Source organism: [Ruminococcus] torques ATCC 27756 (assembly GCF_000153925.1).
In the GTDB taxonomy this organism is placed as follows: Bacteria; Bacillota; Clostridia; order Lachnospirales; family Lachnospiraceae; genus Mediterraneibacter; species Mediterraneibacter torques.
Map to the genome: position 1 here is coordinate 1 of NZ_DS264382.1, position 88,552 is coordinate 88,552.

72 protein-coding genes, 1 tRNA gene and 1 pseudogene are annotated in these 88,552 nt (G+C 41.9%); 66 read left to right on the top strand and 8 right to left on the bottom strand.

The window, feature by feature from the left end; genetic code table 11:
* Nucleotides 1-511 (top strand): Ig-like domain-containing protein (locus tag RUMTOR_RS11640; RefSeq protein ID WP_004848172.1); only part of this gene is annotated, 511 nt, incomplete at its 5' end.
* A 202-nt stretch (nt 512-713) separates the two neighbouring features.
* On the opposite strand, the gene RUMTOR_RS13570 is transcribed toward RUMTOR_RS11640, so the two are convergent.
* From RUMTOR_RS13570 to RUMTOR_RS11650, 3 genes are read right to left on the bottom strand one after another with little or no spacing between them, the layout of a single operon-like run.
* A complete protein-coding gene (locus RUMTOR_RS13570; protein ID WP_004848175.1) occupies nt 714-1,343 on the bottom strand; it encodes a Gfo/Idh/MocA family protein in 630 nt (209 codons plus the stop codon).
* Nucleotides 1,327-1,704: a Gfo/Idh/MocA family protein gene (locus RUMTOR_RS13575; protein WP_004848176.1), complete on the bottom strand. Its 378-nt coding sequence runs from the start codon at nt 1,702-1,704 to the stop codon at nt 1,327-1,329. The genes RUMTOR_RS13570 and RUMTOR_RS13575 overlap by 17 nt, the downstream gene beginning before the upstream one ends.
* A gap of 57 nt (nt 1,705-1,761) precedes the next feature.
* Nucleotides 1,762-3,039: a M18 family aminopeptidase gene (locus RUMTOR_RS11650; protein ID WP_004848178.1), complete on the bottom strand. Its 1,278-nt coding sequence runs from the start codon at nt 3,037-3,039 to the stop codon at nt 1,762-1,764.
* Between the two features lie 158 nt (nt 3,040-3,197).
* Here RUMTOR_RS11650 and RUMTOR_RS11655 point away from each other — a divergent pair, with 158 nt between their 5' ends.
* The 5 genes from RUMTOR_RS11655 (at nt 3,198) to RUMTOR_RS11675 (ending at nt 7,616) form a co-directional block, all read left to right on the top strand.
* On the top strand, nt 3,198-3,872 hold the full coding sequence (locus tag RUMTOR_RS11655) for a response regulator transcription factor (RefSeq protein ID WP_004848180.1): 675 nt from the start codon (nt 3,198-3,200) through the stop codon (nt 3,870-3,872).
* Nucleotides 3,869-5,275, top strand: coding sequence for a sensor histidine kinase (locus tag RUMTOR_RS11660; protein WP_004848183.1), 1,407 nt, complete (start codon nt 3,869-3,871; stop codon nt 5,273-5,275). Before RUMTOR_RS11655 ends, RUMTOR_RS11660 begins: the two co-directional genes overlap by 4 nt.
* Nucleotides 5,276-5,435: 160 nt before the next feature.
* Nucleotides 5,436-6,047 (top strand): PepSY domain-containing protein, encoded by a 612-nt coding sequence (locus RUMTOR_RS11665; protein WP_004848186.1) that lies wholly within the window; start codon nt 5,436-5,438, stop codon nt 6,045-6,047.
* Between the two features lie 134 nt (nt 6,048-6,181).
* Entirely contained in the window at nt 6,182-6,847 is a 666-nt protein-coding gene (locus RUMTOR_RS11670; RefSeq protein WP_004848187.1) for a nucleoside recognition protein, read from the top strand.
* A gap of 61 nt (nt 6,848-6,908) precedes the next feature.
* Entirely contained in the window at nt 6,909-7,616 is a 708-nt protein-coding gene (locus tag RUMTOR_RS11675) for a DUF4230 domain-containing protein (RefSeq protein WP_004848189.1), read from the top strand.
* 55 nt (nt 7,617-7,671) lie between these two features.
* Here RUMTOR_RS11675 and RUMTOR_RS11680 read toward each other — a convergent pair whose 3' ends face one another.
* Both RUMTOR_RS11680 and RUMTOR_RS11685 read right to left on the bottom strand, forming a co-directional pair.
* Nucleotides 7,672-8,775: a pyridoxal phosphate-dependent aminotransferase gene (locus tag RUMTOR_RS11680; RefSeq protein ID WP_004848190.1), complete on the bottom strand. Its 1,104-nt coding sequence runs from the start codon at nt 8,773-8,775 to the stop codon at nt 7,672-7,674.
* 90 nt (nt 8,776-8,865) lie between these two features.
* Nucleotides 8,866-9,108 carry a TIGR03905 family TSCPD domain-containing protein gene (locus RUMTOR_RS11685; protein ID WP_004848192.1) on the bottom strand — a complete coding sequence of 81 codons (243 nt, stop codon included), beginning with the start codon at nt 9,106-9,108 and terminating at the stop codon, nt 8,866-8,868.
* 454 nt (nt 9,109-9,562) lie between these two features.
* Between RUMTOR_RS11685 and RUMTOR_RS11690 the strand changes: the two genes are divergently transcribed.
* The 25 genes and pseudogenes from RUMTOR_RS11690 (at nt 9,563) to RUMTOR_RS11810 (ending at nt 36,091) form a co-directional block, all read left to right on the top strand.
* Nucleotides 9,563-10,513, top strand: coding sequence for a hypothetical protein (locus RUMTOR_RS11690; RefSeq protein WP_004848199.1), 951 nt, complete (start codon nt 9,563-9,565; stop codon nt 10,511-10,513).
* A gap of 107 nt (nt 10,514-10,620) precedes the next feature.
* The gene (locus tag RUMTOR_RS11695; RefSeq protein WP_044929464.1) at nt 10,621-11,970 is read left to right on the top strand and encodes a glucose-6-phosphate isomerase; all 1,350 of its coding nucleotides are present in this window, start codon (nt 10,621-10,623) and stop codon (nt 11,968-11,970) included.
* Nucleotides 11,971-12,125: 155 nt separating this feature from the next.
* Nucleotides 12,126-13,202, top strand: coding sequence for a 6-phosphofructokinase (locus RUMTOR_RS11700; RefSeq protein WP_004848203.1), 1,077 nt, complete (start codon nt 12,126-12,128; stop codon nt 13,200-13,202).
* Nucleotides 13,203-13,239: 37 nt separating this feature from the next.
* Nucleotides 13,240-14,859 carry a DNA polymerase III subunit gamma/tau gene (gene dnaX, locus RUMTOR_RS11705; protein WP_004848205.1) on the top strand — a complete coding sequence of 540 codons (1,620 nt, stop codon included), beginning with the start codon at nt 13,240-13,242 and terminating at the stop codon, nt 14,857-14,859.
* 2 nt (nt 14,860-14,861) lie between these two features.
* Complete coding sequence (locus RUMTOR_RS11710) at nt 14,862-15,215, top strand: YbaB/EbfC family nucleoid-associated protein (RefSeq protein ID WP_004848206.1); 354 nt, start codon at nt 14,862-14,864, stop codon at nt 15,213-15,215.
* 2 nt (nt 15,216-15,217) lie between these two features.
* Nucleotides 15,218-15,814 (top strand): recombination mediator RecR, encoded by a 597-nt coding sequence (gene recR, locus RUMTOR_RS11715; protein WP_004848207.1) that lies wholly within the window; start codon nt 15,218-15,220, stop codon nt 15,812-15,814.
* Between the two features lie 71 nt (nt 15,815-15,885).
* Nucleotides 15,886-16,722: a transketolase gene (locus RUMTOR_RS11720; RefSeq protein ID WP_009242941.1), complete on the top strand. Its 837-nt coding sequence runs from the start codon at nt 15,886-15,888 to the stop codon at nt 16,720-16,722.
* A complete protein-coding gene (locus RUMTOR_RS11725; RefSeq protein WP_004848210.1) occupies nt 16,710-17,651 on the top strand; it encodes a transketolase family protein in 942 nt (313 codons plus the stop codon). Before RUMTOR_RS11720 ends, RUMTOR_RS11725 begins: the two co-directional genes overlap by 13 nt.
* A gap of 171 nt (nt 17,652-17,822) precedes the next feature.
* A complete protein-coding gene (locus tag RUMTOR_RS11730) occupies nt 17,823-19,031 on the top strand; it encodes a LysM peptidoglycan-binding domain-containing protein (protein WP_004848213.1) in 1,209 nt (402 codons plus the stop codon).
* 79 nt (nt 19,032-19,110) lie between these two features.
* Nucleotides 19,111-20,307 (top strand): DUF5711 family protein, encoded by a 1,197-nt coding sequence (locus tag RUMTOR_RS11735; RefSeq protein WP_004848216.1) that lies wholly within the window; start codon nt 19,111-19,113, stop codon nt 20,305-20,307.
* Between the two features lie 8 nt (nt 20,308-20,315).
* Nucleotides 20,316-21,134 (top strand): CvpA family protein, encoded by an 819-nt coding sequence (locus RUMTOR_RS11740; RefSeq protein WP_004848219.1) that lies wholly within the window; start codon nt 20,316-20,318, stop codon nt 21,132-21,134.
* Between the two features lie 194 nt (nt 21,135-21,328).
* Nucleotides 21,329-22,009, top strand: coding sequence for a response regulator transcription factor (locus RUMTOR_RS11745; RefSeq protein WP_009242939.1), 681 nt, complete (start codon nt 21,329-21,331; stop codon nt 22,007-22,009).
* The gene (locus RUMTOR_RS11750) at nt 21,997-23,199 is read left to right on the top strand and encodes a HAMP domain-containing sensor histidine kinase (RefSeq protein WP_004848224.1); all 1,203 of its coding nucleotides are present in this window, start codon (nt 21,997-21,999) and stop codon (nt 23,197-23,199) included. Before RUMTOR_RS11745 ends, RUMTOR_RS11750 begins: the two co-directional genes overlap by 13 nt.
* 71 nt (nt 23,200-23,270) lie before the next feature.
* The gene (locus RUMTOR_RS11755; protein ID WP_004848225.1) at nt 23,271-24,146 is read left to right on the top strand and encodes an ABC transporter ATP-binding protein; all 876 of its coding nucleotides are present in this window, start codon (nt 23,271-23,273) and stop codon (nt 24,144-24,146) included.
* Nucleotides 24,147-25,541, top strand: a complete 1,395-nt coding sequence (locus tag RUMTOR_RS11760) for an ABC transporter permease (RefSeq protein WP_004848227.1) — start codon at nt 24,147-24,149, stop codon at nt 25,539-25,541.
* Between the two features lie 232 nt (nt 25,542-25,773).
* Nucleotides 25,774-26,124: a hypothetical protein gene (locus tag RUMTOR_RS13580; protein WP_242647708.1), complete on the top strand. Its 351-nt coding sequence runs from the start codon at nt 25,774-25,776 to the stop codon at nt 26,122-26,124.
* Nucleotides 26,125-26,444: 320 nt separating this feature from the next.
* Nucleotides 26,445-26,919 (top strand): annotated as a pseudogene (locus RUMTOR_RS13960) (hypothetical protein); the annotation flags it as partial.
* Between the two features lie 199 nt (nt 26,920-27,118).
* Nucleotides 27,119-27,191 (top strand) — tRNA-Ala (locus tag RUMTOR_RS11775).
* 311 nt (nt 27,192-27,502) lie between these two features.
* A complete protein-coding gene (locus tag RUMTOR_RS11780; RefSeq protein ID WP_004848233.1) occupies nt 27,503-28,024 on the top strand; it encodes an RNA polymerase sigma factor in 522 nt (173 codons plus the stop codon).
* Complete coding sequence (locus tag RUMTOR_RS11785) at nt 28,008-28,511, top strand: hypothetical protein (RefSeq protein WP_009242933.1); 504 nt, start codon at nt 28,008-28,010, stop codon at nt 28,509-28,511. The genes RUMTOR_RS11780 and RUMTOR_RS11785 overlap by 17 nt, the downstream gene beginning before the upstream one ends.
* Before the next feature lie 87 nt (nt 28,512-28,598).
* On the top strand, nt 28,599-30,926 hold the full coding sequence (locus tag RUMTOR_RS11790; protein ID WP_009242932.1) for a transglutaminase domain-containing protein: 2,328 nt from the start codon (nt 28,599-28,601) through the stop codon (nt 30,924-30,926).
* A 72-nt stretch (nt 30,927-30,998) separates the two neighbouring features.
* A complete protein-coding gene (locus RUMTOR_RS11795) occupies nt 30,999-32,384 on the top strand; it encodes a DUF6612 family protein (protein WP_004848238.1) in 1,386 nt (461 codons plus the stop codon).
* Between the two features lie 244 nt (nt 32,385-32,628).
* Nucleotides 32,629-34,902, top strand: coding sequence for a hydratase (locus RUMTOR_RS11800; RefSeq protein WP_004848240.1), 2,274 nt, complete (start codon nt 32,629-32,631; stop codon nt 34,900-34,902).
* Nucleotides 34,903-35,277: 375 nt separating this feature from the next.
* Nucleotides 35,278-35,748, top strand: coding sequence for a nucleotidyltransferase domain-containing protein (locus tag RUMTOR_RS11805; RefSeq protein WP_009242931.1), 471 nt, complete (start codon nt 35,278-35,280; stop codon nt 35,746-35,748).
* Nucleotides 35,741-36,091, top strand: coding sequence for a HepT-like ribonuclease domain-containing protein (locus RUMTOR_RS11810; protein WP_009242930.1), 351 nt, complete (start codon nt 35,741-35,743; stop codon nt 36,089-36,091). The genes RUMTOR_RS11805 and RUMTOR_RS11810 overlap by 8 nt, the downstream gene beginning before the upstream one ends.
* A gap of 55 nt (nt 36,092-36,146) precedes the next feature.
* Here the strand turns inward: RUMTOR_RS11810 and RUMTOR_RS11815 are convergent, their stop codons facing one another.
* Nucleotides 36,147-37,637 (bottom strand): helix-turn-helix domain-containing protein, encoded by a 1,491-nt coding sequence (locus tag RUMTOR_RS11815; RefSeq protein ID WP_004848246.1) that lies wholly within the window; start codon nt 37,635-37,637, stop codon nt 36,147-36,149.
* A gap of 196 nt (nt 37,638-37,833) precedes the next feature.
* Here RUMTOR_RS11815 and RUMTOR_RS11820 point away from each other — a divergent pair, with 196 nt between their 5' ends.
* From RUMTOR_RS11820 to RUMTOR_RS11995, 35 genes are all read left to right on the top strand, one after another.
* The gene (locus RUMTOR_RS11820; protein ID WP_004848248.1) at nt 37,834-39,522 is read left to right on the top strand and encodes a trypsin-like peptidase domain-containing protein; all 1,689 of its coding nucleotides are present in this window, start codon (nt 37,834-37,836) and stop codon (nt 39,520-39,522) included.
* Between the two features lie 60 nt (nt 39,523-39,582).
* Nucleotides 39,583-40,368, top strand: a complete 786-nt coding sequence (locus tag RUMTOR_RS11825) for a PP2C family protein-serine/threonine phosphatase (RefSeq protein ID WP_004848250.1) — start codon at nt 39,583-39,585, stop codon at nt 40,366-40,368.
* Between the two features lie 11 nt (nt 40,369-40,379).
* Entirely contained in the window at nt 40,380-42,125 is a 1,746-nt protein-coding gene (locus RUMTOR_RS11830; protein ID WP_004848252.1) for a serine/threonine protein kinase, read from the top strand.
* On the top strand, nt 42,115-42,870 hold the full coding sequence (locus tag RUMTOR_RS11835; protein ID WP_044998300.1) for a hypothetical protein: 756 nt from the start codon (nt 42,115-42,117) through the stop codon (nt 42,868-42,870). The genes RUMTOR_RS11830 and RUMTOR_RS11835 overlap by 11 nt, the downstream gene beginning before the upstream one ends.
* The gene (locus RUMTOR_RS11840) at nt 42,857-43,435 is read left to right on the top strand and encodes a hypothetical protein (RefSeq protein ID WP_004848256.1); all 579 of its coding nucleotides are present in this window, start codon (nt 42,857-42,859) and stop codon (nt 43,433-43,435) included. The genes RUMTOR_RS11835 and RUMTOR_RS11840 overlap by 14 nt, the downstream gene beginning before the upstream one ends.
* Nucleotides 43,354-49,914 carry a hypothetical protein gene (locus RUMTOR_RS11850; RefSeq protein WP_238101275.1) on the top strand — a complete coding sequence of 2,187 codons (6,561 nt, stop codon included), beginning with the start codon at nt 43,354-43,356 and terminating at the stop codon, nt 49,912-49,914. Before RUMTOR_RS11840 ends, RUMTOR_RS11850 begins: the two co-directional genes overlap by 82 nt.
* A gap of 98 nt (nt 49,915-50,012) precedes the next feature.
* Nucleotides 50,013-51,926: a serine/threonine-protein kinase gene (locus tag RUMTOR_RS11855; protein ID WP_004848258.1), complete on the top strand. Its 1,914-nt coding sequence runs from the start codon at nt 50,013-50,015 to the stop codon at nt 51,924-51,926.
* Nucleotides 51,927-51,987: 61 nt separating this feature from the next.
* Nucleotides 51,988-52,155 (top strand): hypothetical protein, encoded by a 168-nt coding sequence (locus RUMTOR_RS13060; RefSeq protein WP_004848260.1) that lies wholly within the window; start codon nt 51,988-51,990, stop codon nt 52,153-52,155.
* 40 nt (nt 52,156-52,195) lie between these two features.
* Nucleotides 52,196-53,848 carry a carboxypeptidase regulatory-like domain-containing protein gene (locus RUMTOR_RS11860; protein WP_044998304.1) on the top strand — a complete coding sequence of 551 codons (1,653 nt, stop codon included), beginning with the start codon at nt 52,196-52,198 and terminating at the stop codon, nt 53,846-53,848.
* A 39-nt stretch (nt 53,849-53,887) separates the two neighbouring features.
* Nucleotides 53,888-54,805, top strand: a complete 918-nt coding sequence (locus RUMTOR_RS11865) for an FHA domain-containing protein (protein WP_044998306.1) — start codon at nt 53,888-53,890, stop codon at nt 54,803-54,805.
* Between the two features lie 15 nt (nt 54,806-54,820).
* Nucleotides 54,821-55,879, top strand: coding sequence for an AAA family ATPase (locus tag RUMTOR_RS11870; RefSeq protein WP_004848267.1), 1,059 nt, complete (start codon nt 54,821-54,823; stop codon nt 55,877-55,879).
* Nucleotides 55,880-55,927: 48 nt separating this feature from the next.
* Nucleotides 55,928-56,176 carry an EsaB/YukD family protein gene (locus RUMTOR_RS11875; protein ID WP_004848269.1) on the top strand — a complete coding sequence of 83 codons (249 nt, stop codon included), beginning with the start codon at nt 55,928-55,930 and terminating at the stop codon, nt 56,174-56,176.
* An 87-nt stretch (nt 56,177-56,263) separates the two neighbouring features.
* Entirely contained in the window at nt 56,264-60,787 is a 4,524-nt protein-coding gene (gene essC, locus RUMTOR_RS11880) for a type VII secretion protein EssC (RefSeq protein ID WP_004848270.1), read from the top strand.
* Nucleotides 60,788-60,845: 58 nt separating this feature from the next.
* Complete coding sequence (locus RUMTOR_RS11885; RefSeq protein ID WP_004848272.1) at nt 60,846-61,139, top strand: WXG100 family type VII secretion target; 294 nt, start codon at nt 60,846-60,848, stop codon at nt 61,137-61,139.
* Nucleotides 61,140-61,342: 203 nt separating this feature from the next.
* Nucleotides 61,343-61,708 carry a DUF4176 domain-containing protein gene (locus tag RUMTOR_RS11890; RefSeq protein WP_004848275.1) on the top strand — a complete coding sequence of 122 codons (366 nt, stop codon included), beginning with the start codon at nt 61,343-61,345 and terminating at the stop codon, nt 61,706-61,708.
* Complete coding sequence (locus RUMTOR_RS11895) at nt 61,689-62,141, top strand: DUF5082 domain-containing protein (protein WP_004848277.1); 453 nt, start codon at nt 61,689-61,691, stop codon at nt 62,139-62,141. The genes RUMTOR_RS11890 and RUMTOR_RS11895 overlap by 20 nt, the downstream gene beginning before the upstream one ends.
* A 23-nt stretch (nt 62,142-62,164) precedes the next feature.
* Nucleotides 62,165-62,482 carry a DUF5344 family protein gene (locus RUMTOR_RS11900; RefSeq protein WP_004848279.1) on the top strand — a complete coding sequence of 106 codons (318 nt, stop codon included), beginning with the start codon at nt 62,165-62,167 and terminating at the stop codon, nt 62,480-62,482.
* A gap of 66 nt (nt 62,483-62,548) precedes the next feature.
* Nucleotides 62,549-63,067, top strand: a complete 519-nt coding sequence (locus RUMTOR_RS11905) for a hypothetical protein (protein ID WP_227182504.1) — start codon at nt 62,549-62,551, stop codon at nt 63,065-63,067.
* Nucleotides 63,068-63,160: 93 nt separating this feature from the next.
* Nucleotides 63,161-65,110 (top strand): LXG domain-containing protein, encoded by a 1,950-nt coding sequence (locus RUMTOR_RS11910; protein WP_004848282.1) that lies wholly within the window; start codon nt 63,161-63,163, stop codon nt 65,108-65,110.
* An 82-nt stretch (nt 65,111-65,192) separates the two neighbouring features.
* Nucleotides 65,193-65,705 (top strand): hypothetical protein, encoded by a 513-nt coding sequence (locus RUMTOR_RS11915; RefSeq protein ID WP_004848283.1) that lies wholly within the window; start codon nt 65,193-65,195, stop codon nt 65,703-65,705.
* A gap of 57 nt (nt 65,706-65,762) precedes the next feature.
* Nucleotides 65,763-66,218, top strand: coding sequence for a hypothetical protein (locus RUMTOR_RS11920; RefSeq protein ID WP_004848285.1), 456 nt, complete (start codon nt 65,763-65,765; stop codon nt 66,216-66,218).
* A gap of 4 nt (nt 66,219-66,222) precedes the next feature.
* Entirely contained in the window at nt 66,223-66,690 is a 468-nt protein-coding gene (locus RUMTOR_RS11925) for a hypothetical protein (protein WP_009242913.1), read from the top strand.
* Between the two features lie 571 nt (nt 66,691-67,261).
* Nucleotides 67,262-68,299: a phenylalanine--tRNA ligase subunit alpha gene (locus RUMTOR_RS11930; RefSeq protein WP_004848289.1), complete on the top strand. Its 1,038-nt coding sequence runs from the start codon at nt 67,262-67,264 to the stop codon at nt 68,297-68,299.
* Nucleotides 68,300-68,327: 28 nt separating this feature from the next.
* Complete coding sequence (gene pheT / locus RUMTOR_RS11935; RefSeq protein WP_004848291.1) at nt 68,328-70,772, top strand: phenylalanine--tRNA ligase subunit beta; 2,445 nt, start codon at nt 68,328-68,330, stop codon at nt 70,770-70,772.
* Between the two features lie 42 nt (nt 70,773-70,814).
* Complete coding sequence (gene queA / locus RUMTOR_RS11940; protein ID WP_004848293.1) at nt 70,815-71,840, top strand: tRNA preQ1(34) S-adenosylmethionine ribosyltransferase-isomerase QueA; 1,026 nt, start codon at nt 70,815-70,817, stop codon at nt 71,838-71,840.
* A gap of 388 nt (nt 71,841-72,228) precedes the next feature.
* Nucleotides 72,229-72,789, top strand: a complete 561-nt coding sequence (locus RUMTOR_RS11945) for an RNA polymerase sigma factor (RefSeq protein WP_009242912.1) — start codon at nt 72,229-72,231, stop codon at nt 72,787-72,789.
* On the top strand, nt 72,786-73,817 hold the full coding sequence (locus RUMTOR_RS11950; RefSeq protein ID WP_004848296.1) for a hypothetical protein: 1,032 nt from the start codon (nt 72,786-72,788) through the stop codon (nt 73,815-73,817). Before RUMTOR_RS11945 ends, RUMTOR_RS11950 begins: the two co-directional genes overlap by 4 nt.
* A gap of 881 nt (nt 73,818-74,698) precedes the next feature.
* A complete protein-coding gene (locus RUMTOR_RS11955) occupies nt 74,699-75,325 on the top strand; it encodes a formate/nitrite transporter family protein (protein ID WP_004848298.1) in 627 nt (208 codons plus the stop codon).
* Between the two features lie 137 nt (nt 75,326-75,462).
* Nucleotides 75,463-76,665: a bifunctional phosphopantothenoylcysteine decarboxylase/phosphopantothenate--cysteine ligase CoaBC gene (gene coaBC / locus RUMTOR_RS11960; protein WP_009242910.1), complete on the top strand. Its 1,203-nt coding sequence runs from the start codon at nt 75,463-75,465 to the stop codon at nt 76,663-76,665.
* Nucleotides 76,666-76,775: 110 nt separating this feature from the next.
* A complete protein-coding gene (locus RUMTOR_RS11965; protein WP_004848302.1) occupies nt 76,776-77,591 on the top strand; it encodes an ECF transporter S component in 816 nt (271 codons plus the stop codon).
* Nucleotides 77,575-78,342, top strand: coding sequence for a type III pantothenate kinase (locus RUMTOR_RS11970; protein ID WP_004848304.1), 768 nt, complete (start codon nt 77,575-77,577; stop codon nt 78,340-78,342). Before RUMTOR_RS11965 ends, RUMTOR_RS11970 begins: the two co-directional genes overlap by 17 nt.
* Nucleotides 78,343-78,618: 276 nt before the next feature.
* Nucleotides 78,619-84,519 (top strand): glycosyl hydrolase family 95 catalytic domain-containing protein, encoded by a 5,901-nt coding sequence (locus tag RUMTOR_RS11975; protein ID WP_004848305.1) that lies wholly within the window; start codon nt 78,619-78,621, stop codon nt 84,517-84,519.
* A 242-nt stretch (nt 84,520-84,761) separates the two neighbouring features.
* Nucleotides 84,762-85,319: a TetR/AcrR family transcriptional regulator gene (locus tag RUMTOR_RS11985; RefSeq protein ID WP_009242907.1), complete on the top strand. Its 558-nt coding sequence runs from the start codon at nt 84,762-84,764 to the stop codon at nt 85,317-85,319.
* Between the two features lie 32 nt (nt 85,320-85,351).
* The gene (locus RUMTOR_RS11990) at nt 85,352-85,771 is read left to right on the top strand and encodes a hypothetical protein (protein WP_004848311.1); all 420 of its coding nucleotides are present in this window, start codon (nt 85,352-85,354) and stop codon (nt 85,769-85,771) included.
* 93 nt (nt 85,772-85,864) lie between these two features.
* Nucleotides 85,865-86,284 (top strand): DUF2871 domain-containing protein, encoded by a 420-nt coding sequence (locus tag RUMTOR_RS11995; RefSeq protein ID WP_004848314.1) that lies wholly within the window; start codon nt 85,865-85,867, stop codon nt 86,282-86,284.
* Nucleotides 86,285-86,647: 363 nt separating this feature from the next.
* Here the strand turns inward: RUMTOR_RS11995 and RUMTOR_RS12000 are convergent, their stop codons facing one another.
* On the bottom strand, nt 86,648-87,622 hold the full coding sequence (locus RUMTOR_RS12000) for a LysM peptidoglycan-binding domain-containing protein (RefSeq protein ID WP_009242906.1): 975 nt from the start codon (nt 87,620-87,622) through the stop codon (nt 86,648-86,650).
* A 232-nt stretch (nt 87,623-87,854) separates the two neighbouring features.
* On the bottom strand, nt 87,855-88,552 hold a 698-nt coding region (locus RUMTOR_RS12005; protein ID WP_004848321.1), incomplete at its 5' end, for an IS481 family transposase.

Consider the following 88,552-nt stretch of genomic DNA (forward strand, 5'->3'; position numbering starts at 1 on the left):
GGCAACGGCAGTGCAGGGCGAAGAGAAAGTTACGGACATTGCGGAAGTCGAAGTTGAAGAAGAGGTAAAACCCGAACCGACGCCGGAGCTTACGAGTGTAACAGTAACGGCAGAGAGCAAGAAAGTGAAAGTCGGAGAGGAAACGACAGTAACAGCAAAAGTTGATCCGACAGATGCAAAAGATGTTACAATTATATGGACAACATCTGATGAGACGGTGCTCAAAGTAGATGAAGCAGGAAAAGTAACAGCGCTGAAAGTCGGAAAAGCAACGATCACGGCAACGGCAGTGCAGGGTGAAAAGAAAGTTAAAGTTACGGACAGTGTGGAAATTGAAGTTGAAGAAGAAACTGCGACTCCTACTCCAAATCCAGATCCACAGCCGACACCGGAGAAGAATGACGGAGCAGTTCAAACAGGAGATAATGTTTCTCCGATGCTGTATGCAGGAGCAGCAATGACAGCCGCGGCAGTACTTGCTTTGATTCAGAGAAAGAGAAGAAAAGGATAGAAAGTACATTATCCTTTGTACACTGCGGATAGGAAAAGCAAAGAAAAAGTGCTAAGATAAAAGAAAAGACTGTATATCAAACAGAAGAAATTCTTGTAAGATATACAGTCTTTTTTGCAACGTTAATTTGTTGTATTAAAGTTTAACTCAAGATGACTGGAATAGATCGATTTATTTTTAGTAGAATAGATGGATCTATTTTTTAATGTACGGAAGTATGTGAAGCAAGTACATGATCTATAATGCGGATCGTATCAAGCGAATATTGTAGGTATTCGTGCTCGATTCCATTGTTTTCAACAAGTGAAAGAAAATTTTTTATTTCATAAATCATATTGTTGTTTACAGGTGAATAAGGCAGTATTTCTTTGATTCCACCGTTGATCGGATCACGAGAGCCTTCCCGCAGTCTGAGTTCTATTTGTGTCGGATGACTTATGTAGTCGATCAGGATAGAACCGTTTTCTCCTTGAATGACGCTCGGACGATAGGAAACCGTAACTTTGGAATAGATTGCTTCTGCGATCATATCGGGATATTCCATCAGAACAATGCCGCTGCATTCAAAATTGTTTTCCAATGAGGAAGACATAGAATGAATGTTTTTAGGTGTACCGAAAAGGCGGACAAGGGAATGAATACAATAAACTCCGATGTCTGATACAGCGGCGTTTCCGAGTGCAGGATTAAATGCATTTTCTATAATTCCGTCTTTGAAACGATCATAGCGGCTTGAATACTGGCAAAATTCAAAAGATGCTCTTCGAATTTTTCCAATGCGGGGAAGCGCGTTTTTGATCATATCAAATGCGGGATCAAAATCGGGACGCATTGCTTCTAAAAGGACAACGTGTATTTTTTTTGGCACACTCGATCATGGAAAGAGCCTCTTGTTCATTTGATGCCATTACTTTTTCACAGAGTACATGCTTTTTCTTTTCCATTGCTTTTATAGATTGAGAGCAGTGTGCAAAATTAGGAGAAGCCACGTATACTGCGTCGATCGGTGAATCAAGAAACTGTTCATAGTCAGTGAATACAGTGGGAATATTATGTCTTTCGGCAAAATGATTTCCTGTGTCAGCGGATCTGGAATATACAGCGTACAGCTCTATCCCGTCAACCTGCGCAGCGGCATCGCAAAAATCATCACTTATAAAGTTTGTTCCGATAATACCTATTTTTAAAGTCATTTGTATCCTCCTTCTTTATTTTGGAATATTTTTATATTTTTTGATTTCTTTCTTTGCTCAACTGAAAAATTCGGCTGCAGCTTTGATAAAATAGTCGGTATCGTATACTCCTGCCGTCTCGTAGGGAGAATGCATGGCAAGCTGAGGCAGCCCGATATCGACTGTGTCGACTGCAACTTGGGTGTTAGATATATTTCCGAGAGTTGATCCTCCTGCCATGTCGGAACGGTTGACAAATGTTTGGACAGGAACATTGACTGTGCGGCACAGATCACGAAATACCGCAGAAGAAAATCCGTCTGTGCAGTATTTTTGATTTGCGTTAAATTTAATGACGATCCCACCGTTTAGATACGGATGATTGACCGGATCAGAGCAGTCTTGATGATTCGGATGGATCGCATGAGCATTGTCTGCGGAAATCATAAAGCTGTCTGCAAGCCGAATAAGGTAGTCTTCATCAGAAAGTCCGAGACAGGAGTTAGTGCGGGTAAGTGTGTCATATAAAAATGTAGATGCAGCTCCCTGTTTTGTCTGACTTCCAACTTCTTCGTTATCCAGAACGGAGAGAATCGGCATATAAGTTTGTTTTTGTCCTGCAAGAAATCCTTCAACAGAGGCAAACACACATTGCAGATCATCAAGCCGCGGAGCAGATACAAATTCGTTGGAAGCGCCCCATATGCTTGCTTTTTGTCTGTTGTAAAGAAAGAGGTCATGTCCGAGAATGTCCTGTTCGGACACTTCGGCTGCATCGGCGATTTGTTTCATAAAAGTGTCTTTTGCAGAAAGATTGCCGTAAAGAGGAAGCAGATCTTTTTGTGGATTATATTGATATCCGCTGTTAATATCTCTATTCATATGAATTGCGAGATTTGGAATTAAAACAAGATCTCTGTCGATGTTTATTAATTTCGATTGTAATTTATTTGTTTCTTTATCTTTAATAATCACTCTTCCGGCAATAGAAAGCGGACGATCGAGCCAAGGTGCGTAAATCATTCCTCCATAGCGTTCTACATTTAGTTTGACATAGTGATGACCGCATTCCATTTCGGGATTTTCTTTGATTTTAAAAGTCGGTGAATCACTGTGGCTTGCGATAATACGCATTCCTGCAAGTGGATTTTCGGGAATGGAAAATGCGATCAGTGATGAATTATTTCGTGTCACAAAATAATTTCCTCCGGCAGTTATGTGCCAGTGTTTGTTCTCACACAATTCCGAGAAATTATTTTTTAAAAGAAGAAATTTAATTGTTTCTACCGTATGAAAAGCTGATGGGCTGTTTTCAATAAATTGGATAAGCTTTTCACTTGTTGTTTTTGAATTCATAAAATCGGCTCCTTTTATATCTTCTCTGATGTTTTCAGAATATAAGTCGCGATGCCTTCTGTCAAGGGAAAAGAGGGAATTGATTTGATCCGATGATTTTCATATAATAAGACAAACAGAAATGAAAGGTCGAAGTATTGTAGTAGGGAGTTGATAAAATGAGAATTTTGCTTGCGGAAGATGAAAAGGACCTGAACAAAATTATAACAGCGCGTCTGAAAGATGAGTATTATAGTGTGGATTCATGTTTTGACGGGAAGGAAGCCGAGGAATATTTGACTGCCGTAAAATACGATGCGGTAATTCTTGATATTATGATGCCGAAAAAAGACGGATTATCCGTTTTGAAGGAAATGAGGAGGAAAAAGGATTCTACACCGGTTATATTACTGACTGCAAAAGACAGTGTGGAAGATCGGGTGGCAGGGCTTGACGCAGGTGCAAATGATTATCTTGTAAAGCCGTTTGCATTTGAAGAGCTGCTTGCCCGGGTACGGGTGCTTTTGAGAAAGCCGGAGGAAATGCCGAAAACATGTTACACGATTGCGGATCTGGAAGTACATCTTGATACGCATAAAGTAATAAGAGGTAAAGAAGAAATCAGACTTTCGGGAAAAGAGTTTGCGCTGCTGAGATATATGGTCCAAAATGCGGGAATTGTTCTTTCACGAGACAGATTGGAGCAGCATCTGTGGAATTATGACTATATGGGAAGTTCAAATGTTATAGATGTGTATATCCGGTATTTGAGGAAAAAAATTGATGACGGAAGAGAGAAAAAACTCATTCATACAGTAAGAGGAGTCGGTTATGTGTTAAAGGAGGAAGAATGAAAAAAGTTTCTTTAAAGATAAAATTAACTCTTTTATATACGATATTTATTCTTGTGGTTGTCGGAACGGTTCTTGGAATATTGTTTTCTTTGAGTGGACGTGAGATACTTGCGTCTACGAAAATGTCACTGGAAAGAAGAGTAGAGGAGAGTCTGGAAGAAATTGAAATGCAGGACGGAGAATTAAAAATTGATTCGGATTTTTATTCTGTGGAAAACGGAGTCTATCTTTCCATGTATGACTCAACCGGATATTTTTTATATGGAAAGATTCCCGGGGGATTCGATCGGCAGCCGGACTTTTTGGATGGAGAAGTAAGAGAGATTAAAGATAAGGCAGGAGAAGAAGACTGGTATATATACGATCTTTTTTTCAGACCGGGAGAAGGTAAGGAGATATATGTACGCGGAGTGATATCTGTGACGGAATCGGAGGAGAGTTTTCAGACGATACTTCGCATCGCGTTTATTCTTCTTCCGCTGCTTGCCGCAGCGACAGCGTTCGTAGGATATCGCTTCACAAAAAGAACGCTTAAGCCTGTGAAAGATATTACGGATACTGTGTGTAAGATACGGATGGATGCGGATCTTTCGAGAAGAATTGACAATATCGATACAGTAAGAGAAACAAAGGAAAAGAGATACAAAAAAAACAGAGATGAGATTTATATCCTTGCGGAGACGTTTAACGAGATGCTGGATGAGCTGGAAGCCGTGTTTAAAAGAGAAAAGCAGTTCACTTCGGACGTTTCGCATGAATTAAGAACGCCGATAAGCGTTATGATGGCTCAGTGCGGTCAGCTTTTAAAAGATGAAGCGTTAAAGCCAAAGCAAAAAGCACAGGTGAAACTGATCGAACAGAAAGCGGAAAATATGTCAGATCTGATCGCGCAGCTTCTGTTTTTATCAAGAGCCGATCAGGGGCGTCAGCAGATCGAGAAAGAAAACGTTAATTTAAGTGAACTGACGGAAATGATCGTCGGTGAACAACAGTTTCTTGCTGAATCAAAAGGAAACGCCGGTCAGATCATATGTCACATTGAACCTGAAATATGGGCGGAAGTTGATGAGACGCTGTACATTAGAATGATGATAAATCTTCTGTCTAATGCGCTGCGATACGGGGAAGGACGGGATATAGAAGTGAGTTTATCCGTGCATAATGATTCGGATATTATCGGAAAAGTAAAAGATCATGGCATCGGCATTTCAAAGGGGGATATTCCTCATATATGGGAACGGTTTTATCGTGCGGATAAATCCAGAACAGGAGGAAGTCACTGCGGGCTCGGTTTGTCTATGGTGAAATGGATCGCAGAGGCACATGGAGGAAGTGTAGAAGTTGTCAGTAAAGAAGGCGAAGGAAGTGAGTTTGTTTTTCATTTAAGAAAATCGAAGTCATGACAGGACAATGTAAATTTGTTTTCGTTCTTTAATGTTATTTTAATCTTTTTGGGATATAGTAATCTCATCAAAGAAAATAAAGGCATAAACCGAAGTTTGGAATCGAATGTTTTCAAAGTAAAAGTAAATGCTGATGTGAAATAAAGAAAGGAGAATAGAAATGAAAAAATTTACAAAAATAGCAACGGTAGCAGTGATGACTATGGTGACAGCAGGTGTATTTGCAGGGTGTGGACTAAAAGGCGGCAAAGATATCGGAAAAGAAGCGGCATTGGAAGCGGCATTGGCTGATGCGGGAGTAAGAGAATCAGATACGACCCGTCTGAGAGTGTCTTCGGAAATCGACGATGGCAGGAAAGTATATGAAGTGCGGTTTGACGTAGAAGGAACAGAGTATGATTATGAAATAAGCGGAAGAGACGGTCAAATATTAAGCGCAGATACAGAGCGGATTTCAACTGTAGATACAACAGACAGAGCAGGCACAACAGATACAGCGGGCACAGCGGATACAGCAGGCACAACAGATAAAGAAAAAAGCGGAAATTCTCAAAATAATGCGGAAGCTTTGGGGATCAGTATAGAGGAAGCAGAGAAGATCGCATTGGAAAGAGTTCCGGGGGCATCGGAAAACGATATTCGCATTCAATCAGACTACGATGACGGAAAATATAAATACGAAGGCGATATCATTTATGACGGGAAAGAGTATGAGTTTGAAATAGATGCGTCTACAGGAACGATTCTTGAGTGGAGTGAGGAACGATACTGATCAAAGGAAAATTGTGATTAGATGTGATAAAAAAGACGATAAAAAATATTTTCGGAGTATCGGAATAAAAGAAAGAGAGAAGAGAATATAATTCAGAAAGAATGAAAAATGAATCATAGACAGCGGAGAAGTGTATGAATTATCTATGGGCAGGCATGATTTTGATCGGAATTATATTCGGAGCGTTTAACGGCAGGATGGAAGTTATTACAAATGCCGCGCTCGATTCTTCAAAAGAAGCGGTGACACTTTGTATTACGATGATAGGGATTATGTCGTTTTGGTGTGGGATCATGGAGATTGCGGCACAGGCAGGGATCATCGGAAGTGCGGCAAAAAAAATGCGTCCGGTGATCCGTTTTCTTTTTCCTGATCTGCCGAAAGAACATAAAGCGCAGGAGCATATTACAACAAATTTTATTGCGAATATCCTCGGTCTTGGGTGGGCGGCAACTCCGGCAGGATTAAAGGCGATGAAAGAACTTGAAACATTGGAAGAGGAAAGGCGGGCAGGAAAAGCGCCCGGTCCGGTGAGGCGCAAGGGAGTCGCAAGTAATGAAATGTGTACGTTTTTGATCATGAATATTTCTTCTCTTCAGTTGATCCCGATGAACGTGATCGCATATCGAAGTCAGTATGGAAGCGCGAACCCGGCGGCAATCGTAGGCGCGGGGATTTTAGCTACGGTGGCAAGTACGGGGGCTGCAGTCATATTCTGCAAAATAGCGGAGCAAAGGCGAAAGAAATCTGGTATAATCAAGGAGAGCAGATATCCGGTAAAGAACAGGAAATCTGCATAAAAAACAGTATGTGTAAGATCGTATCCGCTGCAGACAGTACGGGTGTGTGAAGGGAGAATGTATGGACAAAAGATATAGTGAAGAGGAAAAAGATACAAGAGAAGAATTGAAAAAGGAAATTAAAAGAGAAATAAAGAAACAAAATAGGAAACTCAAAATTAAGATTCCGTGGAAAATTCAAAAGATACTTATTATTATAGCGATTATCGCGCTTGCGGGAGGCGCGGGAGCGATCGGTATGAAACGCTATATTACTCATGAAAGCCAGACGACCAAACTTGGGTTTGAAGATATCGGGGAGTTGGCGACACAGGAGGCAAATTGCACAGAAGTAAATGTTACCGAAGATGTAAGAAAATTGTTCGGTATTGACATTCCGTTTACGCAGAGTAAATATATCTATAGTTACAATGTGATCGTAAAGGCGGGATATGATTTTGGCGAGATTCGATATGAAGTAAAAAAAGATTCTATCAAAGTGAAACTTCCTGAAGTCAGAATCTTAAGTTCGCAGGTTGATGAAGATTCGTTTCGTGTATATCATGAGAAGGAAAGCATTTTCAATCAGATCCGTCTGGAAGAGAATAACGCGGCGTTTGCCAAACTAAAAGAACAGGCCGAAAAAGACGCGGTGGCAAACGGGCTTTATGAGAATGCAAGAAGTAATGCAAAGACGATCCTGAAAGGATACTTTGCTCAGGCATATGATTTAGATGATTATAAAATCACATTTGAAGGAGGAGAAGGAGGGAATACAAATGAAAAATAAAATCTTGCTTGTACTCGGGATCATAGCCGCTGCAATCGCCATATTTTATTTTATATTATTTTTGACGGCATAGGAAAGAGAGTTCGTCGAGAAGACGTTGATTGTCTTTGCTGTCCATAACACAAAACCGGATAAATTCTCCGTCTAAACTTTTGAAGGAAGAACAATCGCGGATCATAAGACCGTTTTTGACGCAGTGAGTAAATACGTCAAAGGCGGTCGTTTCTTTTTGGAGAAGTTTTACAAGCAGAAAGTTAGCGTATGGCTTATATGTTTTATAAGCAGGCTGCTCTTTTAAAGCAGAGTACATTTTTTCCCGTTCGGAAAGAATGAGACGGCGGGTCTGTCTGATATATTCTTCGTCTTTCAGCATGAGTTCTCCGGCAAAAGCGCCGAGGCTGTTCAAAGACCAGGGAATCTGCTTTTCTTTCATTGCTTTTAAAAACGGCATGTTACCCGTGATACCATAACCTAAGCGGACTCCGGGCGCTGCAAAAAATTTTGACACGCCTCGTAAAACCATTAGATTTTTGAATGTTTTCGTAAAAGGTACTGCTGTGACGTCTTCGATAACAGGGGCAAATTCAACATAAGTCTCATCTATCATGACAAAGATGTCATGCTGTTCGCAAAATGTAAGAAGACGTTCCATATCAGATCGGAGAATGGCAGATGACGTAGGATTGTTCGGATTACATATGATAAGAAAATCATAACTTCCGGCAAGGAGCGACTGACAGAGAAAATCTACATTTAAAATAAACTCATCAGTTTCTTTTAAAAGAAACTCGTTGCATTTGCTATTTGAAAGTGACAACTCTCTGGAGTATTCCGAATAGGTTGGTCCAAGGAGAAGGGTGCGCTTTGGGGCGCGTGTTTCGATTAAAAGAGAGATAAGTTCACTCGAGCCGTTCCCGGGCAGTACGTAGTCTGCGGGAACGCCGCAGTATTCTGAAACGGTATTCCGAAGAGATTGATAGTCACGGTCGGGATAAGAGGAAAGAAGATCCAAATGGGATGCAAGAACCTGTTTTACATGGGTGGAGATACCGATAGGATTTACATTTGCGCCGAAGTTGACGATATCCTCCTGATTAAGATGATAGTATTCACATATTTTTTCGATATCGCTTCCGTGGAAAACAGGTTTTGTATTCATAGCATTTCCTTCCTGATGATTAAAAAAGTAATAATAACAGTAAAATATTAACGTGCAAAAAATAAAGCGTTTGTCTTGCCGGGCATCTTATTAAGCGTTTCGAGCTTCTTTTAATGCAATGGCAAGCTGATCCGGACAAGAGGTCGGTTTGAATCCGCACCGGATGCCTTCAATGCGCGAGATCGCCTCATCTACATCCATACCTTCGATGAGGTGAGAAATTCCCTGAAGATTCCCGCTGCATCCTCCGACAAAAGATACGTTTCTTACTTTATTGTCCACGATGTCAAAATGAATAAGACGTGAGCAGACGCCCTTTGGTTTGTATTCCATGATTTTACCTCCTGAAAACAGATTTCTTCATTTTTATAAAAGGAATTATAACAAACAGAGGAAGAAAATACAAATTTTGTGCGTCTGTTTTCGAGAAAAGTCGACATGAGTGCAGTCGGTTGAAAATCGAACGGGAACAGAAAGGAAGAAAGAGAAAAACAAGGGAGACGTATTTATACATATTACAGTCAGAGAGAGAGGATGCTTGCAGTTGAGAGGAAAAATAAAAAGTATATCTAAAACAGTATGAGATGATCTGCAAAAAAATGCGCGGCACGAAAAAAAGGAGAAAGAAGAAAATCGGGAAACCTACAAAAGAAAAGGCTGCGCGGTGTAGAAAAATGTAGAACGGTTTTTGCGGACAAGACAGAAATCCTGCCTTATAATGGCTACAAACACAAGCGGACGTTGACAGACGGGGCGTGTGAAAGATAAAAAAACAGGAGGGCTTGTTATGCTTGAGACAATGATGGTAAGTTCCGGATCGGTCATGTATGTGATGGCGGCAGTCGGGATACTTGGGGTGCTGGCAAAGATCGTAAACCGGATGACCTTGTACAGATTGATAAAAGCGGCTGGAAATATGCCGAAAAGTACGCATAAGCTGATGAAACTTGTAAAGGCAAAATACGAACATGCCTGTATGGCGCATGAGTCTGTGGAAAATGTCGGTGTATTTGTAGAAAAATATATCTATGAATACAGAGGATTTTTGTTTCGGATACACACATGGCGTCAGATCGAGCTGTTGTCTGTTTGGTTTGTCGGTATTTTAGCGGTGATCGGCGCGGCGCTTTCTTACATGGAAGGCGGACTTACGGAAACGGTTTATCAGTACATAGCAGGCGGGGCGGCGGAAGCGGTGCTTCTTATGGTGATCATTCGTATGTCGGACGAGCCGTATAAGATAAAAGCGATTAAAATGTATATGGTCGATTATTTGGAAAATGTATGCGCTGTCAGGGTAAGAAGACAGAACAGGAAAGAAAAAGAATTTATTGACGTAATCCCGTCAGAAAATGTAAATGGAGGTGGAAAAGTAAAAGAACAAAAAACATTTGCCGGGGCGGACGATAAGAAAGAAGGAGCGTCTGCCGGTACAGTACCGGTGCAGGAGAACAGGGCAGATAGAAAGGAAAACGCAAAAGGCGCCGCAACAATGCAGGAGACGGAGTATGAACAATGGCGGGCGCAGGCAGTCAGAGAGATTTTAGATGAGACAGGGAGCAGTATGGTAGAGAAACGGCTTCCTATTAATATCGAAGGCGAGCCGCAAGAGAGAAAGAAAGCGGAAAAGCTCAGTCAAAATGTCGGCAGAGGAGGGGGAGAACACGAACCGGACAGCGGGCATCCGCAGATCAGAGAGGAGACGATACGGCAAATACTGGAGGAATTTCTTGCTTAGGAAGTGTATATTTGTTAAAATAAGAGTATATGGCGGAGAGTAATTCTGCCGGATCTATAAAACAGACAAAAGATAAATCATAAAATAAGTATCAGAGAGGATGGATTGTGATGAGCAAAGTAACATTTGATTATTCAAAGGCATGTGGTTTCGTACAGGATCATGAGATGCAGTATATGAGCGAACTGGCAGAGCAGGCAAAGGAAAAGCTGCTTGCAAGAACGGGCGCCGGAAACGACTTCCTCGGCTGGATCGATCTTCCGGTTGATTATGATAAAGATGAGTTTGACCGGATCAAAAAAGCGGCTGAGAAAATCAGAGAAGATTCGGAAGTGCTTCTTGTGATCGGAATCGGCGGATCTTATCTCGGAGCAAGAGCGGCAATCGAATTTCTCGGACACTCTTTTGCGAACGTTGTATCAAAAGAAGTGAGAAAATCTCCGGAGATTTATTATGTCGGCAACAGTATCAGCAGTACATATGTAAAAGATCTGATCGATGTGATCGGAGATCGTGATTTTTCAATCAATATGATCTCCAAATCGGGAACGACGACGGAACCGGCTATCGCTTTCCGCGTATTTAAAGAACTGTTGGAGAAAAAATACGGAAAAGAAGAGGCTGCAAAGAGGATTTACGCAACGACGGACAAAGCGAAAGGAGCGTTGAAAAATCTTGCCACAGAAGAAGGTTACGAGACATTCGTTGTGCCGGACGATGTAGGCGGTCGTTTCTCTGTTCTTACTGCAGTAGGTTTGCTGCCGATCGCGGTAAGCGGAGCGGATATCGACAAATTAATGGAAGGAGCGGCATCGGGAAGAAAGGCGGCTTTGGAAGCTGATTTTGAAAAGAATGGCGCAATGCAGTATGCGGCTGTCAGGAATATTCTTCTTCGTAAAGGAAAAACTGTGGAAGTGCTGGCAAACTACGAACCGAGTCTTCATTATGTATCCGAATGGTGGAAACAGCTTTACGGAGAGAGTGAAGGCAAGGATCAGAAAGGAATCTTTCCTGCATCTGTAGATCTTACGACAGATCTTCATTCTATGGGACAGTTTATTCAGGATGGAAACAGAATTCTTTTTGAGACGGTTCTTAATGTAGAAAAATCAAGAGCAGAGATTGTGATCAACGAAGAACCGGTAGATCTTGACGGATTGAATTATCTTGCCGGAAAAAATGTTGATTTCATTAACAAGAGTGCGATGAACGGAACGATCCTTGCGCATACGGACGGTAATGTGCCGAACCTTATGGTAAAGATTCCGGAGCAGAATGAGTTTTATCTCGGGGAATTGTTTTACTTTTTTGAATTTGCATGCGGAGTGAGCGGATATTTACTCGGCGTTAATCCGTTCAACCAGCCGGGTGTTGAAAGTTATAAGAAGAATATGTTCGCCCTGCTTGGAAAACCGGGATTTGAAAAAGAAAGAGAAGAACTGCTTAAGAGACTGTAGTTTTAAAATTTCTTGTTGGATTTCCGTAAATAGAGTATAATAATAAGCGGTCGGAATTACCGGCTGCTTATTTGCATTATAGAAACTATTCAAATATCAGAAAAACAGTTTTGGGGTGCGTTATGCACGGATGATACGATCAAGGAGGGTGCGTTATGTTAAGAATCGGAATGTTGACAAGCGGCGGAGACTGTCAGGCATTAAATGCGGCGATGCGCGGAGTTGTGAAAGGAATCTGCTCCAAACGGGACGATGTGGAGATCTACGGTTTTAAAGACGGATATAAAGGATTGATCTATGCGGACTTCAGTATGCTTACACCGAAAGATTTTTCCGGCATTCTTACAAGAGGCGGAACGATTCTCGGAACATCGAGACAGCCGTTTAAATTGATGAGAGTTCCTGATAAAGACGGGCTCGATAAAGTAGAGGCGATGAAGCATACATATCATAAGCTGAATCTGAACTGTCTTATTATTTTAGGAGGAAACGGAACGCATAAAACGGCAAATCTTCTTCGGGAAGAGGGATTGAATGTGATCACGCTTCCGAAGACGATCGATAACGATCTGTGGGGAACAGAAATGACATTCGGATTTCAGAGCGCGGTGGATATTGCGACAGATACGATTGACAGAATCCATACGACGGCAACGTCCCACAGCCGTGTATTTATTATAGAGGTAATGGGACACAAAGTAGGATATGTAACGCTTCATGCAGGTATAGCGGGCGGCGCGGATATTATCCTTCTTCCGGAAATCCCTTATGATATCAATGTGATCACAGATGTGATCAACAGACGGTCGAGAGAAGGAAAACCGTTTACGATTCTTGCGGTTGCGGAAGGTGCAATCTCGAAAGAGGATGCAAAACTGAAAAAGAAAGAATATAAAGAGAAGATCTCCAAGAGAAAATATCCGTCTATCGCATATGAGCTGGCAGAGCAGATCCAAGAAGCGACAGATAAGGAAGTAAGAATTACCGTTCCGGGACATACACAGCGCGGAGGTTCTCCGTGTGCATACGACCGTGTATTTGCAACTCGGGTCGGAGCAAAGGCGGCCGAGATGATACTGGAAGGAAAATACGGATATATGGTCGCTATGAGAGATGGCGAGACGACGGCAGTTCCGCTTGAAGAAGTGGCGGGAAAATTAAAGATGGTAGATCCGAAATGCGGATTGATCAAAGAAGCGAAAACAATAGGTATCAGTTTTGGCGATGAATAAACGAAATAAACTAAGAAATCAGGCAGAGGTGTAAAACATGTCATATACGGCGCTTTATAGAAAATTTCGCCCGGCAGAGTTTGGAGATGTAAAAGGGCAGGATCATATTATTACAACATTACAGAATCAGATCAAGGCAAACCGTATCGGACATGCATATCTTTTCTGCGGTACAAGAGGTACGGGAAAAACAACGGTTGCGAAAATATTTGCGAAAGCGGTAAACTGTGAGCATCCGGTTGACGGCAGTCCGTGCGGTGAGTGCGAGATGTGTAAGTCGATCGCGGCAGGTACGTCTATGAATGTGATTGAGATTGACGCGGCGTCTAATAACGGCGTTGATAATATCCGTGAGATTCGGGAAGAGGTGACGTACCGTCCGACAGAAGGAAAATATAAGGTTTATATTATTGATGAAGTACATATGCTGTCTATAGGAGCGTTTAACGCGCTTCTTAAAACATTGGAAGAGCCGCCGGAATATGTTATCTTTATTCTTGCCACAACAGAAGTTCATAAAATTCCGATCACGATTTTATCACGATGTCAGCATTATGATTTCAAGAGGATCAGTATTGAGACGATTACGGAACGTATGCAGGAATTGATGGATACAGAGCATGTAGAAGCAGAGGATAAAGCGCTGCGCTATATAGCGAAAGCGGCGGACGGATCGATGAGAGACGCGCTTAGTCTTCTTGATCAGTGTATTGCATTCTATCTTGGGCAGAAGGTGACATACGAGCATGTTTTGGAAGTGCTGGGAGCGGTGGATACGGATGTATTCAGCAGACTTTTGCGGAAAGTGATCAATACGGATGTGCCGGGTGTGCTCGACGTTGTGGAGGAACTCGTAATGCAGGGAAGAGATCTGACGCAGCTTACGGCAGATTTTACATGGTATTTAAGGAACTTGCTTCTCGTAAAAACATCTGATAATATAGAGGATGTTCTGGATGTGTCTACGGAAAATATGATGCAGTTAAAAGAAGAATCCGGGATGATCGAGACAGCAGCGTTATTCCGGTATATCCGTGTTTTTTCAGAGCTTTCCGGGCAGTTAAAATATGCGACGCAAAAGAGAATCATGCTAGAGGTGGCTTTGATTAAATTATGTACTCCGGCAATGGAAACGAAGCAGGATACTATTTTAGAGCGGATCCGTGCGGTGGAAGAAAAAGTGGAAAAAAGCATGGAAGCTTCAGCAAATATGCAGGGGCAGATCGTCTATGTAAACGGAGACGGAGCGCAGATCGCAGGCGGATCGGTGATTAATGGAAACACCGAGGGCAATTTTGCAGGCGCTCGTGCGCAGAGACCGCAAATTCCAGATGCGATTCCCGAAGACGTACAGGAAGTCGTAAAGAATTTTAGAATGATTGCCGGAGAAGCTTCAGGTATTATAAAGGGGTATCTGAAAAGCGCCCGCTTAAGTCTGGGCGGAGACAACCGGCTTTTGATCGTTCTTCCGGACAGTCTTGCGGCAAGCGTCGTAGGGCGGGAAGATCACGTTGAAGAGTTGGAAAAATTAATCGAAGAACGGATCGGAAAACGTGTGGAAGTAGAAGTGCGTCATGTAGAAGAAGGCAGACATTTTGAGGATACATTCATAGATATAGAACAAAAGATCAATATGAAGATAACGGTGGAGGATTGATTATGGCAAAAAGAGGCGGTTTTCCGGGTGGAGCGATGCCGGGAAATATGGCAAATCTTATGAAACAGGCGCAGAAGATGCAGCGTCAGATGGAAGAGCAGCAAAAAGAGCTTGAGGCAAAGGAATTTACGGCGACGGCAGGCGGCGGAGCGGTTGAAGTGACTGTTTCGGGAAAACGCGAAGTGACAAAAGTAAAACTTGCGGAAGAAGTCGTTGATCCGGATGATATTGAGATGTTGGAAGACTTGATCGTTGCGGCGACAAATGAGGCGCTGCGTCAGATCGATGAGGCGACAGGTTCTGCTATGTCTAAGCTGACAGGCGGCATGGGCGGCGGAATTCCGGGGATGTTTTAAGGATGGAATATTACAGTAATCAGATCAGCCGTCTGATCGAAGAATTTTCCCGTTTGCCGGGGATTGGCAGCAAGTCGGCGCAAAGGTTGGCGTTTCATGTGATCAACATGCCGCTGGATCAAGTGGAAGGTTTGGCAAAATCAATTATTGACGCAAGGAAAAATGTGCGGTATTGTAAAGTGTGCTGTACACTTACAGATCGGGAAACCTGTCCGATTTGCGGAAATCCGGATCGCGACAAGAAAACGATCATGGTCGTTGAGACACCGCGGGATCTGGCAGCGTATGAAAAGACAGGAAAATATAACGGAGTATATCATGTGCTCCACGGGGCAATCTCTCCGATGCTGGGAATCGGCCCGGGAGATATCCGTCTGAAAGAACTGATGGAACGGCTTCAGGGAGACGTGAATGAAGTGATCATTGCAACGAATTCAAGTCTGGAAGGCGAGACAACGGCAATGTATATAAGCAAACTCATAAAACCGGCGGGAATAAAGGTGAGCAGGATTGCCAGCGGCGTTCCGGTCGGAGGAGATTTGGAATATATTGACGAGGTGACGCTTTTAAGAGCGCTTGAAGGCAGGACAGAACTGTAAGATAGAGCAGAAATAATAAACAGAAGTAATAAACAGAAGTAAGAAAGAGGAGACATTAAAGAGGAGACATTATGGACAAGTTAAAGTTGATGAAAACTGCAAATGAAGTCCGCAAGGGAATTGTGACATCGGTTCACAGTGCGAAAGCAGGACATCCGGGCGGATCACTTTCCGCGGCGGATCTATTCACTTATCTGTATTTTGAGGAATTGAATGTAGATCCGAAAGACCCGAAAAAAGCGGACAGAGATCGTTTCGTCCTCTCAAAGGGACATACAGCGCCGGGGCTTTATGCCGCGTTGGCAGAGAAAGGATTTTTCCCGAAAGAAGATCTGATCACACTGAGACATACAGGTTCTTATCTTCAGGGTCATCCGGATATGAAGTGCATTCCGGGTGTTGATATGTCTTCAGGTTCTCTCGGACAGGGAGTTTCTGCGGCTGTAGGAATGGCGATTGCGGCAAAGATATCGGGTGATGATTACCGCGTATATACACTTCTCGGTGACGGAGAGATCCAGGAAGGTCAGGTGTGGGAAGCGGCGATGCTTGCGTCTCACCACAAACTGGATAACCTTCTTGTGATCGTGGATAATAATAATCTTCAGATCGACGGTGAGATTACAAAAGTGAACTCTCCGTATCCGATAGATAAAAAGTTTGAAGCGTTTAATTTTCACGTGATCAATATTGACGGAAATGATTTTGATCAGATTGACGCTGCATTTAAAGAGGCAAAATCAGTAAAAGGACGTCCGACGGTGATCATAGCCAAGACTGTGAAAGGAAAAGGAGTTTCTTTTATGGAAAATCAGGCGGGATGGCATGGAAAAGCGCCGAACGACGAGGAATTTAAAATCGCGATGGCAGATTTGGAAAAGGCAGGTGAAGCGTTATGTCAGAAGTAAAGAAGATTGCGACGAGGGAAAGTTACGGAGAAACGCTGGTAGAGCTTGGGGCGGAACATGAAGAGATCGTTGTGCTTGACGCGGATCTTGCGGCTGCGACAAAAACAGGTTTATTTCAGGCTGCATATCCCGAACGTTTCATCAACTGCGGTATCGCGGAAAGTAATATGATCGGCGTGGCAGCAGGATTGGCGGCTGCGGGTAAAGTTCCGTTTGCAAGTTCCTTCGCAATGTTTGCGGCGGGACGGGCTTATGAGCAGGTAAGAAATTCAGTCGGTTATCCGCATCTGAACGTAAAAATCGGAGCAACACATGCCGGAATTTCCGTAGGTGAAGACGGAGCGACACATCAGTGTAATGAAGATATTGCTTTGATGCGTACGATTCCGGGAATGGTTGTGATCAATCCGTCTGATGACATAGAGGCAAGAGCGGCGGTGCGCGCGGCTTACGAATATGTAGGGCCGGTGTATATGCGGTTCGGACGTCTGGCTGTTCCGGTGATCAATGACAGACCGGATTATAAGTTTGAACTTGGGAAAGGCGTTGTGCTTCGAGAAGGAAAAGACGTAACGATCATTGCGACAGGACTTCCTGTCAACAACTGTCTGCAGGCAGCGGAGAAGCTGGCAGCGGAAGGTATTGATGCAAAAGTGATCAATATTCATACGATCAAGCCGCTTGACGAAGAACTTATCATTGCGGCCGCACAGGAAACAGGCAAAGTCGTTACAGTCGAAGAGCATTCGGTTATCGGAGGACTTGGAAGCGCAGTATGTGATGTGCTTTCCGCAAATGTTCCGACAAAAGTGCTTAAGATCGGAATTAACGATGTGTATGGAGAATCAGGTCCGGCGCTTGAACTGATCGAAAAATACGGACTTGGCATAAACGGTATTTATGAAAAAGTAAAAGCGTTCGTATCATAATATTACAAAAGGAGATGCTGTTCATTTTGAGCGGCATCTTTTATAATATGTCGAATTCTTCTGACAATAACTGATAAAATCATTTTTTTTATTGTGCTATCCTCATATCAACGCCGATAGAAACATTGTTGATTTTTAAAATATTCAGTTGATTTAGGAGGATGAGTATAAATGGAAAGACAGTTACCGAAAAACGTGCGTCAAATAGGAAATGTAAGCGACAGTCCTAAAATTTATGTGGAAGATTATGTAGATACATTTTTTGCCGGATTGTGTGAGAAATGTGAGAAAGCAGGCACAGACCCTATGGGGGCTTTTCTTGTCGGAGATATTCAAAACGGCGAGGATGAAGATTATGTTTATATTTATGGTGCGATTCAGATGCATGATCTGAAAATGTCGGATAAAGAATATGTGATTGATGAGGCTGCATGGAAAAACGCATATGAAGACTGCAAACAGTATTTTGAAGACGGGGAAATGCTAGGATGGTTTGTAGTACATCCCGGAGCGCCGCTCATTCCGGAACCGGAAACCGTAAAGCTTCATAAAAAATCATTTCCGAAGAAAAATACCGTTTTCATTATGAAAGATCCGGTAGAAAAAGAAGAGACATATTATGTACATAAAATGAATGACTTGCTGGAGATCGGAGGGCATTACACATATTATGAAAAAAATCCGTGTATGCAGAATTATATGATCTCCAGCCGGAAAAAAAATGGGGCGTCAGCGTCGGAAACAGTGGAAGACAGAGCTGCAAAGGACTTTCGTTCTTTGGCTAGAAAACGGAGCGAGCATCAAAAAGGCAGACGGCCGGGGAGTCTGATGTATGCTGCGGGAGCTTGTGTGATTTTGATACTTGTAATTATGGGGGTATCGTTGTTTAACAGTTTCGACAGGATGAAATCGGTACAAAACACGCTTGGATTTTTAGATAAAGAGACAGTTGCGTCAGATGGGAAAACGTCAGAAGAAACAACAGATGACGGATCTGTTCCCACATCTGCAGAAATTGAAGCAGTAAAAGGACAGACAGATGCAGATTCCGCAGATGAAAACAAAACAAAGGAGGAAAGTGTGTCAGGTCAAAAGGAAGACGGAAAAGATGAGAAAAATGAAAATCCGGAAAACAGCCTGTCTGAGAGCAATGATAAAAAAGAACCGGAGGGAAGCGATTCTGCGCAGGGGGCAGATGAACAGACTATTGGAAGCGCGAACGGTCAGGACGGGGTTTATATTGTAGAGAAAGGAGACACGCTGGCGATTATCAGCCGTAAGATATACGGCGATCTTGACCATGTAGACACGATTTGCAAAATGAACGGGATTACGGACGGCAATCTTATTTATATCGGACAGAAATTGCTATTGCCATGAAAGTATGGTAAGATGTTGGCGAATAGATTTAGCGGAAATAAAAAGGACATAAAACAGAAATATAAAGAAGGGGAGTTATATGACACAAAAGAAAAAAACGGATTTTAAAATAGTAACACCCCCCGATGATCTAAGTGAAGTTCGTGCTAAAACGAAGAAAATACACAGGGAAAAATTAAAAAAGATTGTTGTGCCGGTTATTCTTATTGCTCTTGCGGTAAGCGGAACATATCTGATGCTCACGAATAAGGCGTATAGTGAAGCCGGAACGGCGGTCAGGTACTCGACAGATAGTTCGGATACAAGTAATTATGCCCATTTTGCAAATGGAATCGTGCGATACAATCGGGATGGCGTTGTTTTTTTAAATAAGAAAAACGAAGAAAAGTGGATTCAGTCGACACAACTGAAAAATCCGATCATTGAGGTGAAAGAAAAAGCGTTTGCGGTAGGAGATATCGGAGGAAACAGCATTCTTGTATTTTCCGAAGAAGGTTTGAAAGGCGAGATTGAGACAAGTCTTCCGATTGAAAATATGGCGATTTCGGATCAGGGAATTGTGACAGTTCTGCTGAAAAATGAAACTGCGCCGAAGATCATTTCTTATGATGCAATGGGCAATGTTTTAGTGGAGCAGCAGGTAACTGTTCCTGTAATGGGTTATCCTGTTGCGATGGATATGTCTGACGACGGAAAGATGCTGGCGGTAACTTATTTTCATACAGACGACGCCGTGCTGAAGTCAAAAGTGATCTATTATAATTTCGGAGAGAGTGGAAAGGACAAGCCGGATAAGATCGTTGCATCGGATGAATATTCAGACACGATCATGGCAGACATTTTCTTTATGGGAAGCGACCGCTCTGTTGTAGTAGGAGATAACTCGATCGTCATCTATAAAGGGAAAGCCGAACCGAAAAAAGAAAAAGAGATATCGATCGGACAGGAGATACAGAGCGTATTTCACTCAGACCAATATATAGGGCTTATATTGCTTAACAGTGAAAAATCAGGATACGAGCTGCGGCTGTATGATCGGTTTGGGGAGAGGATACTTAATAAAGAGATTTCGGGACGATACGAAAATGCAAAGATAGAAGGCAGCGAAGTTATTATGTATGAAGGAAGTAAGTGCTGTATCGTGACCGCAAACGGAATCGTAAAATTTGAAGGAGACATAAAAACAGAGGCGCTGGAGATTTTCAAAGCTTCGGGATTGAACAGATACTATGTGATGAGCGCAGATGAATTACGGGTAATTTATCTGACGAAATAGGAGAGATTATGGATAATTGGCTTTTGATCATTGTAGGAACGATTTTTCTTATCTGTATTGCTTTTGGGTATGTTAGAGGATTTTTAAAACTCGGACTTTCCCTTTTGTCAACAATATTGACTCTTGTTCTTGTGCTGTTCCTTTCGCCGCATGTTACACGAGCGCTTAAGGAGTATACGCCTGTAGATGATTTCTTAGAAAGTAAAGTTACTGAGAAATTTATGCCGGAGATAACGTCTGAGCAGCTTCAGTCGATCGATCTGACAGGAACGCCATTGGAAAATCTTACGGCGGAAGACATCTCCAAGTTAAACGAGATGGACTGGGATGTGCTCGGCATTACGGCGGATGATATTTTAAGTGTGATCGGAGATATTCCGAAAGATGTGCAGATCAACTTGATTGAGGAAGCCCCTCTTCCCCGGTTTTTGAAAGATCAGCTTATAGAAAATAACAACAGCACGATTTACGGAGAGCTGGGAGTGAAAAGTTTTCCGAGATATGTGGCGGCATATGCATCGCATCTTGTATTGAATCTGTTGTCGTTTCTTGTGACATTTTTGCTGGCGATCATTCTTGTGAAGGCGCTGATGTTTGCTGTGAATATTATTGGGGAACTTCCGGTGCTTGGACTGGCAAATCATATTGCCGGAGGAGCGCTCGGTCTTTTGCTTGCGCTTGTCATTGTGTGGATCGGATTTCTCATCATGACGCTTGCCTATACGACAGAGGCGGGAAGCGCATGCTTTGAAATGGTTGAAAAGAGTAGTATTCTGCGTTTCTTATATGAAACAAATCCGCTTTTGATCCGCCTGTTAAAATTTTAAATCTGTATAGAAGAGGGCTGTTGGAAAAATAAACAAAATGTTATTTTGTAACTGAAAGTTACTGTATTTTGATGTACAGTAACTTTTTTTATTTTGTGATAAAATTAATTTTAATAGGGAAATTAAAAATTGGCGAAAAATTGACTTTTTTCTGTTATAAGATTTTTAATCTCATTGATAAGGAGTGAAAGTTTGTGGAAGAAAAATATAAGATCCTAATCGTAGATGACGAACAGTCTATTTTAGATATGTTGAAATTACAGCTTGAATTTGAAGGGTATTCTGTTTATACTGCCGGCAATGCGGCAGAGGCTTTGGATAAATTATCTTACTCGCCGGACATAGTTTTATTAGACATCAATATGGATGGCATGAACGGTTTGGATTTATGTGTCTCTATTCGTGATTTTATCTCTTGTCCGATTATTTTTCTCACTGCCAGAGTATCTGAGCAGGATAAGATCAACGGGTTAATGGCAGGCGGAGATGATTATATTACGAAGCCATTTTCTGTAAATGAATTGCTGGCAAGAATTTCGGCGCATTTACGACGCGAACAAAGAAGTCATAACAAGACAAAAAGTAAATTTTCAGAAGATCTTATTATTGATTATTCTGATAGAAGTCTTTATATCAAAGGGCATAAAATTGAATTGTCAAATAAAGAATTTGAAATTATACAACTCTTGTCTTCTAATGCAGGTCAGGTTTTTGACAGAGAAAAAATTTATGAAAATATTTGGGGCATTGACGGCAATGGAGACAGCGTTGTTATCAAAGAGCATATACGAAAAATACGTCTGAAATTTAATGAGTTTACGGATAAAGGTTATATTACTACAGTTTGGGGAGTCGGATATAAATGGGAAAAATAAGAGAAGTATTTCAAAAGATGTCGCTAAAACGATCATTAGTATTGCTGGCGGTATTTTGTCTTAGTCTGGTCAGCGCTCTTTCAGTAATTACAATATTGACATGTTCATCTATCCAGAAAAAAATACTTGATACAAGACCTATTATCATCACAGACTATGTAATTAGAGACGCAGATAGTAATGACACCGAAAATAATAACGGGGTTACTGCCGTACCGCAGAAATATACACATGGAGAACTTTCAAAAGAAAATCAATTATATTATTGGTGCATTACGATTCTTATGGTGTCCTTACCCATTGCCTATATTATAATCGCTTCTTTTATGGTGGCAAAATTATATTACAAATGGAAATTGAAGATACCGCTTGAAAATCTGAAAAATGGTATGTACCACATTTCACAGCAGGATTTAGATTTTCAGATACAATACACATCTGATGATGAGCTGGGGCAGTTATGTGATACATTTGAACATATGAAAAATGAGATTTACAAAAGCAATAGTAAAATGTGGAATATGCTTCAAGAGAGAAAAGCGCTGACGGCTTCTGTTTCACACGATTTAAGAACGCCGATCACGGTGCTCAATGGCTATCTTGATTATTTGGAAAAATCAATCGAAAGAGAAACTCTTACAAATGAAACCTTACAGACAACGATTAAAAATATGACAGAAGCTGTCGATAGATTAAAACGATATGTAGAGTGTGTGAAAGATATACAAAAAATGGAAGATATTGAGATCAAAAAAGATAATTATAATTTGAAAGAGTTGATTGCCGACATAACAAAAGAATTTTCTATTTTAGCGGCACGAGAGAATAAAAAACTTGTTATACGGGATTTTTCAAACTCTGATTTTATATCGACAGATAAAGCGATGTTATCAAAAGTTTTAGAGAATATTTTTGACAATGCACTCCGCTTTTCACATGAAGAAATTATATTTTCAATCAAAGAAAAAGAGGATTATTTGTATTTTTCAATGCAAGATGATGGAGTAGGTTTTACATCTGAAGAATTAAAATCCGCAGCTTCTTTCTTCTTCAGTTCCGCTTCAAACGGTGGAAATTTTGGCATAGGATTATCTATCTGTAAAATACTTAGTGAAAAATTCGGAGGGAATATATTTTTAGACAATCTTCCGGATCGTGGAGCAATTATTACAATCAAGATTAAAAAATAGGCGGAAACTTTTCTGAAATTTGACTTTTATATGAAATAATCTCCTTACAAAAAACGTAAGGAGGTTTTTTTATGGAAATTAGTATTGAACATTTGAATAAAAACTACGGGAAACAAAATGTGTTGAAAGATATTTCTTTACATATACCGATCGGAATGTATGGAATGTTAGGCGAAAACGGAGCCGGTAAGACAACGCTTATGCGTATATTGGCTACATTGTCAGAGCCGACAACGGGAATGGTAGAAATCAATGGGATTGATATAAAAAGGAAAAAAGAAATCAGAAAAATAATCGGTTATCTTCCACAGGAATTTTCGATATATCCAAATATGACGGTTTATTCTGCTTTAGATTATCTTGGGATTTTGACTGAACTTCCAAACAATATTCGTAAGAGGCGTATCAACGAACTTTTAAAACAAGTGAATTTGGAACACGAGAAGAATAAAAGATTTAAAAATTTATCCGGTGGTATGAAACGTCGTTTCGGTATTGCACAGGCATTATTAAATGATCCGAAAATTTTGATTATTGATGAGCCGACGGCAGGACTTGACCCAGAAGAAAGATTACGCTTTTACAATCTTCTTTCTGAATTGGCAGTGGAAAGAATTATTTTATTATCTACGCATATAGCAAGTGATATAGAAGCCACTTGTTCTAAAGCAGCTGTTTTATCTTCCGGAACTGTTGTTTTTGAAGGACAAATAGAAAAGTTGTTACAGCTTGGAAACGGAAAAGTCTATACTACCACGATTCTGCAAAATGAATTAAATCAGTTTAAACAGAAATACCGTGTTATCAGTATTTATCAAAATGGAATAAATGTATCTTGTCACTTTTTATCAAACGCTGCACCAAAAAAAGAATGGGTTTCATGTCAGCCTACGATAGAGGACAGTTATATGTATCTCTTATCAAGTTTCAAGCAGGAGGTGGAATAGATGCTGTTTATTAAAGAATTGAAAAAAATTTGTTTTAGCTTTATATATGTATTGTTTATTGGATTGCTGCTTTTTAGCTGGCATGAAAATTTTTACGGTGTAACAACAAAAGAAATAACTGGTTCGCAAGGAAATGAGGTATCTATTTCTTCCGGGCTGACTGGTGGTTCGATTTTAGAAAAACCAGAAAAAAATAAAGAAAGCTATGGAATGAAAAATAAAGAAGTACCAGATAAAATTATGTGCGGTGGTACTGACAAGCTAATTATGGAATATCTTGCAAATTCCTATGCAACATATCCTTTTAGCTATTATAAGGAAGTAGTTTTAAATGAGAACGAGCAAAAAGAGATTTTAAATATAATCAAAGAAATAACAGGCTTAAATGAACAGCAGATCAATCATCTTCCAGATGATTATTTCCCTGCTGTAAATGGAAATGTTATTCACTTTGGCAGTAACGGAACACAAAGTGAAAATGGAGCTTTTACATTTGAAATGGGAAATGAAGAACAACCAACTGAAAATACTGATTATACAAAACAATTTGTAGCTCAAGTTTCTTACGAGGAATTTCAAGAGCTTATGAAAAAAGCAGAAAGTATCATTGGAACAGGTTCTAATTATTCTATGGAAAATTTATTGCAATATTATGGTCTGGCAGAAATGACTTATGAAGAAGCAATGAATGAATATGAGAAAACGATTTATGATGATAAAGTTTCTGCTGCTTTTGCAAGATTGTTTTGCGATTATATGACAAGAGATTTAGGTTTATATCCTGTGTTCTTAGTAGTTATCTTTTGGCTGAAGGATAGACGAAACCGTATGAATGAGCTGATTGACTGTAAACAGATCGGAACAACAAAGCTTATTACGATTCGTTTCTTAGCAATGCTTGCGGCAGTGTTATTGCCGATAACTATTTTGAGTTTTGAGTCGTTAATTCCATTGATTGAATTTTCTGCTGAAACCGGTATTGCAATAGATGTGTTTGCTTTTCTGAAATATATTGTTTGGTGGTTATTACCGACAGCAATGATTGTTACTTCTTCAGGAATGTTCTTGACAATTTTAACATCTATGCCGATAGCTATTTTGGTACAGTTTGTATGGTGGTTTATTGACACCTCTTTGACAGCGTTATCGGGAGATACAAAAATATTTACGCTGATGATACGGCATAATTTATTACGAGGCTCTGAACTTATAAAGCAAGATTTTAATTTGATCTGTTTGAATAGAGGACTGTTTGTGATCTTGTCTTTGATATTGATAGCATTATCTGTTGTAGTATATAACAAGAAAAGAGGTGGAAAGTTAAATTATGATTTCTTTTTGCAAAAGCATTTTGGATTTTTTAAGGATCGATTTACCGCTCACATTCAAAAATAGTTTATTACTGGCGGCTGTCTATACATTCATTATCCCGGTTATAAGAGGAATTTCTAATTTAGACAACATTCATTCCGCAGATGTATTCGGACAATCGTTAGCTCTGATAGGGGTATTTCTTTTCATTCCTATAATAAGGCAAGAATTGGAAGTTTCCGTAAAAGAGATTGTTTATACGAAAGTATGGTCATATAGAAAGAGCGTAAGCATTCGGCTGATATGCAGTTTCTGGATGATTACAGTTATGATTACTATATTCGCAAGTATTATGCGGCTTCAAAACTGCAGTTTTCCATTTTTAAAATATGTAACCGTGACAATTCTGTATGCTGTTTTTCTGGGGATTTTAGGACTTCTTTTTTCACAATTAGGAAATAATGTCATTATAGGTTATCTAGCTTCGCTAGGATATTGGTCTTTCTGTCAATTCGATATTTTAACAGAAGAAAATGTATTATACATATTCCCGATTATAAGCGGAGAAATAGAGATGGGGAAATTGATGATTCTTATGAGCATAAATAGTTTTCTTCTGGTAGTTTTCTTTTTGTCAGTAAAAGAGACTAGGGGAATGTATAAATAAAATATATCATTGTCTCTGAAGAAGAGATATGTTATGATAAATCCACTCACAGAAATTCTTTTTGTGAAAGATGCCGACAGCTTCGTCGGTCAGAGGAATTCCCTCAAAATTACCCAGAACACAACGAAACAGATTTGCATGGATAGTCTTGTAGAACGTCTCTTTTTTTCGTATACTGATTCTTAACAGAAGAAAAAAGTTTCACCGAAAGTTATAAGAGAAAGCTTTAGGAGAAAAAGCTTTGAGAGAAAAAACTTAAGAGTGTTTTCTTACTTGTACGATAGGACTCATTCATGCACATGAAAGGAGAGCCTATGGTAGGAAAAGAAAAGTGGGCAAAAGAAAAAGAACTGTGCTTGTCAGATGCTTATATTGTAAAAGATAATGAACCAAGTTTGGAATTAAAAGTAAAGGTTATTAATATCCGACCGGAAGAACATCATGAGATTTTAGAGAAATGTCAAGTGCTGAAAGAGTATAGCCAGTTTATGGAAATCGTGCAGAACTATCAGATCTCCGGTGTGGAAGAACCTTATAAAAAGGCGATAAAAGAGTGCATTGAAAAAGGAATACTTGCTGATTATTTAATGCGAAAAATATCAAAGTGGAGAACAGGCTGGACTTAATAAAGGTCGTAAAGAAGGTCGAGAAGAAGGAAATCTTCAAAAAACCTGTTCTCTCATTCAAAAAAAGCTCGAAAAAGGAAAAACAATTTCCGAAATTGCAGATGAGCTTGAAGATACAGAAGAAAATATTGCTCGTCTGATAGAAGAGTTTTATCTTCGTATAAATTGATCATAGTTAAATCTATAAAATGGGGGATAAGTTTTGATTTCTCCCCTGTCTGGAAGGTGTATTTATATATTTTTTACAACGAATACGAAAAGTGGGAAATGGAAGCTGCATGTTTTGGCATGAATTTGTCGAAAATTTCATAAAAAACTTGACAAGTTTCTTAGAATATGATATCTTATAAAAGTTCTAAGAACGCTATGGGGGATTAGCTCAGTTGGGAGAGCGCCTGCCTTGCAAGCAGGAGGTCACGAGTTCGACTCTCGTATTCTCCACTTTAAATAAAGATCCGAACATTGGCATTAGTCAGTGTTCGGATTTTTTATGCTATAGGAAATTACTCCGTAATGTTCCATAGCATAAAAAACGCTCCGTGTAGGAGCGCACTGCGGCGGAAAAGAAGTACGTCGCTAAAGCGACCCGCCGCAGGCGGAGAATCTTGCGAGCAGGATTCTTTTTTATATTGTGCAACGAGCCAAAGTCCGGGTTTGTTACTTTGTTCTTGTATGAAGAAAAAAAGTAAGATATAATCAAAAAATAAACATAAAATCTATGTGACGTTTAAGTACGGGAAAAGGTATTATATATGAGAGGTCAAACAGAGGGCAGTCATGAAGAAATTAATGTAGAAGAAGCCATCCGTATTCATGGAAATATGGTTTATCGGCTTGCTCTGGTACAAATGAAAAATAAAAGTGAAGCAGAAGATGTGTTTCAGGAAGTGTTCCTCCGATTAGTAAAGTATAAAGAAAGAATTCAGGGGAGAGAGCATTTGAAGGCATGGCTTTTGAGAGTAACTGTTAATTGCTGCAAGAAACAGTTTGATAGTGCGTTTCGGAAAAAGACAGTTTCTATAGACAGGGATGTTCAGAGCACGGACAGTTATGAGATGGATCTGCCGGAGAATCTCATATATGAGGCAGTTCTTCGCCTGCCGGCAGATTACAGGAGTACAGTACATTTGTTTTACTATGAACAATATTCTGTTTCTGAGATTGCTGAGATGTTGGAACTTTCGGAGTCGGCTGTAAAAACCCGCCTGTATCGCAGCAGGGGGATGCTTAAGGAAGCTTTGAAAGGAGAGTTTGACTGTGTGGGACGAATATAAGAAAGTAAATGACAGCATTCATGTCCCGGAAGAATTAGTGAACCGGACGGTAAAAGCAGCTGAAAGAGAGGAGCGCCGCCGCAAAATTATCGGATTGTGGAAATATACGGCAATAGCGGCATGCTTTTGTTTTGTCTGCCTTGGTATATGGGGAGCGGCGTTTAAAGACAAGATTGTGATACAAGATGTGACATTTGCTTCATCAGAGATGGAGATTGGATTAAATCTCGGAAAAAAGGACATATCAGAGACGAGAGAGTGGGAAGATATTCAAGTTGAAAAGTATACGGAGAAGGATGACGAGAATATCCCGAAAGAGCTGTGGAAGCTGAAGCCGGGAAGGGTTCACGGAGAAAAAGTATATATAGGAAAAACGGAAGACGGAATTCTTCATGCAGTGTTTGAAAAAGACGGGAAAATCTGGTATGTGACAGAAGAAAAAGGGGATAAAGAAAATCTGACAGAATATTTGAAAAAAACTTTATAAAAGACGTAACCTTTTGGATGCGGCAAAGGTATTATAAGCAGAAACGCAAAAAAAAACTGTTTGTTGTTCATCAAAGAGGAAATGCTTATGAAAAAGAAATATTTGAAAACATGTATCAGTGTTTTGGCAGTAACGGCAGTCTTGCTAAGCGCATGCGGAGGTCCGCAGCAGAAAAACGTCGGGAAGACAACGATGGAGACTGCAAAACTGGCGGATTCTATCAGAAAAAAATATAATGAAAAGTATGAATATGCCGATCCGATCCGCGGCGTGGCCCGTGACGAAAGGCTTAAGCTGAAAATGGGGTTTGATATAATGAATGCCGGATTTACGGAATATACACAGATCGTAAATGTGTATAAAGATCCGGAACTCACCTATCAGATCGGATCACATTTTGAGTGGGATGAAAAAACAAAGGAATTATCAGTTACACCTCCGAGATGGAGTGTAGGCGGGATCATGAGCGAAGGTCTTGACGAGGATGCGCCGGGATATCAAGCGGCAGATTCGTCTTTGTTTGATAAAGGAGAGTTGAATGACTGGGGTAATCTTCCACAGTATTATATGGTTCAATATGTGGATCTTGAAACCGGAGAAAAACTGGAGAAACCGATAGTGACAGTGTTTACCGTCGATTCAGAAGTTAAGAATGCACCGAGAGTTACTCTTGGGATTAATGAGGAAGGATTTCCGGTTTTCAGATGGAAAAAAGTGCCGGGAGCAGAGCGTTATTATGTGATGAGCATGACGTCCTCAGAAAAGATGGGATTATCCGGAGACGGCTGGGTCGAAGGTGAAACAGAAGGAACAGAATGGATTCCCGAATCAACGGCAAAGTTTATTACTTATAATGTGTCGGAAGCGGATCGCCGGGAGCCATACGTTATTGAAAAGTACGGAGAGGGAAACGAAGCGATACCGAAAGATACAGAGTATGAAACTTATTACTGCGTTATAGCAGTATCAAAGGACGGAACATCTGCTTTAAGCAATATGTTCAGGGAAACAGATATTGCGCGTAAAGTTCCTTTTACGGAAGAAGTGAAGATGAGCCTGAATGAGGAAGGTTCAAATTATACGCAGTCGTTCGGCGAAATGCCGTCATATAAATGGGTGACGATGTGCGACGGAACGCTTGTACAAAAGCTGATTAATTATGATTTTGAAAGCGCGAAGGAAGAGAAGGCTTCATGGAGCGGTGAAAATATCGTAAAAGTTCCGTATAAGATTGACGGAACAGGATTTGACGGAGTTGTTGTCGTAGAAAGTTATAATACTGATACTTGGAAAGAAGAACTGGAAAAGGTTCGAATCAGACAAGAGAAATTAAGAAATCGTGCAGGTGCGGTTACTCCGGAGATGAAAGTGGAAGGCGAGACCGAAAGTGAAAAAGAGGAAAAGGAGTCTTCGGGAGAGAGTGAACGAAAGTATGAAGTCACTGCAAATAGCGCTTTGAGTGAATATCTGGCAGTAAATATGCTCAATGCGAACACAAGTATCAGTTTGAAGGAATTTCCGGAAAGTGCAGATACGGATTATCTGTTGGATGCATGGGAAGAAGCGGTTTATCAAAACCCAATGGTACTCGGAGTGACGGGGGCGTCAATCGCAAACGGCGGAAAGACACTGCATGTCAAATATGATACAAAATCGGAAGAAATAAAGAAAAAACAAAAAGAAATCTCGAAAGAGGCAGAACGTGTTGTAGACAGTATTATTACGGACGATATGACAGAACTTGAGAAAGAAATGGCGATCAATCAATATCTGTGCGATACTGCTGAATACGATATGGACGCGCTTGAAAATGCAGAAGAAAACGATTTTGCCGGAGTCGATGCAAAGTTTAATGATTCCTTTACACCGTATGGCGTTTTGTTAAATAAAACAGGAGTGTGTTCAAGTTATGCCGGAGCATTCAAACTTCTGGCGCAGCAGGCCGGACTGGAATGTATCGTTGTGACAGGAAATCTGGACGGTGAACTTCCCCACGCATGGAATAAGATTAAAATAGACGGGGAGTGGAGGATCGTAGATTCCACGAATAACGATAATGAGTTGATCTTAAATGCGCTGTTAAATCTTCCCGATTACGCGGCAGACAAAGTGCTTGTAGAAGACGAACGTTTTGTACTTGACGATAAGGTGAAAGATTATGAAGCAAAGTCGGATGACAAAGAGTTTTACCGGATAGAAGGAAAATTTTATGAGAAAAATAAAATTTTTGAGCCGCTTAAAAATGAATTAAAAGAAGAGGGAATTGCGGTATTGCGTACAGATTATACATTAAGCGATAAAGAGTTTATGAAGATCGCACAAGAAGTAGTCGAAGGATACGGAAGCGGAGAACTGGGAGGATATTACTGGCTTGGGGTAATTTATTTAACAGACGAAGAAGGAAGAGAAAAATAAAAGAAAACAGAGCGAGAGCAGAAAATATAAAAGTATATAATATAAATTTATATATAACGAGGAGGAAAAGGTATGAAAAAACGTAGGAACAAATTAGTGACACTGGGAATGGCAGCGATGATGACAGCGGCGCTTATGTCAGGATGCGGGAAAAAGGCGACTCCGGAAAACTTATTAAAAGACATGGCGAAAAACATGAAAGACACAGAGTCGGTAGTGGCAAACATGAAGATGGATATGGAGATGGGAGACGATACAACTACGATCGGCATCCAGATGGATATGGATATCGACATGGATCTTAAATCAGGAGAAAGTCACGCCAAAGGCGCGGTAGACATGAAAATGATGGGCACCAATGTCGGAACAGAGATTGAAATGTATACTGTAAAAGAAAAAGATCAGTATATTGTGTATACGATGGCGAACGATCAGTGGCAAAAAGAAGAGATGGATGATTCTGCGGCAGATATGGCGGGAGAACTTTCGGATCTTACAGGAAGTATGGGAGGACACGCAAAATCTTTTGAGATGTCCAAAGAAAAGGTGGAAGTAAACGGCGAAAAATGTTTTGAGATGAAAGGCGAGATTAAAGGCTCTGACATTGTGGGCATGATGGAATCAGGTATGGCAGACAGCTTAGGTTCTGAAATTGACGAAGATGTGATCAAAGATCTTGAACTTCCGTGTACGATCGCCGTTTATGAAGATGATATTCTTCCGGCAAAGATTTCTTTCGATATGCAGGATATTATGGAAAAGGCGATGGAAGAAGAAGGCGTTGATGTTTCGGCATGCTCGATCGAAGTGACATACCATGAATATGACAGTGTAGGCGAGATTAAAGTTCCGAACGATGTGATTGAAAAAGCAGGCGGAGAAGTGTCTGACGATAAAGAGGACAAAGAAGATAAAGACGACGATAAAAAAGCGGATAAACCGGCAGAGCAGAGTAAAGAACTTGGCGCGAAATGGGACAGCTATACGGTTCAGATCAACGATAAAGTTCTTAAGCTTCCGTGCAGTCTGGCAGATCTGGAAGCCACAGGTCTGAAACTCGACAGAGAATATACACCTGAAGACTATGTTGTAAATGCAGGCGAATATGAGTTGGCATGGTTTGAAGACGAAAACGGAAATACGATTATGGCGGATATGGTAAACACAGGAGATGATCCGAAAGCATTGAAAGATTGTATCGTAGGAGCGATTTCTGTAGATGATTATGATCTTGAAGAAGGCGGACTGACAGTTTTGTTCCCGGGCGGAATTACGGTTGGAACGAAAGAAGCGGACGTTCTTGCAGCTTACGGCGAACCGACGGATTCGTATAAAGATGAAGAATATGGAAATACTTATTACTGGTATGACAAAGAAAGTTACGACAACTCATGTACAGTTGAAACAGATGCAGAAACGGGTCTTGTCGAAAATATTACCCTGCAGTGTTATGAATAAAGATTTCGAGAGATAAAGCTTGAAAAAATATATCATAGCCTGAAAAAGGGCGGGAGGTCTTTCCGGAAATTCGTTTGCGGAAGATATTCCCGCCCTTTTCGTTGTATGGCTGAACGATTCCGGAAGAAGTTGTTTTTTTACTGTATGCAGAAGTTGTTTTTTTGCTGTATTGGTTACATTTTCATAATAAGTATGATAATATATAGAAATAGCGTAAAATTGACAAACGAAAAGGAGGTTTCATATGATTAAATTATATGAAAACGGTGTGTATTTGCTCAATGGCACTGAGATTGTTGAAGATACAGGGAGCGCACAGGTTTCGGTTTCTAAAGAAGAAGCAGCGAAAAACACGATAGCTTACGGCGTGTTAGAGGCGCATAATACTTCTTCTGATATGAAGAACCTGCAGATTAAATTTGATAAATTGACATCACATGATATTACTTTTGTCGGAATTATTCAGACAGCCCGTGCTTCGGGTCTTGAGAAGTTTCCGATTCCATATGTATTGACAAACTGTCATAACAGCCTTTGTGCGGTTGGCGGTACGATTAATGAAGACGATCATATGTTTGGTCTGACATGTGCGAAAAAATACGGCGGCATGTATGTTCCGCCGCATCAGGCAGTTATCCATCAGTTTGCGAGAGAGATGCTCGCAGGCGGCGGAAAGATGATCCTCGGATCGGACAGTCATACACGTTATGGCGCACTTGGTACAATGGCTATGGGAGAAGGCGGTCCTGAACTTGTAAAACAGCTCCTGAACAAAACGTATGATATTAAGATGCCGGGAGTGATCGCTGTTTATCTTGAAGGCGAGCCGATGAAAGGGGTAGGTCCGCAGGACGTTGCGCTTGCAATTATCGGGGCTACATTTAAAAACGGCTATGTTAATAATAAAGTAATGGAATTCGTCGGACCGGGCGTGAAAAACTTAAGCGCTGATTTCCGTATCGGAATAGATGTTATGACGACGGAGACAACCTGTCTTTCATCCATCTGGACGACAGATGAAAAGATCGAAGAATTCTATGAGATTCACGGAAGAAAAGAAGAATATAAAGAATTAAATCCGGGAGCGGTTACATATTATGACGGATGTGTTCGTGTGAACTTAAGTGAGATCAAACCGATGATCGCAATGCCGTTCCATCCAAGCAACGTCTATACGATTGATGAATTGAACGCAAATCTGTCAGACATCCTTCATGACGTAGAGCAGAAAGCTCTCGTAAGTCTTGACGGAGCTGTAGAGTATTCTCTTCAGGACAAGATCCGAGACGGAAAACTCTATGTAGATCAGGGAATTATCGCAGGATGTGCGGGAGGCGGTTTTGAAAATATCTGTGCGGCAGCAGATATCATCAAAGGTCATAATATCGGATCGGATGCATTTACGTTCAGCGTATATCCGGCAAGTACGCCGATTTATATGGAACTTGTGAAAAATGGTGTCGTAGCCGATCTTATGGAAGCGGGAACAGTTGTAAAAACAGCATTTTGCGGTCCGTGTTTCGGAGCGGGAGATACACCGGCAAATAATGCGTTCTCTATCCGTCATACAACGAGAAACTTCCCGAACCGTGAAGGAAGCAAGCTTCAGAGCGGTCAGATTTCTTCTGTTGCTCTTATGGATGCTCGTTCCATTGCGGCGACAGCGGCAAATAAAGGATATCTGACGCCTGCTACGGCATTTGATGTAGAATATAAAGGACAGAAGTATCATTTTGATCAGAATATTTATGCGAATCGTGTGTTCGACAGCAAAGGCAAAGCAGATCCGAATGTAGAGATCCAGTTTGGTCCGAATATTAAAGACTGGCCGGAGATGTCGGCGCTTCCTGAGAATCTGATCGTGAAGGTCGTATCTGAAATCCACGATCCGGTAACGACAACAGATGAACTTATTCCGTCAGGAGAGACGTCTTCGTATCGTTCTAATCCGCTTGGACTTGCAGAGTTTGCACTTTCAAGAAAAGATCCCGCATATGTGGGAAGAGCAAAGGAAGTTCAGAAAGCACAGAAAGCAATCGAGGCAGGAACATGTCCTCTTGATGCTCTGGAGGAACTGAAACCGGTTATGTCTAAGATCCAGGCAGCGTATCCGGAAGTCGGAGAAGGAAATGTCGGTGTAGGAAGTACGATCTTCGCAGTAAAACCGGGAGATGGATCGGCTCGTGAGCAGGCTGCCTCCTGCCAGAAAGTTCTCGGAGGCTGGGCAAACATTGCTGTAGAATATGCGACAAAACGTTATCGCTCCAACCTGATTAACTGGGGAATGCTTCCATTTTTGACAGATGCGGATCATGAGGCGCTTCCGTTTAAAAACGGAGATTACATTTTCGTTCCGAATGTGAGAAAAGCAGTTGAGGAAAAGAAAGACGTTATCAACGCATATGTTGTTGGTGATGAATTGAAAGAGATCCAGCTGAAACTCGGGGATCTGACAGATGCCGAGAGACAGATTATTCTGGATGGATGTCTGATCAACTACTATAAGGCAACAAAATAAAACAGTAAAATAATAGAATCCCCTGACAGCGAGATGCAAAAGAAACATCTGCGGCGGTCAGGGGATTTTTTGTAACGGAAAATTCATTTCTGTGTGAAAGATGTTCTGAGTGTGGGGGTTAGTATGCTGAAAGTATTAGAGTGGATGTGCAGTTTGTGGGGATGAAAATGTTATGTAGATGATAATAAGAGGTGATTACGGGTATAATAAATGTGCAAGAATTTATGGAAATATAAAAGAAATAGAAATTGCGTTTTTTGATAAGTAATAATACGCAAAACATGCGTGCTTAAACTGCAAAAAATACGCGAAATTTGCGCGTTTTAATTGCGCGTTTCCATATTTTATGGTAGCATTTGAATGAGGTGGAAAAATATGATGCTGAGAGAACTGCGGAAACAGAAAAAACTAACCCAAGCGGAATGTGCGAAATATTTAGGAGTGCCATTGCGTACTTATCAAAATTATGAAACTGATGCAGCTAAGCGTACGTCAATAAAATATTTGTATATGCTCGAAAAACTAGAACAATATGGATTTGTGGATGAAGATCATGGTATATTAAGCATACAGAAGATAAAAGATGTGTGTACCGATGTATTTGCAGATTATGATATAGAGTATTGTTATCTTTTTGGCTCTTATGCGAAAGGAAAAGCGACAGAAACTAGTGATGTAGATCTTTTAATTGGAACGTCGGTGTCCGGAATACATTTTTATGGTTTGGTAGAAGCAATAAGAGAAGGACTTCATAAAAGAGTTGATATTCTGAACCGTGAACAGCTAGAGTCTAATTTGGAATTGATAAATGAAATATTAAAGGATGGAATTAAAATTTATGGATAATAAGAAGACTGACCAATATTATATTGATAAGATTATTACAGACCTCACTTTTATTAGAACACATACAGAGAGCCTGTCAAAATCGAAATTGGAAGAGGATGAGATTCTTGTTGATTCTATTATGTTTCGGCTAATACAGGTGGCAGAAAATTCCGAGAAATTGACAGAAAAATTTAAAAAAACATATCCATCCATTCCGTGGAGAGCTATTAAAGGATTGCGGAATCGAATTGTACATGAATATGGAAATGTAGACCTTACGATTGTATATGATACGGTAAAAAAAGATATACCGGAATTGATCGGAATATTGGAAGGAATCTGCCGTTGCAAAAAAGAATAAAAAGTTCCCTGACAGCGAGATGCAAAAGAAACATCTGCGGCGGTCAGGGGATTTTTTATTTACTGTATTCTTGAATCAGATCGTGTATTTTTCTATAAGCTTCTTCAGATGTGAAGAATATTTCATCGTCAAGCGTATCGCAAAAATCAAAAAATGTAAAAAGCAGTCCGGGTTCTTCGATGTTCAGGTAGATCATCCGGTCTGTATTTGAAGTCTGAAACATGAAATAGCCGTACTGGCGTCCGGCAAAGAGGTAAAATTCATGGTCGATCATGCCGATCGCCCGCTTCAAAAGCCGATTATGCTCGTTGAGCATGGAGTTTGCCAACTGCCGAATCAGAAAGAGGCGATCGCTTAAGTTCAGCGGAGTATATGCATATGCAGGATACTCTCCGACGCGGCCGGTATTTAAAAACTTTCTTATTCCTTCGATAGAACAGATAAACGTAAGGTCGGCAGAAGCGGGAATTGATTGAAGTTCATGTAAATAGTTCTGAAGTCTGTCGAGAAGTTCGCTTCGGTGTGGAAGATCTTTTACAATGTAAGTCTCTAACATGTCTCTTGTCAAAAACCTTGTCAGGCACGGAAGCATTTGAAAGAAATAACCTTCGGTTATGTTCTGCATTGTATTTTCGACATACTGTATTTGTCCGCCTAAATCTGTGACCGGGCGAAGCAGGGGTGTTGTCTGCGCCAGGTACTGACTGAACAGATAGGAAAATAATTTTAGTGACTCCGGGTCTTTAGTAATAAAGCCGGACTGCATATCTGAAGAAATCAGACAGGCATATTCAGTAGTGATAACCGCATAAGGAAATAAAGCAAACGCTGAAGTTACGGCATCAATATCATCATAGTAATAGTAACAGTTATATTGATAATGATTACTGTACAGAGGAAGAATATTTCTCAGGCAGTTCAGATTATAATTTTGCCGTGCAAATGACACGTTCTGGTTATTGTTCAGGCAGATAATGTGATCGATGTCTACAGAAGAGGACGCATAACCACCTGCTGTAAGAATGTTCATAAGAAACGTGTAATCCGGCTGGATGAGCAGACTGATCTTTCCACCTGATTTTTTCAGTTCCGAGGCGATGATGTAAAGGAGCGAGCGATTGATCTCAAGATGAGAATGAAGCAAGGTAGCATTGTCGGCGTAATCGGACGCATTGGAAGGTGAAGTTGCCGGAAGCTGCAGTGTCGGAATACGGAATTCTTCAAAAAACTGTTGTACGGCTTTTCTCCTGTAATAGTTTTCGCGTCCGATCAGGGCAATGTGATATGATTCTTCCATATCGGCCTGTTCTGAAGGCGACAAATGCATAAATTTACACATTTTTTCTACCATTTCTAAAGAAGACGGTTTTCGTTGCCCTTTTATAATCTTGTACATATTGGATCGATCCAAATTACAGTATTGGGCAAGAGCGTAAGTTTTGATGTTTTTATTGTGGATATGTTCTGATAATAATGTCGCAAAATCCGGCATAATCTTAATCTCCCTCTCACATGTTTTCCTCGGTAAAAAAGAATACTCCCACATGGCAAAATACCAGGGGGGGGTATTACTTTTTGAAAGACAAACTAATACAGGATAATTATATAAAAGCAAATATAAAAAATCTATAAAAATCCGACAAAAAAGCTGACCACAAAGGTTGACACATCTTTGAGAACAAAGGAAAACCCTATATTATACATATAATGACAAATATTATATGTAGCAGGAGGAAGAGATTATGGGTAAAAAACTAACGAAAAAACTGTTGGTATTTCTTACACTCATGTGCATGATCATCGGCATGAATGTATCGGTATCAGCAGAAACTGGATCGACGGGAAATACCAAAGCGATAAGCGCTGCGGAAAATCCGGCGGACGGAACGCTTCAGGTATGGCTTGAGTATGAAGATGATAACGGAAACAGTGTAGCGTTGTCAGGCGGAAGCTGCTTTTTGATCAATGAAGAGTATGTACTTTCCAACTATCATATTTTCAATTTGAATGAAGAGATTGCTCCTGGTGTGACGATCAGAAGCGCGGCAATGGAAACGTTGGGATTATCCGAATTAAAAGACAACGATCCGCATCTGAAGATCAGAGTATATGCGAACCGTGACATGAGCGTGCTGGCAACGATCCATGACAGTGTGCAGAGTCAGACGATGGACTATGTAGCAATGAAACTGTCGGATAAGATTTATGACAGAAAACCGCTTGCTTTGGGAGACAGCAGTACAGTTCAGCAGACACAGACAGTAAACGCATACGGATTCCCGGAAGACTCGATCGAAAATAAAGAGTTTAATACGGCGGCTGACGTATCTGCAACAGACGGAACGATTTCTAAGCTGACAGTCGGAGGAAGAGCTGATTTCTTCGAGCACACTGCACAGCTTAACCATGGAAATTCCGGCGGTCCTCTTGTAGATTCCAACAAGTCGGTAATCGGTGTTAATACATTTACATATGGAAACAGCTCAGATCAGAAATACTACGCAGTACAGATCAACGCGATCAAGAGTGGTCTTGACACATTCGGTATCTCCTATATTAATGCAGGGGCACAGGCAACAACACAGACTCCTGATGAAGAAGAGCCGGAAGAAAAAGAAGGACCGGACGCAGATCTTGTAACAGCGCTTAAGAGTGAAATTACAAAGGCGAAAGCAGTTGATACGAAAAATTACACAGAAGAAAGTGTAAAAGTTCTCAACGATACAATCTCAGAAGCAGAAAAAGTTGCGAACGATACAGAGGCTACAGACGCACAGGTGACATCGGCAACATCAGATGTAAAAGCTGCTGTTGAAAATCTGGAAGAAAAAAGCGGAATGAACTTCCTGTTGATCGGCGGAATCGCAGCAGGAGTGATCGTTGTTGTAGTAGTAATCATTATTATCGTAGTTTCTTCTAACAGCAAGAAGAAAAAGAAAGCACAGGCAGGAAACGGAAATGTTCCTCCGTCAGGAATGCCTCAGCAGCCGAACGGAGCTGTAGTACCTCCGAACCGTGCACCGGAACAGCCGAAAGCGCCTTACGCACAGCCGTATCAGGCAGAGCCGGATGGAGCAGGCGAGACTACTTTGCTTGATTCGGGAGCAGGCGAAACAACGTTACTTAACGGAGCAGGAAGCGCTTATCTGATCAGAAAGAAAAACGGTGAGAAGATTACGATCAATTCACAGAACTTTGCAATCGGAAAAGAAAGAAGAAGAGTGAACTATTGTATTTCCGATAATACTTCTGTCAGCAGATATCATGTAGTGATCACAAAGAAAGGTTCTGATTACTATGCGGCAGATCAGAAGTCAAGCAACTTCACGTTTGTAAACGGAGTTCAGTTAAATCCATATCAGGAAACACTGCTGACAGACAGATCGACATTGAAGATTTCGGATGAAGAATTTGAATTTCATGCATCATGATCTAAACGATAAAAGCGCTGATTATAATTGACAAAAGAGTAAAGGGCAGTGAGAGGCAGAATGGGATTTTTAAGTGTTGTACATAGTGACAGAGGAATTAAAAAGAATACGAATCAGGATTCTGTCTTAATCAAAGAGGCATCCACAGACTACGGCGACGTTATGCTTGCTGTAGTTTGTGATGGAATGGGCGGTCTTGCCAAAGGTGAGGTCGCCAGCGCCGCTTTGATCAAGGCATTTTCTATGTGGTTTGAAGTTCAGTTTCCGGAACTTCTTTATCGGAGAAGGACGGCTGATGGGATTAACCGTATGGAATTGGAAAACGAAATAAATAAACTGATCCTTGATGTAAATCAAAGAATCGCCGATCACGGAAAGATTTCCCATATTGCGATGGGAACAACTGCGGCGGTACTTCTGATGGCAGAAGGGAAATATTATACGATGAATGTGGGCGACTCCAGAGTCTATAAAATTGACGGACAGGGGATGACTCAGTTGACAAAAGATCAGACGTTTGTACAAAAAGAGATTGACGCAGGGAGAATGACGCCGGATGAGGCGAGAGTGCATCCGCAGCGGAACGTACTTCTTCAATGCGTCGGAGCAAGCGAGGTGATCATTCCGGAGTTTACACAGGGAGAATATAAGTCGGGCGAAGTTTATATGCTCTGCTCTGACGGATTTCGCCATGTGATCACGGAAGAGGAATTTTATAAATTGATAGATCCTGAAAAAATGGAGACGGAAAGAGCGCTGAAAGACGCAGCGGTCTATTGTACGGAATTGAATAAATCACGTCAGGAGAAAGATAATATTTCAGTCATTCTCCTTAAGGTGTGTTAGAGGATAAATATATGCTGGAAATAGGATCAATTATAGACGGTAAATACAAAATACTGAATAAGATCGGTCAGGGCGGAATGAGCGTCGTTTATCTTGCGATGAATGAAAGAGCGAATAAACAATGGGCGATCAAAGAAGTCCGAAAAGACGGCGTGAAAGATTACGAAGTTGTACGGCAGGGACTGATCGCGGAAACCGATATTTTGAAACGGTTAAATCATCCGCATTTACCGAGTATCATCGATGTGATCGACAGGGAGGATACGTTCCTGATCGTAATGGATTATATCGAAGGAAAGGCGCTCGATTACTGGCTGAAAAAAGAAGGCGCGCAGCCGCAGGAACGGGTTGTGGAATGGGCGAAACAGATCTGTGATGTGTTCGGGTATCTTCATTCGAGGAAACCGCCGATCATTTACAGAGACTTAAAACCGGCGAACGTCATGCTGAAGCCGGACGGGCAGATCATGATCATCGACTTCGGAACGGCCCGCGAATTTAAAGAGACAAGTATTGAAGATACGTCTTGTCTCGGAACGCAGGGATATGCAGCGCCCGAACAGTACGGCGGGCATGGGCAGACGGACGCCCGTACTGATATTTATACGCTGGGTGCGACGATGTACCATTTGCTGACGGGACATAATCCAAGTCTTCCGCCGTACGAGATGTATCCGATCCGAAGATGGAATCCGGCGCTCTCGTCAGGATTGGAAGAAATCGTACTGAAATGTACGCAGAGAAATCCGAACGACCGTTATCAGTCGTGCGCGGAACTGATGTACGCGCTGGAGCATTACGGAGAATTAGATCAGGAATACCGGAAACGGCAGATGAGGAAATGGCGGACGTTCGTTGCAATGTGTTCGCTGACTGCCGCATCACTTCTCGGATGCGTCGGATTTAAAGTCGGGGAGACGATGACGACAAAGAGCAGTTATGAAGGATATATAAAAGAGGCGGCGAACTCGCCGGAACAAAGTGAACGGGAAAAATATTATACAGATGCAATTAAGATAGACCCTCGAAGAGGAGAAGCGTATCACAATCTTTTGCAGTTATGCATCCGCGGAGCAGACGGGTCGGAAAATGATTTTGACAGAGAAGAGACAGCGCGGCTTACGTCGGTTCTTGGATATAAAGGCAGCGGAAACCGGACAAATGAAAGTTATTTTGAAGGAAATAAAGAAGAATACGACGAATTCGCTTTTCAAATGGGACTGGCGTACTTTTATTCATATGAGGGAGGAGAAAAGAGCGGAAAATCAATGTCTCAAACATGGTTTGAAAAAGCGGCGGAAAGCGAAAGCCTCGATAAAGATAAAAAGGAATTGTCGAAAAGATTCGCAAGTATCGCGGCGTACTATGCTTCTCTTGATTCAGTGGATGAGAGCGGATACAGCACAACTTCTTACGGAGACTACTGGATCGATCTTGTCAGTCTGACGGACGGAGATCTTACAAGTGTGGTAAATCCTGAGACAGCTCTTGTAATGTATAAAGAACTTGTATACAGGATCGACGAAAACGCACTTGATTTCAAACGTGCGGGAGTGACAAAAGGCGAACTTCTGGGAGAACTCGAAGAAACGAAAAAGACGCTGGAGACAACGTCGTTTGCATCGACGAATGCAAATCAGACGGATATCAACGAGCAGAAAAAACAGGAGATTCTGAACAATATCAGCAGCGCGAAAGAGCATGTGCAGGTAGCATTTGAATCCCGGGGAACAGGAGGGGATGCTGATGCAGAGTGAACAGATCATCAATATACTTCATATCGGATTTATTATCTGTCTTGTGCTGACAATTTTATTTGCGGCGCTGAGCGTTTTCTTTTTCTTTCAATTTAAAATACGCGATGTGTTTAACGCTATCACGGGAAGGGCGCAGCGAAAGAGCGTTCAGCAGATGGAAGAAGAAAATGCAAAGACAGGAAAGTTAAGACAGGATTATTATTCCGCGCCGACAAGTTCAGACCTTTATACGACGCCAAGCGGAAGGATACCTCCGGTTATGTCTGCGCAGCAGGCAGCAGGCGGACAGGCAGACGGCGCGGCGTACACAGAACAAGTTTACCATTCGGCAGATCCGGAAGGAAGAGAACATACAATGCAGCTTCACACAGCACAGCAGGCAGCGTCTGATAACGGAGGAAGTGAAGCGACAACTTTGCTGAACGGCGGAAGCGAAGAAACGACTCTGCTGAACAGCGGAAGCGAAGAAACGACTCTGTTGAACAGCGGAAGTGAAGAGACGACTCTGCTGAACAGCGGAAGCGAAGAAACGACTCTGTTGAACAGCGGAAGTGAAGAAACGACATTGCTCAACAGCAGAAACGGCGGCACAACGGCACAAAGAAATGCCGGATTCGGAGAAACAACTTTATTGACGCCGGAAATGGAAGCATCGTTTGTTCAGGCAAAGACAAATGAAAAACCGGAATGGAATTTCGTTATTAAAAAAGAAATTATGGAAATCCATACGAATGAGATCATTTAAAGAAAACAAAAAAGATATTAATCGATTTATCTTGCAGCAGAAAGAAGGAAACAGATTGAAACCAAGAACAGTAAAAAAAGGATTTCTCGGTGTGATGGGATTATTTCTCCTGTCTGCACTGACTCCGGCGCTGATTCCGTTTGCCGTTGACAAAAACGGCGATCTTACACAGATCGGATATGCGGCGGGGGCGTTGTTTTGGCTCGGTCTTCTGCTCGGGATCGCAGCATATTTGTTTTTGGCGAGAAAGGCGAAGCCTCTGACAGAACAGGCAGGAAAACGGAAACTTCCGTCAGTGATCTGCTTTTTCAGTAATACGCCTGCGATTGCGGCAGACGCAGTTATGATCGTGTCGATCGCAGCGACAATCTATTGTGCGCTTCATATCGAAGTGAATGATTTTCTGGCAATTACGGCGCTGGTATTTGCGCTTGCAGGGGTTTATGCACATTTTCTGTTTAACGGAAACGTGTATTTCTATATATGGAACAGCCGGAACAGACAGAGGAAGAGACAGACAAAAGAACGGCAAAACAAAGAAGAACAGGAAGGGATGAAAGCATGAAAAAGAAGCAAAAACTAAAAGAAAGGATATGTGCGCTCGTCCTTGCGCTGGCGATGGTACTGACTTGGGTACTGCCGGATGCAGGTATGACGGTTCAGGCGGCGGCTGGCGATGCAAAAAAAGTTACGCTGAAATTTAAAGATGCCGCAGAGGAAACACGCGGGATAGGCGCACTTACTTTGAAATTACAAAGTAATGATGATCCGAGCTATGAGAAGAAAAAGGAAATCGAGGTTAAAGCCGGAGAGACAAGTAAAGAAATTGAGTTAAAAGAAGGAGTAGAATATAACTACGAAGTAGAGAAAACCGGATATGAGACAACAAAAGATGGTCGGTTTACGGTTGAGGCGGAGAAAGCGGATATTGACATTCTGCTTACAATGTCAGAGATTACACTTTTGCCGACGACAGATTCAGTTAGTCTGAAAGTCGGAGAAACATATGATATATCAGTAACAAATCCGGTGCAAGAACTTGCTTATACATGGAGCACAACAGATGGGAATGTTGCATCTGTTGAAAACGGAAAGGTTACGGCAAAAGGCGAAGGCTCTGCGGATATCAGCGTTACAAACGGGGTGAAAACAAAAACAGTTTCCGTAAACGTGTCTAAAAATCAGATTAACGGTTTTAGTATGACGGTGAAAGAGCCAAGCGGAGACGATCAAAGTTCTGTTATATTGACAGCCAAAGGTCTTCCAGCCGATGTTTCAGGAAATGTAATATTTTATGATGTGACAGGCGGTCAAAAAACTTTGCTCTATAAAGCAGAAGCGGCAGCTACAGTCGAATATACATATGAGACAGACAGTCTTCTCGGCGCGAAACAGTTTGAAGCCGTGTATAGCGGTAATGAAAAATATGAAGGCGCGACGGCAACAGCAACCGGAAGTTATGGGAAAACACAGGCAATTACGATAGACGGTGATGTTTCAAAAGAAGTGACTTACGGAACGGAGCACTGGAATGATGAAATCGTAATTGCTCTTGCCGATATTGAAAATACATTAAAAGGAAGAACGCTTGCGACAGAGGTTGCATTTGCACAGTCAGAAGACGCGCCGAATACAGGACTTGCTGAAAATGTAGCGGTCGTTCGCGTGGAAGCAGATCATACGATCCATGTAATTCCGAAAAATGCAGGAAAAGTAACAATTAAGATTAAAGCAGTCCCGGGAGAAGGAAACTTCTACAGAGAAGCAAGCGTAGATTATACGCTGACTGTAAAGAGGCAGGAAGTTTCGTTTGAGAATGTAACATGGAATAAAGCAAGTAAAGTATATGACGGAAATACTGGAATCGAACTTACGGGAACAGTAAATACTGAAAAAATCACAATCCCGAAAGAGAAAGCTGCGATTGCAGGATCAGATGTTGCAGTAAATGAGCAGAATGAAGCACAGCCACAGAACGTGACAGTTGCTGCCGGAATTTATTATATGACAGTAGAAGGCAACGGCACGGCAAACTATCAGTTAGTTGTAGAAGAAGGGCAAAATGTAGTTCAGAATGCGGCAACTATTACACATAGACCGTTGTATTTGACGTCTGCAAATGCAGAGACAGTGTCGTTAGCTTATGGACAGAATTTAAAAACGGCGATAGAAGAAATGACGGGATTAGTTGCACTTTGCAATGGTAACGGAGTTGTTCCTGAAGAAGTGCAAGGTGTGAATTCATTAGAGACAGGACTTGTGGGAAATGATCAAATAACAGTATTGCCGGGGGCAACAGCGCCGGAAACTCTGCATGTGAATGAGGCAGCTTATAAAGTAATCGTTCCGAATATTACAAATGAAAATAAAATCAGCGAAAACTATGAGTTTAAGTTTATTGAAGAGGATGATTATAAGGGAGATCTTAAAGTTACAAAACAGACTTTAAATAAAGAAGATCTTTTGAAAAAAATTGATCTTAAAGGAACGACAAACGGGATTTACGGCGTGAAAAATGGCGCTGACGAGCTGGAAAAAGTTTGGGTAAGCATTGGCGGAAAAGATGAACTCGGCGAGAAAAAGGGAACCCCTGTGCTGAAGATGAATGTAAAGGCTACACAATATTATGATGAAGTGTATATGAGTGTAGATAACGGAAATAGTTATGTAAACGTATCTGATGAGTCGGATGAGTCACAGAATATACTTGAACAGCTTAAACCTGAGGAAGGAATACAGGATAAAGTAGTTGAGAACGTAAAAGTTTATCTTAAGAACAGTGAAGATAAGAGTGGAAACACAGTTACGGAAGTAACAAATTTAACTGATTGGCTTCATATCGATAATGAAGCGCCGAGAGCTGTAATTAAAGATTATGATACGACAAAATATTCAGATGCTTTTGAAAGCTTGAGTTTCAATATGTTCAAAAACGAGATATATACGGCAGAAATCAGCGTTTCGGACACTTCGGGAGATTCTGTAGAAGGAAGCGGCCTGCATAACACGACTACGCAGAAGTATTGCGTATATGAAATGGGAACAGATGAAACGGCGTTAAAATTAGATAAAGATGCTGTGAAAAGTATTATTGAAAAGGTAGATAGCGGGCAAGAACAATCTTGGAGTAAATTGGAATTCGATAAAAACGGAAAAGACGAAATCACTGTCGGAAAAGCGAAAGATAAGGAAGCGGCAGAAAATAATTATCTGATTCTTGTTAAGACGATTGACAATACAGGAAATGAAGCCGTATATGCTTCAAACGGCATTGTAGTTGATGTGACATCGCCGAAAGTAGAATGTACTTTTGATACATCAAAAGACGGTGGTTATGTATCAGAAAAAGATGGAATTCTGTGTTATCAAGGGGATGCTAAATACGAGCTTAAGATTGAAGATCCAGAAGAGTATTTCTCAAGTATTTCGAAACTGGAAGTAATAGTGAGCAAAGACGGTGAAACAATAACTCCGACCACGAAAGAATTTGATGCAGACGAAACATATGAAGATTCATATATCATTGAATGGCCGACATCGGAATCAGGTTTCAGTTACGAAGAATTAAAAAATAAGTCTTCCATAGTGGTTAAAGGCGTTGTTTCGGCAAATAAAGGAACAATAAATGGAGTGGGAACGAATAAGTCTAAGATAAAGATTAAGGCATATGATACAGCCGGAAATGTATCTGAGACGATTGAGCAACAGTTAGCATTTGATACAAAGGCTCCGGAAATTTCTGTAAGCTTTGAAAATAAGAATGGTGATCCGATAACTCAGAAAGATGAGTTTTCATATTATCAAGACACGACTGTAATGGTGATTAAATACACAGATAGAAATTTCCCAGTTGGCGAAGAGTATAAAGACAACCTATACTTTATACTGAAGAGAGAGGAAGACGATCAAGAGCGGAAAGTGATGCTCGAAGGACTGGAAAAAGAAGGAATTACTTATGAGATAGAGGATGAAGAGGGCAAGAATTCTTTTGAAAATTATACGGATAATAGAGTCGTTACAGTAAAACTTACATTTGATGATCAGGATAAATACGAAATCAAACCATATTGTGTAGATATGTTTGGTAATGAAGGAACAACAGAAGAAACTTATAAATTTGCAGTTGACACCGAAGCGCCGGTAATCGAGTACACATATGAATATTTAGATGCAGACAATAAGTGGAAGCCGCTTAATGATGAAAATGCTGTTAAGTTGAAAAATGCTCCGATTCGAGTGAACGTGACGGTAACAGAGCACTTCTTTAGTTTAAAGGATAATTTTGTCTTTGAAGAAAAAGGCGGTGAAAACACGCAGGTAAAGACAGCGCTTACCGCAAAAGAGGCAGTAGGAAAGATACCGAATTATCAGGAACAGGCGGACACTTGGACAGCTGCTTCGTCAGATGATCACCCGGTTGGTTGGACTCATAATGGCGATGAGCATCGCATCGGTTTTGTGTTTGAGAATGATGCAAACTACACGTTTAAACTGGACTATACGGACTTGTCAGGCAGAAGCAAAAACACAGGAGATCTGAAATTTACGGTAGATAAAACGTCTCCGTCGGGAAAGATTCTCGTAGATGGTACAGAAAACTGGTATGCAGAATTTTGGAATACGATTACGTTTAATATTTTCAAGGACGACAATTATAATGTGAAAGTGACGGGAGCAGATATAACGTCCGGTGTGAAGACGATCGAGTATTATACAACGAAAGACGCGATTAAAAGTGCAGATGAAGTAAAAAAGATCACAGATTGGAAAAAGTTGGCTGATTCGGGAGAGTGGAATCGTGATAGCGAAAAGGATGATAATATAAATAATAAGTCGTTCACAATGACAGAAGAACAGCAGTTTTTGACATATGCGAAGATTACAGACTATGCCGGAAATGTTACTTATCTGTATCCGAAGGAAATAGCGGTGTTAGACAGAACGTGGGCAGAGCCGAAGATTACGATTACAGCGGCTGAACCGTTATACGGAATTTACAATAAGGATGTTCCGTTCAGCATTAACGTAGAAGATCCGGAAAGCGGAGAGACATACTCAGGACTGAAAGAAGTTTATTACGAGGTGCGCAAAGACGGTGCGGTGACACAGTCAGGAAATTATAATAAGGAATTAGAGATTGATTATAGTAAAAATAATCAGGAAAGCGCGCAGAAAGCAGGTTTGACAATATTAGACGGGCGCGTGCAGTCGCTTGTGAAAAATGAAACAGTGACGGCAAGTTTAAATAACAGCAATGATGTTGAGATTTATGTAAAAGTTGTTGATAATGCAGGACATGAAACAGAGGCGACGAAAGATCTTAAGATCGACATCACTCACCCGACAATCGCCGTAACGTACGACTTGAACACACCTCTCAACGAGAGATACTACAAAGACGTAAGAACGGCAACGGTTGTTGTGACAGAGAGAAACTTTGACGAGTCCGCAGTTCGTTTCAACATCACGAACACAGACGGCACACAGCCGGCGATCAGCGGATGGACACACAGTGCGAACGCAGGAGTATCTGACGATGCGACACATACATGTCAGGTAACGTTTGCGGCAGACGGAGATTACACATTTACGCTTGAGACGACAGACCTTGCAGGAAATGCATCAAGCTACAATCGTGTAGACGACTTTACAATCGACCGGACAGTTCCGACGATCCAAGTGTCTTACGACAACAACAGCGCGGCTACACCGGGATATTTCAATGCGAACAGAACGGCGACAGTTACAGTCAACGAGCATAACTTTAACGCAGCGGAAGTCAACGCACAGATCACGGCAGCTTTGCAGGGAAGCGGCGTGGCAGCTCCGGGACTTGGCGGATGGAGCACAAACGGAGACGTGCATACGGCAAGCGTAACATTCTCTGCAGACGCAGATTATACGTTTGATGTTGATTACACAGACCTTGCAGGAAATGCAGCGGCAGATTACACACAGGATAAATTTACGGTAGATAAGACAGATCCGGAAGTTGAGTTCTTCGATATCGAAGATAAATCGGCAAATAACGGAACAGTTGCTCCCGGTGTGAAATACAGTGATGTAAACTACATGGAAAGCGGCGTTGATATTACGATCAAAGGCGCGAAACATGACAAGACAGAATTAAGCGGAAACCGTACAAATATCGCAAACGGCGAGAGCATCAAAATGGAAGATTTCAAACATGATGAAGAGACGGATGACGTTTACACTATGACGGCGGTTATTAAAGACAAAGCCGGAAATGAAACGGAAAAAGAGGTTATGTTCTCAGTTAACCGTTTCGGATCAAACTATATTTTCTCTGAGACAACGGAGAAGTTCCTTGATGATGTATATGCGAACAAACCGAAAGATCTTGTTGTTACAGAGGTGAACGTAGATTCACTTGTGTTCAACGGTATCTCTTACGGATTGGACGGAACGAAGAAAGAACTGAAAGCAGGCAGCGATTATACAGTAAAACAAAGCGGCGGCGAAGGTTCATGGAAAGAATATACATACACGATCAAAAAAGAAAACTTTGAAAAAGAAGGCCGCTACAGTGTTACGATCGACTCGGAAGACAAGGCGACAAATAAGATGAACAACAAAGTAAAAGAGTGCAACATCGACTTTGTAATCGATAAGACGCCTCCGACAGTTGTTATCACAGGTATCGAGGAGTCAAGCTATCGTGCAGACGAGAGAGAAATGACGATCAACCTGTCAGACAATACGGCAGTTAAGTGCGTGGATGTGATCATCGACGGAAAATCAGTTGCAACTTATGCACAGAAAGAGATTGAAAAGGCAGGCGGAAAGATCAGTTACATGATTGAAGGTGCGTCAGAACCGCAGAAGATCGAAGCAGCAGCGCTTGATATGGCGGGAAATGAAACGACTTCGGAAATGCACAAAGTGCTTGTTACATCAAGTGTATGGATTCAGTATATCAACAATACACCGCTTCTTATCGGATCGATCCTCGGAATCGTTCTCGTAGCAGGCGGACTGATCTGGTTCTTTGTGATCAGAAAAAAGAAAGAAGAAAGCAAATAAAAAGTCTGAAGCTGATAAAAATACGGCAGAAATAAGAAAAGGCTGAAAAGGAGGCGGCTGTCTGAACAAACGGATTCGGACAGCCGCCTTTCGTCTTTATGAGGAAAGAAGTTATGTTGCAAAGCGGAGATATTATAAGCGGAATGTATCAGGTGATACGAGAGATCGGAACAGGCGGCATGGGAGTGATCTATATCGGGTATCATCTTCATCTTCAAAAACAGATCGTAATAAAGAAAATAAAAGAAACGTGCGTGGACCGTGTAAATGTAAGAGGTGAAGCCGATATCTTAAAACAGCTTAGACATACATATCTGCCGCAGGTTTATGATTTTCTGGAAGTAGGAAACGACGTATATACAGTGATGGATTATATCCCAGGGGAAAATCTGCAGTATTATATCGACCATAATTATACATTTCCGGAAGAGACGATTCTGTTGTGGATGCGTGAGTTATGTGAGGTTTTGGACTATCTTCATACGAGAAAACCACGAATCCTTCACAGCGACATTAAGCCGGCAAATATTATGGTGACGCCGGAAGGGGACATTTGCCTTATTGATTTTAATATTTCATTGGACGGGTCGGTAACACAGGAAGTACAGGGACTGAGCAGACGGTATGCATCTCCGGAACAATTCCGATGTGCGATGGACAAAATGTACGGCAGGAAAAGCAGTGAAACACTGGATGAGAGAATGGACATTTACAGTCTGGGGGCGGTCTTTTACCGAATGATGAGCGGGTATCTGCCTGATGCTCAAAACGGTGTTCCGTATGCGCTGTCACAGATTGATATTCCGTATGCGGACGGCTTGAAACGGATCGTCGATAAAGCGATGGATCGGGACGTTTCAAGAAGATTTCGGACGGCAAAACAGATGGAAGAAGCTCTTTCGCATATGGAAAAATACGATCCGAAGTACCGCCGTCTGACGAACTTGCAGATATTGACCGCGACTGCGTGGGGATTTTGTATTCTGGCAGGAATCTTTCTTATTGCGTCAGGTGTGCGTCAGCGGGGGAAAGAGCTGTGGCAGCAGGAATATCAAGAGTTTTACGCCGTTGTGGGATCAGGGGATTCCGAAAATATAATAAGAGAAGGAACAGAACTTCTGAACAATTCTTCTTTGCAAGGTTATATGAAAAGGAATAAGGAGCAGAAGGCGGAGGTACTTCATGCTGTAGGGGACGGATATTTCTATAGTGAACAATACGACACGGCGGGAAAGTATTATGAGGAAGCTTTGTCGTGCGACAGTAGGAACTCTTTATATGTGAGAGATTATATGACTGCAATGGCAAGAAACGGAAGTCCGGTCGATGTATGGACGATACAAAGTGAATATCCGGAAGCGGCGATCGATGAGGCAGCTACTGTATTTGTTCAGGCGCAGTCAATGTATGCAAAAGGCGATCAAAAGAGCGCGGTTTCTTTATGCGAAGAAGCGCTTGGAAAAAGTATGGATGCAGAGTTGAATGCACAAATTTATCTGCTGGAAGCAGAATTATATCTTGAGCAGGGGGATATAAACTCTGCGGCAGATGCGGCGGCACAAGCAGTGAAACTAGATGAAAGCAGCAATGTTCTTAGAAAAGCGGCAGTGACGGCATATCAGGCAGGAAACGAAGAGAGGATAGGAACGGTCAAAAATCAGTGGTACAGGCAGGCTCTTGCATATTATGAGATGCTCTGTCAAAAAAACGATCCGTCATATGAGGATCGTTTGGGAAGGGCGCTTCTTCTTCGAGTTCTCGGAAAATATAGAGACAGTACGGATGTGCTGGAAGAGATGAAAATAGATTATCCGAAAGACTATAAAGTTCAGATGTGGATCTGTTACAACTATTTGGACGAGGCGTCGGAAGAAGGAACGTATTCAAATGTGTCAGGCGATCTGAAATTTACTTATCATTCTTGCAGAAATTTATATGAGAACAGAGCAGATCGATCGGAAGAAGATCCTGATATGGAAATGCTGGAAGAGACAATGAAAGAACTTGAATAATCGGAAGTGAGATGTGAAGCAGCACGAAGATTGAAGATAGAAAATAAAAGACAGAATCAGGATGCAGACAAGAAGAGAGTGCGAAACGGAGGGAATGAAGATGAGCGGGATCATGATATGTGTGACAGGCGTTGTAGTGATCGTGGCCGCGTCGTTGGCAGCAGGAAGCGTATTATATTTGCTTCAAAGAAAAAAGGAGAAACTAAAAAGTGAACAAATCAACTTGTAAATAGCGGAAAAGATAACGAGTAAATGATAGATAAACGGACGTGAAAAATAAAATAGGGGCGTTTACGAAACGTCTCGGTAAAACAAGAAAGAGAGGAGAAGGAGCAGTGGGAGAAAAAGGAAAAAAGAAAAGCCGGATTCTGCTGATCGTCTGCGGTCTGCTTCTTTTGGCAGGGGCGATTATCGGGATCGTGATGTTTCGGATGCAGGCAGGAGCGAGCGCGTATAACGAATCAATAAAAACAGCGGAAAAATATGCGGACAGCGGAGAGTATGAACTGGCGGTGCTTACATATGAAAATGCGATCAAAGACCGACCGAAAGAAGAAGAAGGATATCTCGGACTGGCAGATGTGTATTTGAAGAGAGGGGAAAGCTCCGCTGCAAAAGTTTTGCTTCAGCGAGGCTACATGCATACGAATTCTTCAAAGATCCAGTATATGTTAAGCGGGATTAAGGACGGTTCGCTTTTGGCGGAATTTGACGATTCAGAAACAAAGAAAGAGACAATGCAGTCATTTGGCGTTTTTTCTTTTAATACTGCATTTCTTCAGAAGCTGGAAAATTATGACTATACGGACTACTGCGATCAGTTCGGCTCATATCCGCAGATCGTAAAGACCGGAAAAGGAGAAGTAGAAGTCGTACATAAAGATCTGGCGGGAACATGCTGTTATTCAAACACGAAAGAGCATGACGATATTGTAAATGTAAAGACAGACAAACCGGCGAAGGACGGAATGCCGGAAATCGTGCGTTTAGATTCGATTTCGCAGTTGTTCAGAAATTTCCCGGGAAAGGCAAGCCTTGCAGAACTGAACGCAATCTCCAGTTCCAAAGTAGCGCCGATCACAGACGAGGAACGAGTTTATGTGGAACTCTCTACAGGAAGCCTCCTGATCCGTGTTGAGACGGATGCGTCGGGAAACATTATTTCCGATAAAGCGTGGAATGAAATTATTTTGAAAGAGGCAAACGAAAACCGCTCGGAAAACGGAACGCTGAACGGCGTTGTGATCGATGCTATGACAGGAGAAGGCGTTCCGGCGGCGAAGCTTGAATTTAAAGCGAAAGAAAACGCTGAAAATTCTACTCATGTTACGTCGGGAAAAGACGGATCGTTCTCGATCGAACTGGCGGCAGACGTGTACGAAGTGACGATCAGCGCGGACGGGTATGTGGATGAAACGTTCGAGTTTGAGATGGAGAAAGATAAAAATTACAGCGGAGAGCAGTTTACGATTTCACCGGAGCTGGCGGCGGGCAGCGCGCGTATCGTATTGGAATGGAACGCACAGCCTCAGGATCTCGACTCGTATCTGTGGGGAAATACGGATAAAGGAGATGACTTGTACGTGAACTTCAGGAAACGGACATGCGAAGGAAGAGACGGGCTTCTGGCAGAACTTGATGTGGATGACACAAACGGATACGGACCGGAGACGATCACGCTGAACGACCTGAACGGCGTTTATACATACTCTGTCGTTGACTACAGAACGACGGGAACTTTGCAGCAGTACGGCGCAACGGTGAAAGTATATCTTCCGGGCAAGAGCGCTCCGACAGTGATCACACTTGACCCGAATGCAGGCGTTGAAAATGTATGGGAAGTATTTGAGCTTGACCACGGAGAACTGAAAATACTGAACCGCGCTCCGGCGGAGGAAAATTTGCGTCCGGGTTCAAAATAAACCAGACGAAGATGAGAGCAGGAAGATGAGAGCAGGAAAATGAGAGATGGAATGATTACGGAAGAACAGTGTGGAGAGAACTTTGCTTATATTTTAGAAGATAAGACAGATTTTTTGATAACAGAATATAAAATGATGCACGGTCAAGAAGCAGATTTTCTATTGAAGTGTGTGAAGATGCTGTATAACGGCAAGACAGAACTGTATTACGATACGAAATCCTGTCTGCCGCTTGCGATCCAGTCAGGGGCGGAAGATACAGAAGGGATGCTTTCTGTTTTGGGAAATATTCTGCATGAAGTCAGAAGGGTGACAGAAAACGGATTTCTTTCGCTTTTGAAACTGGATATTTCGGCAGATAAGATATGGGTCGATCCTGCAACGCGAAAAATCAGGTTCGTATATCTTCCTGTGGCGGAGAGACTTCATAAAGATGTAGTGGAATTTGAGGAGCATCTAAGGGGAGAACTGAAGAAAACTGTAGAAAAACGTTCGGATAAAGACGATAAGAGGTTTGCGGATTTCTTTCAGATCATCGGACGTCCCGGTTACAGCAGTGAAGATTCGGATGTGGAAAAGTGCGGATCAGTAGATGAAACAAGTACACCTTATAGTTTGAATAGAAATGAAAAAGTTTCTTCACAGAGAGAAGATCAGACTTGTACACTTGTGTCGCTGACAGCAGGCAGTCCGATCCGTCTGACTGTAACGAAACAAGAGTATGTGATCGGAAAGAGTACGGAGCAAGCGGACGGCGTTGCCGGATTCAGCAAGATGATCAGCAGAAGGCACTGTAAGATCGTAAAAAGGGGATCCGGGTATGCGGTTGTAGATCTGAATAGTTCAAACGGAACATACTTGAATGGGATGCAGCTTTTTCCGGGCAGAGAATATCCGGTGAAAAACGGAGATATTATACGAATGGCGATCAGCGATTTCCAGATCGTGATGGAATAGAGGTGACAGAGAAATATGGCAAGACCGAGAGTGATTGTGGCGGATACAGATGAAAGCTATGTAATTCCGCTACAAAAGAAATTTGCAGAGCTGTTCGCGGATAAGATCGACTTGGAGATCATTACGGATAAAGATTATTTTAATCAGTTATTTTCACTTTCGCAGCATGCGGACATTCTGCTTGTGTCGGATACGCTTTATAACAGCGGGCTGAAAAAACATGATATCCGGCATTTGATGATATTGTCGGAACATTACGAACCCGGACAGACGGACGAACTCGACATTTGCCGCTTGTTTAAATATACAAGTGTGCGGGAGATTTTTAATGAAATTACAGGCAGATGCAAGGATACGCTTTATGCCGAACAGGATGCCGGAAAAGAAACAAAGATCATATTGATCACCTCGGCGTCAGGCGGAGTCGGGAAAACGAGTGTTGCATTCGGCTTGTGTCGTTGTCTGGAACGTAATTATAAGAAAACACTGTATGTGAATGCGGATCGGCTTCAGTCGTTTCAGTGGATGCTGGAAAACGGCGAGCCGATCAGAGATGCTTCGGTTTATGCGGGTCTGTCGGGGAATCTTGGCAATGTTTATCGGATCGTACGGCATGTCATACGAAAGGAAGGTTTCAGTTATCTTCCGCCGTTTAAAGCGGCGCTTATGTCGTTGGGTATCCCATACCGCGTGTTTGCACTATTAGCAGAAGCAGCCCGCAAAGAGCAGGAATACGATTACATCGTTATCGATGCAGACAGTGTGTTTGACGAGGAAAAAGCGGCTCTTATGCAGCTTGCGGATAAAATATTGATCGTGACAAAACAGACGGAATATGCGGTGAAGGCAACGAATGAGCTGATCCAAAATGTAAATCGGAACAATAGTGATAAATATATATTTCTTTGTAATGATTTTAAGAAAGAGGAAGAAAATGCATTGCTGCTTCCGACAGCGGCGCATCGATTTACGGTGAGCGAATATATCGAACATCTTCCGGCGTATGAAATGAAAGGATCGGGACTGCCTGTCCAGACGCCGGGATTGCAGAAAGCGGCATTTTTGATCATGTAAAAAGAAAAATCAATACAAAGACGATATGAGTGCAGGTGGTGAGAGAAGATGGAAACGGCGATTATTATTTTTCATATTCATAAGGAACATCGGACGGTAGATTTAGAAGTTCCGCTGGATCTGACGGCAAAAGAACTGGCGGCGGCGCTTAACGAGGCGTATGGTCTGGGCGTCGATCTGTCAGATATAAATAATTGTTATCTAAAGGCGCAGAATCCGATCATGCTGCTCAAAGGCAACAGAACGTTAAAAGAATTCGGAGTAAGAAACGGAACGATCATAAGCATGGCAGAGTAAGGCGCAAAAGAGAAGAATCTTATCAGATAAGTCTGCCGGCGGCAAAGGCAGCGGCAGATAAGGAGCGGGAAACGGCAGAGGAAAGATATGGAGAACAGATATAAGATTATACTTTCGGGAAATCAGATTTATAAAGAAGCAGAACTTCCGGCTGATATGGAACGGGTTACGGTAGGAACGGGAATCGACTGTACGGTGCGTTTGAGAAGAGATCTGTTTTTTGAATCGATACAGATTGAATTTGTGAAAGAAAGCGGTGGATGGAGAGCGACATGTTCGGACAACATTTATTTTACGGAAGGCGATATCCGAAAATATATGACGCGGAAAGTGATCCACGGAGATACTTTGGAAGTCAGGTATCAGGAATCAGAAGGACTTGTATTTAGAATTGATTTTCAGATCAATTTTGACAGCGGATCGCATCGCTGTGAGCGGATGATCAATTTGGACAGGTATCAGACGATTTCAATCGGAAACAACTCAGCATATGAAATTGCACTATCAGGCGTTTATGCAAAGAGAGAATTTGTCCGGCTGACGCGGGGACAAGGCGGCTGGACGCTTGAAGTTATGAACAGTGAGTACGGAGTATATCACAACGGGAAGAAGACAGAACAAAAAGAATGGATCAAAGACGGGGATTTCTTTTCCGTTGCAGATTATTACTTTTTCTTAAAAGGGAACGCACTGTGGGCGGAGATCAGAAGCGATCTGACAGTGAACGGACTTGGTTTCGGGGATTATCCGGAAAGAAACGGGTATCCGAGATTTTCGAGAAATACACGGCTGAAAACGGTGATATGTGAGGACAAGATCGAGATTTTAGATCCGCCTTCAAAGCCGCAGAAACCGAAAAGTAATTTATTTATGAAATTATTTCCGTCCTTCGGAATGCTGATCGCGGCAGGCGCGATGGCGTTCATGGGAGGAACGATGATTATTTTTTCTCTTATATCATGTACGATCGCGATCATAACAGCGGTAGTCGGTGTGATGGAGGGAAAGAAAGAGTTTCGGGAAAAGACGGCGAACCGGATCGAAGTATATCAGAAATATATTGCGTCAAAACGTCAGGAAATCGAAGAGTGCAGAAATAGAGAATGGACAGAACGTAATGAAATCTATATTCCGGCAGAGCAGGAGATTCAGCAGGTGGAAACATTTTCTCCGGATCTGTTTGACCGGACGCCGCAGGATGAAGATTTTCTTTGTGTCCGTCTCGGAAGCGGTCCGATCGAGTCTGCCCGTCAGGTAAATTACAAGAAACAGGAGAAGCTGGAAATTGAAGACGATTTAAGTCTTCTTCCTGAGCAGACGGCGAGTTTTTATAAAGAACTTCAAAATGCGCCGGTCATATGTGATCTGAAAAATGTAAATGCAGTCGGCATTACAGGAGAAGAGGCAGATCGGTTTGAACTTTTGAAACTGATCGTTACAGATGTGGCGCTTCGTCATTTTGCGGCAGATGTAAAATTGTTTTTCGTGGCGGAAAAAGAACATGCCGGACGGATGCACTTGTTCCGTTTTCTTCCGGGAGCGTACTGCGTACAGACAGATACGAGAGGAATTGTAACAGACGATGAGAGCAAGACGCTTATTTTTGAGTATTTGTACAAAGAGCTGACAATGAGAGCACAGGAGAAGAGATCGTATCCGCATCTGCTCATCTTTTTCTATGACGAATACGGATATAAGAAGCATCCGATCTCACAGTTTACAGAAAAAGGAAAAGATCTGGGAGTCACTTTTTTGTTTTTCGGACAGACACGCGCGGACATTCCGGTAGGATGCGACTATGTCGTACAGTTGTCCGGCGGTTACAGAGGCGTTTTGATCAACGCAGCGGAGAAATCAAAGACAGTACCGTTTGTATCTTCTCAGATCAGCGACACTTTGGCAGTACGCATTGTCAGGACGTTAGCTCCGGTTTGTACGGATGAAGTTTCATTGGAAGGTGAACTGATAAAAAATATATCAATGTTTAAGATGCTGAATATTTTGTCTGTGGAAGATCTTGATCTCAAAGCAAGATGGTCTGCGTCTAAAGTTACGAAGTCAATGGCAGCTCCGGTCGGAGTCTCAAAGACAGGGATCGTTATGCTTGACCTTCATGACAAAGCTCATGGTCCGCACGGTCTTGTTGCGGGAACGACAGGATCTGGAAAATCAGAGATATTGCAGACGTATATCCTTTCGATGGCAACGCTCTATCATCCTTACGAAGCGGCGTTTGTCATCATTGACTTCAAGGGCGGAGGTATGGTGAATCAGTTCGCGCAGCTGCCCCATCTGCTTGGCGCGATCACAAATATTGATGGGAATGCCATCAATCGGTCGCTTAAGTCGATCAAAGCAGAATTGCAGAAGAGACAGAAATATTTCGCACAGGCGGACGTCAACCATATCGATAAATATATCCGAAAATATAAAGCGGGCGAAGTAAGCGAACCGCTTCCGCATCTGATCATCATTGTAGATGAATTTGCAGAGCTGAAAGCGGAACAGCCGGAATTTATGAAAGAGCTGATCTCGGCAGCGCGTATCGGAAGAAGTCTTGGAGTACATCTGATTCTGGCGACTCAAAAACCTGCAGGTCAGGTCAATGAACAGATATGGAGTAACTCCCGTTTTAAACTCTGTCTGAAAGTGCAGAGCAAAGAAGACAGTAACGAAGTGCTGAAATCTCCTCTTGCCGCAGAAATCAAAGAACCCGGACGAGCTTATCTGCAAGTAGGAAACAATGAGATATTTGAATTGTTCCAGTCGGCATACAGCGGAGTGCCGGAAAGAGAAGACGAAGGAACAGGAAAAGCATTTACGATATATGAAGTTCCGGACGGCGGGAAAAAAGTTCCGGTTTATGTAAAGAAAAAGAACAAAGGACAGGAAGGGATGAACAATCAGCTTGAGGCGATCGTTTCTTATGTGTCCGAATATTTCCGTTCGATTCAAATACCGCAGCTTCCCGATATCTGTCTGCCTCCGCTTAGAGAGTGTATCGAATTCCCGCCGGTATCAAAAGAGGCAGTACAAGAGCAGAAAAAAGAAGTCGGATTTTATGCGTGGATCGGCGTTTATGACGATCCCGATCACCAGAATCAGGATCAGTATGCAGTGAATTTAAGCGCGGCAAATATGATCATTATCGGTTCGGCGCAGACCGGAAAGACGACGATTCTGCAAAATGTGATCCGAAGTCTTTCGGAACAGTATACGCCGGATGAGGTGGCGATCTACATTATAGACTTTGCGTCTATGGTATTGAAAAACTTTGAGACGCTCAATCATGTAGGCGGCGTTGTCAGTTCCTCCGAAGATGAGAAACTGAAAAATCTGTTTAAAATGCTTTGGGAAGAGATGGAAACTCGAAAAGAGAAACTATTATCTGTCGGAGTAAGCTCATTTGTTGCGTACAAAGAGGCGGGGCGCACCGATATGAAGCAGATTGTTCTTATTATAGATAATCTTACTGCGCTGAAAGAATTGTATTTTCAAGATGATGACGAACTGCTGAATCTGTGTCGGGAAGGAATTACAGTCGGAATTTCTATTGTGATCGCGAATGCACAGACGGCAGGGATCGGATACAAATATTTGTCGTCTTTTTCTAACAGGATCGCGTTATTCTGCAATGACGGAAACGAATACTCTGCGATTTTTGAACATTGTAACAGGAGACTTGAGCATCTTCCGGGAAGATGTTTCGCAGAAGTGGATAAACAGATACTTGAATGTCAGGCGTATCTGCCGTTTGCAGGAGAAAAAGAATTTGAAAGAGCGGAAGCAATCCGCGGATATATCGAAAAACGAAACGGAGAATGTACTGAGGTGGCTCGGAAGATCCCGTTGATCCCGCCTGTTTTGAGCATGAATTATATGGCACAGCAGTTTGGAAATATGATGCGCGGACATTTCGACCTGGCGGCAGGATTAAATTACGAAGATGTGATGCCGTATATGCTTCGTATGTCTTCGATTGGTGTATTGGCGGTTGTCGGAAGAGAGGGCAGCGGACGCTATAACTGGATAAAATATGTGGCGGATATGCTGGAATTGATGTATCCGGGCAGATCAAAAGTTTATATTTCGGACGGAATCGGGAAGAAGCTTGCTTCCATGAAAGAAAAAAGAAATGTCGTTCGTTACAGCATGATCGCGGAAGATATCGTTTCTTATCTGAAAGAGATCGAAGAAGAACTGCAAAGCAGATATGAACTTCTTGCAAAAGGGATCGAAAGCGATCCGGCAGAAGCAGATTACATGCTTCTTATTATCGATAATCCTGATGCGATCGAGCAGATCAGCAATAGTAAAGAGGCGCTTGCATCGTATAAAAATATTATCGGACGCTACCGGAACATGAATGTAGGCGTGATTATATCGGCAATCGAAAATGCGCCGATCCCATACAGCGCGCCGGAGGTGATCAAAGGCATCCGGGACGGAAGACATCTGATGTATTTCGGAGATATTTCAGAATTGAAGATTTACGATATGCCGCTCGCCGTGACAAGAAAGTTCAAAAAACCGATCGAGACAGGCGACGGATATTACATAAAAGAAAATGAGTGTATTAAATTGAAGACCCCGTTCATTGCGGGAGAGTAGGATATATATCCGGAAGACCGGTATATATAAATAAAAAATTTTATAGGAGGTAGCAATTATGGCTAGTCAAATCAGAATTTCACCGGATCAGATGAGAGAAAGGGCAAATTCGTACCAAACAGAATCAGGGAATGTCAGCGAGATGATCGGAAGATTAGATTCGTTACTTCAGTCTCTTTTAGGAGAATGGGAAGGATCGGCAAGCGAGGCTTACAGAGAACGTTATGAAAGTCTGCGGCCGGCGTTTACGCAGGCAGAAGAATTGCTTGCGGAGATTTCAAAAGCGTTGAATACGACAGCTCAAAATATGGAAAATGTAGACGAAAGTATTGCAAGCGGATTCAGAGGATAGTACGAAAAAGCAGGTTTAAAGGCAGCGGCGGATAAAACCGCGTTCCGCATTTCCCCTTTTGTGGGAAATGCGGAACTTAAAAAGCTTAAATAGTAACAGTTCAGCCGTACAGCAGCGTTAGCCATGATAAGTACGCAGCGCGGCTTTACGAATGGCGCGGACTGAGCGGTTACCTTAAATGAATTGAAACAGAAAGGAAAAGCATGATGGGAGAAAACGTAAAAAAAGAGACGGTAGATTATCTTCCGCTTGGAAGTGTTGTGATCTTAAAGGGAGGCGTGCAGAAAGTTGTTGTGATTGCCAGAGGGCTTTTGTCGGTTGCGACAGGGAAAGAAGGTTATTTTGATTACGGCGGATGTCTGTACCCGCAAGGACTGGTCGGAGATCAGATCTTATATTTTAATCACAGAGATATCGTAAAAGTTGTTTTCAGCGGATTTCACGATGACGATGATAAGATGATGGTAGACAATATCAATCAGTGGTATATGGAATCACCATATGAACGCACAGACGTAGAAAAACTTGTAAGAGAGCGGGGCGCTCAAGATGGCGGAAAACTCGGCTGAGGAAAGAAGAAAAAGGGCAAGAGTGTGTGAGGCGCGCAGCGAAAAAAGCGCGCGTGAACGGGAGAAAGCAGAAAAAGAATCAAAGCGCGCCGCGAATGAAAAAAAGATCGAAAGATTAAAAACGGCGAGAGACAGTATCCAGTCGCAGAAAAATTCGGCAAAAGCAAAGCGGAAAAAACTGGAAAAATATGCAAACGGTGATGAAATCGGAGAATGGATCGGGAAGGAACAGACGGCGACAGTATATAGTATAGAAGGAAACGTTGTCGGACAGTACAATACTTATATTGAGCGTATTGACGATGTTGTAGACGCGCTTTGCAATGAAATAACAAGGCTGGAAAATGAAAACATGCAGTTGAGTTGGGATGTGCTTCATATAGGATCTTTGATCAATTCTCTTGTCAATGAGATCCGTACACTTTGCAATTAAGTATTATACGAGGAGGTATCACTATGGCAACGTTGCAATCGTTGGGATCGGTAGCAGGTCTGATCAATCTCGACTATGGGAAATTTAAGTATGCTGTCGACCAGATGAGAACAAGCGCCGACGGAATTAACGGGAATGTAGAAGAAAGAGCGCGGGGAGCTGAGCGATCAGAAGCTCTTGATGAGTTTGCAGAGCAGTTCGTTCAGCTGCAAAGAATCATAAGTCTTTATAAATCACTTATAAAAAAAGATATTGATGCGATTGAAACTACGGGAGAACAACTGAAAGAAATAGATTTAAAATTAGAGGGTGTATGGAAAGGTCTTCAAATGTTGAAATAAAGTGATTGAGAACAGCAGAAATACATGAGAAAATAAAAATAAAAAAGGAAAGCAAAAAGAGTGAACGTGGAAAATAAACGAGATGATAGAAAAAAGAAAATTCGGGAAATTGCCGGAGGAATTTTGTGTATTGCAGTTTTGCTTTTTATTGTTATGCAAATTATGCTGCCGGAAACAGGCATAGGTGGGATGGTGAACGAAGGGTCAATGGCAGTTTTATTTTTCGGAGTAGGAGCAGTCTGTGCTTATGCAGCTATCAAGAAAAGAAAAGAAGATAAATCTGCGCTTGTTCTCGGTTTATGCTTAGCAGTTTTAGCATGTGTTCCCGGTGGCTGGATCTCTGGGAAGGTCGCAGCAGATCTTATAGAAGGACCAAAAACGATCCGTCTGACATCGGTTACAACAGAGGAACTCAACGGATTATCAGGGTTAATTTCTCATCACTATTATTTATGCGGCAGAGGGGAAGACGGAAAGCAGTATCGGCTGGAAGTATCGGCAGATGAGTTTTATGAGTTGGAAAATATACATGAAATCATTGTACGATGTTATTCGAGAACAGAGCGGATTTTGGAATTTTTGTAATAGTTAAAATGAACTGTTACGGAATTTTTCGGGATAGTTTTTCGATATGCAGACATTGTACAGAGATTTTGATGAAATATCAGAGGAAAAATTATGAGTGGACAATATAAAATAATGTATAGTTCTATGGATCAATTTTATGATCAGACAAACGGGCGCATGGCAGAATGGGTCAGTCAGTTAGAACCGTGGGTTAAGGCGTGTGAAAATCTTGGAAATATGGAATGTTATCAAGGAAAAAGCGCGGAGTCTGTTAAAACGTATCTGAAAGAAGTGCATATGACGCTGCTTACTTCTATACAGCAGGCAATACAGTTATATAGGACAAAATATCTTTTTTACCGTGAAGGATATTATGATATGGAAGGGGACTTATATGCAGTCATTCCCCAGAAGACGTTACTTTCTGTAAAAGACCGGATGAAAACAGAGATCGAAGACGTATCTGATTCTTCTCTAATAGTACAAACAAGTTTGTTAAATGTATCGGATCTTATTGCTTTGCAGGCGCCTAATTCGTATTATTTAAAAGATTCTATGGAAGAAGTAAAGCAGAATGTAACAGACTTCAATCAAAATATTATAGATTATGAAGCGCAGCATAAGTCAGAAGCAAACGGGGAATTGGCAGATCTGCTTCAGTCATTATTTGCAACGCTTACAGAATATTATACAAACGGAACGAATGTGACATCGTATCAGTCGGGAGACTGTTTCGGAAATTCACATATGCCGGAGCTTTGTCAGCATGTACTGACAGCGAATGAGTATTTGAAAGAAAATGCGGAAGAGATCGAGCTTGCAGAAGTAAAGATGCAGGAAGTATTCGCACAGCAATATGAAGATGCGTGTAAGGCAAGAGAAGAGGAAGGCGCAATAAAATTGCTGACAGGAGGCGCTGCGGCAATTACCGGAATCTTGGCAATCGTCGGAACTGGAGGGATGGCAACTCCGGTTGTGATAGGCGTATGGGTTACAGGAGGATCGACCGCTCTCTATGGGGCGAGTAAAGCGATAGAGGGCATTCAGGACGTTCATTATGGAAGAGCTAAAGATCTGACAAGTAAGTCTTTTAATTTTATCAGAGATACAGTATTTCAGGGGAATCAAGAGGCATATGACGCATGGGGAAATATAAATATGATGGTTGCGGGTCTTTTAGTTCCTATTGGTCAAGGAACTAAGGCGGGGGCCGGTCTTGGAGTAAAGGCAATCGCGCGCGAAAGCGCGAAACGAGTAGCAAAAGAGGCTGTAAAAGACATGGCGGTTGATTTTACTGCCGAAACTATGACAAACTGGGCGCGTGAAGAGCTGGATTTGGGCGACTTTCAGACGGAACTTCTTAAAACAGGACTTGAGTTTGGATTGGATAAAGGACTTGATAAGGTGGGAAGTAAACATGTTCCGTTTACAGATGATATGACATTTTCAGAGGCGAAACGGTATAATCAATCGATGCAGAACATGGAAAGCGGAAAACATAACCCTCCGGGACTATCTGATGCAGATATGGATGCGTGGGATTTTGCAAATCAGAAAGTGTCCGAGCATATAGCGGTGAAGAAAGTTGATCACAATGAAGTGATAAAAATCCGTTCAGAGTATGCGAAAAAACAGGAAAGCTTTTTGCATCCAAAGACAGATGCAGACAGCGCAAAGACTGCGACATTTACAAATCAGGAAGCAGAAGATCTCGCATTTGGCGCAATAAAAGGAAAGGGTAAATCGGATGCCGTCGTGCTTGGTAAGTTTGAGGACGGAAAATCGACTTCATATGATAAAATAGCGCAAGAATATGACGCACAGTATTATAATTTGGATGAGTGGGATGAGCTGGCAAAAACGTATTCGAGAGATGAAATGTGGAAAGTAAATGAGAAATTTCTTGATATTGAAATCGCGTCGGGAAGAGATATATACTTATCTCATGATCCGGCGAAATTCAGCGGAGACGGAAGTTTTTTTGCGAAAGAGATCGAGTATTTGCGGCAACATGGATATAAATTTGTAAAAGAGGGTGATTTGTGGCATGCTGTACAGTAAGGCTGAGCGCAATTTGACTTATCAAGACCAGAGTAAAGGCGGATTGCAGCTTGAAAAATAAGGAGGCTGTAAAACGGTGAGTATGAAAACGAGAGATGAAAAAGAAAAGAAACGAGATTTATTTACAACAATTTTTTGGATTTTAGTGCTGGTTTTTTTGATTGTTAAAATTGTAATCCCGGAAACAGGTGTATTGGGAATGGTAAATGAAGGTTCAAATGCGGTTTTATTTTTCGGTATCGGAGGAAGCTGTGTGTGGACGATCATTCATAAAAGGAAGACAAATAAAACGGCGGTTGTTTTCGGAGTATTGCTGCTGGTATTGACATTAGGTATTGGCGGATGGATATCAGGAAAGCTTGTATTGGATCTTATATCAGGACCGGAGGTTGTGCGTCTGACGTCAGTTACTATGCGTGAATCGTCGGGAATATATGGTCTTATTTCACGGCATTACTATTTATGCGGAAGAGATGACGAGTGGACGGAATATCAGATGGAAATTTCTTCGGATGAGTATTATGAGTTAGAAGGAGAAGAGCAGGTGACTGTGTTGTGTTACCCAAGAACAGAGCGGATTTTAAAGTTTTTGTGATTTTGCCGACAGACATCATGTATCGGATTGAAACAGGAAGCCCACAGGCTTCAGACAATGGGTAGTTCACAATATGAATATATGGAGCGGAAACGTATGGAGACAGAGCAAAAGGAAATGATGTGTAAATATAAGAAGATTATTTGTAAAATATTCGGCGAACAGATACGGGTGATCGGTGAAAGCAGTGCGATCGGCCCTATGGGGCAGTTTCAGATCAGATTTTTCTATGAGCCGACAAAAATTTATGTTACACTGGATGCAGACCGCGGGGCATTTACGTTTGATCTGAAAGATGAAGCGAAAGATTGGAATACGTTGTACAGAATAAAAAAGTTTGACAACTGTATGACAGAAAAGTGTCTTGAAAATGCGGCGGTTATTTTGAAGCAGGTTCTTGAGGAAAATAAGTTCCCTCTGTATAAATCGGAGAATGATAAGCTGTACAAAAAGCAGGATGGAACGTACCGCAGGATAAAAGATATCTATGCAGAACTGGCAGGAGGAGAGTAAATTTATGGCTATAAAAGAAGTGTCAGAACGATATTTGGAATTAAGGCAAAATGCTTTGGATTATACATTTGAACAGATGAATCTTCAGCTTGAAAATGATAAGCAGGTTTATCTAGCAGTATTTGATATACCGGTGGAGAGCGCGATCATCGGTAATAAAACGAAGACTCTTGTGCTCGTGTTTGGATTGAACATCCATATTTATTGTGCAAATGGTGATGCCGTGACCGGATTGGAGCAGAATGCGAAAGCGAAACAGGCGATGCAGTCTCTTTTCATCAGTTGTCCGCAAGCGCTTGATGAGATGACGCTGACTCACAAGACAGATTTTTACGAAAGTAAAAATGTAAGAGCTTATTTAAAAACAAGAAAAGGCGTTTACTTCAAAGAGCTTACAGGAGAAACTAAGAAAGAACGCTTTTTGGAAATGCTTATGCGGAACGTGACAGAGGAGGTAAATTTCCGTCATTGACAAAAAACGTAATCTGTGCCAAAATAATTTAGAATCAGCCGATTGGAACAATGTTTGTTGTTACAAAGCGGGAGATTAAAAAATATAACAGAAACAAAATCATAATTTCAGAAATTAGACTATGAACATATGTGAGTAGAGTAGGCAGAGCGACCCAGAGACGGAGTGTCATCGGCTGAGAGCATTCCGCGCGACCCTTCTTGAAGTTTCAGTATGGGAGTCTTCCGGCGAAAAGCAGTTTGTGCGTTAAGTCGGATGTTCGTGTAGCAATATTTTACACAATGAGAGCGCAGAGCAGATAGGATGCTCTGAAATAGGGTGGTACCGCGATTAACATCGTCCCTTGTTGAACAGACAAGCGACGGTGTTTTTTTGTATAGGCGACGGGCCAAAGTCCGGGCTTGCCCGAGACCTTGGCGACCGCTTACAATCCCGGAATGTGCCGTTTGGCACTTCCGGTGATTATGCTATAGAAAAATTCGATTTCCTATGGCATAGATCCCTTAGGGAGGATGCGCACGCCGCATCGAGGAAGTTCAAATGAAAAAACAATTTGGGAAGGAGAAATAAAATGAAAGATAAAATCAACAGTATTTTATCAGAAGCAAAAGGTAAGATTTCTGATGCAGTGAGCGAGGGTGAACTGCAAAATGTAAAAAGCGCGTATATCGGAAAGCAGGGTTCATTAAGTCTTTTGATGAAAGAGATCCCTACAGTGGATGTGGCGCTTCGTCCTGAGATGGGAAAACTTTTGAATCAGGCGAAAAATGAAGTGAAGGACCTGATCGATGAGAAGAGGATGGAGCTGAAGCTGAAAGCTTCGGAAGTGTCTCCTGATTTTGACTGTTCTGTTCCGGGTATCCTGCCGACAGGCGGCGGACTTCACCCGATCACGCAGATGTGTTATGACTTGAACGATACGTTCCGTTCGATGGGATTCGAGGTGTTCGAGGAAGACGAGATCACAAGTGAAATGTATGCGTTTGATAAATTGAATTTTCCGCCGAATCATCCGGCGCGTGAGAGTATGGACACATACTGGCTGGAAGGACATGACAGCGGAAGCACGAATGAGAAGCTTTGCCTTCGTCCGCATCTGACAGGCGGAAGTGTTCGCTATATGCAGACACACAAACCGCCGTATCGTTTCGTATATCCGGGTCGCGTGTACAGAAATGAGACAACGGACGCGCATCATGAGAGAGCGTTTTTCCAGTATGAGGCGCTGATCGTGGACAAAGATATTACGTTTACATCAGGTAAAGTAATGATTAAGAGTATTTTGAGCAAAGTGTTTGGAACGGACGTTCCGGTCAGAATGCGTTCCGGTTTCTTCCCGTTTGTAGAGCCGGGATTTGAGATCGACATGCAGTGTCAGGTTTGCGGCGGAAAAGGATGCAGCGTATGTAAACATGTCGGCTGGATCGAAGTTATGCCGGGCGGTTCTCCGCATCCGAACGTTCTTCGGGCAGCAGGGCTTGATCCGGATGAGTATACAGGATTTTATGTAAATATCGGTTTGGACAGACTTGTTATGATGCGCTACGGCGTGGATGACGTAAGATTGTTCCACAGCGCAGATTTAAGATTCCTGAAACAGTTTAGATAGAGGCAATTTAGATACGAGGAGAGAGACTATGAAATTATCATTATCATGGATTAGAGATTATGTAAATATTCCGGAAGATGCAGATCTGAAAAAACTGGCGTACGATCTGACAATGTCTACAGTCGAAGTGGAAGATGTGGAATATCTTGCAGAACGTTTTGAAAATATGATCGTCGGAGTGATCGAAAAGATCGAGCCGCATCCGAATGCGGACAGACTGCGAGTATGTAAAGTAAATATCGGCAGTGATGAGATCAAAGACATCGTATGCGGAGGCATTAATCTGGAAGAAGGAATGCGCGTTGCAGTATCTTGTCCGGGAGCGGTTGTCCGCTGGCACGGCGAGGGTGAGCCTGTAGTGATCAAAAATTCTAAACTTCGCGGAGTTGAGTCATTCGGTATGATCTGCGCTTCAGATGAGATCGGATTAGGCGAGCTGTTCCCGTCAGAAACAGAAGGAGAAATCCTTGATCTGTCAGCGTTTGACGTTCCGGCAGGAACTTCTTTGGCAAATGCTTTGGATATGAATGACGTGCTTCTTGAGATCGACAATAAATCAATGACAAACAGACCGGACCTTTGGGGACATTACGGAATCGCCCGCGAGATCGCGGCTCTTTATAACTTGCCGCTTGCAAAGATCGAGCCTTTCCGGGCAGACGTTCAGTCTGATTTTAAAGTCGAGATAGAAGATCCTGACAGATGTACAAGATATATCGGCGTTGAAATGTCAGGCGTGGCTGTAAAACCTGCGCCGTATAAAATGCAGAATAGAATCTGGAAAGTAGGAATGCGTCCGATCAATGCGCTTGTTGATATCACGAACTATGTAATGCTTGCAACAGGAAATCCGACACATGCATTTGACGCGGACAATATTACGGATCACATTGTTGTAAGACATGCAGGAGAAGGTGAGAAACTGCTTCTTTTAAATGATAAAGAACTTGAATTAAACGCAGATGATCTTGTAATCACAGATTCCGAAGGCGCGGTTGCTCTTGCAGGAGTTATGGGCGGAGCGAAAGATTCGATCCTGCCGAAGACGGAACGCGTGATTCTTGAAGTGGCAAACTTTGAAGCGACAGGCATCCGCCGTACGGCGCTTCGTTACGATACGCGTACAGAAGCGTCTTCCAGATATGAGAAAGCAATCGATCCTGAAAGATGCGATCAGGCGCTTGCTCTTTCAATGAAGTATTTTAAAGAGCTTTATCCTGAACTTCAGGTGACAGGATACTGCGATAATTATGTGAAAAAACTCGACAGAGCAGAGATTGACGTTAATCTGACATGGCTTGAGAAGAGACTTGGAAAACATTTGACAAACGAAGAAATCCAGGGCAAATTAGAGCAGCTTGGATTCGATGTTCAGATCGACGGAGACAACATGCATGTGACGGCGCCGACATGGCGTTCGACAGGAGATATTTCCATTAAAGACGATGTGATGGAAGAAGTTGCCAGAATGTACGGATACGATAATTTCGAGGCGACAGAGTTTACGACGACATTTACAGACTCGATCAATCAGAAAGATAAGAGTCTTGTAAGAAATATTAAAGAATATCTTGCAATACGCTGTGGAATGCAGGAAGTATATACTTATCCGTGGATGAACGATGTGTTTGTAAACGCAGTTCTGCAAAGCACAGACGGAGTTTTGAAACTTTCCACGCCTCCGGCGCCGGATATGAGCTGCATTCGTTCTTCTCTTCTGCCGAACCTTTGCGAGGCGGTTGCGAAAAACGAGCGTTACTTTAATGATTTTTCTATCTTTGAAGAGGCTCAGGTGTTCTTTGATAAAAACTACACAAATGCATATGATGAGACGGAATCTCTTCCTGAACAGCGCAGACATATCGGAGCGGCATTTGCAAGCAGCGTAAAGGACATCGGTATGCTTTTCAGAGAGGCAAAAGGAGTTCTTGAGTATATGCCGAGATATACGCATATGGAAGCGTATGAGTTTAAAAAAGAAGAAAAGCCGGTATGGGCTGACAATGTTGTGTGGCTGAATATTTACCTTGATGACGAGAAAATCGGCGATATGGGGCTTGTAGCGAAAAAAGTTTCTATGGAATGCGGCATTAAGAATCTTTCTGTGATTCTTTTTGAAATGGATGCTTCAAAACTGAAACCGCTGAAATCAAGAACGAATAAATTCGAGCATCTTGCAGAGTATCCTGAGACAGACTATGACATTTCCATGCTTTTTGATTCCGATGCAGTATGGAATGACATTTATGATGCCGTTATGGGTAAAAAGAAAGCAAGCGCCCTTTTAAAAGACGCATCGTTTGTAGATGAATACAGAGGAAAACAGATTCCGCAGGGCAAAAAATCCGTAACGATCAGACTGACGATCGGATCTGATGAGAAAACGCTGACATCACAGGAGATCGAAAGCGTCGCCGAACAGGTTATGAAAAAACTCGGAAAGAAAATGGGCGCAGAGCTTAGAACACAATAAAACAAGGCTTGCTTCTTAGAAATAACAGGAGATAAACCGAATATGAAAACAAGTGATTTTTATTATGATCTTCCGGAGGAGTTGATCGCGCAGGATCCGCTTGAAGACCGTTCCTCTTCCAGACTTATGACAGTGGACAAAGAAACCGGTAAGATCGGACATCATGTATTCAGTGAGATTATCGATTATTTGAATGAAGGCGATTGTCTCGTGATAAATGATACAAAGGTAATCCCTGCCAGATTGATCGGAGCAAAAGAAGAAACCGGAGCGAAGATCGAAGTGCTTCTTCTGAAAAGAGGAGCGGATGATGTGTGGGAAACGCTCGTGAAACCCGGTCGTAAGGCAAAACCGGGAACGCGGATTAGTTTCGGAGACGGGCTGCTCGTAGGAGAAGTTGTCGATATCGTGGACGAAGGAAACAGACTGATCCATTTTGAATACGAAGGTATCTTTGAAGAAATATTAGATCAGCTCGGTCAAATGCCTCTTCCGCCGTATATTACGCATCAGCTTCAGGATAAGAACAGATATAATACGGTTTATGCAGAACATTCAGGTTCAGCAGCCGCTCCGACGGCAGGACTTCATTTTACGCCGGAACTACTTAGAAAAATTGAAGAAAAAGGCGTTGATATTGCAAGAGTAACATTACATGTAGGTTTGGGAACATTTCGTCCTGTCAAAGTTGACGATGTGGAAAATCATCATATGCACTCGGAATTTTATATGATAAATGAAGAAGCGGCGGAGAAGATCAACCATGCCAAAGACAGGGGCGGACGCGTGATCTGTGTCGGAACGACAAGCTGCCGCACGATTGAATCTGCGGCAGATGAAAACGGACGTTTAAAGGCTTGCAGTGGCTGGACGGAGATTTTTATTTATCCGGGTTATCGTTTTAAAACGCTGGACTGCCTGATCACAAACTTCCATTTGCCGGAGTCAACTCTTATTATGCTCGTATCCGCGCTGGCAGGAAAAGAACATGTTATGGCGGCTTATGAAGAAGCGGTGAAAGAACGATATCGTTTCTTTAGCTTTGGAGATGCCATGCTGATTTTGTAAAGTAATTCACGACAAAATAATCGGCAACCGGCCTATGGGGTTAATCCTCCCCATGCCTAAAAAGTAGGAATAGAAAAACCCACGAGGTGTGCACTCGTGGGTTTTTTGTTGACGCTCAACATGGATACGCCGTTTCTTTTTGCCTGCTGGCATTATAGCATATGCAAATATTGAATGCAATATTCATTTTCCTTGAGTTTCCGCAGTTTTATATAGTGTGATTTGGATTGAAGTAATCACGATGGATTAAAGTGTTGGCAAGCACTTCCTTTCAGGACTTTCTGCAAGCAGGGGGAAATTAAATGTTTAAAAGGTTTTAAAATTGTTGTTTTCAGGTGTAAGATTTGCGGATAAATCCCTAGTATATAGCTGAGAGGAGGATGATACGTTGGAAGAAGATAGTAAAATTATTGATTTGCTCTATAAGCGAGAGGAACAGGCTCTTATAGAATTGTCGGAAAAATACGGAACGGCGTGTAAACGTATTGCAGGCAACATTTTGAAAAATCATCGTGATGCAGAGGAATGTGTAAATGATACATACCTTGCCGTATGGAATACAATACCGCCTAAAAATCCAAATCCGTTAAGGGCTTATATATTCCGGATTATCCGAAATATATCTATTGCGAAGTACCATGAGAACACTTGTATTAAGCGGAACAGCTATTATGATGTGGCGTTGCAGGAATTGGAGAACTGTCTTATGGCAGTAATGACTGTCGAACAGGAAATGGAAGCAAATGAATTGTCGGATTTACTTGACGGCTTTCTTGAAACGTTAGATAAGAGAAGCAGAATAATGTTTGTTCGCCGTTATTGGTATTCTGATAGTATTTCAGATCTTGCGGAAAGGTTTCAAATAAGTAATAACAATGTATCAGTCCGGCTTTCACGAATTAGAGGAAAATTAAAACGATATTTAAAAAAGGAGGGCGTTGAAGTATGAGAAAAAAGGATATATCAGATGCGATTGGCAATATTAATGATCGATATATCGAAGAAGCTGCAGATTTTCAGAGAAAAAAGAAAAGGACAGGGAAGAGTTCTATTTTACAAAAGAGCGTTGCTGCCGCGGCTTCATTTATACTTGTATTTATATTATCTGTTTCGACATTGGTAGCTGCGGATTTTTCTCCGGCTTATGAATTTCTCTATACGTTGTCTCCGTCAGCAGCCCAAAAGTTAAAGCCTGTTAGTATGATAAGTGAGGATAATGGTATTAAAATAGAGGTTATTTCTGCTTATGTAGAGAGCGGAGAGGCGAAGATACTTATTTCTGTACAAGATTTGGAGGAAGACAGGATTGATGAAACGACAGATTTGTTTGATAGTTTTAGTATCAATACCTCATTTGACTGCAGTAGCTCATGTGAAAATATAAAGTATGATGCAGAGACGGAAACAGCCGTTTTTTTGATTTCTATATCGCAATGGGATAAGTATGATATTGCAGATGAGAAAATAACTTTCTCTGTGCGGGAAATATTGAGTAATAAAGAAACGTATGAAGGTTCAATATCGACATTAAATTTGGATAAGAATAGCGGTTCGGTAAAGATTTTTACTCCGTATAGTGTTTTGGGTGGGAGTGGTGCAAATAGTGAAAAGTATATGGAAGATTTTCAGGCTCTCGTATCTCAAGGAGATATAAATTCGCCTGTTTCGGGAGTTGCTCTTACGGCGATAGGATATGTGGGAGAAAAACTTCATATTCAAATCAGATATGATTCTGCGCTTGAAACGGATAATCATGGATATGTTTATTTGAAGAACAGTGATGGAGATGTTCTTGATTGTGAAGCAAGTATTTCTTTCTTTACAGATGAAGGAGAAAAAGATATGTACAGCGAATATATCTTTGACTTGTCAGATAAAAATGTTTCGGATTATGTTATTTATGGAAAGTTCACAACAAGTAATATGCACATTAAAGGGAAGTGGAGTGTTACATTTCCATTGGAAAAGGTAAGGTAATAAAAAGGTAAGATAATAAACAGCGAAAACCCGCTAACCTTCCGGCTAACGGGTTTCGTTGTTTTATAGTTATCTAAAGGAATGTTTACGCATTTACAAAGATACATGTTTACAATGTGCTTAATGGATGGTATATTATAGATATAAATAAGGCACTACTGATAGTTGGTTAGTCCAAATTTGATAAAGTTACAAAAAAGTAACCGTATTCCTTGGTCGAGGGGCGGTTACTTTTTTGATTGATTTATGTACGCTATCAGAATCGTTACAACAATACTAAGTATCATTAGTACGATGGAGAGCATTTCAAAATCACTCATAAGTTAAGCCCTCCTTTCCAAGATTTCCTGCAAACAGGATTTCTATGTAATCAGAGAGTTCGGTCTCTCTGTTGAAGGACTAACCGCCTACCATTCTCATGTAGTGCCTTGTCTTATTTTAGCAAAAGTTTCTTTTTATAACAACATATTTATCGTGAAATACAGTCGATTAAAAATCGTAAAAGTTTCTGCAAACAGCGAAAACCCGCTAACCTTCCGGCTAACGGGTTTCGTTGTTTTATAGTTATCTAAAGGAATGAGAGTAAAGCGTGATATCCTTGTTCAGGGGATATCATTACTTTTATGAGGGGGATAGTTGTTTATCAACTATCTGATACTTAGTATAAAGAGAAAATATGTCTAAAGTATGTTGAAAGAATAAAAGAATACGAAAATTTCTAAACAGAAGATTAATAAAACGGAAAAAGAGTTCTATACATTTGCGGTATTTATGGTATAATAGGCACGTTGTGCCTGCGAGCCGGGGCGGTATCGTCGGGTTTTATACAACATTTAATTAAGAATACTTACAATTTTAGAAGAAAAAGAACGAGGTGAGGTATGGAATATTTATCAGCTTTAAAAAAATCTGTTGTTGCCGGGTTGATGATCGGGATCGGCTGTACTGTTTTTTTGAATATGGACAATTCAATCGTGGCGTCATTTTTATTCGGATTAGGACTTTTTACGATTATCAATTTGGAATTGAATTTGTTTACCGGCAAGATCGGATATATCTGTAAAGAAAATTGTGCCGAGACATTGATTACTTTGGTCGGAAACGGAATCGGTGTTAATATTATGGCGTTTCTTATGAAACAAACCCGTGTCGGAGTAAGATTGGTTGAGAAGGCGGGCCCGATCGTAGAAACGAAATTGTCAGATACATATATTAGTTTGTTTTTGCTGGCTGTTTGTTGTGGAATGCTGATGTATATTGCCGTGGCAACATTTAAAAAACAGCCGAATATTTTAGGCACGATCGCAGTCTTTCTTTGCGTTTCGGTCTTTATTTTGGCAGGATTCGAGCACTGTATTGCAAATATGTTTTATTTTGGTCTTGTAAGTACACCGACAAAATATGCTGTTCCGCTTCTTATTATGATTCTCGGAAACAGTACGGGAGGTATTTTGCTGTGTAAGCTTACGCAGCATGTGCAGATTCAGAAAAACTCGGAAAATGCGTAATGCAGACAGTGATTTTCTTTGAGAATACATTTCCTGAAAAAAGGCGGATTTCAACCTGAACATACGATTTGTTCAGGTTGATTTTTTATATACGATACAATATAATGAAGCGGAGCAAAAGGAAAGGGGGTACGAAAATGTTAAAAGACAAAACAGTTTTGCTCGGAGTTACCGGAAGTATCGCTGCGTATAAGATCGCGTATCTTGCCAGTGCGCTGAAAAAGCTTCATGCGGACGTACATGTGCTTATGACGAAAAATGCGGTTAATTTTATCAATCCGATCACGTTTGAAACGCTGACGGGAAATAAGTGTCTTGTAGACACGTTTGACCGTAATTTTGAGTATAGCGTGGAGCATGTGTCTCTGGCAAAGAAAGCGGATATCGTAATGATCGCACCGGCAAGCGCCAACGTGATCGGGAAAGTCGCCCACGGCATAGCGGACGATATGCTGACAACAACGGTTATGGCATGCAGATGTAAGAAATTTATCGCGCCTGCGATGAACACGAACATGTATGAAAATCCTATCGTGCAGGACAACTTAAAGATCTTGCAGGTATACGGATACGGTGTTGTAGATCCGGCAGTGGGATACCTTGCATGCGGAGATACCGGAGCCGGAAAGATGGTTGAGCCGGACGTTCTGCTCGATGTCATTTTGCAGGAAATCGCATATGAAAAAGATCTGGCAGGTTTGAAGATCCTTGTAACGGCAGGCCCGACACAGGAAGCGGTCGATCCGGTACGGTATATTACAAACCATTCTACCGGAAAGATGGGTTATGCTATTGCAAAAATCGCATCAAGGAGAGGCGCTGAGGTGACGCTCGTATCAGGGCCAACTGCCGAGGAAGAACCTGCATTTGTAAATGTTGTAAATGTATGTTCCGCAAAGGAGATGTTCGAGGCAGTTAAGGAACGGGCGCAGGAACAGGATATCATTATCAAAGCGGCAGCAGTGGCGGATTACAGACCGAAACACATAAGAGGCAGCAAGATGAAAAAGACAGAAGACGGATCGGATCTGACGCTTGAGCTGGAACGCACAGACGATATTTTGGCTTATCTCGGAGCACACAAAAAGCAGGGGCAGTTTTTATGCGGGTTTGCAATGGAAACGGAAGACTTGATTGCAAATGCAAAAAGAAAACTGGAAAAGAAGCGGCTTGACATGATCGCCGCAAACAGTCTTCGTGTGGAAGGCGCAGGATTCGGCGGAAATACAAATGTCGTAACGGTCATCACGAAAGAGAAGGAAGTTTCACTCGGAAAAATGACAAAAGAGGAGACAGCCGCAGAACTTTTGACGATGATTGCAGAAGCCAGAAAAGTCTGATAAGAAACAGACAAAAAGCAAATGTATTGTATCCCGAAAGGGAACGATAAGAAGCAGACAAAAAGCAAATGTATTGTATCCCGAAAGGGAATGATAACAAGGAGGCAGACATGGAAAACAAAACAGTAACAGAAAACAGCACAGTATCATGTGCGGAAGAAATGAATACGGCAGAAGTATACGGCTCAGATCAGTATGCAGCGGATCTAAAGACCGCGAGCAAAGATCGGCAGACGTCGGGGAAACAGCGCTCGTCAAGTAAATTCAGTACAATGAGTATGGTTCAGGTGGCAATATTCGGAGCTGTCATATGTGTGATGGCTTTTACCCCTTTCCTCGGATATATCCCGCTTGGATTTACCCGTGCGACGATCATACATATCCCGGTTATTATCGCTTCGCTTTTGATGGGACCGAAAAAAGGCGGAGCTTTAGGATTCCTTTTTGGATTGACAAGTTTTATTAACAATACGATGAATCCGACACCGACATCGTTTGTATTTACTCCGTTTTACAGTATTGCAGGCGTAAGCGGCGGATGGGGAAGTGTGATTATCTGTTTTCTTCCCCGCATACTTGTGGGAATTATACCGTATTATGTATATAAGCTTATCATTCGTTTTTCAAATGAAAAAACAAAAAAGACCGGTGTGTCAAGCATTGGACTTGTGACTGCAGGCGTGGCGGGCGCAATGACAAATACGCTGCTTGTTATGAATCTGATTTTTCTGTTTTTCAGGGAAGCATATGCATCGGCAAATAATGTGGCGGTATCGGGCGTATACACATTTATTCTTTCTATTATCGGGATAAACGGCGTTCCGGAAGCAATCGTGGCAGGTGTGCTGACTTTATGTATCGGAAGAGCGCTTTTGAAAAAGAATGTAAGAGAAAGGCTTGGTTTTAGAAATGATATTGGCTATTAATATCGGAAATACAAACACCGTGCTCGGCTGCATTGACGGCTCAAAATGCGTGTTCGTAGAACGGATTTCAACTGTTAAGACAAAGACGGAACTGGAGTATGCGATCGATATTAAAAACGTACTCGACATCTACCATATTAAAAAGGCAGATTTAGAAGGCGGTATCATTTCGTCGGTTGTTCCGCAGATTACGATGGTTGTAAAAGCTGCGGTTGAAAAGATTTTAAAAAAGGAAGTCCTTATCGTAGGCGCGGGGATCAAGACCGGATTAAATATCAGGATCGACAATCCGGCGCAGCTTGGCAGCGACCTTGTTGTCGGAGCGGTGGCAGGGATTGCGGAATATCCGACGCCTCTTCTTATTTTTGATATGGGTACGGCAAACACGGTTTGTGTTATAGATAAAAACCGAAACTATATCGGCGGCATGATTTATCCGGGGATCGGAGTTTCTCTTGATTCCCTTACAGCCAATGCGTCTCAGCTTGGCGGGATCAGTCTGGAAGAACCGGGGCATATTATAGGAAAAAATACGGTGGACTGTATGAAAAGCGGTATCGTTTACAGCAGCACTGCGGCGATCGACGGGTTGATCGATCGACTGTCAGAAGAAGTGGACGGCGATGTAACGGTAGTTGCGACAGGGGGAGTGGCGGAAAAAATCATTCCTCATTGCAGAAGAAAGATTATTCGAGACGATGATCTTGTTTTGAAAGGACTGGAAATCATCTATCGGAAGAACTGCAGGTGACAGATCGGAGAAAATCGACCTGTGTATAAGGTAAATATAACGTAAAAAGAGAAAAGGATAGACGCGGTATAGACTATATATACAAAAAATGGCTGCGGCTATCCTTGAATTTATGTGTAAAAAAGCGAAAATATAAAAAACTTACTATTTTAAATCATAAAAATATAACAAAATATAATAAAAGTGTGATATGATAAACAGTACAACGTAGCATCGGAGTATTCGGCTTAATTTATTTATGGCTGTACTTCTGTGCGAATTTAAAGGAGGAAAAAGATGAAAAGGAAGCTTTCAAAAGCAGGCGGGAAAGCGTTATCTGTCGCACTTGCGATGGCGACTGTTGTATCGGCAGCTCCTTTCTCTGTAGCGGCCGAGGATAACGTTGCTTTGGCACAGACACAGGAAACGGAGGGAAATGCTTTGCGTTTGTGGTATGATGAAGAGGCGCCCAATTCGTATACGGGGTGGGAGCAGTGGGCTCTTCCGCTTGGAAACAGCGCGATTGGAGCCAGTGTGTTTGGCGGTGTTCAGACAGAGCGAATTCAGTTGAATGAAAAGTCGCTTTGGTCCGGCGGTCCTTCAGACAGCCGACCGGAATATAACGGCGGTAATATTGAATCAAAAGGTCAGAACGGCAAGGTTATGGCACAACTGAAAGAGAAACTGAAAAGCGGACAAGGGTTTGACAGTAATCTTGCAGGACAGCTTATTGGAGTCAGTGATGACGCCGGAGTACAGGGATACGGATATTATTTAAGTTATGGCAATATGTATCTGGATTTTAAAAATGTTACAAAGAATAACGTTTCGGGATATTCGCGCGATCTGGATCTTCGCACGGCGGTAGCCGGAGTGAATTATGATCTCAACGGAGCGCACTATACAAGAGAAAACTTCGTAAGCTATCCTGACAACGTTCTTGTAACACGTCTGACTGCAACAGACGGCGGAACGCTTGATTTTGACGTTCGTGTAGAACCGGATGAGGAAAAAGGCGGAAGTCAAAACAAACCGGAAGCAGATTCTTACGCGAGAACATTTGACAAAAAAGTATCCGACAATGCAATCGCGATCGACGGACAGCTTACAGATAACCAGTTGAAGTTCAGTTCTTATACGAAGGTAATCAAAGATGACGGAACGGCGGGGCAGATCAAAGACGACTCGAAAAACGGTAAGATCACGGTAAGCGGCGCGAAAGCGATTACGATCATTACTTCCATCGGAACGGATTATAAAAACGATTATCCGAAATACCGTACAGGCGAGACAAAAGAACAGCTCGCTGCTTTGGTAAAAGGATATGTATCCGGAGCTGAGGCGAAAGTAAAAGCCGGCGGATATGAGACGTTAAAAGAAGATCATGTAAATGATTACGATCATATTTTCGGAAGATTAGATCTTAACATCGGACAGGCAGTGTCTGACAAGACAACGGATAAGCTGTTGGAGGCATATAAAAAAGGAACGGCTTCCGAAACAGAAAAACGTTATCTGGAATTGATGCTCTTCCAGTACGGACGTTATCTGACGATGGGATCATCGAGAGAGACTCCTGTGAACGAAGACGGAACGAAGAATGAAAGAAGAGCAACTCTTCCGTCGAACTTGCAGGGAATCTGGGTCGGAGCGAATAACTCCGCATGGCATTCGGACTATCATATGAATGTCAATCTGCAGATGAACTACTGGCCGACATATACGACGAATATGGCGGAATGCGCAGAACCGCTGATCGACTATGTAGATTCGCTCAGAGAGCCGGGACGTATTACGGCGAAGATTTACGCAGGAGTTGAAAGTACGGAAGCAAATCCTGAAAACGGATTTATGGCGCATACACAGAACAACCCGTACGGATGGACGAACCCGGGCTGGGTATTCGACTGGGGATGGTCTCCGGCAGGCGTTCCGTGGATTCTTCAGAACTGTTGGGAATATTATGAGTTTACGGGAGATACAGAGTACATGCAGACTCATATTTACCCGATGATGAAAGAAGAAGCGACGCTGTACGATCAGATGCTGATGAGAGATTCAGAAGGTAAGCTTGTGTCTGTTCCGAGTTATTCACCGGAGCACGGACCGAGAACTGCAGGTAATACATATGAGCATTCGTTGATCTGGCAGTTATATGAAGATACGATCACAGCGGCAGAGACTTTGGGAGTTGACGAAGCGAAAGTCGCACAGTGGAAACAGAATCAGGCTGACTTAAAAGGACCGATTGAGATCGGTGACAGCGGACAGATCAAAGAGTGGTATAACGAGACAACATTAAATACAGATGAGAATGGTCAGAAGATGGGAGAAGGATATGGTCATCGTCATATTTCCCATATGCTCGGATTATATCCGGGAGACTTGATCGCTCAGAATGACGAGTGGCTGGCGGCAGCGAAAGTATCGATGCAGAACAGAACAGATGTGACGACAGGATGGGCGATGGCTCAGCGTGTCGCAACATGGGCGAGACTTGCAGAGGGCGATAAGGCTTATGATGTATTGTCTAAGATGATCACAAACAATAAGATTATGACAAACCTGTGGGATACACATGCTCCGTTCCAGATCGACGGAAACTTCGGTTACACAGCGGCAGTTGCGGAAATGCTTGTTCAGAGCAACATGGGTCACATCGACCTGATGCCTGCAGTTCCGAAAGCATGGGGAACAGGTAATGTGAAAGGTCTGCTTGCCCGCGGTAATTTTGCGGTTGATATGGCATGGGCAGACAACAAACTGACAGAAGCTTCGATCCACTCTAATAACGGCGGAGAAGCGGTTGTTCAGTACGCAAATCTTTCACTTGCAACTGTAAAAGACAGTGACGGAAACCTCGTTGAGATCACACCGGTGACTTCAGATCGTATTTCCTTCAATACAGAAGCAGGAAAGACATATACGATCACTGCTATCCCTGATAATACATTAGCTGCAGCTCCTACAGGTCTTAAGGTAACGAAGATCAAAGACGGAGAGACAGTTCTTACATGGGATGCGGTCAAAGCCAGAACAGAAGTATCTTATAATGTATACCGTCAGATTGAAGGCGGCGAGTGGGTACAGGTTCAGACAGAACTGAAAGCGACAGAATGGACAGACACAGACGCTTGGGATGTGCTCGGAACATTGAAGTACAAAGTTACGGCTGTGATCGACGGAAAAGAAAGCGAGTTCAGTTCGGAAGCAACGGTAGATGACTGCCGTAACATGATCGGCATGATCGACGATCAGGACGAACGTATCAAATATACAGGAAGCTGGGGCAACTGGATCAGCCAGGAAGGAAACTACGGCGGTTCAGTGAAATACTTAGAAGACCCGACAGGAACAGAGACAGCGGAACTTACATTCTGCGGAACGGGTATCGAAGTATTCTCCTGTACACAAAACGACAGAGGTAAAGTTGAAATCTCTATCGACGGAGAAGTATGGGCAACAGCAGATACTTATTCGGCAACTCAAAAAAGACAGGCAAAAATATTCTCTACAGAAGAGCATAAAGATAAGACGCTTGAATACGGAATCCATACGGTTAAAGTTCGGGCGATGGGCGAGAAAAATGCATCTGCAAGCAGAGATAAAGTAGAGCTTGACGCGTTTAATGTATTGAATACAGAAGCGGCGCGGGTTGAAAAAGTAGAGGTAACGTCTGCAAGCGGAATGACGACGGTGAGCAAAGCCGGATCGACGCTTCAGATGAAAGCGGCAGTAACTCCTGCAGAGGCGATCAATAAAGGTGTTACGTGGTCTGTTACAACAAAATCAGGCAGCGCGGCAGCTACGATCGATGAAAACGGTCTTCTGTCAGCAGGAACAGCAAACGGTGTTGTGACAGTAAAAGCGACATCGAAAGAAAATGCCGAAATCTCAGGCACATGCGAGATTACAGTTGCAATCCCGGATGTGACAGCGCAGTCAGAGATCATCGAGGACTGCTCGGATGATAAGAACTCCAAGAATCCGAAGATCACATGGAGTGAAACAGGCTGGAGTAATCCGTACACAGGAGAAGCTGATAAGCATCACGGCGGAACTAAGACGGAGACAAGTACAGAAGGAGCATGGTTCAGCTATACATTTACAGGAACAGGCATTAAGTTCTATGCTCAGAAAAATAATACGCAAGGCAAATTTACTGTAGAACTGGACGGAAAGGCAGAAAGCGACGCAGTTCTTTGGGAAGAAAAATCCGGCGGATCACCGCAGCAGTGCGTATTTGAAAAGACAGATCTGGAAAATACAGAACATACAATCAAGTTTACAGCGGCAACAGATCATGGAAACATTAACGTAAACATTGATTATCTTGAAGTATTCACTCCGGCAGCGGCTTCTGTTGATAAATCGGCGCTTCAGGCTGCGATTGAAAAATACAGCGGTTTGAATAAAGACGATTACGCAGAAAATCTGTGGAACGAGTTTAAGACAGCATACGACAATGCCGTTAAGGGAATGAATGACGACAAGACGACAAAAGAGCAGGCTGATAAGCTTGCAGCAGACTTGAACGCAGCAGGTGCAAAACTTGAAGCGGCAGAAATTCCGGCTCCGACGATTCCGGAAGATGCAAAAGCAACTGTAATGGGAGTTACAAGTACAGAAGCAACTGTTTCATGGACGAAACTTCCAAGGGCAGAGTCTTATAAAGTATATGCTGTAGAACATGAAGGAACAGCAAAAGCGCTGAAAGCAATTACAGATACTGTTCCGGATAATGCAGGAGAACCTGTGACAACAACAGAGACAACGGTGCGGTTTACGAATCTGAAACCGGGTACATCTTATGTATTTATGATCGTAGGAGTAAACCATAATAAAGTAGAGTCGGAAAAAGCTCTTTGCAGCGAGCCGTTCACGACAGTGGCGGCGGCAGATGAAAAAGCTCCGGCACAGGTAAGTGGAATCAGCGTAGTAAAAGAAGGTGAAAAAGATGTGAAGATCACATGGGCTCCGTCAGAAGATCCGGAAGGAAGCGAAGTTACATATATTGTATATGTAGACGGCGTGATCGTATCTGAAAGCGATAAGACAGAATATACATTGAAAAACGCGGATGAAAGCAAAGGCTACAGTATCCGTATCGTAGCTGTAGATGCATCAGGAAACAAAGCTGTACCTGCAGTAATTAACCTGACGGTAGACGACTGGAATGCAAAGACAGTTGTAGGCGTAGAGAAACCTGCCGATCTTAAAGTGAAGAAAGGAACTGCTGCTGATAAACTGGATCTTCCAAAAACAGTAAATGTTACACTGGAAGGCGGTCGTGTTGCAGATGTACTTGAAGTAAAATGGACGACAGATAATTACAAAGCAGATCAGATCGGAACACAGACGCTGTCAGGAGAACTTCAGAAGAAGAAAGGCGTTAAGATTCCTGATAAGTTTAAGACAGTAACGATCAATGTAATTGTAGAAGAGAGCGAAGTAAATCCGCCGCAGCCGGAAGACAAAGTAGTTACAAAAGTAGAAGAACTTACTGATCTTACGGTTGAGTTCGGAACTTCAGTTGAGAAACTTGCTCTTCCGACAGAAGTAAAAGTAACATTAGATAACGAGACAGAAGACAAACTGTCAGTAGAGTGGAACACAGATGCGTATAAAGCAGACGAAGCGGGAACGTACGAACTGACAGGAACACTTCAGGCAAAAGAAGGAATTAAACTTCCTGACAACTTCAAGACAGTAACGATCAACGTAACTGTAGAAGAAAAAGGCGGAGAAGTAGACCCGCCGCAGCCGGAAGACAAAGTGGTTATAGCAGTAGAAAAACTTGCTGACCTTACTGTGAAATTCGGAACTCCGGCAGAGAAACTTGCCCTTCCGAAAGAAGTGAAAGTGACACTTGATAACAAGGCGAAAGATAAACTGTCAATCGTATGGAACACAGATGTGTATAAAGCAGACAAAGCAGGAACATATAAACTGACAGGAACACTTCAGACAAAAGAAGGAATCACAATTCCGGAAGAATTCAGGAAAGTAACGGTCAACGTGACTGTTGAAGAGAAAGGAAAAGTTCCTCCGACATCCGGCAAAGAGGAAGGAAAGAACAATTCCGGTGCGGTACAGACAGGCGACGATAAGAACGTATGGCTTCCGATCGCGGGTCTTGTGGCTGCAATCGCCGTTGTGGCGGCAGTTCTTATTATCAAAAATAAAAAGAAAAAATAAGAACAAAAATAAGAATAAAGTTTTCATAATATAATATTGTGAGGCGATATAAAAGAACCGATTCTCTTTTGGGAATCGGTTCTTTTGAAGTTGTAAAAAGAGAGTAAAGAGAAAAATTGGAAAACAGGAGAAAAAACTTGACAAATATTGTATAGAATATTAACATGAACAATGTTCATATTAAAAAAACTGAAAAGGGAAAGCGGGAAAGGAGAATAGAATAAAGAGGACGGTGATAAGAGTTGAGCAGAGCGGTTACGTCGGAAGAAGAAATATTGAAAGTAAGCTGTGGGATTGTGGCAAAAAAAGGAATTGCCGCAGTAAATATGAGAACCGTTGCATCTGAATGCGGAATTGCACTAGGTTCTTTGTATAATTATTTTTCTTCAAAATCAGAACTTTTGTCTGCTACAATAGAGGCAGTGTGGAAAGATATATTTCAAATGGGAAAAACTTTAGAAAAATGCGAGAATATTGTGGAATACTTAAACCTGTTGTTTGAAGGTGTTGAAAATAGCCGAAGCCGTTATCCGAAATTTTTTTCCATGCATGCATTGGGGTTTACGGCAGGAGAAAGACAAGAAGGAAAAAAGGCGATGGAAGTATATTTTCTGAGGTTAAAAAATCAAATGGCACATTTTTTGGAAAATGATGAAAAAATACGTCAAGGGATATTTACAGAAAATCTGACTGCCGAAATTTTTACGGACTATATATTTACCTTGTTTTTATCAATATTACTGGAAAAACAAAATGAAAAAGAGTCCTTTTTGGAATTTGTAAAAAATTATTTGTATTAAGAGAAAGAGTTGATGTGGAACGGAGATGGGTTATGAAGATAAAGAAACAGAATCTTTTGCTTTTGGCAAGTCTTGTCTGGATGATCGCAGGATTTAACGTTTTGAGGATCGGGATTGAAACTTATGCTGAATATCAGACTGTAATAAATTATATCGTGACAATTATCGTGTTTCTTCTCTTTTGGTTCATGGTATTTTATAAGTTGACAAATAAACATACAATAAGAATTCAAGGATATGAAGAAGAAAAGCAACTGTTTTATAAATTTTTTGATTTGAAATCATTTTTAATTATGGCGTTTATGATAAGTTTCGGGATTATTATTCGTTCATTCCATTTACTGCCGGAGCGGTTTATAGCTGTATTTTACACAGGATTGGGAGCGGCACTTTTCATGGCAGGCGTTTTATTTGGAAGAAATTATATACAGGCTTACAGGAAGAAAGCATAAGTAAACGAAAAAGCATAGAGAAAGTATAGAGGAAGTATAGAGAAAGTATAGATGCATAAAAGATGAGGAGTAAAAACTAAGGAGAAGATACATATGAAAAGAATTATAAATACAGCGATTGTTTATTTTATATTTGCAATGGCGGGAGGCGTATTTTATCGGGAATTTACAAAATGGAACGGATATACAGAGCCGACTACATTAGGAGTGCTGCATGTTCATCTGTTGGTGATGGGAACATTGTTATTTCTTATAACGGCTCTTTTCGCAAAAGTAACAATGTTGGCGGAAAATCTTTTGTTTAAGAAATTTTTTGTTCTCTATAATATCGCATTGCCTGCCATGGTGGTGATGATGCTTATTCGCGGAATTGTGCAGGTTCTCGGAATAGAGCTTGGAAAAATGGGGAATGGGATGCTGTCCGGTCTGGCAGGATTGTCTCATATCGGAATGATGATTGCATTTTTCTTACTGCTGTTTGCGATAAAAAGGGAATTGATACGAAAACAATAGGAATAATGATTTTTAGAGTTATAGTGAATTGTCTAAGAACTATCCACAGACGAGATGAACAGTTCTATAAACAGCGAAAACCCGCTAACCTTCCGGCTAACGGGTTTCGTTGTTTTTATAGTTATCTAAAGGAATGAGAGTAAAGTGCGACATCCCGGTTATCCGGGATGTCTTTACTTTATGAGGGGGGAGATAGTTGTTTTATCAACTATCTGTTGAACAGTATATCTTCAAAATGTGTCTAAAGTATGTTTAATGTCTAAAAGAAAACGAAAAAAAGTTATGAAATTCTTAAATTTAGATAGTTAAAGAAACCGCGCTTTATTGAAAAGAAAAGATAAAAAAATCTATCGGTACTGAAAGTTATTGAGAAATTAGAAGTGTATTTCCCGCATAAATTAAGTTGGGATCAGAAATACCGTTCAAGGCAGAAAGAGAAGCGACGGTCGTTCCGAATCTTTCGGCAATTTCGCTTAATGTGTCTCCCGGCTGAATGGTGTAATAAACCGAAGCAGAATTCCCGCCTTGTGGAATGCGGAGTGTATTTCCGGCGTAAATAAGATTGGGATCGGAAATACCGTTCAGAGCGGAAAGAGAAGAGACGGTTGTTCCGAATCTTTCGGCAATTTCACTTAATGTATCACCGGGTTGAATCGTATAAGTGATATATGTCGGAGCGGAGGGAGGAGCGGGCGGCGGAGCAGTTTCAGACAGGTGATTAAGTCCTGCCCGGCGGATGATGCCGGGATAATCGATGTAGCCGATATCAAGGTCTACATTTCCGCCGATACCGGGAACACTTCCTTCGTTTGTATACTGCCACATACCGCAGTCTGTTCCGTCGAAGGAAGACGCATAGCGGGCGTACCAGAATGCATATCGTTTTGCAAGATCATTTCCGAGATAATTGTCTAAAAAACTGCGGTTTGTGTAAAACATCGCATAGTAGCCCCCTGCTTCAATACGATTGCAGAAAGAAGAAACGAGTTGTTTTGCAAGAGCCGGAGTGATAGTGACACCTTCTCCGAGAGCATAAGCGGCGGACGCCTGTTCAATATCATAGCAGACAGGATAATCAATTCTATAATTACGAATGGTGCGCAGACAGCCGTCGGCTTCCTGAATAGCCGTTTCAGGACTGACAGCATAGCAGAACCAGTAAACTCCGATCGGAAGACCGATTCTGTTGCATTCAGAAGCATTTCTCTGAAATTGTTTGTCAATCGTATTGAATCCATAACCTGCACGAATCATAGCAAACTGATAGCCTGCGTTTTTAACCCGTTCCCAGTTGATTTCTCCTTGAAATTCGCTGACATCAAGTCCTTTTATATTCATAATGCCTCCATAAATAATATATTGATGTAAATATTTTAGTTTCTTTTGTGAAAAACAAATTAAATACTGAAAAAGTAAGCGCGTATAGAGGGGCATTACGGCTCGTTTTTTCTATGATTATTGTATGTATTGCCGAAGAAAATGTGTGTGCGCCCCCTGATTTTTGCAATAAAATGTATAAAATAGATAAATAAAAGAAGCAGAGGTAAATATTCATTTATATGTAGGTTTGTCAAACATATGTTACACCCCGATCAATAAATTCCCTCAGAACAGTTTGTGGTGATTTCCACCCCAGAGGTCTCATGGGAAACTGGTTATAATCCCTACGGTTATAGGTTTGAAGCTGCTTGGAAAAATCCTCAAAGGAATAGAAAGTATGCGAGGTATAAAAACGTTCATTATCCTTGCGGTGGCTGCGTTCCACTTTTCCGTTATGACGTGGTGTAAAGGGTCGGATCAGTTTATGTTGGATGCCAAGTTCTTTTAAAGTCCGTTGGAATAAAGTCAATGTTTCTTTGCCGGAAGTGGAAAAGCGCTTTGTAAACTCCACGCCGTTGTCTGTCTGAACGCATTCGATTGGCATAGGAAAGCGTTGGATCAGATGCTTGAGGAACTGTGCGGATGAATAGGTGCTGTGTTCTTCAAAAGCTTCCACATACCGCCAGCGGGAGTACTCATCAATGGCGGTATACTGATAGAATTTCTTTCCTTTCGCATTATTGACAAGACAACATGCAGGAACGAATTTCACATCGACCTGGATACGCTGTCCGGGATATTTCATCTGCTCATAAGGCTTCGGAATATATTTGGGATTCGGAAGTTTTTGAGCCAAGATTCCCTGTTTCTTCAGAAAACGATACAATCCTGGGATGGAACGTTTATAACCGCGCTGCTTAAGTTTGACCCAAAAGACAACCAGACCAG

Coding starts and splice junctions, on each gene's coding strand:
- RUMTOR_RS13570 (WP_004848175.1), bottom strand. CDS start 1,343: ATGCGTCCCGATTTTGATCCCGCATTTGATATGATCAAAAACGCGCTT.
- RUMTOR_RS13575 (WP_004848176.1), bottom strand. CDS start 1,704: ATGACTTTAAAAATAGGTATTATCGGAACAAACTTTATAAGTGATGAT.
- RUMTOR_RS11650 (WP_004848178.1), bottom strand. CDS start 3,039: ATGAATTCAAAAACAACAAGTGAAAAGCTTATCCAATTTATTGAAAAC.
- RUMTOR_RS11655 (WP_004848180.1), top strand. CDS start 3,198: ATGAGAATTTTGCTTGCGGAAGATGAAAAGGACCTGAACAAAATTATA.
- RUMTOR_RS11660 (WP_004848183.1), top strand. CDS start 3,869: ATGAAAAAAGTTTCTTTAAAGATAAAATTAACTCTTTTATATACGATA.
- RUMTOR_RS11665 (WP_004848186.1), top strand. CDS start 5,436: ATGAAAAAATTTACAAAAATAGCAACGGTAGCAGTGATGACTATGGTG.
- RUMTOR_RS11670 (WP_004848187.1), top strand. CDS start 6,182: ATGAATTATCTATGGGCAGGCATGATTTTGATCGGAATTATATTCGGA.
- RUMTOR_RS11675 (WP_004848189.1), top strand. CDS start 6,909: ATGGACAAAAGATATAGTGAAGAGGAAAAAGATACAAGAGAAGAATTG.
- RUMTOR_RS11680 (WP_004848190.1), bottom strand. CDS start 8,775: ATGAATACAAAACCTGTTTTCCACGGAAGCGATATCGAAAAAATATGT.
- RUMTOR_RS11685 (WP_004848192.1), bottom strand. CDS start 9,108: ATGGAATACAAACCAAAGGGCGTCTGCTCACGTCTTATTCATTTTGAC.
- RUMTOR_RS11690 (WP_004848199.1), top strand. CDS start 9,563: ATGCTTGAGACAATGATGGTAAGTTCCGGATCGGTCATGTATGTGATG.
- RUMTOR_RS11700 (WP_004848203.1), top strand. CDS start 12,126: ATGTTAAGAATCGGAATGTTGACAAGCGGCGGAGACTGTCAGGCATTA.
- dnaX (WP_004848205.1), top strand. CDS start 13,240: ATGTCATATACGGCGCTTTATAGAAAATTTCGCCCGGCAGAGTTTGGA.
- RUMTOR_RS11710 (WP_004848206.1), top strand. CDS start 14,862: ATGGCAAAAAGAGGCGGTTTTCCGGGTGGAGCGATGCCGGGAAATATG.
- recR (WP_004848207.1), top strand. CDS start 15,218: ATGGAATATTACAGTAATCAGATCAGCCGTCTGATCGAAGAATTTTCC.
- RUMTOR_RS11720 (WP_009242941.1), top strand. CDS start 15,886: ATGGACAAGTTAAAGTTGATGAAAACTGCAAATGAAGTCCGCAAGGGA.
- RUMTOR_RS11725 (WP_004848210.1), top strand. CDS start 16,710: ATGTCAGAAGTAAAGAAGATTGCGACGAGGGAAAGTTACGGAGAAACG.
- RUMTOR_RS11730 (WP_004848213.1), top strand. CDS start 17,823: ATGGAAAGACAGTTACCGAAAAACGTGCGTCAAATAGGAAATGTAAGC.
- RUMTOR_RS11735 (WP_004848216.1), top strand. CDS start 19,111: ATGACACAAAAGAAAAAAACGGATTTTAAAATAGTAACACCCCCCGAT.
- RUMTOR_RS11740 (WP_004848219.1), top strand. CDS start 20,316: ATGGATAATTGGCTTTTGATCATTGTAGGAACGATTTTTCTTATCTGT.
- RUMTOR_RS11750 (WP_004848224.1), top strand. CDS start 21,997: ATGGGAAAAATAAGAGAAGTATTTCAAAAGATGTCGCTAAAACGATCA.
- RUMTOR_RS11755 (WP_004848225.1), top strand. CDS start 23,271: ATGGAAATTAGTATTGAACATTTGAATAAAAACTACGGGAAACAAAAT.
- RUMTOR_RS11760 (WP_004848227.1), top strand. CDS start 24,147: ATGCTGTTTATTAAAGAATTGAAAAAAATTTGTTTTAGCTTTATATAT.
- RUMTOR_RS13580 (WP_242647708.1), top strand. CDS start 25,774: ATGATTACAGTTATGATTACTATATTCGCAAGTATTATGCGGCTTCAA.
- RUMTOR_RS11780 (WP_004848233.1), top strand. CDS start 27,503: ATGAGAGGTCAAACAGAGGGCAGTCATGAAGAAATTAATGTAGAAGAA.
- RUMTOR_RS11790 (WP_009242932.1), top strand. CDS start 28,599: ATGAAAAAGAAATATTTGAAAACATGTATCAGTGTTTTGGCAGTAACG.
- RUMTOR_RS11795 (WP_004848238.1), top strand. CDS start 30,999: ATGAAAAAACGTAGGAACAAATTAGTGACACTGGGAATGGCAGCGATG.
- RUMTOR_RS11800 (WP_004848240.1), top strand. CDS start 32,629: ATGATTAAATTATATGAAAACGGTGTGTATTTGCTCAATGGCACTGAG.
- RUMTOR_RS11805 (WP_009242931.1), top strand. CDS start 35,278: ATGATGCTGAGAGAACTGCGGAAACAGAAAAAACTAACCCAAGCGGAA.
- RUMTOR_RS11810 (WP_009242930.1), top strand. CDS start 35,741: ATGGATAATAAGAAGACTGACCAATATTATATTGATAAGATTATTACA.
- RUMTOR_RS11815 (WP_004848246.1), bottom strand. CDS start 37,637: ATGTGGGAGTATTCTTTTTTACCGAGGAAAACATGTGAGAGGGAGATT.
- RUMTOR_RS11820 (WP_004848248.1), top strand. CDS start 37,834: ATGGGTAAAAAACTAACGAAAAAACTGTTGGTATTTCTTACACTCATG.
- RUMTOR_RS11825 (WP_004848250.1), top strand. CDS start 39,583: ATGGGATTTTTAAGTGTTGTACATAGTGACAGAGGAATTAAAAAGAAT.
- RUMTOR_RS11830 (WP_004848252.1), top strand. CDS start 40,380: ATGCTGGAAATAGGATCAATTATAGACGGTAAATACAAAATACTGAAT.
- RUMTOR_RS11835 (WP_044998300.1), top strand. CDS start 42,115: ATGCAGAGTGAACAGATCATCAATATACTTCATATCGGATTTATTATC.
- RUMTOR_RS11840 (WP_004848256.1), top strand. CDS start 42,857: ATGAGATCATTTAAAGAAAACAAAAAAGATATTAATCGATTTATCTTG.
- RUMTOR_RS11850 (WP_238101275.1), top strand. CDS start 43,354: ATGGAACAGCCGGAACAGACAGAGGAAGAGACAGACAAAAGAACGGCA.
- RUMTOR_RS11855 (WP_004848258.1), top strand. CDS start 50,013: ATGAGGAAAGAAGTTATGTTGCAAAGCGGAGATATTATAAGCGGAATG.
- RUMTOR_RS13060 (WP_004848260.1), top strand. CDS start 51,988: ATGCAGACAAGAAGAGAGTGCGAAACGGAGGGAATGAAGATGAGCGGG.
- RUMTOR_RS11865 (WP_044998306.1), top strand. CDS start 53,888: ATGAGAGATGGAATGATTACGGAAGAACAGTGTGGAGAGAACTTTGCT.
- RUMTOR_RS11870 (WP_004848267.1), top strand. CDS start 54,821: ATGGCAAGACCGAGAGTGATTGTGGCGGATACAGATGAAAGCTATGTA.
- RUMTOR_RS11875 (WP_004848269.1), top strand. CDS start 55,928: ATGGAAACGGCGATTATTATTTTTCATATTCATAAGGAACATCGGACG.
- essC (WP_004848270.1), top strand. CDS start 56,264: ATGGAGAACAGATATAAGATTATACTTTCGGGAAATCAGATTTATAAA.
- RUMTOR_RS11885 (WP_004848272.1), top strand. CDS start 60,846: ATGGCTAGTCAAATCAGAATTTCACCGGATCAGATGAGAGAAAGGGCA.
- RUMTOR_RS11890 (WP_004848275.1), top strand. CDS start 61,343: ATGATGGGAGAAAACGTAAAAAAAGAGACGGTAGATTATCTTCCGCTT.
- RUMTOR_RS11895 (WP_004848277.1), top strand. CDS start 61,689: ATGGCGGAAAACTCGGCTGAGGAAAGAAGAAAAAGGGCAAGAGTGTGT.
- RUMTOR_RS11900 (WP_004848279.1), top strand. CDS start 62,165: ATGGCAACGTTGCAATCGTTGGGATCGGTAGCAGGTCTGATCAATCTC.
- RUMTOR_RS11910 (WP_004848282.1), top strand. CDS start 63,161: ATGAGTGGACAATATAAAATAATGTATAGTTCTATGGATCAATTTTAT.
- RUMTOR_RS11915 (WP_004848283.1), top strand. CDS start 65,193: ATGAAAACGAGAGATGAAAAAGAAAAGAAACGAGATTTATTTACAACA.
- RUMTOR_RS11920 (WP_004848285.1), top strand. CDS start 65,763: ATGGGTAGTTCACAATATGAATATATGGAGCGGAAACGTATGGAGACA.
- RUMTOR_RS11925 (WP_009242913.1), top strand. CDS start 66,223: ATGGCTATAAAAGAAGTGTCAGAACGATATTTGGAATTAAGGCAAAAT.
- RUMTOR_RS11930 (WP_004848289.1), top strand. CDS start 67,262: ATGAAAGATAAAATCAACAGTATTTTATCAGAAGCAAAAGGTAAGATT.
- pheT (WP_004848291.1), top strand. CDS start 68,328: ATGAAATTATCATTATCATGGATTAGAGATTATGTAAATATTCCGGAA.
- queA (WP_004848293.1), top strand. CDS start 70,815: ATGAAAACAAGTGATTTTTATTATGATCTTCCGGAGGAGTTGATCGCG.
- RUMTOR_RS11950 (WP_004848296.1), top strand. CDS start 72,786: ATGAGAAAAAAGGATATATCAGATGCGATTGGCAATATTAATGATCGA.
- RUMTOR_RS11955 (WP_004848298.1), top strand. CDS start 74,699: ATGGAATATTTATCAGCTTTAAAAAAATCTGTTGTTGCCGGGTTGATG.
- coaBC (WP_009242910.1), top strand. CDS start 75,463: ATGTTAAAAGACAAAACAGTTTTGCTCGGAGTTACCGGAAGTATCGCT.
- RUMTOR_RS11965 (WP_004848302.1), top strand. CDS start 76,776: ATGGAAAACAAAACAGTAACAGAAAACAGCACAGTATCATGTGCGGAA.
- RUMTOR_RS11970 (WP_004848304.1), top strand. CDS start 77,575: ATGATATTGGCTATTAATATCGGAAATACAAACACCGTGCTCGGCTGC.
- RUMTOR_RS11975 (WP_004848305.1), top strand. CDS start 78,619: ATGAAAAGGAAGCTTTCAAAAGCAGGCGGGAAAGCGTTATCTGTCGCA.
- RUMTOR_RS11990 (WP_004848311.1), top strand. CDS start 85,352: ATGAAGATAAAGAAACAGAATCTTTTGCTTTTGGCAAGTCTTGTCTGG.
- RUMTOR_RS11995 (WP_004848314.1), top strand. CDS start 85,865: ATGAAAAGAATTATAAATACAGCGATTGTTTATTTTATATTTGCAATG.
- RUMTOR_RS12000 (WP_009242906.1), bottom strand. CDS start 87,622: ATGAATATAAAAGGACTTGATGTCAGCGAATTTCAAGGAGAAATCAAC.